This window comes from Paenibacillus sp. FSL R10-2748, from assembly GCF_038005565.1.
In the GTDB taxonomy this organism is placed as follows: Bacteria; Bacillota; Bacilli; order Paenibacillales; family Paenibacillaceae; genus Paenibacillus; species Paenibacillus polymyxa_B.
On sequence record NZ_JBBOTK010000006.1, the window covers coordinates 115,343 to 230,685 of the forward strand.

The window sequence follows — 115,343 nt, forward strand, 5'->3', positions numbered from 1 at the left end:
GAAATTTTTATCATTGGGCCTGCACGTACCCCCGGACACGGCGTCTATTCGTCCATGAAGGAGCTACGTCCCGGGCATACGCTAACCTACACCCGCGACGGCGTGCGCATTCAAGCCTACTGGAAGTTGGAAAGCATTGCGCATGAGGATAACACCGAAGAAACGGCGCTCAAGGTACGAGAACTGTTGCTGGATACGGTGGAGCGGCAGCTCATTTCGGATGTTCCAGTGTGCACCTTATTGTCTGGCGGGCTGGATTCAAGCGCTCTATCCGCATTAGCTGTCGATTATTATAACCGTACCGGGCAAGGACAAGTTCATACGTATTCGGTCGATTATGTGGATAACGACAAGCATTTTAAAGCCCATGCGTTTCAACCCGGAGCCGATGCCCCCTGGATTCAGCGGATGGTGGATGAATTAGGGACAAATCATCACTGGATTGAATTCGATACGCCAGAAGTCGTAGCAGCTCTGAACAACTCCACACTAACGCGGGATTTACCCGGCATGGCGGACGTGGATTCGTCGCTGTATCTCTTTTGCCGGGAGATTAAAAAAGGAGCTACGGTCGCTATTTCCGGCGAGGCTGCGGATGAAGTTTTTGGCGGATATCCATGGTTCCACCGGGAGGATATGCTGAATTCGGGTACATTCCCGTGGGCAGTTGCACCCGATATGAGAGCCAGTCTGTTGTCTCCCGAGGTACGGGACTGGATCAAGCCGCTGGAGTATTTGAACGATCGCTACTCAGACGCGGTAGGAGAAGTGCCGAAGCTACCGGGGGAAACAGGAAAAGCTGCGCAAATGCGCGTCATGTCCTATTTGAACATCACCCGCTTTATGCCTACTCTACTGGATCGCAAGGATCGGATGAGTATGGGAGCTGGACTCGAAGTGCGGGTGCCATATTGCGATCATCGACTGGTACAATATGTATGGAACATTCCGTGGAGTATCAAGATGACAGGCGGACGTGAAAAAGGAATTTTGCGCAAGGCGCTGGAGGGCGTATTGCCGGATGATGTGCTGTATCGCAAAAAAAGCCCATATCCCAAAACGCATAACCCTTCCTATCTTGAGGCTGTGAAAAAGCAGGCGTTGCAGCTGCTGGATGATTCCTCTTCCCCACTGCTCAAGCTGATCGATGCGCAAAAGGTACGCGATATTGCCGCCTCACCGGAGGCATCCACCAATCTGCCTTGGTTTGGTCAGCTGATGTCGGGTCCCCAGTTGTTTGCCTACTTGGCTCAAGTGGATAACTGGTTGCGCACTTACAAGGTAGCTATTCGATAAGCTACACTGAATGCTGGAGCAATAGAGCTTCTAAGCGGCAGCGGCAATTTTTCGCTGTGTACTATATGGGGAACAGAAGGTACCAAAAAGGCTATCCGCAGCTCATGACTGACGGATAGCCTTTTTTTTCGTTATGTGAATGGGGGGATGATTTCGCCCCTGTTACCAAGCTATGCCTGTGGATTACCCAGCTTTGTTGCCAAATCACGCAGAGCTATTCCTCGGTGACTGATAGCCTGCTTTTGTTCCAACGTCAGCTCGGCCATTGTCTTTTCAAACTCTGGCAAATAAAACAGCGGATCATACCCAAACCCGCCGCTACCGGCGGTTTCAGTAGTAATCCAGCCCTCCACGGAGCCTGTCGATTCCAACGTCTCGCCAGTCTGCGGATTATACAGAATCAAGGTACAGACGAATTGAGCCGGGCTTAACAAAGGCTGTCCCGTATCATCACCCAGCTGCTTCGATTCCAGAACGTCGAGCAGCTTAATATTGTTTTCGTGATCGCTGGCACCTTCTCCAGCATAACGGGCAGAGTATACCCCCGGTGCACCGTCCAGCAAGTCCACACAGAGGCCGGAATCATCGGCCAGTACGGGCAATCCGAGCACATCTCCAACCGCTTTGGCTTTTTTCAGTGCATTTTCGGCAAAGGTTTTGCCATCTTCAACGACATCAGGAATGTCGGGATAATCGTACATGCTTCTGACTTCCTTGCCAAACGGCGCAAAAGCATGGGCAAATTCCCGCACCTTTCCTTTATTTTTCGTAGCGACAATGACGACCGGGCCATCCAGCCGCATTAGGCGCCAGCTCCTGTACGTCCAGCACCGATCTTATCAGCAATCGGTCCAAGCACTTCTTTTTGGCGCTCAATCATTTGCAGAATCCCTTGTTCGCCCAAGCTAAGCAGTTGATCCAATTCGTTACGGTCAAATGGGCTTTCTTCACCTGTACCTTGCAGCTCAACATATTTTCCGCTGCCAGTCATGACAAGATTCATGTCCACTTTGGCCTTGGAATCCTCTTCATAGTTCAGATCCAGCAATGCTTTTTCACCAACAACCCCTACGCTGACGGAAGCCAGGAAATCGGTAATTGGAAAAACAGGCAGCTTGTGCTGGGTGGCAATTTTATTGACCGCAATCGCCAACGCTACGAAAGAACCGGTAATTGAGGTTGTGCGTGTTCCGCCGTCCGCCTGAATGACGTCACAATCCAACGTAATCGTCCGTTCACCAAGCGCCTGCAAATTGACCACCGAACGCAACGCTCTTCCAATCAGACGCTGAATTTCCATGGTACGGCCTGTCAGCTTGCCACGCGCTGCTTCACGCTGATTACGGCTATGAGTCGCACGCGGAAGCATGGAATACTCTGCGGTTACCCAGCCTTTTCCTTGTCCCTTCATAAAGGGTGGTACGCGTTCTTCTACAGTAGCCGTGCAAATGACTTTCGTCTCGCCAACCTCTATAAAAACAGAGCCCTCCGCGTATTTATTTACTCCTGCTGTCAATTTCATCGGGCGCAGCTCATCACCGTTTCGTCCGTTAGATCTACTCATGCTTTTTCCTCCTACGTCGTATGCAACCTGTTCTTATATGTTTATTTTACCAAAGTGTGCAGGCAAAAGCACCCCAAGGACGATTCCCGCCCTTAAAGAGGGATTTCGTTAATATGTTGCGGCTTGGCTACAGGCTCTCCATAATTTTGATTATTTTGTCCAATTACGCTTTTTTCACCATTTAGTTCAATCCGAATTTTTGTTTTGACCGCATCATCTGAATTGTCTGCCGCTGTCAGCACAACCGATTCCAAAAATTCAGCAGGCACAGCTTCTCCTTTAGCAAACATATCATCTGAAAGAGATACCGTAATTACGTTGTCTTTGGAGCGTTCTACCGATTTCAGCGCCGTCTCCCCTGTCATCACTTCTTGTAACCCATCCTTGGTCTGCGGTCCTTGAATCAATTGATGCAGCGCTGACTGGACACGATCTTTTTCAGGGCTGACCAACCGTGTTACAGGTACGTAGTATTGAACTCCAGCAGGAGAAGATGAAGAGAAATACACGGTGACTGGACTGGAATCCAGGGGTGTTACGCCATGACCAATCTCCAAATTAATACCTACTGCACGCGTCAACGGATGATCCAGCGGTGTGCCGCCAACAGGCATTTCGTTCAGTTTTTTGCCATCCACCCAGATCTGTACGCTCTCAATATCGGGACGGTCGGTCAGGGTCCAGGTCAAACTCTCCATTAATTTTCGTTCTTCCTGTGGCTTATAGTTGGCGAAAGATTTATTGAACTCGACAACAGCCAGCTTGTTGTTCTTGTCCACCGTCACACTTTTCACTTCTGTACCCTGGGGTATTACCCCTTTAAATCCCTCTGGTAATAATCCAGCATACGGCCCGCCCTCAACCAATGTTTCCAGCGCTGACTTGGCATCTGCCTGCACATCACCTGTAGCAATCGGTAAAGATACCGGGGCCAGCAAACCGTTATGATCTTGCAAAAAAACAGCTCTCAGTTGACCTGTACTGGCAGGTGCTTTTCCGGTTACAGCCTTAATCATGGACTGCTCTGTCGTGGACGGCGGGGGGTCAATGGATGCCGATTCGTTGCCGAAAAGGCTGCAGCCCGACAACAACAGGGGTAGGGATAGCAGTCCAGCTACAGAGGTCATACGCCATGGGTGTTTTATATTCATAAGTGAAGTTCCTCCCTAACAATTTTGTACAGATTGTACTAATATGTATACGAGCCTCGCGTAAAAAATAACTACTTTTTCAGCAGACTGGACACACTGGTCATAATTGCAGTAGAAATCAGGATCTATACGAGGAGGGGAACTTCAACTTTATGGACAAGAAAAAAGCACCTTACAGCCTGAATAGTAAAAAGGTAGCCGATGCCACCCGCGAGTTGCTGCACAAGCGTGGTGTGAACCTGACTGAAATTGCAGAACTGGTCATGCTTTTACAAAAAAAATATTACCCGACCCTAACGATGGAAGAATGTATGGAGAATGTGGACAAGGTACTGATGAAGCGCGAGGTTCAAAATGCCGTGCTCACGGGCATCCAACTGGATATCCTTGCTGAACAAGGCGCTCTTCTTCCCCCATTGCAGGACATGATTGAGAATGATGAGGGATTATACGGTGTGGATGAAATTCTGGCCTTTTCCATCGTAAATGTGTACGGCAGCATTGGATTTACCAATTACGGTTATGTCGATAAGCTCAAACCGGGTGTGCTGGAACGCCTGAATGATAAAAGCCTCGGGCCGATCCATACGTTCCTAGACGACATTGTGGGCGCTATCGCAGCTTCGGCCAGCAGCCGCATCGCCCATCGCAAACAGGCAGAGCGCGAGCAGGAGCTTGGGGAAGAAAGTGCACCGAATACAACACGTTAAATAACAAACAACGCTTGGAATACAACAGATATATACAGGGTTAGAGGAGAACTAGACATGGCAAACGTAACTGAAGGATATACATTCCGTACGATGCAGGCTGACGATTATGATCAGGCCATTGACCTTTGGAATGGCTTAGACGGATTGGGATTAAGCGAGGCCGACTCACCGGAGCGGATTGCACGCTTTTTACAACGGAACGAAGGACTTAGCTTTGTCTGTGAGCATGATGGAAGCATCATAGGCACGATTTTGGCGGGTCACGATAGTCGCAGGGGGTTTCTGTATCATCTGGGTGTAGCCACAGCACATCGTGGTCAAGGGATCGCGCCCAGACTGGTGGATAAAGCGTTATCTGCTTTGCTGAGAGAAGGCATTGATAAATGTCATCTGTTTGTGATGGAGCATAACGCAGGGGGTCAACGCTTCTGGTCAGCTAATGGCTGGGAGAAACGGGATGGAATTTTACTATATTCCCGAGAACTAGAACTAGGATCTAACGCTTGATCTATACAAATAGGAACACCGGGTCTGATTCAAGTCAAGCTATAAACGATCAGACCCGGTGCATAAAACTCACAGCTTATTCATTGGAATTCTAACATTTCAAGCTCAGATTACCTTTATTCATAAATTACAATCCATTTTGTGGACGCAGTGCACGTTCTACAATTCCCAGCGTGGATTGACGAGAGAAGAACCGGGACACCTGAGCTACCCAATAGTTTTGGCGACCGGAAATGATGTGACTACGCCCCTTTTCAAATGCTCTCAACGCGTTCTTCACAACGGTTTGGGGAGTTTCCCTAGTTCCAATTGACGCTTCACTTGCGCCAACAATATCAAAAAACGGCGTTTCCGTTGAGCCTGGACAAAGGGCCAGAACTTTAAGCCCCCGTTTCCGATTTTCGGCCCATAGCGCTTCAGTAAAAGAAAGCACAAATGCTTTGGTTGCTCCATACACCGCCATATAAGGATCGGGCTGAAATGCAGCTGTGGAAGAAACATTGATTAATCCACCATCCCGCTTACGCAATAAATCAGGCATAAATGCATGTGTGATGTCGACTAAAGCAGCCACATTGAGCATCACTTCCTCATGCTGTCGTTCTCCTGAAACCTGCTCAAAGTATCCATAGGTGGCAAAACCCGCGTTGTTAATCAAGAGATCTACCTTTAGCTGTTGCTTTTGAACCTCCTGATGCAATGCTTGGGGTGCTCCTGGTGTGGAAAGATCCAACGCAATCACCGTTGCTTTTACGTTATATTTAGCTGAGAGTTCTTTAGCCAGTGTCTTTAATTTGGTTTCATTGCGTGCTACCAAAATGAGATTACATTTCTTAGCTGCGAGCGAATAGGCAAAGGCCTCGCCAATACCGGATGAAGCCCCTGTGATCAGAGCTATTTTATTTGCGTACATAAACATGATGACAACCTCCATAGTATTGTTGTTTTATTTAAGAAACATCGTTACCACTACTCTATAATGAACTGAAGTCATCTACTATGACGACCTCAGTACACTTCATATTTACGATGGAGATGAGGATGTTTTAAATGCTACGAGCGCATTCTTCAGTGTAAATGCATACACTCCTTGAGCCATATCTACATCTGAAAAATGACCTGCAAACTGAAGATGTATGACTCCATGTAAAGCAGACCAAAACATCCGGACAACCAGCAGCGGATCATGTTCTTTCAATGCTCCCTGCTCCATAGCGTGTATGACGGTTTGCAGGATTTGAGACAGGGCCGTTGTGGTACCCTCCAAGCTCTGTTCATCCGGCTTGAAATCAGATAATGCCCCGCCAAACATCATTTTGTAATAGGCTGAATGAAGCTGCGCAAATTCCCAGTACGCCCAGCATAGAGCTTCAAGATCAGCGAGTACGCTTTCGGTAACGGGTACTTGCTGAAAGGATTCAGCCAATAGCCGACATCCATCCAGGTACATCTCATTGGCAAGACCATCCTTACTGCCGAAAATACTGTAAATAATTTTGGTGGAACAGCTTAATTTCTGCGCAACTCGCCGCACGGTCACGGCCTCTGGCCCTTCTTCCGCAAGAAGGATACATGCGGCGTCAATGACATTTTTACGGAGCAATTGCTGCTGCTGTAGCTTCACTTCCGAATAGGTTTTATAGGGATGCGATGGCTCGGTCATGATTGAATGCACTTCCTTTTGCTTATTAAAAACTGTTGCTTGATGCTACTATAATAAATTAAAGATCTACACAAGATCTCAGGAAACATTGTTTCTGTTAAGAACCATAGTATTCTAAGCCTGAGTGTTTGTCAAATAAAAAAGAACGCAATGAGTAGGTACACTTACCGCGCTCTGGTTGAATGCTTAAAAATGAAGCTATGTTTGGCGTTCCACGATCAGTAGGCAATGCCTACCCGTGTACGGATAAATTCGTAACTCTTGCATTGACGATAGGTAAAATCAGCCGTATCCGCGGTGGTAATTTGTGAGCCACCTTCAGGCAAAAAATCTTTTTCCACGCGATAAATACCTGTCCGCGCTCCATCCGGCAGATAGGTTGGACATACGATTGTCCAGTCTAGTGGCGATTCATGCAGCAATTCGTACACTCGTCGATGTTCCTCGGCTGCACGAGTGCTGCGTCGCCGGGTCTCGGAGGACTCGTACCGATACAGGTCCGGTTCGGTCCGGCTTTGCAAAATCCCTGCCGTTCCTACTGTAATGAGCCGGGAAATGGACTGCTCCTGCATGAGCCGGACCAGCAGGGCTATATTAACGGATAAGGTAGTCGTTCCATCCGTATTCAGCGCACTGATTACAGCCGTCGCCCCACCCTTCAGCGCTTGTGCTACGTCCTCTGCATTAGTGGCATCGCCTTGTACGATTTGCAGCTGATTCCCGTACCCGGGTGCGAAATCCTCCAGCTTATCCGGTGAACGAACAAGGACCGTAACGACATGACCGTCCTCTAATGCATAATCTAATATGTACCGTCCTACGCGTCCGGTAGCTCCCAGCAGCAGCAAATTCATAAAATCCTCTTTTCCGGCATGCATGCCGCTTGTCATGTTGCTTCGTCATGTCACTTGTTGGGTAGTTTTCCGCGACTATTGACGGCAAAGGGGATAGAAGCGCGTGATTGAGTCCGTCTCGCTCATAGAGGCCCGTTCACGGCGCACCAGCTCCACCAGATGAGCCAGCGTCTCGGACATGGCAAACCTTAGCTGGTGAATACCCAGCTTGCCACCAAACATGGCAATGCACAGCTCATAGGCTGTGCTGCCCTCCGGTTGGATCAGCTGCTGGAATTTATCCAGCCGTTCTTCATGATGCGCCAGCAACGCTTGCGTCCGCTCCCGAAAATAACCAAACGGATTGCGGTGCCCCGGATATGCCCACGCTACCTCCAGCTCGCCTAGACGCTGCAAGCCGTCTACATAAGACCTCAACGGCTGGGCATCGCTGCCCGGCAGCAGACTGATATTAGGAGAAATCTGCGGCAAAACTGCGTCACCGCAGAAGATAACGCCGCTATTCGGGTCATATAAGGACACATGTCCAGGCGCATGCCCTCCTGTCTCGACGGGCAGCCAACTGCGTCCACCCCATTCCAGACGAGCGTCCATTCCGGTAGGAATAACGGTAATCTCAGGCTGTGGATTCACTTGCAAATAAGCCTGCCGTATATGTAATTCCAAGGCCGACACTTGCTCCAAAGGAAAGCCATGCTGGACAAAAAAGCTGGGAAGCCTGTTCTCCATTGCGACCGTCGATTCTGGAGCGTCCCACATCATCATCGCTTCCTTATGGCTTCGGGCTGACATATGTACACGAGCCTGACTTTGCTGCTGCATCCAACCCGCCAATCCGTAATGATCGGGGTGATGATGAGTGACCACAATGTCCGAAATATCCCCAAAGGACATTCCCAGCTGTTGGAAGACATGCGCCCATTCTGCCTCGGTGTCCATATTGCGCGGCCCCGGGTCTACAATCGTAAAACCGTGCTGTCCCTTGAGCACATAGCTATTCACCCAGCGCAGCGGAAAGGACATGGATATTTTGACCTGAAAGCCTCCGTCTATTCGCTCACACGGTGTAAGCTCTGGCATTTTCATGGCTTCCACCCGCCTTTCTGTTTCAAGCCCGCACGCCGACAAAAATCATTCGAGGCGAAGCATCTTCAATATATTGATCTTCATTATAGCTTCCGTGTACCTGCTCTACAGATAGTCCGGCTTGCTCTAGCAATCCACGAAACTTCTCATATGGATATAGCTTCACTCGTTCATGATACACGCGCGCAGGTTCTCCCTCAGTAGGAGTCGTGCCCAGAGCAGAGGCTGCCTCAGTGCCCGTAACGGATGCAGCTGACCGAATCGCAATTTGCTTTTTCACAAATCCATCTTCAATGACCCGATGCTCCTCAATCCAATTCCCTTCATCCTCCCGCGACGAATGCGGTACCAAATGAGCGGCTACGTAAGCAGGGTTCAAATAATCTATGATAAAGCGTCCTCCCGGCTTCAACAGCCGATATATTTCCTTTAGTACTTTAAGCTGCTCCTCATCCTGTTCAAAATAACCAAAGGAGGTGAACAAATTCATCACCGCGTCATAGCTTTCATCCAGCGGCACCTCTCTCATATCCCCTTGATGCCAACTTACCCGCCCTTCGGAATCTGCTGCACGAGCTTCTCTCAGCAGCACATTGGAAAGGTCCACACCTGTCACCTGATAACCTGCATCTGCGAGCGCAAGCGAGTGACGTCCCATCCCACAACATAAATCCAATACGCTGGAGCCTTGCGGTAATTTGAGCCAGGAGATCATTTTTTGCACTTCCTGATAGGCTCCCTGAAAGTCGCGATGCTTGTATACCAATAAATAATCTTCCCCAAAGCTTTGCTCGTACCATTCTGCCATATCGTTTCTCCTCCATGAACTCATTTCGCTCTATTACATACTATATTAGCTTTTTCAAACTGGAAACTCAAAAGCATTACGAATAAGGGTTTTGCAAAATCCTCAATAAGGAAACATGTTACAATAACCGTATTTGAGCTTAAATATTCATAGGAACTTCATACCAACTTCATGTGATTCACCCCATTTTATCATTAAAATGATTCATGGGAACGCCTTTCGAAGTTTTCATGAAGGAAAGGAGCGGGGAAATTATGATTCAAATTGGACTTACGGGTTGGGGCGATCACAATGACTTGTATCCAACGGGTACCAAAGCTAACCAAAAACTAAGTATCTATGGAAGCCATTTTCCGGTAGTAGAAATGGATAGCTCTTTCTATGCGGTGCAGCCCACAGATCGTATGGCACGCTGGGCGGCGGAAACCCCAGACTCTTTTTCATTTCTCGTCAAAGCCTATCAAGGCATGACTGGACATACCCGCGGCAAGCAGCCTTACTTCAAAACAATAGATGCCATGTACGAAGCACTGCATGCATCCATACAGCCTCTACGCGAAGCGGGCAAGCTTAAAGCCGTACTGTTTCAGTACCCACCCTGGTTCGACTGTACACGTGAGAATGTCGCTGTACTGCGAGACACGAAAAAAAGGATGGGAGAGGTCCCATCCGTACTTGAATTCAGACATCAAAGCTGGTTCACACCCGATTTTCGGAAACAAACGCTGGCATTCATGCGTGAAGAAGGCTGGATACACAGCGTATGCGACGAGCCGCAGGCGGGACCGGGGTCAGTTCCCATTGTGCCGTTGGCTACAGATGGTAATCTGACAGTCGTACGTCTCCACGGACGGAACATATCGGGCTGGAATCAAAGCTCCGCGCCTAATTGGCGGGAGGTTCGTTATCTGTATCGGTACAATGAACAAGAGTTGACCGAATGGAGAGACAGATTGCTGGAGCTGGAGCAGCAAAGCCGTGAGGTGTGCGTTATTTTCAACAACAACTCAGGTGGAGACGCCGCTGCTAACGCCAAGCAGCTCATGACCATGCTTGGCATGGACCCTAAACCTTTTCCACCTCGCAAGCCACCCGAAGAGGATAACGGGCCGGAACAGCTTGAACTATTTTGAGGAACGGGCTGAGGGTGAGGAGTTGGAAATAGCCTCCCTGAGCTTGCGTTCGTTATCCAGTAAATGCGGGTCGTTAGGTAAATAGCGTAAAGCGGTTTGGTTATGCTCATACGAAGCGTCCAGCTTACCTGCATGGGCGTAGCAATGGCTGAGCCGCACATGAGGTAACCAGGAGTAGCATGGCAGCGGAACAGGTCGCATACCCGGAAGCTGATGCTGTTGCTCCAATGCCTTTTCATACCAGTATGCGGCAGTGCTCCATTCGTTTCGTGTGAAAAACCAGTCACCGATCATGCAGCACAAGTCTGATTGCGGTACACCGTATCGAAAGGAGCGTAACAGACTATCCAGCTGTTGCTCCGGCTTCCCGAGGTGAAGATAGCATTCCGCCGAGCGCGCACAAGCGGTAATCCTCTCCTCCCGGTAGCCGCTCGGCTCCTCCAACAGATGATTGAACGCCTCTGCCGCCTCGGCATATTCTTTACGGTCAAAACATTCATTGGCATGCAAATACAGCAGACGCCCCTCCAGCTTGCCGCTTTCGCTGATCCACCTGGCGAGAATACGTTGATTACGGAGCGTGTGGTCTTGCATTCGGCGGTGTGTGACTGCCACATCTGAATGAACGATTTGCCCTTGAGGTATCACCAAATCCTCATGCAGACGTCCCTCCCAGCGATATTGTCGCTCACGCTTCACGAGACGGATACGGCGTGAGGTGAACAACAGTTCACCCTGCTCCCCCTCTGCCAAATGAAGTGGCATTACCACTGCGTCGATATCCATAGACAAACGCTGCTTCAAGGCACGCAGGCGCTCGCGGTCCGGCTCCAGCAGCACATCGTCCGCATCCAGCCACATGATGTAGGAACACGTCGCCTTGTCAAACGATTCATTACGGGCGGCTGCAAAATCATCCTTCCATTCAAACGTATAAAGCCGATCCGTATAGCAGGCTGCTATTGTCTTCGTCTGATCCGTCGATCCCGTGTCCACAATGATGATTTCATCCATTAGGTCTGCGACCGAATCCAGACAGCGAGCAAGTATCTGCTCCTCATTTTTTACGATCATGCACAAGCTGATGGTCGTCATTGGATGCTCAGTCATGACTTCACGTCATCCCCTTTACCTTTGGCTGAATCTGTGTTCGTTTTTCCGGTAGACTCGCCATCAGTATATGCACCTCTCCTTTCAGCCTGCGTCTTGTCTGTCTGTTCGACACGTGCATACCTTTCCAACGGCAAAAGTTGTTCCTCCATATGCCGGATTCGCTGTACCGCCTTGTCGAGTGCGGCCTTTCGCTGATTCATTTTGCGAACATGCTGCTGCTCCACCAATCGAAATTGTTCCTCGTCCAGTTTCATCCACTCATTCAGATGCGCTACCTCTGGTTTGACCTCACGCAGTTCTTTCGACTTCTTGCGGCCTGCAAAGCACAAATATTTGTGATGTACCTCCAGCGCTTTTTCATCAAAATAAGGATACAACACACGGGAGAGGCTCCCAGCATAGTAAGTCCGCTTGTGATCATGGAAAGGATGGTATCCATAAGGTACAGACAAGACGAGCGTTCCCTTTTTATTCAACAAGCGGTAAGCATGAGCCAGCAGGGTGTCGGGATGCGCAAAATGTTCCAAAATCTCCCCTAAAATAATGGTATCAAATCCACCGGGAGGACGCTCAAATTGTGAAATGTCCTTTAACTGAAAGTGGACTCTTCCCCGGACTGGTGCGGATTCCTGACGAAGTTCTTTTTTTGCATAAGAAATGCTGCCCTCTTCCAAATCAATAGCCGTTACCTCAAAGCCTTCCCGTCCAAGCAAAATGGACGTTATCCCCTGACTGCACCCAACATCCAGCACGGTACGCCCCTGTACATGGCGGCAAATCCAGTGAATTCTATTGCGGGTGGCTTCATGAGATTCCTCCGAATTGATCTGCCCGTAATAACGTTCGTTTACCTGATCACGGTTAGCCAACAGCGGCGCCCCCTCCATCACCGGGATGCCCCAAGATCACGACATGTCCACCTGTACAATGTGCGGTCGCATTACGTGTATCGAAAACCAGCGGGGCATGGTCGACCAGCTGTTGGTAATCCACCACAGAATGGTCTGTCGTGATGACTACGATATCTGCACTTTCCCATAGCTGAGCATTTGCCGTTCGAGATGGGATTGCTTCACCGTTCAGCTTAAAGCTCGATACATATGGGTCGGTGAAGCTCACCGAAGCTCCCATTTTTATTAGATGTTCAAACAGGACAAGAGCTGGGGATTCCCGAACATCATCAATGTCCTTTTTGTAGGCCACACCTGCCAGAATGATTTTGGCTTTGTTTATGGCTTTACCTTTCTGAGCGAGCATGGCTTCAATTCGCTCCGCAATATACAGCGGCATACGCCGATTCATGCGATCTGCCAAGTCCACGAATTCCAGTGGAAAACCATGCTGCTCGGATTTCCATGACAAGTATAGCGGATCAACCGGGATACAGTGCCCCCCGATGCCAGGTCCCGGATAAAAAGGCATATAGCCGAATGGCTTGGTTGCCGCTGCATCCAGTACCTCCCATATATTGATGCCAATTTTCTCACAGGCGGCTGTCAGCTCATTGACCATTCCAATGTTGACGCTACGGAACGTATTCTCGAACAGCTTGGCGGCTTCCGCCACGGTTGTCGAGCTGACTGGAACAATCTGGTCCAAAAAGGAGCCATAAAAACCCACTCCCGCTGCCAGACAATCCGGCGTGCAACCGCCGATCACCTTGGGTGTGTTGCGAATATTAAAATGAATGCTGCCCGGATCAACACGTTCCGGTGAAAAGCACACATAGAAATCCTTACCTACCGTCCAGCCCCTGCGCTGCTCTATCACCGGCCGAATCAGTTCCTCGGTCGTTCCCGGATAGGTGGTGCTTTCCAGAATCAACAGTGTTTGTCTACGCAAATGAGGTATGGCCTGATCAATAGCCGTTTCAATATAGGACGTATCCGGCTGATGTCCGTCTGTCAGCGGCGTAGGCACACAAATCACGACGATATCCGCATGCTCCAGCACCTTGATATCCGTAACTGGATGCAATTGCTGCCCGATCAGACCTTCCAATGCATCATCGCCAATGTCTATGATGTAAGACTTTCCTTGAAGCAGCTTGGCTACTTTGACAGGATCGGAATCTACACCATATACATCATAACCAGCCTGTGCCATTTCCACTGCCATGGGCAGCCCTACATAACCGAGGCCGATTACCGCAACCTTTACAGTTCCTTTAGTTATTTTTTCCATAAGCTGCAAAATACCCACCTCTTTCATCGTTACTCCATGCCTCGCAGTAGCTCAGCAATTCCAGCGCGATCCATTAACTCATCGTCCGAGCGATATTGATCGAAGCTCACTCGTTCCAATCCACCATATTGGCTCAGTAAGCGCTCGTCTGCTTGCTGGGGAAGAATAACAAAATAACGGTCATCATAGCGATACGTGTGCGGCACCTCATAGGGCGAAATCAGCACCTCATGCAGCTTTTCCCCACCACGTATACCAATCTCCTTCACTTTCAACGCAGGCTGTCCCGCCTGTTCTTTCATCACTTCTGCCAGATCTGCAATATTGCAGCCCTTCATTTTCATCACAAGGGTCTCTCCCCCAATTGCCGTGACAGAAGCCTTCAGCAGCAAGCCAATCGCCTCTCCGAGCGTGAGGAAGAAGCGTGTCATATCTGGGCTCGTCAGCGTTAATTCCTGCCCTTCCGCGATCTGGCGCTTGAACAGGGGCACGACACTTCCACTCGTCCCCAACACGTTGCCGCCGCGAATACACACAAAGCGAGTACGCTCACTTAAAGTGTTGGCGCGGATCATCAGTCTTTCACCGATCGCCTTCGTCATGCCATATACATTCACCGGGTCTACCGCCTTGTCTGTAGAGACATCAATTACCTTGGCGACTCCCTGCTCTATGCTGGCCCGGATCACATTTTCCGTACCGTGTACGTTCGTCTTGAAAGCCTCCTCTGGCTGTCTCTCACACACAGGGACATGCTTTAATGCCGCCAAATGGAACACATAGTCCACTCCGCGACATGCCTCCTGCAATGCCTGAAGATCGCGAATATCTCCAATCATGAAATTCAGGCGAGGATCAGATTGAAATTGCCGCTGCATGGCAATCTGTGCAAATTCACCGCGTGAGAATATCCGGATTTCCGCCGGTCCCTCCTTCAGCAATTCAGCCGTTAGGCGTTGCCCCCAAGATCCCGTGCCTCCGGTCACTAGCAGTTTTTTTCCTTTAAACAATATAATCTCCTCCTGACCGTTACGAATTGGCAATGTCTGTTCCCAGAAATTCAGCCAGCACAGCATTCATTTCATTCTCTGACAGCCGATCCTTCGCCGGCACTTTTTTTACCGAAGTATTTGCGGCATGAATGACGTTCACATAGTTGCGAAGTGGAATGACCTCATGCGGCAGCTCCGTTACATATCCGTGCGTACCCTTCCCAGGAATGACGACACGGTAATCATTTAGAAAATCCTCCACTTGATAGCGAAACACATAAAAAGAAGGCGAACGGTGAAACACCGGTGCCATCTGCCCCTCAACCGCATCCCACAGGTAACCCATCTGGTTCACCAGCGCAACCGTCTCCGGTTGAAACTTGTAATCATGTAACTGTTGTACAAATGACTGGTGGTATAAATCGTCGGAATCTATTCGAGCAATGAGCAGTTCGTCCGCGCCTTCGATGTACGCATGAATTCGACGTTTACTTTCGATGCTCGTACCAAAACGGATGTGGTCGGGAATGGGCTCATGTCGGGCTAGTTCCTCTTCCACAATGTCACTGCATCCGCCCGCCAGCTTGACGACAGATAAGAAATCCGTATTTGTCTGACTGAGTAAACTACGCAGCGTAAAGGTTCTGAATATATCCAGTCGCTCGCTGATCCACTCACGTGTCAGGCGGTTGGGATTCATCCCATAGTTATTAAAATTAATTTCAATTACAATCTTGCGATTCATTGATCTTCCTCCCTTTCAACCGTCTTCTCTCAAGTTATGAAGACGCCTCTGAAACGGCACGTACAGATGCAACGAATCTTGTAAAAATAGGTAGAATCCAAAAAGAATAGTCGTTCATACAAAAACCTTTTCGCTTTCGACATATGATAGAATACAAAGTTTTTTGCTCCATCTGAAAAGTTGAACAAGCAGGAACGACAGGGAGGTAACATGTTATGACGAATCCAAGGTATCTGGAGATTGACGAGGTACTGAAACGATTGAAGCTGGCACTCGATCAGCACCAGTCCTTTTCGCTCATTCGTATTGGGGATGGTGAAAATTTGGTGTTGTCGCAGGACACCGTCTGGCCGATGGAAAAGGTATTACAGGAACGTTGGGCGGTCAAAGCCAATCTCGGTCAAAAGGGACTGTTTCTACCGAATACGGAACTACGGGACGCGGTGGCTGAGGCAGTGAGCAAAGCTAGCATTGCTGGCATTTTGCCATATGATGACGAATCTATTAAAGCACCATCCTATATGAAGCGGGAGCTGACCGATCAGGTCTTTGCTCACTATGCTCTTTCCCCCGCACTGACCTGCCACGCCTGCCTGAATCGGTATTTGGCTGAGACACCCGCTTTCTGGGACATGCTGAAAAATCGACGCATTCTGCTGGTCACCCGGACGGCCGCTGAAGTAAAGCCTGTTCTTGAGGCCGATCCATACAGGCTGAATATCGCGCACACGCTGGCATTTCATCAATATGAACAAATGCCTGAAACACTCCAATGGATCGCAGCACACAAAGATGACTTTGATATTGCGCTATTCTCTTGTGGTGTCAATGCAGTCGTGTTAGCACAAAAAACAGCAGAGCTAACTGGCAAAGTAGGTATAGACTTCGGCAAGGCGATTAATATCGTCATGTTCGGCAAAGCTAATTAATGAATAAAGATAATTTGTGAAAAAATCCACTTAACAAGTAATCTTTGCTCCGTATATCAAAAAAGCACTAGCAAATTTCAGTTTGCTGGTGCTTTTTGCTATCATACATTTTCCTAAAGTCCGTGATCGAAAAGAATAATCCATATAAAGCCTTGGGCCCTTGCTTGTTTAGAAATAGAATTTGAGATTTCCTGTCACTTCTTTTACAATATTACAGAAACTAGCATTCATTTAGAAATTATGAGGAGGATGTTGAAATGTCACATAACAAGAGATTGAAGACATATCCACTTACAAAAGCAAAGCATGTAAAGGTTCATGGTCGAACTACGCAAACACGTACACCTCTTACTCTGTTTTGGACAGGCAGTGGCATTGAATTGAATATCAAAGGCTCAGAGCTGTGGATTGAAATTGAGGCCGATTACCAGGTGTTTGAACCCTGGATCAGTATTGTCATCAATGGGGTTCCGATGAGTCGCCTGATGGTGACCGCAGGACGACATTGGATCTGTCTTTTGAGAGGGTTGAACCCTGACACGGTCAAAAATGTCCGTGTGGTCAAGGATGTCCAGCCTATGAGTTCGGACTCGCGCTGCTTGTTGCAAATTCATGCCCTGAAGGTTGATGGGGAATTGCTGCCAGTCACTGATAAGCCCCTCAAGGTGGAATTTATCGGTGACAGCATTACCTCGGGAGAAGGAACGATTGGAGCGAAGGAGGAGACAGACTGGGTTCCCATGCTGTTCACAGCACTACGCAATTATACAGCCATAACAGCCGAAGCACTAAATGCGGACTACCGAGTGTTATCACAAAGCGGATGGGGTGTCCTAACAAGCTGGGATAATAATCCGCATGCGAACATACCGGCATATTATGAGCAGATATGTGGTGTGCTGACCGGTGAGAGAAATGAAGCATTAGGGGCATTTTCAGATTATGATTTTACCTCATGGCAGCCGGACGTGGTCGTAGTGAATTTGGGGACTAATGACGGGGGAGCCTTTTATTCTCCTGCATGGACGGACCCAGCAAGCGGGAAAGTGTACAAGCAACGCTTGAACGAGGACGGCACATTCAATGAAGAAGATTTACAATCTTTTGAAAGCGCTATCGTACGTTTTCTTGTCAAGCTTCGGACCTGCAATCCTGCTGCCCATATTGTGTGGGCCTATGGGATGCTGGGTACTCCGATGATGCCCTCAATCTACCGAGCGGTAGACGCGTACAAGAAAAAAACGAGGGATCGGAATGTGTCTGTATTCCAACTGCCTAACACGACGGAAGAAACGATAGGATCTCGCAGCCATCCCGGGCTCTCCGCCCATGCCAAAGCAGCAGATGAGTTGACAGTGTATTTGCGAGAGATTCTAAAGAAATAGAATCCGAGAAGCACAATCAACTCTGTAGAACACGCTCATAAAGGAGATTACAACAACTAGGTCATTTGTGCTCTGGGTGTTGTTGTTGAGAATTATAGCCACGAGTCTGCAGCAGATGTCTGTCTATGCTCGTGGCTAGTTAGCGCAGCGGACTATCCTAGGAGAACCACGAACAGGCAGCGAGCATTTACTATAGAAATAATCACCTGATATATTTACAAAAACGGAGTCGAAGCAATGCCCGTGAATACCTCTGGACCATTACGAACAGTGGTCGATACACCAGAAATATAAGAAGAATATACTGTTTGTATTGCCCAGGGAGCAGACAGATCCTGTGCATTAAAAGCTTGCGTTTCATTAGAACCAGTCACGCCCAGTACCCCCTCGGCGCGGTAGACTACCTCACTCGGATCATAGTCGGCTCCACGCACGATTTCAACCGCATACGTATCGCCAAGCTCACCGAGCAGACCAATGGAACCGCTAAAAGTCACAATCGGACCTGGCACAAGAAAGGTTCGCAGGGTGATCAAACCGAACCGCTCCGGTATAGGACCCAGCTGTATATCGGGACCCTCACCTGTTTTTGATGAATTGGTGGAGCTTCTCATATCCAGAAAAAAACCCATACCTTATCCCTCCAAATTGCAAGATACTCCATGCTATGCAAGAAATTCTTTAGCGTATTGGACAAATTAGTAATAAATCTATCAATTCAGCTCAAAATAACCGATAGTAAATACATATGGTATAAATATTAGAAATGAATATGTAGATAGAAAGCAGGGGTTTGATGAAACAACTGAGACGACTCAAAACATTAACACTACGCAAGAAATTGACAGCAGCATTTCTACTGGTCATGCTTGTTCCAAGCATTATTGTAAGTTCTTTTTCTTATCAAGCAGCATATAAACAGACGGACCGCCAATTACTCGATAGTGCGACAACTAGCGTTACCGCATCCGATCGTGCAGTTACTCAAACGATTCAAGCCAAAATCGCTGATCTCGAATATTACTCTACGACGATGACAGCTAGTGATAACAGTGCTGAAGCAGATGAAGACATCCTGAAAAGGTTACAAGTGTATTTAAAAATGCATGCGGAAGCTGTTGATATGTTTGTAGGAACTCCCGAAGGAAAACTCATTATTGGCAAAGCCGTAGGCTCCACAAACGACCCTCGTGAACGTCCGTGGTACAAACAGGCCATGGAGAAACCCGGACAAACCGTAATCAGCCCTGTCGGACTCAATACGGCTAAGGTCCCCGTTGTATATATTTCACGTACACTTCCTGACAACAGTGGTGTTCTCGGTCTTTCGCTGAACCTAAATAATTTAAAAGAAATCACAAATTTAAAAATCGGACAAAATGGCTATATTATGATATTAGATGGTACTAAACGTATCGTTACCCACCCGACAGAAGTCAGCGGAAGTACCAAAATGGGGGAAACGATACCTGAATTATTTGCCTCCAAAGAAGGTAGCTTTAGTTACGATATTAATGGCGTAGATAAACACCTGATTTTCAAAACCAATACGCTGACAGGCTGGAGAATTGCTGGAACGATGGACAAAGCAGAAACCAGTGCCTCCGCCCAACCGATTCTTATCACGACGATCATCGTGTTGGTGATTGCAGCCATCATCATTGGTGTGCTCGCAATGTGGCTAATCAGCAGTATACTTAAGCCCATCCAAAGATTACGTAATTCTATGGATGCCATCAGCCAAGGTAATCTTTCGATAAACGTGGCTACGACCAGTACAGATGAAATTGGTGAATTATCAAGATATTTTCAACAAATGGTAGATAACCTGCGTAACATGATTAAAGAAATTCAAGCGATGACAGGCAATTTGTCGGCATCCTCGCAAGAGCTTGCAGCAGGTGCAGAACAAACGACCCGGGCTATCGAGCATGTGACCATAGCCATTCAAGATGTGGCTGCAGGCAGCGAACGCCAAGTGGGCAGCGCTAAAGATAATCAGGAACGGATTAGCGGCATGGCAACAGACATTACCGCTATGACTGAAACCATGGCTGAAATGACCACTTACTCCGCACAGGCCATTCAGGCGTCGGATGCAGGCAGCGAGCATATCGGCAACAGCGTCGTTTCCATTGATGGCATTCGCACTACCGTGGAAGAACTGGATACCATCATCAGTGCTTTGAGTGACCGTTCTGGACGAATCGGAACGATTGTCACCGTCATTACGGAAATCGCCAGCCAGACTAATCTGCTCGCATTGAACGCTTCTATTGAAGCAGCACGTGCAGGCGAGCATGGCAAAGGTTTTGCTGTCGTGGCGACAGAGGTCCGCAAGCTGGCTGAAAACTCAGCTTATTCCGCACAACAAATTCGTGAACAGATTCAAGGGATACAGAGCGGTGTATCTGAAGCCCTGATCGCTATGGAATCCGCCAAGGAACGCGTAAGTGATGGTATTAATTCCATTGATCTATCCGGTCGCTCCTTCTCTCGCATCCGTAGAGCGGTAGCCAAATCAGCGAAGCAGCTCGATAACGTCGCAGCCTCTACCGCTGGAGTCGCAGATGGAACGAGTTCAGTCGTCAGCAGCATGGAGGAAATTACACGCATCGCTGAAGAAGCGGCATCCCATACGGAGACCGTGTCCGCAGCCGCAGAGGAGCAGCTCGCCTCCATGGAAGAGATCGGTTCGTCTGCCGCAGATTTGACCCGTCTGGCGGAGCAGCTTCAAGATTTACTGACACAATTCCAATTAGATGAAACAAAATAACCGTTCCAACCGATAAATACAGAGAAAGAGTCTTCACAATGAGGGAGGGTTGGAACATGGATATCGCAGCATTATCAACAGGTATGAGTCAGGCCAGCTTAGCTCAAGCCGTAAGTGTGAAGGTATTAAGTATGGCTAAGGATCAGGCCAGTGAACAAGGACAGGCTTTAGTGCAGATGATGGAAAAAAGCGTACAGCCTCATCTTGGCGGTCAACTGGACATTCGCGCATAAGTACATCCATATGCTTGGTTAAGGGCGATTCTGCTCAGGTCTGGACAGACCCGGGTAGAATCGTTTTTTATCTCCCTATTTTTCGTTCAGCACAAAACGTAGTAAACTAGACATATCGTCCACGACCTCGTTCGGAGGATAGCGCAACATTCACACGATTTACATTGAAAAAGGAGGATACATAGTCTATGAGTTATTCTGATTATTTTGAAAAAGCCAGAGAGCAACAACTGGGCGAGTTACAGGAGTGGTTGTCCATTCCGAGTATCTCAGCATTATCGGAGCACAAAAAGGACATTAACCAAGCAGCTGATTGGCTCGCTGCCAAACTGACTGCTGCCGGTCTGGAAAACGTTGAAATCATTCCAACCAAAGGGCACCCGCTGGTATATGCGGATCATTTGCACGCACCTGGTAAACCAACGATCCTCGTGTATGGACACTATGATGTACAACCCGTAGATCCGCTTCACCTGTGGGAAACGCCACCGTTTGAGCCATCCATCCGTGATGGAAAATTGTATGCGCGCGGAGCGACAGATGATAAAGGGCAGGTTTTCTTGCACATTAAGGCAGTTGAGGCCATTTTGAAGCAGGAAGGCACATTGCCGCTGAACATCAAATTCTGCGTTGAAGGTGAGGAAGAAGTGTCCAGTCCGAACTTGCTTGAGTTTTTGCAAACTGGAGCTGAACGTCTGGCCGCGGATGCTGTACTGGTGTCCGACACTTCCTTGATCGAAAAAGGGAAGCCTGCCATTTGCACAGGTTTGCGTGGACTATGTTCACTGGAAGTCGCCATTCACACGGCGAACACAGATCTACATTCCGGCTCTTTCGGTGGCGGCGTGCCGAATGCCCTGCATGCTCTGGTTTCCTTGCTGGCAACCCTGCATGACGACAAAGGCGGCGTAAGCGTCGAAGGATTCTACGACGATGTTGCTCCATTATCGGCAGAGATGAGAGAAGAATTCGTGAAGCAAGGCTTCAATGAGAGCAAGCTGCAACAAGATCTTGCACTTGATTCTCTCTATGGCGAAGAAGGATTCAGCTTCGTTGAGCGTGTTGGGGCACGTCCGACACTGGAGCTGAACGGCGTATACGGTGGCTTCCAAGGGGAAGGCACGAAAACGGTCATTCCAAAAGAAGCTCATGCTAAAATCACGTGCCGCTTGGTGGCTAACCAGAATCCGCAAGACATTCTGGACAAAATCGAGCGCCATTTGCGCGCCCATGTTCAGGCAGGAGCTACCCTGGATATTCAACAGGGTGAAAAAGCGAACGCCTTTAACATCGACCCGTCACACGCGTTTCTGCAAGCGGCGGCCGATGCTTTTGAGAAGGTATACGGTGTGCGTGCCCTCTTTACCAAGGATGGAGGCTCTATCCCAATCGTGGAGACCTTCTCCCGTGTGCTGACTGCCCCAGTCGTGCTGATGGGCTTCGGCTTGCCAGATGAGAACCTGCATGCGCCAAACGAGCATTTTAACTTGGACAATTTTGACAAGGGTCTGCTGACGATTGTAGAGTTTTTGAAATCGGTGTAAGCACATGACAACTTCTTATGACTAAGTTACAATAGAGAGGGCGAAAGCCCTTTCTATTTTTTTTTGAGGAGCGCTACATAATATGATTATTCAGTTTATTCGTTTACGGTAATGTGAGGTACAGTTCATGAAAACTCAACCATTTTTCCGAAAATGGGTTGGGTCTATTTGGCTGTGCCTTTTTTCATTCACCAAATACGAATGAACGGGGTGCTTTTCTGTGTCCAAATGGAATAAACACGAGATGAAGGCTGACCTGATTGGAAAACATCAACATCTCTTTAGGTGTCCTCTATGCTCTCAACCGATGCGTATGGTGGAAGGTAAAAGCCTCCTATGTACGAATCAGCATTGCTATGATCTCTCAAAATACGGGTATTTACATTTAGCCGCCCGGTCCTATAAGACTAAATATGATAAACAACTATTTTCCTCCAGAAGAATGATGTGCAATAACGGATTTTTCGATCCCTTAAATGAAGCGATAAGCAGCACTATAATGAAATTTATGAAGCCACTGTTTGATCAAAAATCACACCTTTACTTGCTCGATGCAGGTTGCGGGGAAGGCACTCATTTGAGCCACATTCAGGATAAGCTGACCTGGAAGGGAATCACTGAGCTTACAAGCGTAGGTATGGATCTGTCTAAAGAAGGTATTGTGGCCGCAGCCAAAGAATATCCTCATACCCTCTGGTGTGTTGCGGATCTGGCTCATTGTCCGTTTTCAAATCAACAATTTGACGGTGTATTCAATATTTTATCCCCTTCTAATTATGCTGAATTTACAAGAATCCTTTCGGAGGACGGCTGCGTCCTGAAGGTCATTCCCGAACAATATTATCTTCGGGAATTGAGATGCTTGTATGAACAGAAAAAGAATAAGCCTGCTTATTCGAATGACAATATATTAAGCCGATTTAAAGATCATTTTAAACTTCTATCCGCCGAACGGTTAACCTATCGTTTTATGTTAAATGCCGACCTCATGAAACCTCTGCTCCATATGACTCCCTTATCGTGGGGAGCTACGGAAGCAGACTGGCAGCAAGTGCAGGAAATAAATTTACCGTATGTCACAGTAGATTTGCTCATCTTATGCGGTAAAAAATAGAATACTAAAAAGCATTCACAGCATGGAACCATCCATGCTTCGTGAATGCTTTTTTTACGTTAGTCCCGTCGCTTAAGAAAAACGGGTGTAGCGCAACAGGTGAGCTAGCCGATTGAGCCGTTCTATCTCCCGATCCAACTCATGCAGCGGCTGTCCAGCCAAAGCAGCGTTTGCTCTCAGATCCCGTAGCGGGTTCAATTTCCGACCCATGAGTTTGAGCACCGTTGCCTTCCCCATGTTATTCACCACCACATATTGCGTTAGCGGATCAAGCTCAATCCACAATACATGATGCTGTTGAAAAAACGATAATAGTTGCTTTTTTAACGCCTCCAGCTCATCAATCTCACCTGTGATTTGCGGATGATGATGAAAAGCCACATAGCCCATCACCCGCAGGTCACTTATGATTTGTTCCAAATGAAGCGTTTCGTTTATGTACACATGGTTCGTGCTCATGCGGTTTCTTGCACCATTCGTATGATCTTCCCGGATGACGTTCACCACCTGACTATCGTTATATCAAGATTTATCTTTCCCCTTTTCCAATAGCTGCACAAGCCAGTAACCTCCAAACAACAAAGCTCCTACTGCAAAAATAACGGTATACACCGTATATAACGTTGTCAGTTCAAACAAACTATTGTACCGATTAAGCAAGATCCCCCACAAGCATAGCAGAAAATTGCTACCATTTTGCTGATGAAAGCGATGCTTGTAGATCCGTTGAATCAAAACAGCCAGGAATCCTATCAACAAAACGTGATTCAGCAAAATACTCCACATTTCCATAAGCCCCCTTTTTCACTATAGCGCAATCGGCTTTGAAAAGTCAGGACATGTACAAACCTTACGAACAAAAAAACAACCGGCTTATACGCCAGTTGTTTCCCGTTCCACAAAATACTTATTGGTCATATAATGGGCCTTGCCTCTGGAAGTATCCACCATTCCCTTTTTGTTGTCGAGAAAAACAATCTCCCGGCATTTGGTGCAGTACCACTTGGTCCGCTTAAAGGGAGATTCTGTTACATACGATGTACCACATTTGCAATCTACTTTAATTAAGGTTTCTGTTGATTTGTAAGCCTGGGACAACTCTTTTAGGCCAGTGTCCGGCTGTTGAATCGGGATAATAACCTCCTGATAGCTTGAATACTGATTATGAACTTTAAAATCAGCCACCAGTTCTGCATGCAGTCCAAAGTACTCTTTGCCGATCTCGGTTACGAATTTTTTGCCAATTCTGTAACACTCAAGCCATTCCTGTATCTGTTGATTAGACAAAGGCACTGTGCCCTTGATACCACTATTTAATGTGTAAGTCATGATGTATAAAGTATCATCTTGTCTATGTCCGTACATGAGAAGCCTCCTTATAATACACTTGATAATGTACTACAAAGCGCAAAAAACATCAATTTTATTATTTGGCAAAAGACTTAATATATCTCGGTAAGCACATAAGAGGTGTGAGTGTATGGTTAGAAAGCAACTGACAATCTGTCAGTTGCTTTGTCTTTCCACATAGTATTTGTTGGTCATGTACCACGCCTTGCCTTTATCCGTATCCACCATGCCCTTTTTACGATCTAGGAACACAATGTTATTACACTCCTTGCATGACCACTTGGTTCTTTTATGCGGTGACTCTTCTATATAGGAAGCACCACATTTACATTCTACCTGAATTAATGTTTTATACTGGCTGTACGCCTCTACCAGTGGGTCCAGCTCTACAGCTTTGCGTTCCATTACAGGCTGTATTATGGATATGTGTTCTCTCTGCTCCGAGTATTCATTATGTACCTTGAAATCTGCTACCAACTCAGGGTTTAAACCAAAATACTGTTTCCCCACAACCGTTACAAACTTGCTGCCAATTCGATATGCTTTGATCCATTCCTGCACCTGCTTACTGGTTAGGTCGACAGTTCCCTTTATACCGCTGTTCAGCGTATAAGTCATCAAGTGTTGGTTGGGTGTCATATGTCTTAACGTTCACCTCCGATCAAGAATATACCACAGGTAGCTCTAGGCAAAAGCTACTTCCTACTACCTGAAGCAATGAGCTTTTTCTGCCTTGTGATTCTTCTTCAACACCTATATATAAAAGTATAGCTCAAAACCTGATCCATCTTCCATCCTGTCGTCATGCTGAATACTGCTTTGTAGGGATTTATATTCTTAGACTATCACCAGATGCATTTCTATCTTAGTATAACTTTGTGGTACAGTCTTATGTTTTGATCACTTCTGTTAGTTGCACTATGATCTCTAATGGTAGTTTCTTCCTTCTATATATAGTACATCATTTACACGCAAATTCCCACATATTTCAGCGGTTATTCTGTAAAACAAAAGCCTTCATCCTTTTTAAAAGGGTTACGGGACTGACCACATGGTAGAGGTTACTGCTTCCTTGCCGTCCCCCTGATTATGTTATAATAAAATAAAGCAAAAAGAGCGAGGTGAAGTCGATGAAATGGGAAGAAATTGCCGAATCACATCCGAGGCGATTTGTGTTGGTTGAGGCTATAAAAGCCAGTTCCAATAATCGCGTGCGCAATCTTGAAGACATGGCGGTTATTCAGGATTACGACAACCCGAAAGATGCTTGGAGCGGGTATAAACATTTTCACAAACTGTATCCGTCACGCGAACTGTATGTGTTCCATACCAGTCGATCCGATGTCGAGGTTGTAGAAGAGTTTTTCTCAGGAGTACGGCAGCGTACATGAAGATTAACCTCCATAATGGTTTGCCAATTGTTTCCTTAACTTTGAGACATCACAACCAAACTGCTCTATTACCAAACGTATTGTTCGATACAGGGTGCGCTGCAACAGTGTTTGATACGGATTTACTAGCCCAAATCGGCATTCACATTGATTTCATTAACGGGAGAGCAAAGCGGATGTACGGGGTGGGCGGCACAAAATTTGCTACGAACAGGTAATTCCTCATCTAAAACTCGGGCATATTCAATTAGATACATTTCCAATTCAACTAAGCTCTATTCAAGAGCCGTATGGATTTGATGGCATATTAGGCATTGATTTTATGCTAAAAACAAAATTAATTGTTGACTTTGATTTAATGAACATCCACTCCCCACTTTCACCTTTAAAATAATTCCAAGCAGGTGGCCACATGTCTCTTCCTTTAAATCTGATTACCATCATGCTCAGCCCGTAGAAGTATTACTTATACCCTTGGTTTCTCCTGCGGGCTGAGCCTTTGCCCAAGGGAGCGTGATGGTAATGAAACCTAATCAAAAAAATCGGTATCGAGCTTATTTTAGGCGCCACAGAAAACGTGTTATTCAGCGTAAAAAACGGCTTTCAGCACACCGGGGATGGGTCGTCAAATTTGATGGTGTATTCTCCAAAGGAAAAATCCATTGTTCCTGCTGGATGTGCAGTAATAAAACAAAACGACTGGGCTATCCCAAATCAGAGCTAGCAAGAATAGATAACTGCCAGGAACAGCTTCAGGATTATCGTTTCTAAACTAAAAAACGATCAAAACAAGCGAATGTCCATTGCTATGACACTCGCTTGTTTTACGTTTACAATAGATTTCCCAGCTTCTCTCCTCAATTTGAAATATAGAATAAACTTACTAGGTTTGATCAGCTAACATACCACAAAACAAAAGCCTTCCCGACCACCCTTCACTGTCGAAGGATCATCGAGAAGACTTTGTACCCCGCAAGGAACGAGAGGTCAGATTTTTAATTCGCCAAGCCTGATTAATTCTACGACCGCCTGTGAACGACCTTTTACGTTCAATTTTTGCATCACATTGGAAATATGGTTTCGGACCGTTTTTTCGCTAATAAATAGCTGTCCGGCGATGTCACGTGTTGTTTTGTCCTGCACGAGCAGTTCAAATACTTCACGTTCACGGTGAGTTAACAAAAACTTGTTTTTGTGGTCGTTACCCTTCGTCAATTTCACCCCTCCTTGCTCGGGTTTTGTGTGGTGTAACAAGGTTAAGGGATACAGTCAACACATTTTATGTCATGTGCTCAGGTATGGTTCAATATACGGATAAAAATGGGCATAGGCACCTCACTTGCTGTTTTAATGATGGGTTGGACTTTGTGTCTAAATTATGTATTGACAGGCATATGGGCCAGCCTTATGATAAGAAAAACCGCGACTGATAATCATTATCAAAATAAAAATTCGATATAGATATCGCGCAACAGACTATGGTTTAGGGCCAGTTTGGCCAGAAAGGGTGTTCATTGATTATGAAACTACGTTATGCCGTACCGGCCGGAGTGCTGGTCTCTTCTATTCTGTTCGCAGGTTGCGGACAAACCGGAACTGCTACTCAGCAGCCTGCCGCAACGATCAAAGATGCAGGAGCCACAACACAGACAACGACTCCTGCCGCTTCTGCCCCCAATTTTGATCAAGCGGTAGCCGCTTACCGAACCTATGCTATCGAGCAATGCGATACGTTTGTGAAGAAGACAGAAGAATTCACGAACGCGGTCAAAGCTGGCGAACTGGATAAAGCCAAGGCGCTGTATGCTCCTGCACGTATGTACTATGAACGGATTGAACCGATTGCAGAAGCGCTGGGTGATCTTGACCCAAATATTGATGCACGTGACGGTGATGTGGATGCAGCGGATTGGCGCGGCTTTCACCGTATTGAAAAAACATTATGGGAAGAAAACACAACCAAAGGAATGGACGAGTTTTCCGACCGACTGCTGAGTGATGCCAAGCTGCTGCGTGCCAAAGTAGAAACAGTTAATATTGACGCCAGCCTGATGGTAACGGGTGCAGTCGAGTTGTTGAATGAAGTATCTACCTCGAAGGTGACGGGTGAAGAGGAGCGATATTCTCATACGGATTTGTACGATTTTGCTGCCAATGTAGAAGGCGCGCAAAAGATATATGACATTTTGAAAACAGATCTGAACCAAAAAGATGCGGCATTGGAAAAACAAATCGGTGAGCGCTTTGCGGCCTTACAGCAGGAGTTGGCTCCTTTTAAAGACGGAGAAGGCTATGTATCGTATACAAAACTGAAACCGGAAGAAGTTAAAAAGCTGAGCCAAAACCTTGATGCCTTGGCAGAACCGTTGTCCCAAATGGGGAAATTGTTAGGAGTGTAATGATATGAAAGGCTTTAAGCGGCAAAAAGGGCAAGAAAAGCCGCAGTATGCGGAATCCCATAATGAACAGGCTGATCTGGTAAAAAAGGATGCGAAGCTAGTGGAAGATGAGTCGTCAGGAAAAAGCAAATCCGTATCACGCCGAGACCTATTGAAGCTGGCCGGGGTAGGTGGACTAGGCCTCCTGCTTGGCGGCGGGGGCGTGGGAGCCGTGCTGTCAGCCGGTCAACGCCTCGAAAGCATGATGACGGATGCGGATACCAAAGATGTAATCCCTTTTTACGGTAAGCATCAGGCAGGTATTGTGACTCCGGCGCAGGATTTCATCTGCTTCGCCGCTTTCGATCTAACAACCAGCGACAAGGAACAGATGCGTAGCCTCTTCAAAGCCTGGACGGAAGCAAGCGCTACAATGACTTCTGGCGTGCTCCTTGGCAACGATAATGAAAATCTCAACCTCCCTCCTTCCGATACGGGCGAGGCGGCAGGATTGTCGCCATCCCGCACGACGATCACCTTTGGTGTGGGCCCATCCTTTTTTGATGGACGATACGGCCTGGCAGGGCTTAAACCTGCCGAGTTCCGTGAGCTGCCCCGTTTTCAAGGGGATGCCCTGGAGGAGCAATGGTGCGGCGGCGATATCGGAGTGCAGGTATGTGCCAATGACTTGCAGGTAGCTTTCCATGCCCTGCGTAATTTGGCGCGTATCGCCAGAGGAACGGCGGTGCTTCGCTGGACGCAGGAAGGCTTCCAGCGAACAGCACAGGCCGATCCTGCGGGAAGCACACCACGCAATTTGCTGGGCTTCAAGGACGGTACGGGGAACCCCGACACCTCCAAGGCAGACGAGATGAATCGGCTGGTGTGGACACAGGCCAGTGACGGACCAGCATGGATGGGCGACGGCAGCTATATGGCTGTACGCCGTGTACGCATGCGGGTAGAGGTGTGGGATCGCTCAACATTGGGCGACCAGGAGGATACTTTTGGACGTCATCGCAGCAGCGGGGCCCCACTCGGTAAGGTCAAGGAGTTCGACAAGCTTGATCTGGCGGCCAAAAATCCGGAAGGCAAGCAAGTTACGCCTCCCACCTCTCATGTGGCTTTGGCTCATGGGGACGGGAGCATTAATATTTTGCGGAGGTCTTATTCGTATTCAAGCGGATTGGACAAGCAAACAGGGCAGCTGGATGCCGGGCTGCTGTTCATCAGCTACCAGCGTGATCTGTTCAAGCAGTTCGTTCATATTCAGGAGAAGCTTGCACGCAATGACAAGCTGAACGAATACATTGTACACAAAGGCAGTGCGGTGTTCGCCTGCTTCCCGGGTGTATCGCAAGGCGGCTACATCGGGGATACGTTATTTTAGCAGCAGGCAAGGAAGGGGATTTATATGAATCGGCGCAATAAAAGCTTGGGATGGGTGTTTGTGCTGGTGACAGCTCTGCTGCTGACCGTCACTCCGTTCATGTCCGGCTCCGGGTCGGTCGCTTTTGCACAAACGGATGCCAAAGCTGTCACCAATGATCAGCTGATGCCTGTGGTGGGCGGAGCGCTGGTGGAGGCGGGACAAGCTCAATGGACGGAAGCCTCCAAGGATCTGAAAGAATTCCGCACGCTGTGGGAGGCCGCCAAAACGAATGGCGGAGATTCAGCTCACATCGCGGCTGTAGATCAAGCACTCACCGATGCGGAGCAGACACTCGCCAGTGGCGGCGGGGAACCAGCGAAAGCTGCCTTATCCGTGCTGGCGCGCTCGGTCAATGAGTACGTCACTGCTGCCGAAGGGGACAAACCAGCCCCGGCTGGAGCCAAAGCAGCGGAAAAACTACTTCCCATGGCGAAGGGCAGTCTGGCCGCCATGCAAAAAGGCGATTGGGCTGCTGCCCGGGTGGATTACGATCGAATCGTCAAAGCCTGGTATCAGGTAGAAACACCGATTCGTTTGGACAATTTTCCGGTATACAGTTCGCTCGAAACTAAAATCAGTCTCATTCGCATCTCCATGCAAGCTGAGCCTATTCGCCAAGAACAGGCTCTTAAGGAAATGCAGGAATTAACGACTCTGCTGTCTGATTATAGTCAGGGCAAGTCTGTGAACACAGGCCAAGGAACAGATGCAGGCAATACGGCTACGGGAACGGCAAATGGTTCGGTAGCTTCTCTGACCGATGCAGTCACTTTGCTCGAATCCGCACGCCAAGATGCTGTAGCTAATCAATCAGAGCAAGCGGCTGATAAGGTAGTGCAGTTTATCGCTCTGTGGCCTTCCGTCGAAGGACATGTACAAATTTCCGATCCGACGTCTTACACTGCGATTGAAAATGAAATGACCGAAACTTCCGGATATCTGCTGTCTTCTCCACCGAATACGGACAAAGCCATTCAGACTCTTGATCAGATGCTGAACAGGCTCCGTCCGTTGACGGAAGAACGTTCTTACACTGCGTGGGATGCCGCGCTGATTTTGCTGCGTGAGGGCCTGGAGGCCATCCTCGTGCTCGCAGCTCTGCTGGCGTATGCCAAAAAAAGCGGCGAAGCCGTGGCTGGACGTTGGATATGGGCAGGAGCCGGAACGGGGCTGGTGCTGAGCGGAATTCTGGCAGTGCTGTTCACCACACTGGTGGCAGCTGCCGCATCAGGCAGCATGCGTGAGCTGCTGGAAGGTGTCACCGGGCTGGTGGCGGTCGTGCTGATGCTGACCGTGGGTAGCTGGTTGCATAGCAAATCCAACGCTGCCGCATGGAACCGCTTTGTGGAAAACAGCGTGGGCAACGCGCTGGCACGAGGAAGCCTGTGGTCGCTATTTGCGGTTTCTGCGCTCGCAATTCTGCGTGAAGGAGCCGAGACAGCTATCTTTTATGTCGGTATGGCTCCAGCCATCGAAACCTCACAATTGCTGATCGGCATTGGCTCAGCGACGATTATTCTGGTCATTCTGGCGTTTGCGATCATTAAATTCAGTGTACGATTGCCAATTCGCGCCTTTTTCCTGACTGCCACTGTACTGATTTACTATCTCGTATTCCGATTCCTGGGCGAAAGTATTCATTCGCTTCAGGTGGCTGGTAAGCTTCCGGGGCACACTGCCTCCTCGCTTCCGTCCATTAGCTGGCTGGGAATGTATCCAACTTGGGAAACATTTGTCCCACAAATCGCTGTACTGATCTTTATGGTATGGCAGCTTGTGCGTCAGGAAATGCGCAGCTCCAAGCAACAATAAGTCGATGCTACCCTACTCATCATGTAAAAAACGCCAAATCACAGGTCCGATTTATATCGGTTCCCATGAGTTTGGCGTTTTTTTACATACTTACTGCACATCCTCAGGCAACGGAATCATGCGCTGATGATGCAGCAGGTCTGTGCGGTCACCGTGTTCACGAATGACATGCACCTCCCCACGAAAATCGAGCAGCTCCGTCGGGGTAGCATGTCCTAAAAATTGTAGTGGACTATAGCTCAATCCATAGGCACCTGCATTCGGAAAGGCAATATAATCGCCCTCGTGAATCGGAGGAAGCTGCGCTTTTTTCACAATACAATCCTCGGGTGTACAAAGCGGACCGACAATGCTTACCGTCTCAAGCTCCATGGATGCCTCTTCCAGAGGCCCTCCTATTCGGTTTGCAACCTCTTCTAATGATTGTTCGACAGCAACAGCCGTTTGAGCAGAAGCGTCTCTCTGCCCCATCCATAGGGTTGCTTCCACTTCTCGTTCTTTGGGCTCTTTCAATTCTCCCGCTTGCCTGCGCATAATTCGCACCGGGTAGTTGTCCCTAATGCGGCGTCCTCGAAAAGTAGCTGCGGCGTAGTGATTCATGCCACCATCAGCCACGACAAACTTCTCCCCCTTGGATTCCTTTGTATACAATGCTCGGCAGACATACATGCCCGATTGAGCGACCAGATACCTGCCGCTTTCGATGATTAGCTTAACCCCGGGCATGCGGGTTCGGGTCTGCTCCGCGAGTGCGTTCAGTCCGTCAATGACGTGATCCATATCGAGCGGTTGCTCATGAGCAAAATAAGGTACACCAAACCCGCCGCCCAAATTGACCGTATGCATTGCCACACCATACTGAGCCTGTACCCGTTCTGCCAACTGTAGCGTATTCGCAAATGAAGCTAAAATCTGATCCGATTTCAACATTTGCGTACCTGTATATACCTGAATACCTTGAAAATTGACGTGCGGGCAATCTTCCAGCACCTTAAAAAAGTGATCCAGCTGCCCTTCATCCACTCCAAAGGGGCGCGGAACACCACCCATTTTAATCGTTGCTCCAGACAGATCGTTATCGGGATTGATGCGAACCGCTGCCCTGACAAGCTGGCCCGCTTGGGCAGCAATGTCCTCCAGCAGACGCAGCTCCCTCACCGATTCGACATGAATACAGCCGATTCCACAGGCTACTGCCTCGTTCAGCTCGGCTACTGTTTTTCCCGGTCCGGCGTACAGCACGTCTTCCGCAGCATACCCGGCCTCCATAGCGACGAACATTTCTCCAGCCGAAGCAATCTCAACACCACAACCTAACGAGCGCAGCAACCCAGCCAAGGCTACGTTACCATTAGCCTTGAGCGCATAATGTACACGCACGGCCGGGTGCAATCGGGATAGTAACGAGCTGACATGGGCATGCAGCGCATCCCCGTCATAATAGTAAAATGGCGTCGGATGCTCGCCGAAACGCTCCAGTAAGGCTTCGTCCTTTTTATCCATCTACTGAATTCCCCTCCTCTCTTTGCCTTGATACTCAGTATTTTGCATCATTCGCTCCCCACCGCTCGAAAACACAATCATACTCATACTGCATAGATCGTCTCGCCCGAGCGTGCTGCTTCATGAATGGCTGCCAGCAGTCTGACGCGTTCAGCAGCCTCGCGAAAAGGAATGGGCTCCGCTTCTCCCCGGATGATGCTGCAAAAGGTATTCAACTGATTGACATAATAGTTCATAGGCTCGAAAACCGTTTTGGTATGCGAGGATGTCTGTGATAACACAGGCAGTGCGTCCGCATCCGTTATATTCGGCATGATATCCTTCTTTATTTCCGTCTTGAGTGTCATTTTATAAAAACCTAAATTTGCCCGAAAGCAGTCCTTTAAAGTGACTACTGCCGAATCAAAGGTCAGTACATGAGCACAGTGATAAGGGCGCTCAAATGAAAAGAGGGCAGATGCCTTCAATCCGCTCGGATAACGGGCTTGCGCACTAAATGTCCAGTCACAACCATGAGGACCATCAAAATCCGATTGACTGTGGAATTCAGCCTGCTCCAATCCAACGACGGCTTGAAGCAGCTGGAGCCAGTACACGCCCAGATCCCAAAAGCATCCCCCACCCTGCTCCGGACGAGATCTGTAATTGTCCGCATGTCCTTCTTTTGCCGGAATGCATAGACTCGTCTCTATGGAGCATAAGCGACCATAACGCCCCGATTCTACGATCCTCCGCAGCTCATGCTGCCAAGGATGGTGCTGCACCATGACTCCCTCCAGCAGGTAAGCGCTGCTCTGCTCGACTGTGGCTGCCAAGGGAGCCAGATCAGCCGTATTCAGACATAACGGTTTTTCCACCAGCACATGCTTATGAGCCCGTAGTGCTTTGCCAATCCACTCGGCATGCAAGTCGTTGCTGAGCGCAATATATACAGCGTCGATCTCCGGGTCCTTTAGCATATCCTCAGCATGCCGATAAATGACACTGACGCCAAAACGATCTGCCATTTCTCCTGCCTTGGCAACCGTGCGGTTCGCAAGCGCGGTCACGCGTGCCCCTGCTACATGTCGGATCGGTTCCAGCAAGGCACGCGGAGCAATAGCAGAACAGCCAATGATCCCAAAGCGAATATCTCGCATCGCAGGTTCTTGCGCAGCCGCGGCAGCGTTCATGACCCCTGCTCCATTCCCAGTGAGCTTGCTGACATTTGGATGCTATTCACATAGGACTCTATATAACGCGGCGTTCGACTGCGCAGCTCTACGATCCTGCGATGCATATCCTCCAGTATCTGAGCACTGCCGTCATAGGTTTGTATCCACGTATCGTACCGCATACCCAGTCCAAGCCGTTCCCATAGATCCGCATTATGCTTCTCATGCACACCAAATGGCTCCAGCATAATGAGCGGAGTAGCTGTAGCGAACGAATCGGTTAGGCTGCCACCACCGGGCTTGCTGACAATGGCCTGGACACGACATGCTTGGTCCAGCATGCTATGGTAATCCGGTCCAACCTGATACACTGTCTTCTCGCCTCTTTTCACCTCTCCGAAAGGTGGAAATGTATGCTCTCCGGCTTCATTTCGCTGCCATGTCCTCCACTGCGGGTCCATCTGAAAATAGCGTATACTGTCCCGCTGTTCATCCGGTTGATCCTGATCATACAACAGCAGATCCAGCTCCCAGCCCGCTTCTTCCAATCGTCCAACCTTGTCACGGTAGGTGCCCATGCCCCAGCCGCCGCCATGTACGAATAAGCGGGATTGCCGTGCTTCAAACGGTACATACTCCACGGCCGGCACATCAATATAGTGGCTGACTCTATTGTTATCATTTTCAAAAAAGGTCGTTTCTCCACAGCCATCCGCAAAACGTGGGTTATGCTTGGCTAGATTTTTCCAGGAAGGAGAAGGTGTCGAATCCATATACACAATGTCCACATGCACCGACTTCGGTTCTCTGCGCTTGCGATACTCCTCCAGTACATACATCCAATGACCGGATAAGCACATAAAATACCGCCGATCTTCCTCTATCCATTGGTTCAGCAGTACTTCCATCGCTGCGAGATCCAGTGAATTACGCATATCCTGCGGAACCTTTTGTGACATTAAGGCCACCGCAAAATTGTCATGGTAAGCTTTGCGGCTTTTGTCGACCTTGAGACGGGCCGATTCTGGCAGCACATTTTCAAATACATGAATCGCCGTATCCACGCCCAGCCTGCGAAGACCCGCTTGCAACAACAAGCCAGGGGTATAAAAGCCCAATCCGAAACCGGAACACAAAATCGTTACCTTCATAAGCTTATCCGTATTCTTACGCATGCTCATACGCCTCCCGTTTAATTCAGCACTGTAAAATGATGCTCTGCCAAAAAACGCTCCAGCTTTGTAGTCAATCGCATTTTTTCCTCATCGCTCGCAGCAACCAGTTCCAAATAAAGACGACCCTTGCCTCGTGCCCGTTTGCTTCCAGCGGTTTCTTTTTTACCATTCAAGTCCGGCTTACCCAAGCCGTTCCCTTCTGATCCGCCATCGTTGGCCCCAATCCCGCTCACACGAACCTGCTTGGCAGATGATCTGCCTCCGCGCCCAGTTGCATTTCTGCTTGGCGTGCTTGTTTGGCCCACAATCTTGTTCTCGCCATCTCGTCCACCTGTGTTCACATATAACGTATTGGCACCCAGAGGCATGACGCCTTCTTCACGTTCACCTGTGAACAACAATCCTTCACCTTTCAGCCCTTCCAGCAGTTCTTCATAGGATAGACTGCCATCATGGGACAGCGAATAATTCGTCAGCGTGCCACGCATATTTTTCCTGGCCAGAAAGGTATCGAGCTGATGCTTGATCAAACTCATCGACTTTCTAGCATTAATTTCGATAATTGGCTCCAGCTTCCCACCACGAAGTGTCATGGAATCAATGCAAACATCGCCATAATAACCATCTTGATACAATTGCCGTCCCACATCCTGCATCAAGCTAAAATAGCCCTCGCGCTCCAGCCGCTCCAAAAATGCCCCGTCCGGCGACAAGGATTCCCGATAGGAGAATTGAGTGTTAGCCAGCCATTGTACAGATAAGATATCGACACTCCCATCATCACCAATCGTAAATTGGCATGAAAAATCCTGTTCTTTCTCCAGAAAAGGCTCCAAAAGGAAAAGCACCTGTTTGCCTTTACGCTCCTGTCCACGCAAATACGATACGATCCGGTCCAGCATTTGTGTCGAGGTAATGTGCAGGTTTCCTTTGCCCGATACGCCAAAATCATCCTTGATTAAAAAGCTTCCATCCCGTAGCAGCTTACGTCCCGCCTCAGCAACATCTGCAAACGAAGTCACAATATAGCCCGGGTTGCGCAGACCAAGGCTGCGTTTCAGATCAGAGGAATACGTTTTGGCATTTACCTTGCGAATCGTTTCCAGCGGCGGCTGATGCAGTGTTATTCCCCAAGCACGTGCAGCCTCCTCCACATGCGGTAAACCCGCAAACGGGCTAAGCACACAGCCTTCCAGTTGAGGAAACCCCTCTCCGGCATCGGCCTTGCGACTGCCCAGCAGTTCAAATACTGATGCGGTCGACACGTTGCCTGCACGCTCCATGCCATCGGTCAAGTCCCGTTCGTTGACAGCCGGATGAAAGCCCAACTGCGCGATATACTGACGATGTACGGGCGAAATGGCATAACGGGTCAATAACGCATCTCCCGGCTGGCAAAAGCTGAACAGCAGTTCATCCATGGCTGCTACAATCGCAGAAGAAGCCCGGTCTGGCAGGGCTGGCAAGGAAGCTAACTGGGCATCCCGCCAGTAAACCTCCGCTTCGAACGTTCCCATATACAAATGACGCTGATTCGGTATCGCATTCATATGATTCGCTTCCTTTCCTGCTTCATTATTGGCCTACTACACGGTAGCGCTACTGGCTCGCGCTCGTATAATCACGTAGAGCAAACTGCCATATCAGGCGGATGATCGCCAGCAGCCAGAGAGGTGCGAGAAATGCCCATACCACTAACCCGGTTTCCATTTTGCCGAGAATGAACATGGGCGGAAAATTACAAATGACAAACACCGGAAGCACGAACAAACCGATACGCTGAATCAGATTACTGTACACGGCCATCGGCACATAGTTTGTCTCGAAAATGCTGTTGGACAGCTCCGTAACGCCGTTCGTGCGGATGATCCAGAAGGCTAGCAGTTGAGGGAGCAAAAATACGGAGTATGCCGTAAGCACCCCGCATCCAAGCAGCACAGAGAACCCTCCTACAGTTTCAAAATTAAACGGCAATCCGAGTCGTTGCCAGCCGACCCCTGTCATAATTCCGCCGCCAATTACATTCGGCACGGTATAGCCCAATTCAAATTGACGCAGTGTTACCATAAATTGCAGCGATACGGGTTTAGTCATGAGCACGTCCAGTGAGCCGGTACGAATTTTGTCAGGCAGGCTTGTAAAATTACTGTAGAACAATCCACTATAAAATCCGCTCATCATCGTAAACACGCCGATATATAACAATATGGCGTCAGGAGACCAGCCATTAATATCCGTCCCAGCGCGGTATGGAACCGATGCGTACAGCAGCTTGATGAGCAAATAAGCCGTTTCAACCAGAAATGCAGTTATAAAATTAATGCGGTATTCCATCTGCGACATGACAGAAAACTGGACAAACTTCCAGTACAGTCTGATGTAGCGCCTAACGTTTCGGAAAACATTTTTCATGTTAACCCCCCACCGAGACAAAGCGTTTGACCCCGGCTTGCCACACCCAGCGTGATAGGGCCGCCAGCACTACAATCCAGAGCCATTGCACGCCAATGCCTTTAGCGGCTTCCAGCACAGTCAGCTTGCCCGTCAACGCATTCACCGGAAAAAATACGGTGTAGCTGAACGGTAGCAGACTGAACAGACGGGCCAAAACATCTCCAAAAATCGTCAGCGGAAACACGGTACCGCTAGCTACGTAAATGACAAGCGACAGCGTATAAAATAGTCCCGCCGATTCCGTCACCCAAAAGGCTATGCCGCTCAGCGCATAATAGACCACAAAATTAAGCACAAGCGCTCCCGGCAACGCCAATATGTAAAGCAGGATGTACGATAGCCCGAAGCTGATTTGTCCTTCCAGGCTAAGACATAACAGCAAAATAGCAGCCGCCAGCAGCACGACCGCAGACTGTATGACTTTGCCTCCGATAAACCGGCAAAAACGGTAAGCAAAATAATGCACAGGCTGTACCATGAATTTTGCCAGTCCACCTTCCTTGATATCTGTAGCAATTTCGTATTCAAAGCCCGTAGCAATCAGTTTTCCAGTTACTCCCGCCATGACCACATACACCAGCATTTCTGGCAGAGAATAGCCCAGCACTCTTGCTTGTCCCGAAGAACCGAATACAGCTAGCCAGAGAAAAATTTGCGTCATGATCGGCAACATAAATCCCGCCATTTGGAGCCAATAATTAGCCCGATACTCCATTTCGTTTTGCATACCAAGCTGGAGTACCTTCACATATTTGTTATTTCGCATCGGCCAGCCTGCCCCCATCGTACAAATTGGCTATCCCCTCTTCCAGCGGGACGTCCTCAATCGTAAAATCAACGACAGGCAGTGCGTCCAAAATCTTTTTGGACCAAGCCAAGGTATCTTCTGCATCCAGCTCAAATACCGCCTCCAGCTCCGAGTTGGAGCGAAGTTTGCCGAGGCTCGCCAACGTTAGGCTGGATACGGGGGTCTCCAGTCGAACCTTGAGTAATTTACGGGCACCGATGACCTCATTCACCTTGTGTAAGTCTCCGTCATAGACCAATCTGCCCCCGCTGATAATGATGGATCTACTGCACAAATCCTCAATATCCTTCATGTAGTGGCTTGTCAGCAGGATGGTTGTCCGGTGCGTGCGGTTATAGGCTTTGAAAAACTCTCGAATCCGCCGCTGAGAAACAAGGTCCAGTCCGATGGTCGGCTCATCCAGCAAAATGACCCGTGGACGATGCAGCAGCGCGGCGATCAGTTCCATTTTCATACGCTCGCCGAGAGACAGCCGCCGAACCTGCACATGAAGCTGCTCCTCCACCCCAAGCAGGGTGACCAGTTCTTCTAGTGCCTCTTTATAACGGTTTTCATCGATTTCATAGATAAGCTTGTTCAGCTCGAATGACTCGCTTGCAGGCAAATCCCACCAGAGCTGGTTTTTCTGTCCCATTACAATGGAAAACTGACGTTTAAACTCTTTTTGTCGTTTCCACGGGGTAAAGCCAAGTACCGATGCCTCCCCGTCCGTGGGATGGAGAATGCCAGACAGCATTTTGAGCGTCGTTGTTTTGCCCGCCCCGTTTGGACCGAGAAATCCGACAATTTCGCCTTCCTCAATGCTAAAGCTGACATTTTGCACAGCCTCTTTGGTCAGCTGCTCACGCCTGAACAAGTTTTGTAACGATTTGCGCACGCCCGGCTCCTTTTTGTAGTACGTAAATGTTTTCGACAATTGGTTTAATGTAATGGACGGCAATCAATTCCCCTCCTCTTTCCTCTGTGCAGGACACCTGATGAACGTTTCTTATACGGCCGAATGCTTGGACTACTCGGCTGCTTGCTCTGCTAAAATCATCAGTTCCTCCAGCATATGCCGCTGTCTTTCAATTAAATGCAAAGCTCGTTCCGTAATTTCAGGCATCCGATGCTTGCGCAATTGAAGCCCTGTTTTGTAAATATGCAGATTAAGCTTGTGCCAATCCGCGTACAGCGCCTGTGCCAATTCAATTACATGCTGTGTTTGTGGTCCCAGCGTAGCTTGATGCAGCAGGCAATAATCAGCTGTATAATCCGTCAAATGAAGGGCACTGCCCAATCGCAGATTGTAATAGATTTCATGACAGTACGTCCGAAAATCCTGATCCTCCATGTCTGCCAACAGATGGAAGTCACCGACAAATGCCCGGTACCCCTCATCTCCCCGCTTGACCTGCTTGCCTGTCACAGCTTTCCCCGTTTGACTTTCCGACTCATTAGACGTAGGTACGCCTCTCCAGATGGCTTCGTGTCCAGTCAAATACTGTCGAATATGATGAGCACACGCAGCATGCATCTCACTTGGCGAAAGCGGGGCAGGCTGCTCCACCAGCCATGCATACTCAATAATGCCCTGCATCAGATCGTCGAGCCGGGCTGAGCCCACATAAGTCATGGCATGTCCCGAGGAATCGAGCAGGAAGCTGTCATTCACCTGTGCTGTCCGTTCTTGCAAGTCCAACCCGCACAACTCAATCACGTGGCCCCTTGGGTAATTTTTCACATATACATCGTGATAGGTTAAAGCGGTGCTCGACGTATGCAGCATGGTACCGTAGCCCGATGTGAGCACCTGCAACAGGTTGGTTTCATCGCTGACACCAGCGACCCACGGTTCCACCCGAATAACAGGTCCACCACTGGCTGCCATTTCTTGAAGCTGCTCCGGATATTTCTCAGGTCCGAAGCGCTTCAAATCTCCACCGTACTCTGCGCACATACTTCCACACAGCATGAATAGCTCGGATTCGGCCATGTTCACCCCGTACCTCCGCAATGAGGTACGCAGGGAAGAATATACACAATGTTTCCCTGGAAGAGCGTTTGCGACTTCTTCTGCACCATAGTCCACAACGGAATCATGACGAGTCTCCATATCGGATTCCTGCATCAACCTTGTCTTTTCAGCGCCCTTATGCATATTTGCCCAGCAGACGCTCGATGCCTTGCAGTGTAGATAGATGCTCCAGCACTAGATCGTCGTCCTCCATCGTAATATCAAGCTCATTTTCCAACTCTACAATTAATTCCACAGCGGATAAGGAATTCAGCCCCAAGGTTCGCAGATCCTGATCCGGAGTCAACTGTTCCAGTTCTCCCGGAGCCAGTTTCAAAATCTTTTCCAGCAAGGGTACTACATGGTATACATCTGTTTTCATTTTTGATTCCCTCCAATTTATGAGCATCCTAATCCAGCAATAATACCTTCCAATTTGTGCGCATAAGCATCAGCTTCCTGCCAGCTGTCTGCCAAAATAAGTGTGAAAATCCGGTTCACATAGCCCCGCTTCACAGGAATACCAGACAATGTACCCGCCGTATACACAAACACCCCTTCTGGACGTTCGGGCGTATAGAGCAAGCCCTCCTCCGCGAGCAACCCGCACAAGCGGCTGTAGGTGAGAGGTGTAGCGGTAACGTTGCGGTAATAACGGGATAATGTTTTATGCTGTTCTCCCAGGACGGATGACAGGAACGAAATATAGGTAGACAACGTAAATCTACCATTTATCTCAATGACTGGAACCAGCAAACCTTCTTCGTCAACAAAACCGTCAATAGAGGCCATTCCCGTATACCCAATGGAATAGAGATGCGTACCCAGCTGATAGGCGCAGCGTCTCACTTCTTCCTCCAGCGCATCGCCAATCTCAGCCGGCACTTGAGATCCGATATATACGGTGCCATCCACGTTTTGCCTTTTTAGCGAAAACATCGTCACACCACCGCCCTCGTCAATGCAGAGCTGGTAGTTCAGATCCATCTGCTTATTGTGCCAGCGCTCCACCAGCCAACCGCCGGAAGATGGCGACGAGCCGCCAAAACGCTTCATCACACTCAGCAGTGTGTCCAGCTTGGACAGCTCGTCCAGCATATACATGCCTTGTCCTGAGGCACCGTGCGGTTGCTTGATAATCAGCTTCACAGGTCCATCCGATAAGTCAGCCAGTCTGGCACACTCCCTGCGGATCGCCGATTCGTCTGCACATACAGCGCCTTCGCTGACGGCAAAACCAAGCTTTTGCGCGGTCAGGCGGCTGAATATTTTATCATTCACCTGAGCACTGACCGCGGATGGAGCACCGATCAGCTCTAGCCCGCAAAGCTCCGCAATCGCTTCCTCCTGCGGTGTGACCGCATAGGGGACGAGCCACGCTTTGGCTCCGCCGCTGCTGTGGCCTGCATCTGCAACCGTGCGCAGTCGTGCCAAAAGCGCCTCATCCGCCAGCACCAGCTCTGAAATCGGCGTTAGCGGATCAGAAGGCTCCGGCACCTCAATACGCGGCAGGCTAAAGCCCAACCGTTGGAGCATGTCCAGAAACGCCTCATCCGGCTGTTCCCGAAGTACAATGACATCCTGACTTCGACATAGCAGGAGATTCATTTCCTCCATCCGGTTTACGACTTGCTGTTCATCCCGGTCTACCATGCCCCCCTTGCGGGGGGATGGATGCCACACTTGCTCTGCGCCGATATTAAACAGCCAAATCAGGACTCCATGGTCCCGTTCATGCGCAAGCGCTTCCACAAGGTTAATAGTTTTAGTCGTCACGTCTTGTCATCATCCCTCTCTCTTCCATCCAGTAACAAACAACATCCATAGAAAACTAAATGTATTTCAGAGAGCCTGCCCCGTGCAGATACAATACGCTGCATTTGGAGCACACCGGAGTCAATCCTTCATGATTAATCTTTTGACGAGTTTTCTCATACGCATCCGAGTTCCATATCTCCTTCAGACTGTGCTCACGCATGCTTCCAATCGTGAACTCACTGAAAAATTTGCAAGGCATGACCTTCCCGTCTGGTAAAATATCTGTTCTGGAGGTGAGCGCCAAACAATGATTGGAACAACGGCTGACCATTTCCTCGCCATGTATAAATTTATCAATTTCCTCATAATCCAAACCGGGCTGATAGCGCACGCGAATGTTCCATACTCGCTCATTGATCCGCTGTAGTTCCTGCATCAGAGGATCGATGTTATCCGGGTTGATTTTATATTTGAAAGCATGCCAGCTACTAATATTTTTTTCTTCAAGTTGTCGGAGCCAGGAGAAATTATGTGTGAAATATTCATCCATTTTGAGGGAGGTCTCTTTGGAAATGTACCAGGGGAACGTCAGCAGCACCAGATCCAGCCTTTTGTCCTCCAGCATTTGCAGAAATTCGTACATCCGTCCGATCATGTTATCGTTAATGACCGCATGGACAGTTACCCGTCCCTTGTACAATCCCTGGTCGCGCAGTTCAATCAGCTTATCCATCTGCCGCATTGTTTTTTGAAAGGTGCCTTTACCGCGAATTAGATCGTGTTCTCTTTCAAAACCTTCAATCGCTATTAATAACTCCAGATTTTCGGACAAATCCAAAATCCGGTCCAAATATTTATCAATAAGTAATCCATTTGTACAAAAGGTCATTTCGCGCCGATCTTCCGCCAGCACGTCCAAAATTTCATCAAAACGCCGGTGAAACATCGGTTCGCCGCCCCACATGTACAGTCTGGACTTGGCTTCCTTGGTTTCGCTCAAAATCTGCCGGAGCATGTCCGGAGCAAGATCCATGTTTTGTTCTTCTTTATCCATTTGGTGATGGTAGCCTTCCTCGTTCCATTCAAAACAGTGTGTACATCTCAGGTTGCAGCGGTTGGTCAGCTTAATGCCGATCGTCTGGGGCATGTCCGTTTTGAAAGTAGGGTCCTGTGTGGCGTTACGGTAAGATACAGAAGCGTTTTTCAGGTTACGCTTGATGAGCTTGAACGCTTTCTCATCAATCAGCACATTGCTTTTGGGCTGCATGCTAACACCTCGTTTAATGGATTTTCAGGCACATGTACCAAGCTGTACGTCAGACCGTCTCCATTCCCTCCAGGTGCGGCGCTTGTTCCGCATCGCTGATCCCCTGAATGTAGCTGCAAAACGCATCTACCGAGCTCAAATGCTCTAGCTCAAAGGAATCAAAATCAATCTCCACATCAAACGCATCCTCCACTTGCAGCATGAAATGAACCAACTGCAACGAATCCAGTCCGGCATCATGAATAATGTCCGAATGTCCATCCAGCTTAGCGACCAGTTCAGGATCTTCCTTAACCGCGCTGATCATTTCAATCACTTGGCTTTGCATAGCAAACTCCTCCTTGTGAATGAGATTCTGTTCGTTCCACCCAACGATGCCCTCTGCAAAGAAAGCTCCTAGAAAAATTCCTTCACTGGAACTTTATTCAATTATACTCCTCCAATGAAGAGACAAGTCAATAGGTTGTTTTGTAAGTAAAACTCGCAATATGTAAATTAATGTATGATAACTTCTACAATTTTCGCCGGCTATTTTTTCGCAAAATCTAATAAAAATTCTCCTCACATCTCTTGCATGAGCGGCAGAATTATTTTACAATACACATGAAAATGTTTTTCCTTATATTCTTCTTGTATACGATACTTTTTTTCACACAAACATTCTACAGCCAAAGGAGCACAGCTCATGTCCCCCATTCTTCATACATTAGCCCATAGACTGGAGCAGCTTCCCGTACAGGAGCGCAAGCTGGCGGAATCCATCCTGCAATCCCCGGAAGATGTGCTGCATTTGGGTATTCGGGAGCTGTCAGAGCGTTGTGGTGTGAGCGCGGCGACCGTTACGCGGTTTTGCAAATCACTACATTTTAAAGGCTATCCCGATTTCAAAATGAAGCTGGCCGCCGAGTTGTCCCACTCCAACCGTAATGGTGAAGAATCCTATCAGGATATTGTCGCCGGAAATTCACTTTCCCGAATCGTGCAGGCTATTCAGGCGAACCATACCGCATCCATTGCGGACACGACCCGACTGCTGGATTACGACAAGCTGGAGCAGGCCATTGCATGGCTGTCAGCCACGAGCCGCATTGATCTCTATGGGATGGCGACATCGTCGATTGTGGCACAGGATTTTTACCAGAAGCTCATCCGTATTGGCAAGAACAGCACTGCCTTTGCAGATTCGCATATGCAGATTACCTCTGCCTCCTCGCTCGGAGCAGGAGATGTCGCCTTTGCCGTCTCTTATTCAGGAGAAACCCAGGAGACCATTGCGGCTCTACGTTGTGCAAAGGAACAGGGGGCTAAGACATTATCCCTGACCTCCTTCGGAAACAATACGCTGGCAGGTCTTGCGGATATTGCGCTATTTTCCTCCTCATTGGAGGAAGGAATGCGACGTGGGGATATGGCCTCCCGCATTGCCCAGCTTCATATCATAGATATTCTGTTTACAGGTATGGTGAGCGCAGATTTTGACAAATATATTCCGAGATTGGAAGGTTCATATCAACAAGTGAGCAAGCTCAAAAAACAACCAGGGGGTCACTAAGATGAACATACGCATTTTGAACAGCCGTGAGGACCTGAACGCTACTGCCGCCGCTGTGATCGCCAGCTTGCTGCTATCCAAACCACAGGCCATGCTTGGCCTGGCCACCGGTAGTACGCCGATTGGCATTTACCAACATCTTGCAGATATGTACCGCAAGGGACAGGTCAGTTTTGCACGAGCCTATTCCGTGAATCTTGATGAGTATGTTGGTCTTCCCCCAGAACATCCGCAGAGCTATCGAAGCTTTATGAATGAGCACTTGTTCCAGCATATCGATATTCCGATATCCCATACACGTGTCCCTGACGGGAATGCACTGGATCTGGCAGCAGAATGTGCAGCGCACGAGCAGGCCATTTTGGACCATGGACCCGTGGATCTGCAATTGCTTGGCATTGGTCATAATGGTCATATCGGCTTTAACGAACCTGGTCACCGCTTGACTGGAACCACACATGTTGTAGATTTGAAAGAAAGTACGCGCTCGGCGAATGCTCGATTTTTTGGCGATATAGATGCTGTACCCAGGCAAGCAGTTACGATGGGAGTAGGCACGATTCTTAAGGCGAAGCAAATTATACTGGTGGCTTTTGGTGCGGATAAGGCTGATATTATAAAGCAGGCTTTAACTGGACCCGTCACGACTGAGTGTCCGGCTTCTCTGCTGCAATGTCACCCCAACGTACTTATTTTACTAGATCAGAAAGCAGGAGGATGGTTCAATTGAAGTCAAATGAAATGAGTGGTAACGTACCCCAGCTACTGTATGGGCAAGTTGTCGTTGGAAATGACATTATTGAAAAAGGGGTTGTCGTCATTGAGGGGCAATCCATTGTATTCGCTGGTTCAGAAGAGCATTTACCCGCCGATTGGACAGCGGTAGTCTTGGCAAATCAGGAAGAAACCGCAGCGAAAACCGCAAACATTGTGCGTTTGGAAGGAGGATATCTGCTACCAGGCTTTATTGATATTCATGTTCACGGCGGTAACGGTGAGGACTTTATGGACTCCAGTTCAAGGGTGCTGGATACGATCACCTCCTTTCACGGTTCACAAGGAACGACGGCTATGCTGGCTACCACCATGACCGCGCCCAAGGAACAGATTGACCGGGTATTGAGTGAAGTTCACGCATACATGGCACTACCTATGCCCTATGCTCAGTTGGAGGGCGTACATCTGGAAGGGCCGTTCATCAGTCCGAACTGGCCTGGAGCGCAAAACCCAGAACATATCGTGCCACCGAATCTCTCATGGGTGGCAGAATGGGAGCAGCGCTATCCAGGCCTTGTTCGCCAGCTCACGCTTGCGCCCGAACGGGAAGGAGCGCTGGAACTGATTGCATGGCTGCGTAGCCATGGCATTACCGCGGCTCTCGGTCATACGGATGCTACGTATGAAGAGGTTGAACAGGCAGCGACGGCGGGGCTGAATCATGCGGTGCATGCGTTTAATGCTATGACTCCGCTGCATCATCGCAAGCCGGGAGCCGCCGGAGCCGTACTCGCTGATCCGCGCATTGAAGCAGAAATCATCGCGGACGGCATTCATGTGCATCCCGCCGCCATTTCCCTGCTCGCTAGATTAAAGCAGGATCATAATCTCATTCTCATCACAGATGCCATGTCTGCTACTGGTCTGGAAGACGGTCATTATACGCTCGGCGATTTGCCGGTGATCGTGCAGGGCGGTGTAGCACGACTGGAGGATGGCGTCACTTTGGCAGGAAGCACACTAACGATGATTGAAGGCTTCCGCTACTTGGTTCAACATGTGGGTATAAGTATTCCCGCGGCATCACAAATGGCCAGCCTGAATCCGGCTCGATCCTTGCACATTGCTGATCGTACAGGTTCGCTTGAAGCAGGTAAACAAGCAGACATCCTGTTACTGGATAGAGACTTAAAGCTGCAAGGCGTATGGATTAAAGGATTGCGCAAATAATTCAGTTATAGTTATCATTCCCCAAAACTAAAGAGCTATCCACCAGCGTATTCGCTGAGATGGATAGCTCTTTCTTTGGCATTGCACACACTTATAGGGTTTGAATTAGCGATGATTCATCGGCGCGGGCGTATGATTTTGTGGGCGTGTGGGTGCTGTATTTTCCATTGGACGGTTTGTACCAGCCGCCGGAGTTGGGAATACACGTTCAATCACGTCCACCATTTCATTGCTCAAGCCTCTAATCGGATGACCATTTTGCACACTGTGTGTAAAGTCAGTGGCTTGTTTGACAAAATCCGGGTTAGCCGATACATACACCTGTTCAATCGAAGGTGCAAATTGCTTAACTTTATTCGCGATTCGGCTCTTGACTGCATCACTTGGTTCATATGCAGTTCTTGCTCCCTCGATGGTGGTGTTTCCGGTATTTGCGCGATTGTTGTCCGTCAAGCCACGCAACATACCGTACGAGCCTGTACCCATCGTACCGAATAAACCGTCATCACGACGCGCAGGTGTTCCATTCCCGGTTACTCCATTGTCTGTCATTCCAGGCGTTGTAGTATCCGTAGTACGGTTTCCTCTAGTACCATTAACGCCATTCACACTCGGTACATTCCCGTTACGTCCAATACTATTTGCACTTGGAGTACCGTCAACACTTGGAGCACCGACACCTGTTCCGTTGGCTTGGTCTTTCAAGGAAACGGCTACATAGGCATGTCGTTCACCGACCAGCACTGTCGCAGACTTTACATCCGGCATCTCGGATATACGTTTGGACAAATTGCGATCGACTTGCAGATTACGGACTGGATGTCCGGTTCGGTTGGCATTTTCATTCAATGCCATCCCATCCATACCATTGGACTTAACCCCATAACGATTCACACCATCCATACCATAACGGTTCACACCATCCATGTGATGTGTGCTTTGCGCGTTATAGCGTGTACTGTTCGTACGAACGTTATGATCGGCATTTCCGCACCCGGTCAAAGCAGCCATACTGGCGAGTAAAGCAGCAGAAATCGTAAAACTGATGACCTTCTTAGTTCCTGGCATGAACTCATCCTCCATACATTATAAAATGTGTGACGAGATTATCATGCGCTATGAATCATAGGGATATCCTGACTAAAAAATGACTAAAAAAATAAAATTTTAATGTAAATATGAAATACAATTGATGATTTACCACAAGATGGCATGTATAATAAGCTTGAAAAATACTTTATTTTACAAAGGAGGATTTTCAGTTTGAAAAAGATCACCGTTTTGATGCTCATTTTTTTGTTATCAGTTACTCTTGTCCCCGTTGGCGCTTTTGCAGGCTCCACTACACCCCAACCCCCAAAAGATCCCGCCGGAAGCTGGGCAGAAGGTCCACCACCTAATCGCGTTGATCCAGCCAAGCCCGCACTATTGTTCGTACATGGTTTGAACAGTAGCGCTGAAGTCTGGACCAAGAATGATAACGATATGCTTCAGCGCGCACGTGACGCCGGATACCAGACAGCCACCATTAATCTGTACGATACAACTGGCACATCCCAAGATATGTGGGACAATGGTAAGCTTCTGGCCGACAAAATTAAGGTCATCAGCAATCACTTTGGAAAAAAGCTTATCGTCATCGCCCACAGCAAAGGTGGAGTGGATACTCAAACCGCTCTCGTATATAACGGAGCCGCTCCTTATGTACAACGTGTCATCACCCTCAGCAGTCCTCATCATGGTTCACAACTTGCAGATCTCGCCTACAGTAGCTGGGCCGGATGGCTGGCAGATATCGTCGGGTCACAAAATCCCGGTACCTCCACTTTACAAACATCTTATATGAAGTATTTCCGAACCAAGACCGATTCACTTAGTAATGCGACTACAGTTCCATTCTTCACGTTTGCTGGTGATAACTGGTCTGGCGGCACTGCTTCCTACATACTGGGCGGACTTTACCTCTCCTCCTTTGGTAAGAATGATGGAGTGGTCACAGTCGACAACGCTAAGCTTCCCGGCGGACGTGTAGTTAAAGTCGGATCTTGGGATCATGCCAAGGTTCGCACCGGTTCTTACGTCTTCTCCCTGATCCAACCCTACCTCCAAGCGAATACTCCAGCATTGAATCAGGAAACTGAGGCACTTTCAGCATCTTCCCTGACTGCTTCTGCTTCACAATCCACCTATAGCGAGATCGATAATTCATATTTTATCCGAGGCGGCGATTATAATGGAAAAGCCTCAGAAACCCTCACTGTTGAAAATGGTGTAAAATCCATTGATCTGGACTGGATCAGCGATAAACGTGTGAGTAAACTGGAACTAACCAAGCCTGACGGTACTAGTGAAATTATTAATCTGAAAGCAGGCTATGATGACGATATTTTTGCTGGTGCCTGGCATCATAACGCCGTCATTCAAAATCCAAAACCGGGCACCTATAAACTGAACGTCACGGTTCCTGATAATGGAGCGTATCTCCTGATTGCACGTTACCAGGCTGTTCAAGTTCCTGAGCTGAAATACAATTTAAATGCAGTGGGCCCGAAGCTAAATCTGAAACCACAGGATTCCCCGAACAGTGTTACACAAGTTACCTACCAAGTTCAATATTATGGTGATCCGCAGCAAGGAGTCACTTCTACATCCAAAGGTTTGACGGTACAGCAAAAAAACGTTAACCCTACCGGACAAATTGAGCTATCCAAAGCGGACAAGCCCGGCATCTATTCTGTAACCTATGAAATTAGCGGCACCACAGAGGCTGGATATCCGTACCGCCGCACAGCTGTTCAATCCATTTATATTGATGCTGACGGCAACAAGTATGTTGACTAAATAAATCTACAACCTAAAAAGCCTGCAAACCCCCATTATAGTTGGGGCGTTTGCAGGCTTTTTTTCATTACAAAACATCTTGATAGAAATAATACTTTGTAAGGCATTCGTTGTGTTCAATCCGTTGTCTGATTCCTCAGCTTATGAAGCCAATAGTAGCGGTGTATATCCATAATAAAATGAAAAAGAACACATGCCAGCATCGAGTATACACTTATCAATACTGTGGCAACTAATTGTTGTGTAGCGAATCCGAGGGAAACATTAGCTATCAGATAACCAGCCCCAGTAAATGTGGTGATAGTTACTACAGGCGCTCTTTTGTTTTTTTCCTTAAACTTTGGTTTCTTCCTATGATTTGAAGGATCTTTGAATTTCGTTAAATTATATTTTATAAAGTAATACAAGGCCACTCCATAAAGGGCAAAAGAACCTACAAAATACCATGGAGTATCCAGATCCAACATGCCATAAGCAAACTTTTGTGTCATGATCATGAAGCCAATAGAACAAACCAAACCAAATACACCACGGAATAAAACGTAATTCAACTGCAATTTGCGTGGCATGATGACCAGTACAAGGGCCCAAATGTTTATCATAACAATCGGTGGCAACAATACATAAACGTAAACTGCAATGTATGGATTTCCCACTAAGGGGATAACTAGAAACAGATCTAACAGTAATAAAACAAGAATGATGACATTGGAACGAATACTGTTGACTGGGTACATCTTCATACTTTTTTCAAAAGAAGCCCTGTTATCACTCATAAACTTATAAGCCCTCCGTTAAATAAGTAAACCTACGGATAAGGATAGCCAAGGCTATATCCATTGTCCACTTTTTACTGTCTTTAACTCTTGTTGCAGTTCTTCTATAAAATCAGTCACAATGCTTTGGACAGCATCTTCACGGGACATACGAATATACCGACTGGTCTTTTGAATGTCTTCCTCGAACAATTGAAGTATCCTACACATGGCCTCCTGATCTCCACTTCGTACTAATTTTAGCAATTGGACGAACTCAGCATCCGAAATAACTCTTTGAGCATTTTCTTTTTCCATTTATTCACCGCCTGTTGGGATAGCTTTAACTCTTTTGCAATCTGTGCTTCGGTTTTGTCTAGTATGTAAAGGTCAAAGATGATCATTTTTCCGATCTCAGAAGGTAGAGAGTTGATAAGCTGTAGTGTGTACATATTAGAGTTTGAAGATTCTGTAAAAGATGGGGCGCTGACGGCTTCGTTCTTTTCCATTACAAATTCATGATTGGTTTGTACCCGAGCACGATACTGGATTCTCCAGGCAATGCGGTACAGCTTCTTTCGATATTGTTCCACCAATGTTAGCTGAGACTTATCCATTGTAAATTACCCTTTCTCTTTGGATTTGACTTTTTCTAAATCCTCATACTATAGGGTAATTTGCAAACCTATTTTACAACCAAAACAGAACATTTGTTCTTATTTATTATACTATTTTTACATGCAGTTGTATATGGTTCTTTTAATTTACCTTCCTTTATATATGGCTAAAAAGGAGGGAATACATTGCAAATGGATGATGCTCTTTCTCTGGTTACCAACGTAGGCTTTCCGGCTGGACTTTGTTTTATTTTGTTGCGGCACATCCTGCACACGATGGAAGAAAAGCTGGATAAGCTGGATCTCTCACTTCATGAGCTGATTCAGGTTATCCAAGATTTAAACGACAATAACAGCTCTTCTTCCAAAAGCAGCAAACCTGACGAATAACGAACACAAAGAAGCTCCAGACGACGATCATCCGCCGTTGGAGCCTCTTTGTGCGCTAATTTAATTTCTAATGATTATTTTCCAGTCTGAGCTTGGTCGTGGCCATTCTGTTCAGTACGGTTCACGTCAGATACTGACAGACCATAAGCCCAGTTACTTTGTGGCGGCACAACCCATACGGTATCTGGATCATCGTTAAGCGTCCAGCCCTGATAGACCAGCTGGGAATCATCCTTACCCAGCGATATACTCAGCGTAAAGCGGTGAACAGGCTTGCTCAGCTCGGAGGCTTTGCGCAAGGCCTGACTGCTAGCCAGGTTTTTGATTTGCTGCGAGAGGGAAGTCGCCGTGTCATTGGCTACTGACTTTCCGTTCAGCGTCCAAGATGTGGAAGCACTGTCTCCGGTTCCGCTGTTACCGGAGGATTTGAGCATCCATGAAGAATTTTGGCCTTCCCACTCTATTCCGCTCAGCTTGGTATCGTCCCAATCGAACGGCGTTGTATCTATAAAATCATCAGCACCCAGCAACAACCCTGAAAGTGTATCTATAGGTACAGAAGCTATCTCTTTTTTGTCTGATAATACATAAACAGCATCTCCGGAAGGCAACGTTTCACCGAAGGCAAAGGTACGAACGTCGCCCTTCTTGGTCTTAATCTCAATCTGATCATGGGTAGCGCTGATCCCATATTTGGCTACGTCTGTAGGGGAAGATTCCACCACTTCACCCAACTTTACATTTTGAATCGCTGCTAGCCAATTGTCTATTGTATATTGGTTTAGCGGGTAAGTCCGTGGCTTGCTCATACTCCATTGACCATCATGTTGTTCAAGTTCCACCGACTTGCCGTCCTTTCCTGTGATCGCGAAAGACGTAATATTCTCTTGCGTAAGCTGAACCAGCTGGCGAGCCGCCGGCGCTTGTTCACGAAAGAAGTTTTGGCTCTTTGCATAGATTATACCCGCTCCCAATACAACTAACAGTAGCACTGTGGGTATCCATTTTCTCATGCTCTTCTTCGCCTCCACCATAATAAGATTCCGATGACCGCGAATAGCAACGGCAATCCGATGACAGATATGGTCAATATCGTTTTTGCTTGTGCAGGAGTCAAGTAAGCTACCTTATAATCCTGCTCCTGACGAGGACGAATGGTAAGCCCATCAGAATGTTCCTGCACATAATTCAGACTGTTCAGCACAAAGTCTCGATTGCCTCCTGTGTTGATCTCAGTGTCGCTTAAAAGGGCAGACGTTCCGAGAATAACGGCTTTGGGCTTGCCGTCTTTCCCTTCTACCGCATAACCGAGATTCAGCGGCCCCTGCGGGTCCTTGTCATCCTTCTGCGTTTCGTTGTTCAGCAGCCCTTGGATATTCGTTTCGCCATAGCTGGCTGCAGAAGATTTCATCAAAAGCGTCGTCTTCCAATCCTTCTGCTCTCCTGCCTGCAAAGCAATAGACAGTGAAAGAACCGGGTACAGATTGGAAGCCGCCAACTTGTCGGTGATCGCATGACTGCCGAAGGTAGGAACCGTCCATAGAGGTCCAAGTGTATTCGTCTGTTCCTGATCCACCACGATGGCATGAGTGTCCTTCACTCCATAATCAGCCGCTAATGCATCAAGGTTTTTCCAATCGGACCCCATGTTCGGGTGAAAGCCTAGTGCCATAAAAAGCTTTCCGCCATCATTCAGATACGTACGAATACTCTTCAGTTCCGTTGCACTGATATCACGTTCTGGTCCGACAATAGCCAATACAGACGCATCTTTGGGCACGCTCCCCGCCTGATTGAGCTGAACTTCCTCTGTTTTCACATTATCTTGTGACAGTGAGCTACTTAATTCAGTCATTTGGGACAATGGGATTTCCTCATGTCCAGTTAGAAAGGCTACTTTCCCTTGACGGGTAGATGATAATCCCAGCAGTCCACTAGTCAGCTTTTCTTCCCCAGTAAATTGGTATGCCCCTTCACCACTCCCCTGAGCTTGCGTAAATAGACTCCCAATATCTATAACCCGCTTCTTCTCCCCCTGCACCAACACAATAGACGCTGCAGTAACACCATATTGCTTGGCCAGTATCGGTTCCTGATTCAGATCGTATTGCTCGACCTTGAGCTTGTTGTTACGCTTGGCGTATTCATTCAGCATATCCGTAACATCCCGGTTCAGCTTCTGATTTTGTGAAGTGGATACGGTAAAAGCAATGAGCCGTACGTTTTCCTTTACACCCTGGATGGTCGTCAACGTTTGGTCAGACAGCGTATACTGCTTGCCTGCCGTCAGATCCAGTTGAAAGCCACCTAACGACCGCAGAAATAACGTCAATAAAATAAAAATCCCTACAGCAGCAATCGATAGTACCACACTATTGGTATGACCCAGCCATTTTTTCATATTCATTACCTCCACCGTTTCCGTTCAACCACTTGGATGCTGAATAGCAAAAAGAGCACCGCCACCGTCACGTAGTACATCACATCGGCTCCATTCAGCAATCCTTTGGTGAAACTGTCAAACCGTGCGGTTAGTGAAAAAGGTTCCAGCCATTGCTGTACCGCCGCAGATGCACCCGTCTGTCCACCAAACGAATCCAGCATCCAGAACACAAGTAAAATAATAAAACTGACGACCGCCGACATCATCTGATGCTGTGAAAGCGTCGAAGCGAATAAGCCGATCGCCATCATGGCTGCGCCAAGCATGAACAGACCGATCACAGATGTTAATACCAGCGTCCAATCCAGCTTCCCATAAAAGGACATCACGACCGGATACGCTAGACTGCACAGCACCAATATGAGCAACATGCCCAGCGACGCCAAAAATTTACCTACGATCATTTCCGTCACACTCACAGGTGAGGTAAGCAGCAGTTCATCCGTACCTTGCCTGAATTCCTCCGCAACCAGCCTCATCGTGAGCAATGGGACGACGAACACCAGCATGGACAAGGTGTCACCGAGTACCAGTCGATAGTCCAGAATGCTAGGCTGATACATAACAAAATTTGTGTAAAAAAGTAACCCCGTCAGCAGCATGTACACTGCAAGCGCAAAATACGTCGTTGGTGTCCACAGATAGGCTTGCAGCTCTTTTTGACAGACCGCGAACAAACGCCTCATGACCGATTACCTCCTGTATCCTTATCTTTTTCAGCCTTATCGTCGCTGGACGCAGCTTCTCCGTGCTCCACCGTGATGGCCGTAGGTGCTGCAGTATCCGAGGAATGTAGGTCTTGTACTGCTGGATCGCTGACCTGACCTTCTTCCGTCTCGCGGGTCGTTAACTGCTGGAAGATATTTTCCAAGCTAAGGTTTTCTTTTTTCATCTCCAAAATTGGAAGCTTCGCATCAGACAACACATAAAATAGTTCTTCGCGAAAATCCTCACCGGAGGCTCCTGTGAGTAGCAATCCGGTCATATCTGGCTCTGCGGCAGTCAGATTCGTGTTCGCTGAAGGCAGCGTGGTCGCCATAGATTCAACCTCTACTTTTCCCCAAGTACGCAGGACATCCAGCACCTGCTCACGCTTGCCTTTAACCTCCACCTTCACCTTGAATCCATCTTCCATCGAACCGCCGAGCGCGTCAGGACGCCCATCCATGACCAGTTTCCCTTCATGGATGATGAGAACACGATTGCACAAAGCATCCACCTCAGGCAATATATGCGTACTTAGCAATACCGTATGATTTTCGCCAATCTCCTGAATGAGCTGACGAATCTCCAAAATCTGATTGGGGTCCAAACCTGAGGTCGGTTCATCCAGTACCAATAAATCCGGGTTATGAATAATCGCACCTGCCAGTCCCAAGCGCTGTTTATACCCTTTGGACAAACTGCGGACTAATTGTTTTTCCCGCCCATTCAGTCCTAGCCTGGAAATCATCTCCGAAATACGCAGCTTCTGCTCTCTCGCAGGCACGTCCCGAATACTAGCTACAAACTTTAAATAGGATCTTACGGACATATCCTCATACAAAGGGGGAGTCTCCGGCAGATAACCGATTTTGGAACGGGCCTGTCTGCCCTTATCCTGAATCGGGATACCGTCAATCGTAATCACTCCCTCGTTGGGTTGAAGATACCCTGTAATCATGCGCATCGTCGTCGTTTTACCCGCACCATTCGGCCCCAGGAAACCAACAATTTCACCGCGCTGCATTTCAAAATCCAGCTTATGTACACCCCGGTTGCCCTCATACCACTTGCTCACCTGCTGCACTTTGAGCACATGTTCCACCCTTTCTTTTATCGTAATCTTCTCCCTGCTGCTCCCCTACTTCCCTCCCACCTAAAATGTTGCATGAGTAGCGGGTAGCAGCGAAGCAGAGGATTTGAAGCTGGAGAAGCGCCAGCGTTCGCCTTTGCTGTAGGATTCTTACCTTTATATGTCTTATCTAATCAAAGAAGAATCCTACAGCAACAGCGATCGGAAGCTCAAAGCCTTCGCGGAGCGGTCTCCCCGCACCTTATGCTACACTTTTAAATTCTAATGATAATCCCCCACATATAACTCCAGCTTAACGTCACTTAAATAGAAGCTTAAAATAATGTGTCTGAAATGTGAACACAAAAATACACATCTGCCCTCGGAAACTTGTACGGTTCGCTAGGATATGGATTCGCATCTACTATCATTACAACGTGTGAAGGGAGTGTATAAAAGCGATGAGTGTATTGTTTACCAATCTAGTTTCTAACGGCGACTTCGAGATCGGATCAACCCTTTTTTGGAGCTCTGTCAATGTGACTGTCACTAACTTATCTGTAAAAAAGACAAACTTTTATAGTGCGATCCTGGCAGGAGGCGCAGTAGATGCATCTCTTTCCCAGGTCGTTTTTGCTGCACCAGGCGAAAGCTATACATTAAGCCTTTCAGCTGCAAAAGTAGGAAGCCTGTCCAGTCCTCAAGTTAACATATTTCTGTATTACTATGACGCAGCCTTTAGCTTCCTTGGCACAGGGCTAACTACCTATTTGAGCTCAGGCACATTGCCAGACGCTGTGAACGGAACATGGCAAAGCCTATATGAAGTAACAGCTCCTGTTCCAGCCAACGCAGCCTATGCCTTTTTGGTTATTAGTAAAAATGCCTTGGCTAACACTGCTGATGTAGCCATTGATTCTATTGCTCTTGTTAAAGCAAGTGCAGCTGGAGCTGTAGGACCAGCCGGACCTGTCGGGCCCACGGGCGCTACGGGTGACACTGGTGTTACTGGACCTGTCGGACCTACTGGTGCCACGGGGGACACTGGTGTTACTGGACCTGTCGGACCTACTGGCGCTACGGGCGACACTGGTGTTACTGGACCTGTCGGACCTACTGGTGCCACGGGTGACACTGGTGTTACTGGACCTGTCGGACCTACTGGTGCCACGGGCGACACTGGTGTTACTGGACCTGTCGGACCTACTGGTGCCACGGGCGACACCGGTGTTACCGGACCTGTCGGACCCTACTGGCGCTACGGCGACACTGCTACTGGACCTGCTGGACCTGCTCGGTGCCACGGGCGACACTGGTGTTACCGGACCTGTCGGACCTACGGGCGCCACGGGTGACACTGGTGTTACTGGACCTGTCGGACCTACTGGTGCCACGGGTGACACAGGTGCTACCGGACCTGTCGGACCTACTGGTGCCACGGGTGACACAGGTGCTACCGGACCTATCGGGCCTACTGGCGATACCGGGCCTACGGGGCCGACTGGACCGACTGGACCATTCGGCCTTGGATTTACCGGACCTGTCGGGCCTACGGGAGCCACGGGCGACACTGGTGTTACCGGACCTGCTGGACCAATCGGACCGATCGGGCCTATTGGCGACACAGGCGCTACTGGACCTGTCGGACCTACGGGCGACACGGGACCTACAGGAGCCACGGGTGATACTGGTGCTACCGGACCTGCTGGACCTACTGGTGCCACGGGCGACACTGGTGTTACTGGACCTATCGGACCTACTGGCGCCACTGGCGACACAGGTGCTACCGGACCTGTCGGACCTACTGGCGCCACGGGCGACACTGGTGTTACTGGACCTGTCGGACCTACTGGCGCCACGGGCGACACTGGTGTTACTGGACCTATCGGACCTACTGGCGCCACGGGCGACACAGGTGCTACCGGACCTGTCGGACCTACTGGCGCTACGGGTGACACTGGTGTTACTGGACCTACAGGGCCGACTGGACCGATTGGACCAACAGGAGACACAGGCCCAGAAGGACCGATTGGACCTACCGGACCTACAGGGCCGACTGGACCTACGGGGCCTACCGGACTCTAACCTCCTTTTTCTGTCACATCATTTTTAAGCGATGTACCATACCTTATCGACAAAGCCGCACAGCATGTTAAGGCTTTGTCATCCATGCCCTGCCGCGATTGCGGCAGGGCTTCTATAAATCAGACCTCTTTTAAATCCAACTTTATGTTTGATCGGAATCCTTAAATGGTTCCCAAAGGAGTGATGCTCAATTGATCAGTATCAGCCTGTGCATGATCGTCAAAAATGATCAACATACCATTGGCCGTTGCCTGGAATCGGTCCATCATATTGTGGATGAGATCAATATCGTGGACACAGGTTCACAGGATCGGACCATTGACATATGTCGCAACTTTACAGATCGAATTTTTCCATTTGAATGGGTAGATCATTTTGCCCTTGCACGTAACTATTCGTTTGAGCAAGCTACGCAGGAGTACATTCTCTGGCTTGATGCCGATGATATTTTGAAGGAGCAGGATGCTGTTAAGCTGCTTGAGCTAAAGCAAACCCTTGATTCCTCAGCTGTACCAACCGTCGATTCTGTGTCTATGAATTATCATTATGCCTTTGATGATCACGGCAATGTCACCCTACATTTTCGCCGAAACCGCTTGATCAGAAGGTCAGCCGGGTTCCGTTGGCATGGAGCCGTGCATGAGTACCTCGCCGTTGACGGGAATATTCAACATGCCGATATCGCCATAACTCACACTAGAACACACACGGCCTCTCCAGGGCGAAACCTGCGAATTTATGAGAAGTTGCTCGCCCAAGGTCATGCCTTCTCTCCTCGTGACCTCTACTATTACGCTAACGAGTTAAGAGATAATGAAAGATATGAGCAGGCCGTGCAGGCTTACCGGAATTTTCTGGATACCGGACAATGCTGGGTAGAGGATGCGATTAGTGCATGTAGCAAAATGGCCGACTGCCTGCAACAACTGGGCAAGCTGGAGCAAAGTATTACCGCGGCTCTCCATAGTTTGACCTTCGATACACCCAGGTCAGATCTATGCTGTCGGATAGGTCATTATTTTTTGCATAAAAATGAGATTACCAAAGCTATTTATTGGTACGACATGGCTACCACTCTCAATCCTCCCGACACGATGGGCCCAGTACAGGACGCGTACCAAACGTGGTTTCCTCATATCCAGCTATGCATTTGCCATTTTCGGCTGAAGGATTACACACGTGCGAATTGGCACAACGAGCAAGCTGCCACGTATATTCCCAACGACCCGCATGTCCTGCATAATCGACAATTTTTCAGCTCAATCCTGAATCCTCCCCAATAGAGATGTCCCCCATACTCAACCCTCAATCTTTAAGTACGTCAAAGGAGGAGCAAGCGGAATGCAACAATCGAATCGGTACAAGATAGCTGTCTATGCCATTAGCAAAAATGAAGCCCGATTCGCCAAACGATGGATGCACACCATGCGTGAAGCCGATGTTGTCATTGTAGCGGACACCGGCTCTACAGACGATACCGTTTCTCTGCTACGCGAAGCGGGTGCAGAGGTGCATCGTATCCAGGTAACTCCTTGGCGTTTTGACAAGGCTCGCAATGAGTCCCTACGGCTGGTCCCTGACGATATAGATATTTGTGTCTGTACGGATCTGGACGAAGTCTGGGAGGAAGGTTGGCGGTCGCGGCTGGAACGCAACTGGAGGGAAGGAACTACCCGGATGCTATATGCCTTTACACATGGACAGCCTGGGCAAGATACCGTTTATACATGGTTCTGGAAAGAAAAAATACACACTCGTCACGGTTACCGCTGGGTACGCCCGGTTCACGAGGTGCTTGAATATATCGGGGAGGGTGAAGAACGCAGCATCCGATCCGACCAGCTACGCTTGTATCATGATCCCGATCCGCACAAGTCCCGCAGCCAATACCTTCCACTGCTGGAGCAGTCTGTACGCGAGTTTCCTGAGGATGACCGCAACATGCATTACTTGGGGCGGGAATATATGTATCATGGCCGTTGGGACGAGTGCATTGCTACACTGCAACAACATCTTGCCATGCCGCAGGCACGCTGGGCAGATGAACGCAGCGCTTCGATGCGCTTTATTTCTAGAGCCTATAAGGCAAGTGAACAATGGCAGGAGGCAACGCGTTGGTTATACCGGGCTATTGCGGAAGCGCCGTATTTACGTGAACCTTACACGGAAATGGCTCAGCTGGCCTATCATACACGGAACTGGCCCGCCGTCTATCATATGGTCGAAGAAGCGCTGCATATTTCAACACGACCGGATACGTACATGCAAGAGGATTTTTGCTGGGACGCCACACTGTATGATCTTGGTGCCCTCGCTTGCTACGAGTTAGGCCTTTTACACAAAGCTTGTGAATTTGCGAGAGAAGCAACAGAGCACTCCCCGGAAGACCCTCGCCTTAGCCATAATTATGCGCTGATTCAATCCAGGCTTCCATAGAAACCCACACCCCGTCCTGTGGGTTGAATAACTTGGTATAGGAGCTTGCGTTTGGCAAAGGAGGTTATTGAGATCAAAGTTCTATTTACTTTTTATATACCCAGCGGCGGTGTGGAAACCTTGAACCGCCAACGCTGTAAAGTGCTCATGCAGGACGGGATTGAGTGTCACCTTCTCTATTATCAGCAGGGGACGGGGATGCAAAACCTACACGGCGATATTCCAGTGTTCATGACCTCTTCTGAAGAAGAAATTCGAAAACTGGTGGAGGCTCATCGCTATGATGCAATTATCGTCTCTTCGGACTATCCCATGCTCCCCAGACTGCGAATGTTGGGCTATCAGGGGGTATTAATCTATGAATCGCAAGGCTTTGGCCCACACGAGGAAGCGGCATGGGTAGTCGCGGATGCGGCTCCATATCTTCAAAAGTACGCCGATGCGGTGCTCCTGCCAGATACGACTCATTTAGTGAATTTATTCTCCAGCATGTGTCCATGGCTTAATCGCTACGTGTTTCCAAACGTACTGGATACCAGCGTATTTAATTATGTATCTAACACTCCTCCAACCAATCCGATTATTGCCTGGGTTGGGCGATTGGAGCCCAACAAGAACTGGAGGCATTTTGTCGACATTTCTTACTGGATGCTGCAAAACCGTGCTGATCTTCGAATCTGGATGTTTTATGATGACACCTTGTCTCAGCCGGAGGATAAAATACAATTCGAGAACATGCTTGCTCAGCTTGGCATGTCCTCCATTATCGAGCGTTTTAAAAGCGTACCTCATGCCCAAATGCCCCTGTACTACTCCATGATTGGCGACTCAGGCGGCTACCTGCTATCGACCTCGCTGGTAGAGGGCTTCGGCTATGCGGTTGCTGAGGCGATGGCCTGTCGTTGCCCGGTATTAAGCTCTGATTCAGACGGAGTACGAGCATTCATTGACCACAACGAAACCGGTAAATTTTATCAGCAGGGGGACATCTTGCAGGCGATACTGGAAGGACTAGACCTGATGAACAACGTACCTCAACGCGAATCTATCCGCAGGAAAGGGCTGGAACGAATCGTTAGTCTGTTGGCACCGGATAAATATGTGCGCTCCTTCAGGCAGATGATGAATACGCTGGGTGTGAGGTAACTAAAAAACAGCTGACGACAACCCTTTTTATATACGGGTCATCGTCAGCTTTAACTTGCTTTTTTATTATGGAATATTGGAATCTATCTAATCTTTAGTAAGCGGTCTCCTGCATGAATATCCTTGGGATCTTCAACTAAAATATCCGTGTACACGGCTGTATTGGTTACAATGACGGATGTGGTAATATCATATCCTTCATCCTCTATAGCCTTGGGATCAAATTCAACCAGCTTGTCCCCTTTTTGAATCGTATCCCCTTCAGATACAAAGGAAGTGAAATGTTTTCCTTTCAAGCTGACCGTATTAATTCCAATGTGAATGAGCAGTTCAACTCCATCCTCAGAAATAAGCCCGATGGCATGCTTGGTTTTGAAAACGGTAACAACAGTTCCGTTAAATGGAGCATAGGCTACTCCTTCTTTCGGAATAATTGCGGCCCCCTGGCCCATCGCACCGCTGGAAAAAGCTTCATCTTTTACTGCAGTTAAAGGAATCAATTCACCGTGTAGAGGACTGAATACCGCTTTTTCTTCTTCTTTGTTTTCATCTGCAATTTTAATCTCAGACGCAGGTTTTGCATTTTTATAACCAAAAAGATAGGTCAAAATAAATGCGACTACAAAAGCTACAACCAAAGATATAATAAAGCCGATGAAACCTGCATCCATGCCTTTTGGATTAATGAATAGAGGTATACCAAAAATGCCGCCTGAAGCAAATCCATATGCCGTTGAGCCGAGTAAGCCTGCAGCAGCTCCTCCTATACCTCCAGCGATCGAGGCTAAAATAAACGGTTTTTTAGCGGGTAAAGTAACCCCGTAAATAGCTGGTTCAGTAACCCCCATCAAACCCGCAATTGTGGCAGAAGTGGCGATAGGTTTTAATTTAGGGTCCCGTGATTTCAAAGCGATGGCAAATGCCGCACCTGTTTGCGCAAAAGTCGTACAGAAAAGCATACCGTTAATCGGATCAAACCCGTTCGTAACTACATTATTCAGGAGAATTGGAATGAACGCCCAATGCAGACCGAAGATAATGATGCCCTGCCAGAACCCGGCTAGAACGAGACCAGCTACAGCCGGACTTAACTGGTAAATCCACATAGAGCCTTTGGCTAACCCATCGCTGATTATAGTTGCTATCGGTCCGACAACCAGAAAAACAAGCGGTGATATGATGAGCAAGGTCAGAAAAGGCACCATGAACATTTTAATGGAGGCAGGTGCAAACTTACTTATCATTTTTTCGACCTTTGCTGCCAAGAACGCTCCAATAATGATAGGTATAACAGAAGAAGTATAATTAATCAGAACGACAGGTATGGTCAAAAAGGACAGCGCCGTTTTATCCGTAAAGGCGGAAGTAATGGTCGGGTACACCATCGCTGCTCCCAAAACGGCAGACAGATACGGGTTTCCTCCAAATTTTTTACCTGCTGAAAACCCTAGAATAACCGGAAAGAAATAAAACATTGCGTCTGCTGTCGCATATAAAATTTTATACGTGCCCATCTGATCAGTCATCCAGCCCAGGGATGTGCATAAAGCCAATAGTCCTTTTAGAATCCCCACAGCAGCGAGCACACCCACAACGGGCATAAACACACCTGAAATTACATCGACAAAGCGGCTAAATAGGCTCGCTTTTTCATTTTTTTGATCGTCTTCAACCATTTGATCTCCATGCTTTACTCCCATTGTATCCAAAAGAGCTTCGTATACTTTGGGAACCTCATTTCCGATGACCACCTGAAATTGGCCACCACTTTCCACAACGGTAATGACACCGTCAATCTGCTTGATCTTTTCTTTATCTGGCAATAGATTATCCTTCAGTTTAAATCTCAATCGAGTGACACAGTGAATGACACTGTTCACATTTTCATTTCCGCCCACGGCACTTAATACTTCTTTGGCTGTTTTTTTATGATCCATCATGTTCACTCCTTCTTGGATGCGCTTTCTATTTTTCTATCCGTAGTAGCTGGATGTGCTATAACTGCGACAATTACGGCACTTCTCCCAATTCAGTAGGTATATGGAATTGAGCTGCTTTTTGAAAAAGTAAATCTTAATTTCGATCACAAAATCCTTTGATTTCTGCATCCGAGATAAACTGCCATGCTTTTATATGTTTTTCCGACCAATATCCCGTTCCAATAACGCCGATTTTCCACATGTTGCTTCACTCCATCCACATTCTTCTCTGTTTTTATTTCGTTCCGATGATGACAACATCACTTTCAAAGCTGTGCATGTCTAGCACCGATTGATCCTTTTGGACGGACACGTCAGTTTGGGCAAACCGCTTCCCGGCTAAATCAATCGTTGTAAACTTGTAATCCTGCACGTTGATACTTAGCCGCACCTTCGTGTTAACCGGGACATACAAGATAAGGGTATTCTCGTTCCCCGCAGCTCTGATTTCCTCTGTCTTGTTTAAAACAATATCCAACGGCTTTATGCCAATCAGGTTATACATTTCAAACAAATATTTAATAAAGGAATAATCCCATGCGCCCTCAAATCGCAATGCTGTTCTCCAATCATAGGGACTATCGAATCCTTCCCCTTCTACAATGCCGAATTTCTTTCCTTTTTTGTGCCAGCTCCAAATGCCATGTGCTCCGTAGGTAATGCCCGCACCCCCGCCTGCAAGGAGGCTTTGCCATGCTGCTTTTCTGGCATCCAGTGCTGTGTATCTGCCATACACATTGCGGCTATAACTAATTTGTTCATAACATGGCTCTCCATTAATGACAGGCCGTATATCCGGCTTATGGTAGAAATGTTGAGCAATCTCATGGCCCACATGCTGAAACTCGGAATTATGTCCTGATTGATACATATAGAATCCAAGACCCTTGTGTTTCTCAAAGGCTGGAGGAATTTCTCTCAATCTCCCTTGAATATGCAGCGTAGTTAAGCTTGCAGGGCTTAATTGTTGTACAATGTCCAGTGCTTTTAAATAATAGGAATTGGCGCGTTCAGTCGGAAAATCACTATCCCCGCTAACCAGAAAAATAGGATCAAATGGAGAAAAACGGTTTACGACGTACGTTACATAGGGTTCAACGCATTCAAATGGCATTTTGTTACCCTTTTGGAACATTTCGGCCCATGTATCCGGTACATAGTTACACCACAACAGAACCAGTGCCGGAACAAATCCACGCTCTACAGCCATTTTCAACATGATTTCTGCCCGGTCAAAATAAGCTTCGTTTAATGTATGGTAGTCGAAATCCCCATTTTCCAGTAATGCAAACGGCTGTAGATTCAGATCCGATTCACTTGCGTCCCATTGTCGGAGCATGTTGATTTGCAACACATTGAAACCTTGCATCTTCCGATAGTCAAGATAATCGCTCCACTCCTCTATCGTCGCGTTGGTAAATACACTCCAAACCGTATCTGCCAAATAAAAAAAAGGTTTGTCCTCTTTTGTAAAACTTCTTTGATTTTCAGCAATGTTTAAACTCAAATGAATCACCTTTCCTTTCTTGCTACATTCACAAATTCCCCTAAACAAAAAACTAAAATAAACAACTAAATTTATATGTTTTTTCGCAAATAAACTAAATTAAAGCGCTTTACACTTGCATATTAACACTATAAATAATAAAAGGTCAACATTTTTTTCTTTTCATTTATTTAGTTTAGTTTAGTTTATAATCTAAACTTTCTTGTAGAGTAATGATATAATTTATGTAGTTTAGTTCAATAGGGGGTTCCACATTGAAAATTGATGATATTGCAAGGCTTGCAGGTGTTTCGAAATCTGCTGTCTCTCTTGCTTTTAATAACAAACCCGGAGTCAGTGAAGAAACCAAGGAGCAAATTCTAAAAATAGCCCAAGAGCATGGATATAAACCACGCACCATGAAGACAAGCAAGGAAGTCATTAAAAATCATCATGTGATACGCTTTGTGGCCTGTAAAAATACAGACATCGTAACAGAGCATTATGATTCACTTCCATTTTTCAATGAATTAATTCATCATATTACCAATCAGGTGAGAGAACATGGAAACACCTTGATTTTTTCGTCTTTTGATAGCCATAGCCTCGAAGAAGAATTATCTGCTTTGGAAAAAGATCAGCCTTCTTCAGGCATACTTCTGCTTGGCACCAATTTAACTTCCGAGATTATTCATTCTATACAATCCATTCATTCCAATATCGTGATTCTAGATACCTACTTTGAACACGTCGACGCCAGTTTCGTATCTATTAACAACTATCTTGGTGGATATCAGGCAGGCCAATATTTAATTCAGTCAGGACACAGAAAGATAGGATACGTACAATCCAGTACCAGAATTCTTAACTTTAAAAAACGAAAGGAAGGGTTTATGGCAGCTTTAGAGGAGCACAATCTTTCCATAGAAAATGGGCTTATATTTGATATGCATCCCATGCTTGTGATGTCACAGGACGCATTTAAAACAGCTATTCATGAATTGAATGAGCTACCTTCAGCCCTATTTTGCGAAAATGATTATATGGCGATCAGTGCCATTAAAACGTTTCAGGAAATGAACATTCGAGTGCCTGAACAAATTTCCGTCATGGGGTTTGATAATATTCATGAGGCCAAGGTCATTAGCCCGGAACTCACAACCATTCATGTGAAAAAGGATATTTTGGCCCGAACTGCTGTAAACTTGCTTATGGAGAGGCATAACAATCATCAGAGGCATCATACTCAGGTTCTTGTGAATACAGAGGTTATTGAAAGAAGATCTTGTTTAGCCTTGAAATGACCTATGATCATTGGTTTATTATTGCTTGCTCTCTCAATGATTTTAGAATAAAGCCGCCATGTTGGCGGCCTTTTCTATCATCAGATTCCATATAGAATATTCCAATTTCTCGTCATTCGCTGAAATCTTCCTCTGTCAAATCCATATTTACGCTCGCAGCGGTTCGACTGCCGTCGGCCGCGGCAAAAATCAACTGAGAAGGCATGAAGTACGATGAATCCCCGGCAGCATATACACCGGGTATGGAGGTTCTCCCCGCTTCATCCGTCTTGATCCCGCCCGACTCCGTTCTTTCACAGCCCAAACGTTCTCCAAACGGTGTACTTTGTACAAACTGGGGAGACACAAAACCGCCGACCCTCGGGACTTGAGTGCCATCCGTAAAGCGCACATGCTCCAGCTGCCCATTGTGACCGATGAACGCTGAAACAGGTTGCTCCATTACCACAATTCTCTTGGATTGAAGCCGTTCTTTTTGTTCTTCCGACAGGGATGCATGACCGTTCGTACATACGATCAAATCCTTGCTCCAATTAAGGAGTAGTTTGGCTGTATGATATATAGCCGCCGATTCAGAGACAAGGACAAGCGGTTGATCCCGCAACTCCCAGCCGTCGCAATAAGGGCAATTAAACAGACTTTTCCCGTATAACGGATAAAAACCTTCGATCTCGGGGAATATCTCCTTTACGCCCGTCGCTAATATCAATTTTCGCGCTTGAACGCGAAGGCCTGACGAATCAAGCACCTCAAATCCGGATTCGTTTTTCGTAATCGAAACAACCTCGGTTTGCAGATGATGGACAGACGGATAACGCAGCACTTCCTCATAAGCTACACGGCGGAACTCGGCTGGCGTTACGCCGTCTCTCGTAATAAAACCATGCGACGCATGCGTAACCGCATTTCTGGGCCGATTATTATCAATCAAAGCCACATTTCTTCTTGCCCTGCCCAGCACGAGGGCTGCATTCAATCCGGCGGGCCCTCCACCAATAATAGCGCAATCGTACAGCATAACACCCAACTCCTTTTCGAAGATATTAAAGACTCTTTATATCTGTAATAAAACCAAAAAAACGCTTTACATAACTGGCAACCACCCTCTTTCTATATAAAGTCGCTTACTTTTAAACTTGCGTTTGCTTTTGCGCCAAATCGACCAATTTCGTATTTTTAAGATGTCGTTCCATTTTCTCCTCTGCTTCCCTCATTACAGTTTGAATCAGGCACTCAGATCCGTGGACAAAATCACATTCAAACAAAGAATTCGTACCTTCAATGGCATGGATAATATCCAAAAAAGTAAGATCATCTTTATGACGGGATAGGCGATAGCCTCCATTGGCTCCAGAAACGGATTCGATCATTCCAGCCTTCACAAGCCTCGTCAAAATTTTTGAAAGATAAGTTGGTGAAACATTTTGGGATTCGGCCAATTGCTGAACACCTACCGGCTTAACCGACGAATCAGCAACGAGCATGAGCATGGTGTGCAGTGCATAATTTGTAGCTTTTGTAAATTTCATAACTACACCTCAATCAAAGACTTATTGTGTCTACTATATCTCTGAATCTGCTGGTGTGTCAAGGTCATCTAGGATTTACGCTGTTGTCAACCCTTCTTTTGGTTACGCTCTAACCGTTGTATACTGTTCATCAGAACAGCTAAGAAAGGGGGCTCGTTGTGCGTATTTTTGATATTCTTCGTATATTGGTTGCTGAACAGATGGTCAATGGAGAACACTTGGCAAATGCATTGAAGGTATCTTCTCGAACGATACGAACGGATTTAAAGGAATTGGGTGCGCTGTTGTCAAAGCATGGAGCAGCAGTTAAACCCCTTAAAGGAACGGGCTACAAGTTAGAGGTTCGGGACGAACAAGCATTTCATCATCTGCTGAAGCAATTAAAGGATTATGAAAATAATGTACCCTATCCATTAGCGAATTCTTCTGAAGCCAGAAATCGTTTTTTAATGAAAAAGCTGTTGCTTACCAATGCATATGTTAAACTTGATGATTTAGCCGAGATCCTGTATGTTAGTCGATCTACTTTACAGAATGACCTCAAAGAACTACGCAAGTTATTGGCAACTTACGGACTTTCCCTGGAGAATAGACCCTATCATGGTATTCGAGTCAAAGGTAATGAGGCCAGGCTGCGTTATTGCATTTCCGACTATATATTTAATAGGATAGATGAAATAGGCAACCAGCAGATGTCCCCCCCTCCTCTGATCTCTAACGAAGAGATGGAATTCATAAGAGAAGTGATTCTGGATCGTATTGAGATCAATGATATTCAGCTGTCGGACATTGCCCTGAACAATCTGGTCATTCATATTGCTATAGCATGTAAGCGTATTCGCGAAGAAAGGTATGTTTCGTATTATCCTCAAGAGATGAAAAAAATCGAAGCGCAAAAAGAGTTTAGGGTGGCGACTGAGATCGTATCCGCCTTGGAACAAAACATGAAGTACTCCTTTCCACTTGTTGAAGTTGCGTACATTGCTGTTCACCTGTTGGGTATAAGGACCGTCGTTAGTGCCCGTATGGATGAAGTGGAGATTAAAAAGATCATTGATAAAGATATCTACGAACTGACTATTGAAATACTTGACCAAATTGATCAGCAGTTGAAAATGAACATTCAAAACGATCAAGAATTGCTGATTGCTTTTTGCCTTCACCTCAAACCGGTGATTAACCGCTATCAATACGGAATGAATTTGCGTAATCCTATGCTGGATGAAATCAAAGCCAATTACCCGCTTGCCTTTGAAGCAGGTATCATTGCTGCGGAGGTCATCAAGCAGCGGCTTCATATACACATCGAGGAAAATGAAATTGGGTATTTAGCCATTCATATCGGAGTCGCGATGGAAAGAAAGAAAATGGAGGACGCGCCCAAAAGATGTATGATCGTATGTGCTTCTGGACTCGGTAGCGCTAAGCTGCTGTATTACAAGCTTCAATCGGTCTTCGGTTCCAGGTTGGATATCGTGGGAACCACTGAATTTTATAAGCTGAAACAAATGCCGTTGGATACACTGGACTTTGTTATTAGCACGATCCCCATTTCAGAACCGCTTTCTATCCCCATGATCCATGTGAATACATTTTTAGGCGGTTCCGATATTACTAAAATTGAGCAAGCCATTTCTGAGGCCAGACTTCCTGCTGTGCAGTATGTACGAAAAAAATTGGTCTTTCTTCAGCAGAAGTTTGAGAACAAACTCCAAGTGCTTGAATTTATAGCCAAAAAAATACACGAAGCAGATCTTGTAAAAGGCCCCCTGCTGCAATCTGTAATAGAGCGTGAAGCCGTTTCCCCCACTTCATTTGGCAACTTTGTCGCGATCCCGCATCCGATGGAACCTTTCGCAGATTCTACGTTTTGGGCCATCTGTACATTACAAAAAGCTATCGACTGGGACGGCAAGCCGGTACAATTTATTTGTATGCTCTGCATACAGCGTACTAAATCAGAAGATTTACAGACTATGTATCATATTTTGCTTGATATTTTAAATAATGAACAGCTCGTCCAGCAGCTTATTCGCTGCAAGTCGTATACAGAATTCATAGAAGTGTTGCATAAAAATTGTTGAACATGAGGAGTATGAAGAACGATTTATTTCCGTTAAGAAGAGGAAATAATGTGCGTTATGTTGAAAGCGATTCCAAATTATAATAGCTATACGAAGGGAAGATTGAAAGGAGAGAAGATCACGTGAATAATGATGAATCTACAGAGCACGACGTGAACATGGAGGACATGGATGATACAGAGATTGTATTCCAAATTATATTATACGCAGGGAATGCACGCAGCTCGGCCATGGAAGCGATTGAGCTTGCAAAGGCGGGGAAATTCCGTGAAGCCAAAGAAGAATTAGCCTCAGCAAAAAAAGAACTGGTGTCCTCCCACAAAATTCAAACCAGAATCATCCGCAAGGAAGCAGCAGGTGAAAAAACAGAGATGTCCGTCATGATGGTACATGCTCAAGATCATTTGATGAATGCCATCACCATTCGCGATATGGCCTCAGAGTTTGTAGACCTGTATGAACGCATTGATCAATTCGTACCGAAATCGTAGAGGGAGGGGCGCTATCTTATGGCTTTCAAAGACAAACTGGTTGACGGCCTCACATCGGTAGCAAATGCAATCAACAATTTTAAATATATTATAGCGATCAAATCAGCTTTTATCACATTGATGCCCGTTATTATTGTCGGTGCCTTTGCTGTACTGATTTCCAATATGGTCATGGACCCGGTCAATGGTTTGGCCCATTTTAGGCCATTCTCATTCCTGGCTGAGTACAAACCGATTTTCTCAGGCATTAACTATGCCAGCTTGAATATCCTTACCATTCTGGCTATTTTCATGATTGGTCTAGAGCTAGGAAAAATTAACGGTGAGAAAAATCTCTTCCCCGGTTTGCTTGCTTTAATCTGTTTTATCTCTGTGACACCGACCACGATAGAGTTGATGGTTAACGGTGACATGCAAAAAGTAACAGACGTCATAGCCCGTCAATTTACGGATACCAAGAGCTTGTTTTTAGGTATTTTCATAAGCATCCTATCCGTTGAGCTATACAGCAAACTGGGCAAGTCCGATAAACTAAAAATTAAAATGCCTGAGAGTGTTCCCAGCAATGTGGCCGTTTCTTTCTCGGCACTCATTCCTACCATTATTACGGTGACTGTCTTCTCAATGTTTGGATTCTTTTTTCATAAGTTTACAGGTCTCTACCTGTACGATGCCGTCTATAATGTGGTGCAAAAACCTCTGGAGACCGTAGTACAGGGACTGCCAGGTATACTGGTGCTGATGCTGGTTGCGCAAATCTTCTGGGTGATCGGTATTCACGGGAACCAAATGGTAAAGCCCATTCGTGAACCCCTGCTACTTGGCGCGATTACCGTCAACATGACTGCTTATGAGCAAGGACTGCCCATTCCGAACATTATTACGATGCCTTTCTGGGACGTATACATGAGTATCGGTGGTTCAGGAATTACGCTGGCCCTCTTGATTTGTATTATGATCGCTTCCAAGCGTGAAGATATGAAGGAAATAACAAAGCTTTCATTGGGTCCGGGTCTGTTTAATATTAATGAGCCTGTCATTTTTGGACTTCCGATTATGCTGAATCCATTGATGGCTATCCCTTTCATTATTACTCCGCTCATCACAGGAACGATTGGTTACTTCTCGACGTTGCTTGGATTTGCAGGTAAAGCCGTCGTCATGGTTCCATGGACTACTCCGCCTATTATTAATGCCTACCTGTCTACAGGTGGAAGCATTGGCGCCGTCGTAACTCAGATCATTTGTATTGTGGTAGCCATTATCATTTATTTCCCATTCGTCAAAATTGCCAACAAGCGAACGGCTGAATAATGCGTTACTATAGAAATACATCAATTAATTGAAAACGCATTCTTTATTCAATGAAAAGGAGAAACATGTCATGGCTAAACATACGATACAAATTCCGTCGAATTTCATTATGGGTGCAGCGGCTTCCGCTTGGCAGACAGAGGGCTGGAGCGGTAAAAAAGAAGGTCAGGACTCATACCTAGACCAATGGTACAAATATGACCGCTATGTCTGGCACAATGGATATGGACCCGCGGTTGCAACCGACTTTTATAATCGCTATACCGAAGATATTGCGCTGATGAAGCAGATTGGTTTAACCCATTATCGTACTTCTATTAATTGGTCCCGCTTCTTAACGGATTATGAGAATGTAGTGGTGGATGAAACGTATGCGGATTATATGGGCCGGGTCATTGATGAGCTGATTGCAAGCGGAGTCGAGCCGATGATTTGTCTAGAACACTATGAGGTACCCGCCTATTTGCTGGACAAATATGAGGGCTGGTCTTCCAAGCATGTGGTGGAGCTGTTTGTAAAATATGCGGAGAAAGTGTTTGAACGGTACGGCGATCGGGTCAAGCACTGGTTTACGTTTAATGAGCCCATTGTTGTACAGACTCGTGTCTATCTAGATGCCCTTCGCTATCCCTATGAACAAAATACGCGGAAGTGGATGCAATGGAACTATAATAAAACGCTGGCTACCGCGAAATGCGTACAGCTTTTCAAAGCAAAAAACTATAGTCAGCAAGGGGCTAAAATAGGCGTTATTCTGAATCCCGAAGTCACTTATGCCCGATCAAGCGCCCCTCATGACCAGTATGCCGCACATGTGTATGATTTATTTTACAATCGAGTATTTCTGGACCCGCTTATTAAAGGCGAATACCCGCAAGAATTGTTCGATCTCATGGGCAAGCATGATATTACATTTGAAGCTACAGCGGAAGAACTGGCAGTCATTAAGGAAAATACCGTTGACTACGTCGGGATCAATCTCTATTATCCCCACCGGGTAAAAGCACAGAGTAAAGCGTGGAACGAAAACACCCCCTTTCACCCCTCTTACTACTATGAGCATTTTGATCTTCCGGGTAAAAGAATGAACAAGTCACGGGGCTGGGAGATTTATCCGAAAATCATTTACGATATGGGAATGCGTATCAAGAACGAATATCACAATATCGAGTGGTTTGTCGCGGAAAATGGTATGGGCATTGAGAATGAAGCTGCTTTCAAAAATGAGGAACACATTATTCAGGACGACTATCGTATTGACTTTATAACTGAGCATTTATACTACACATTACAAGCTGTAGAAGCGGGCTCCAACTGTACAGGTTATATGCTGTGGGCCTTTACAGACAACGTTTCTCCCATGAATGCTTTTAAAAATCGCTATGGACTGGTGGAAATTAACCTTGACAATGATCGAAGTCGGCATTTGAAGAAATCCGGCTACTGGTATCAAGCCGCTATCAAGGAACGCTCATTTATTGCTGATCTGGATGAAGAGTATAAATAGTTAAAAATGAATTCTGGAGGCGCTCAAATATGAAAAAAATTATTTTGGCATGTGCTGCGGGTATGTCCACATCCATTTTGGTTTCTAAAATGAAAAAAGAAGCAACAGCAAGATCCATAGAGCTGAACATCGAAGCCATCCCCGAAAGCACCATCAAGGAAGAGCTAGAAGCCGTTACAGATTCTGTGATTGCTATTTTGCTCGGACCTCAAGTGCGGATGCGTAAAAAGGCAGTAACCGAAATTGCAGCTCCCTATGGTATCCCTGTAGATGTCATTGACACGTTGGCTTATGGTAGAGGAAACGGTGCAGCTGTCCTAGATCAAGCCTTGAAGCTGGCTGGCGAGAACATCTAATTGCTATTCAAATGAAAAAGAGGCTGAGAGTTACCTCAGTCTCTTTCTTGAGTTGCGCGCTCTTTATCAAGACATACCTTCTTTGCCTGAACCCATACTGCTCACATACGTTTCCTGTAAACCGGCAGAAATGCCGTATAGCGGTTCCCAACGAAGCCAATGTCTGGCGACTGCGTTACTAAGACAGCTATGGTGAATGTCTCCCGCTCGCGCTGGTGAATACACAGGGCGGACAGACGAACCGTGCAGCTTTAGTAAATCGTAGGCCAGTCGATTAATGGACGTCGTTCGTCCTGTACTTACATGTACTGTACGTTGGTCCGCTGCATGGATAGCCGCCATATTCGCTCGAACTACATCCTTGACGTACACAAAGTCTCGGGTTTGTGTCCCATCGCCGTGAATGAGCAAGGGACTTCCTTTTTTCAGCCGCTCCATAAAGAGAGCGACTACACCACCCTCTCCCTTCGCGGCCTGACCGGGACCATACACATTTCCATAACGCAAAATCGTATAGTTCATACCGTACAGCCGATAAAAAAGTCGAATATACGATTCTGCGGTCAGCTTGGACAGTCCGTAGCCTGAAATGGGCTCCACGGGATCGTCTTCCTGTATACATTGCTTTTGCAACTCTCCATATACACCGGACGTGGATGCAAATATAAATTTCGACACACCCGCTTCATGACAAGCCTGCAACAAATGAATCGTCCCCAGCACATTCACATCCGCGTCCTCATCGGGTCGATGGATGGATTGCTGCACATCCGCCTGTGCGGCCAAGTGAAACACAATATCCGGGCTTTCCCGAATCAGCAGCGTCCTAGCTTCAGAGCTGCGAATATCCGCAATATGCATGACCGCGCGCGGGTCCACATTTGCCATATTCCCGGTCGTCAGATTATCCAGCACATGCACTCTGATGCCCGAATCAGCAAGCGCACGTACCAGCTGAGAACCAATAAATCCGGCTCCCCCGGTGACCAAAGCCTTCACTAGCTCACCCTCCTTTTGTACCGAAGCATATGACTTCCCTTCGCATCATGTTATGCGACTCCCTATAGCTTGGCGCAGGCACAAGCACAGTCCGAAGACAATCTATAATGTGTCTCTAGAATCTCAGCACCTCAGACATGCAGTCTCACGTTTTCCAGCATATAACGCCACATCTCATCCTGACCGTTCCATATATCCTCAGGTGGCAGCTCCACTGAAACCAGCCGCTCCAACCCCCAGTCCAGCTCCGTCACACCATCAGTCCCTGTATAATCCACGTATAACAAGCGAAAATCATGTGTAATCCTCTGTAATAACACATCATGTAGTTCCACCGCTTGCTCCCGACTACCCCCGAGACGAACCAGTAGCAGACGGGACGCAAGCGCGAATTGGTCCAGTAGACGTGCAATGCGGCGATCAAGCGTCGTTTTGAATGCAGGGTAGGAAGTCAGCTGCTCCGATGTATTCTGGCTAACCGGAAAATGGTGTGCTGCTGTAATCCCATAGGATGCATCCTCAACCATGAAGTTATGCTCGCCGTAATCATGCCCCGTGACACGTAGACTATCAACATCCATAAAATCGGCAAAACGGGCGTCCAGCAAGCGACTGATCTGTGACAAGTTACCGGAAATCATCCAGTCCAGCGGACCCGCATAGGGACGCAGTCCGTTTTTATCCAGCTGAATGGAAGGCAAGCAATGTCCACCCAAACTGAATACAGCATCATAATCCCCCTGCAACCGCTCAAGCACGACGCCCTCCCCTTTCCGAAGACAAGGTCATCCCTTTAAAAAGGGTACGCCAGTGCGGATCACTCTTGTAATTCCATACATCGGCAAAAGGCATTTCCACCGAGCATACATGCGGAAGCTGCCAATCCACCTCCGTCAACTCCGTTACGCCGGAACAATTCACCACCAACAAACGAAATTCATTCGCTACCATGCCCGACAAAATACGTTCCAGTTCCTCTACTTCTTCATAGGTTCCCAGCATACGGACGAACAAGCTGCGCTTCGCCATCTGTGTTTTTGCAAAAAAACGTTCGATACGACGGTCTATCTTTTCCTTGAACTCGGGATAGGTCACCAGATCTGAGGAGGTATTGCGTTCCTGCGGAAAATCATGTACCGAGATCACATTATAAGCGATATCTCTGACCATATAATTCAGTTGGCTCGTACCAACGACACTTAAATTAGGCAAATCCATAAATCCGGCAAACCGATTTTCAAGCAAGCGGTTCACATCGGACAGCGTGTCAGACATCATCCAATCCAGTACCCCGGCAAACGGCCGCAAACGGTTCTTTTCCAATTGAATGGCAGGTGTACAGTTTTGTCCCAGACTGAAGACCGCTTCATATTCCCCTGCCAGCTGTGCGAGTCTCATAGCCGCGCCTCCTTTTTTAATACGACCCTTCCCTCAGATCCTGCTTGGCCCTTCTTCTGTAGTCGAAAAGGGACTTCAGGCCGTAGTTTGTTCCACTCTACATTACATGCACAGCACGGCGAAAAGGGTTGGACACCGATGCGCTTTTTGTCAAAGAGGCGTACAACTATCCAGTCCAATCCCGGCTATTTTTCATATCATATTAAGGCTGGTAACCTAACGGAATTCAAGGAGGCATCATCATATGTCCGTGTTTCTTTTAACCGTCGATCACCATCTCGCTTACCACAGCGCCCACATACAAAGCTGCCATGTGACCCTTTTCAATCGTGAAAAGAGAGCCGTCGATGTGTTGCTGGAAATGGGAAATGACAGTGGCGTTTTCCGACGGCAGCTCCTTCGATTGAACCCTTCTCCCGAAGCTGGCTCCGTGCTAGAACTCAAGGATATGGAGACCGCCCAAAATCCTTTTTACCTGCGAGTGGTAACGAGTATTTACAATCCGGAAACGCTGTTTATCCTGGCTGAATTTTTGGAAAACGGGAACATTGTCGCTAAGCGTACAGCCAGTCATTTTACCGTGACACCCTAATGAACGGGCAGAGGAGGAAGAAGGTATGTTGAAATATTCAGTTCAAAACAAAGCTGAGCCAGACACATATGCACTGCCTTTTCAGGTCACCGAACAGGAGAGCGTGCTCTCTACATTAATCATTCCTGCAAGTGAATCTGAAGGACGTATTGTCATTGAAGTCTCTCTGGCATGGGAAAATCCGCTGCTCAACTGGGATATCGGGGAGTTGGACATTCGATTGCGTCGCAATGATGAGCGGGGACCTATGCTGGATTGGTTGCAGGATTCCTGTTATCAGGAGGGATTTGCAGAATTAAGCTATGAGGAAATGGGAGAACAGGCAGAGCCTTATGTATACTGCTTGACCGTACAATCAGCTGACCGCCGTGCTGTTGTTACGGGGCCGCTCATAATTCGAGGCTCAGTTTATGAAGATTGACAAAAACCTGTTGGACAATGAGCTGAAATAAACTAAAGGCAGGTGGGAGTTTTAAGCCCGACCTGCCTTTTTATAGGGTCTGTGCCTTCATGGTGCGGATTGTTTCAGACGTTCCAAAATGTCAGCGTCTGGCAGCTTATAATCTTCCGGCAACGAAGTATTAATTCGGTTCCATATTGCGTAATCGACCTTCAGATCCGGGTGCGACTGCTGGATTTCAAAAATACGGTTGTACAAGTCTCCAACGACAGGAAAAGTCATGCTCTGCCTCCTAACTGTTGAATCAACGTACTCAACGTACTTGATTCAGCGCTTGCCCATAAATATTCACGAGTCGCTCAATCATAACATCCAGAGACCAATGCGCGGTCCCCCATGCTTTGGCATGTTTCCCCATAGCTATTCGCACTTCATCCTGGGCCAGCAAATGCTGCAAATGAGCTGCCAGTGCCTCCACATCGCCAACCGGGGAGACCAGTCCGGTGTGTTCATGCTTCACCATTTCCGGCAGTCCGCCCGCATCCGATACCACTGCCGGAAGCCCCATAATCTGCGCCTCCATGACCGAAAACGGCTGATTATCCTGTATGCTCGGATGGACAAAAAGGTCCGCCAATTGTAAAAGAGCAGGTACATCTTCACGATGCCCCAAAAAAAACACGTCTTCCTCCAACCCTAGCTCCTTCGCCTGTGTTTGAAGCTCTTCCCTTTTATCTCCCTCCCCGACAATCCAGCAAACCCAATCCGTACGACTTGCTTTCAGCAGGCCAAGAGCGCTCATTAAATAATGCAGCCCTTTGATATAGACCAGCCGTGAAGGACAAATCATAACTTTTTTCCCCTCAGGTCGTACTATGTCCGTTCCCCGGGCATGGACTTCCCAGAAGTGCTCGGTATCCAATCCGTATTGGAAAGTAGCAATCTGCTGCTCAGGCACTTCGAACTCACGCACAAGCGTCTGTTTCATCCATTCTGTAGACGTAATGGTAATATCCGCGGATAGAGCGCCATAGTGCTCCAGCGCCCAATAATATTTCCACATCAACGTCTCACGGTAACCCTCCTCATGATCCCTCTCCAGAGCCATCATAACTTCACGAGCCAGCGAGCCATGAATATTCGCTACCAACGCGCTGTCCTTACGTTTGACCCGACTTAGAGCACGCGTCGCAATGACATCTTGCGTGTGAATAACATCGTACTGCTCAACCCCGAAATACGCAGCTGCCAGCTCCATACAGTATCGATCCTTTTCCACCGTCTGCACCCATGAATCCAAATGTAATACAGGGACAGCCGATTCATTCAGCTTCGTATGCAGCAGGGGCAGCAGTTGATCCTTCAGCAGCTCTCTATCTTCAAAAACAATATGGTATTTAGGTGTATCCGGTCCGTTCCCCATCAAGTCTACTGTGTGACCCAGTAGCTCCAGCCTCCGTTTAATTTGCAGCATAAAGGGCCATACGCCACCCAAATGAGGAATCGGCCAGTACGTAGCCAACAAAATTTTCAAAACAGCCTCACCTCCTCTGTCTCGTACGCTGAGCTACATTCCGTTGCTTCCGTAAATTTGCTGGAAACCCGATAACGCATCTGTCCAGACCGCAAAAAATCCATTATTCGGCACGATCGTTACATCAATAAAATTACCAATCGTAACGACTGGAACGGGACTAATCCCGTTAGGATTAAAGGAGCTGTCTGTTATTCTGAGGTTCGTAAATGTATTCCCTCCGTTCGTTGATTCGGCCACAAATACGTCTAATAAAGAGGTCGTTATTTGATTGGTATAATATACGATCTTAATCACACCGGTCACAGGTGAAACATCAATAGCCGGGAAAAAATGCTGTGCCCCTGCACTAGCCCCTGTCACAGATTGCGGCGCAGTCCAGCTTAATCCACCATCCACCGAACGGGCGAGCAGCACATCCGCATACCCTGCCCGATTATCCTGCCAGACCGCATAAAGTGTTCCCTGATTCGGGCTAGTAGAGCGATCCACCGCAATGTTGGCCATCGGCAGCACATTGAAGCCAAACCCGGGCACGGGCAACGGACTCGGAACCGGGACAACAGAAGATACAGGCAGCGAAGAACTGAATGCTGTCCCCCCATTGAAGGACACAATGACCTGATATTGGTTAACCGGATTAGTTACAATGTACCCGACATAAATCACCCCAGTAATGCTCACGGTGATTTCCCCCCGCGTGATCTGATTGGAGCCAGCGGTGAGCACCACGGGTGTATCCCACGTGATCCCTCCATCCTGCGAACGCTGGAAAAACATGACTGATCCGCCAAAAAAGTCAGGATTGTACTGATGCGTATAACATAAATAGATATTTCCGGTATAGGAGCTGACCTGAGAAGTATCAAATTTCACGCCGACCTCAACATTATTGACAAATGTCCCATACCCCCGCTGGGCAATCACGGGCGGATCAAATGTATTACCGTTGTCTCTGGATACATAGGTAGCGATAGTACCGCTCAAGCCGTCTGCGGTAAATACGTGACAGGCTATGACAAACAAGTTGGGAAAACCGTAGCTGACGCTATGGGATTCCGCCCCTACATAGCCGGCTGGCAGCGGTAAAATCTGCTGTGTGAAGGAGACACCGCCGTTACCTGAACGGTATACCACCGTCAACGGCGGCCCTGTCGTAAAATCGATAGCCGCAGACACAATGGTACCGTCGAGCAGGTTGAAAGCTACACTCGGTTCCTGCGCCAGCCTTCCGTTAGGCGTAAGCTGTACGTTCGGCATCAGGACCCACCTCCCGGTACACCAGCAAAAATCGTCAGGCTGCCTGTACGCGTATCCGTCCAGACGGAAATGTAACTATTCGGCGGTACGATGGCGACATCAATATAGTCGCCGATCAGCTCTGATTCGCCTCCACCGACATTCGGATTAAAGGAGGTCGTTGTGAGACGACTGTTCGTAAAGGTGTTGCCTCCATCTGACGATTGGGCGGTGAACACATCCAGATTAAAGCCGTCCAGGCGATTGGTATAGTACACGACAACGACCAATCCCGTCTTAGGCGACACCGAAATCGCAGGAAAGAAATTTTGCGAGCCGGGCGGGCTGTCCGTCACGATGATCGGAGCACTCCAGGTACCGCCAAAATCGCTTGATTTGGACAATAAAATATTGCTGTATCCCTGACCAAAATCCTGCCAAACGGCATATAGCGTATTTGTTGTGGAAGGCACACCCGAGCAGTCCGCGGCCAAGCTAGGGAAATTCAATATCCGAAAGTCATAACCAGGAACGGGCAAAGGATTGGGCACCAGCGTTATATTGGACACAAGAATATCCCCGCTGAAAGTTGCCCCTCCATCAAAGGAGCGCCGGATAAAGAAAGCCGGTGTCTGCGGCCCTGTACGAATCCAACTGACATATACACTGCCATATTTGTCGACCGCAGGCTCAGGCCGCTCCGTGGAGGATTGGATATTGGAAAGCAATAACGGTCGATCCCAGGTCAATCCTCCATCCGTAGAACGCTGGTAAAAGGCCGCAGACCGGGCATTAAACTCTACGTTGTATTGGCGGTTATACGTAACGTAGACGTGCCCTAAATAGGGACTTGCTCCTGCATTATCCGTCGTAATATTGGTCCAGTCATTATTAATGTAATCTCCATAGCCCGGGTTAATGACCACTGGAGGATCAAAGGTGGCACCATCGTCCGTAGAGCGATAGATCACAACAGCCCCGTTCTCATTTCCTGGAAACACATGTGCGGATATGATGAAAATATTCGGGAACAGATAGGCTACCATTCCTGCCTCGGCTCCTGTATATCCCGGTGGAATTGGCAGTAAAGTATCAGTCCAGTTCGCCCCGGCGTCCAAGGAACGATACAGTCCAATCAGCGGAGGCCCGCTACTAAAGTCAACAGCGACAGCTACAACGATATTCGGATTCAACAAATTAACGGCGACACTGGGCTCAAATTTGGGCAAACCGCTGGGTGTTACCTGAAAATTCAAAGGCATCGCAAGCATTCCCTTCATTATATAAATGGACATGCCTGAAGTATTTCTATTAAAATGTACTTTTTTCAGCACAGTCTACAGACAACCATACAAGCTTTCTTTTCAATAGATTCATAGTATAGAAGCATCCCTTCAGGGGTTTTCCAATATTCTGTTTTTTGAGAGGATGATTCGATTGGCTTTTACAACCGGATATATGACCAACACTAGAGATTTCGGTACTGCCTGCTCCAATGTCGTTGTAAATTTGGTCAACGAGGATACAGTGAACGCGGCAACCGTGACCATCCAAATTTTTTTCTCGCTTGTACCGGATACCAAGATCCCCTTATACGTGACATCGGTTAACTTACCTGTAAACTCTGTTGCCCGACGTACCTTCTTTGTGCAAGGGGTCCTTGCCTACGAGGTACAATACAACGTAGTCTCCGCTGCACCTGCCAATGTTGTGCTCTCCAACTTTGGACTGGATCAGTTTGGTAATGTTGTACAGGAGCATCGTGTTCTTCAGTCGGAACTGACCACAATCCCGGCGCTGTCTCCTGTTATTTAAAGTTGCCCTGCTCCAGTGCTTGATGCAATCTGTGGGTGTAATACACGTAATTCCATTCCGGCGGTACGGACTGAACCCCTCGGCCGCTACCGATGGTTGAGTGGTCATCTGTATAGTAGGAAAAGGCATGTGTATCCTGTAATGGGCGCAACAAATCCGTCAGATACAGCAAATCCGTCACGGCAATATATGGTTTGACACCGAAGCATACAACAAAGCGGGTTGTTGTTTCACCAATAGCCTGAACCAGTGCTTCCTGGACCGAATAATGCTGACGTGGCGTTACGATTAACCGAGGATCGAGCATCATCGACAGGAAAGCGGCGGCTCCCTGTTCTGGCGTTAAATCCAGCAACCGTACCACGCAATTGCTGTAGTGCTGCTCCAGCAGATTATCCAGCAATGGTTCAGCTTGAGCCATAGCCGTGACAGGCATTAAAATCGTCATTTCAAGTGGGATGCCCCGACGTGCTCTCGCCTCATGCTTGGCGATTTGGAATGCGTGCCGCCAGCGTCGGTGCTCCTTCTGGCTGTGCAGGCCGGCCGATACACTAAATGTGGAATTCACCCGGTAATCCATCAGGATCTCCGGGATGAATTTCATGCTGCACGTCTCGGTCAACCGCAGCCAGTAATCATAATCCTCAACTGGTTGCAGCCGATAGCCGCCAATCTGGCGGGCATATTTGCTTTTGTACATAAATGAAACCCCGACAATGCTGGCATTCAGCAATTCATGATGCGGCTGGCCTTGGTACCGGATCAAAGCTTGCTGATGCTGCTCGTCATACAACGGGTTCCCACATGCGTCAACCTGGCGGAAAGTAGAGAACACAAGGCCGAGTGAGTCCGGTCCCTGCTCCAGCTCCTGCCGCAATCGTTCAATAAAGGAAAAATTATAAACATTGTCGCTGGATACCCAGGTCACATACTTGATCGCAGGATCTTTAAACAACTCATCGAATCCTCGATTAAGGGCGTGGGATACTCCTTTGTTCTGAGGGAGTGTAACCAACTGAACGCGCGGGTCTCCCATTGCTGCGTGGAGCGCTGGTCCCACCATTTCCGGCGCTCCGTCAATAACAATGATGAAGCGAAATGCCCTGTAGCTCTGGGCTAGTACGGATGAGATCGCAGCTTGCAGATAGCCGATATCCTGTTTGTACAGTGGCATAACAATCCCCGTATCTACCATATCAATCCCCCCTGACAGACTTTCGGCTTCATGAGGATAAACCGCTCAATACCTGACTGAAGCGATCTCGATAACGCGCTTGGGTTATGTTGTACTCCCGCTCCACAGCGGGCCAATGTTTTTTGGTTCCCATTTCATCATGCCAGCGGTAGTTAACCAAGGACTCGTTCAGAAAAGGAAATGGATATCCCGCTACCATTACTCGGTACCACATATCCAGATCATGTGTGTACGGCAGCAGTTCATCAAACAAACCGATATGTGCAAACAGTTCCTTTTTAAACATAACCGTGCATCCATTAACCGGATTTCCTTGCTGAAAAAAACGGTAAAACTCCGTCATAGACGGAAACACGGCGGCTGCCTGATAACTTGTGACTTGGCTGTATTGATTGATGAAATTGAAATTGGTGTGGGAGATGTACGCACCGTTTTCCACCATAAAAGAAACCTGATTATTAATTTTGTCCCTATGATAGGTATCGTCGGAGCTGAGCCAGGCAATATATTCCCCGCTGGCATGTCGGATACCATGATTCAGGGCGCTGGCTGTTCCACCGTTGGATTTGCCCAAATAATGTATATACGGAAGATAGGCCTGAAGCATATCAACATGTTCCGTGGACCCGTCATCGACGACAATAATCTCGAGGGGCCCATAAGTTTGCTCTAGTGCACTTTGCAAAGCCTGATCCACATATGCACAGTTATAAAAGGGAATGACGATCGTTACTTTCGGTCTCATATCGTTCCTTCCTTTCCAGCTCGGCGGTATTGAATCATATCCTCCAGAGATTGCCCCAGCTGTATGGTCGGCTTCCAGCCCATGTCCTCCAGCTCTTTCGCACGGTATGCCTCAGTGGATGCTGACTCTTCCACATCCCCCCATTGTATGGGAATAGATGTTTTGGCCAGCGCAATCATACGTTCCACGATATTGCCCAGTTCCACAATGCGGCCTGTGCAGACCGAGTAAACTCGGCCTGGCACCCCCTGTTCCAATAGCACACCGTATGCGCGAACGGCATCACGAACGTCGAGGAAATCACGTTGCGCATGTCGGGAAGATACCCGGAACGGGGCAGTTTCAGTTACGGACTGCCCCTCCAGACGTTCCGTCTGAACGATATACCCCGCGAGTAATGCACAAAATCCGGTAGATGGACCCGGACCGATCAAGTTGCAAGGCTCTGCCAGCATGACGGATTGTTCGAACAGCGCGCCCCACGAGAGCGCGACTGCCTCTTGAAGGCTTTTGCTAAGGCTGTATGGATGAGTTGGATGATACGGAGCCTGCAAAGCCGTCTTTAGCCGAGAGCCCGCCACGACAATTCTGGCTTTGGGGAAAGGTCGCAGTACATCGAGCAGATACAGGGTGGACAGTACATTGGATTCCATGTATAGCAAGGGACTCTGCCAAGATTCAGGGACGGAATTTTTACCACCCAGGTGAAGCACATAATCCGGTGCAATCTGTCTAATGACTTCGCCCAGACGTTTCTTGTCGAGCAAGTCACACACATAAGGCGTAATACAGTTACGGGTCTCCGCCTCTGGACTGTTATTTTCATCATCGCGAGCCAATAAGATCAGTTCTGAGACTGAAGCGACAGTGCGAGTCAGCGCGGCTACCTCCCAGCCGAGCTTTGCAAAATGGCGGCAGGCATGCATCCCGGTATAGCCCGCCGCTCCGGTAATGACTATGACAGGCCGACGTTGTTCCGCTGTGCTTCCGTCCATTCCAGCAGCTCCTTCAGCATGATGCTGTAGTGAGGAACATCGTAGAGCAGATCGGCCCGGGTAGAACGAAGCGTCCGGTCCTGCACCGGCTCATCTTTCGGCACGATCCGAATATCCTCCCTATTCCAGATGTCTTTGAACAGCAGCAGCAAACCATGCTTGCTGATCGGTTCAGGGTGAACCAGATGAATGAGTCCGTCCAGCGGCTCATTCATCTGCACCTGTATCGCCTTCGCTAATTCCAGCGTCGTAACCCCGTTCCAAAAGACCCGGCGATAGCCGTTAACGTCTCCGCTCTGCTGCAAGAACCAGTGCAGCAGACCAATGCCTCCCGGCCGAATTTCCGGCCCGATAATGGAGGTACGGATAGTCAAATGTCCTGCTGCCTTTACTTCTCCGAGTATTTTCGTCAAAGCATAGGCACTTGTCCCATCGGGTTGATCCGTCTCTTTATATAAACCTGGTACCCGATTTCCCTCGAATACGCAATCCGTGCTGATATGAATCAGTCGGGCACCGATACTGTCCGCTGTTCGCCGGAGAAGATGTGGCAGCAATCCATTGATTTGGTATGCTGCGATCTGATTCTCCCCAGCATGCTGATTCAGTACGCCTACCGCGTTAATAATAACGTCTGGCCGTACACTCCGTACCAGCTGCTCCACCATAAAGCTGTCCTTTACATCCAGCAGCAGGCCGCCTTTATTTTCGGGATCACGGGTGGTGTAGAACACGTTATACCCGCTCTGGTTTTGGAAATACTTAACCAGAACATGGCCCGCCATGCCGTTACCACCCAAAATAAGCAGCTTCATTTGATGAACCCCCCGCTTTGGAGAATGCTGCGAATCTCCTCTTTGGACATCAAATTGAACTCCGAGCTAAAGCTGCTGAACGACACCGGAGGGCACTGAGTATAGCGGTCCTTTAATTGAGGAATATTCAGCGTTGGGAGAATAACCAAATATTGCTCGTCATAGACTACCGTCGTCAGGCTTTCAAAGTCACTCATCAGAATTTCATGAATTTTCTCGCCGGGACGCACACCTTTTTCTACAATTTCTACGTTTTCCACACCTGAATCCTCAATGAGCACCTCAGCCAAGTCCACAATACGGCAGGTTGGCATGGTCATAATAAAAATTTCCCCGCCGACACTTTCCACCGAGGCTTTGAACAGGAGACTGATCGCATCACGCAAGGTCAGGAAGAAGCGGGTCATGTTCATATCTGTGATCGAAACCTTACCCTTTTGGCGAATCTGGCTTTGGAACAGATGCACCACGCTTCCGTTTGTGCCCAAAACATTACCGCCGCGCACCGTCACGAAACGTGTATCGCTATTCAGCAGATTGGCGTAAACAATCAGTTTTTCTCCAATCGCCTTCGTCATGCCGTAAAAATTAGACGGATTTGCGGCCTTGTCAGTCGATATATAAATGACTTTCTTTACCTGATTGGCAACAGCGGCCTCGATCACGTTTTGGGTGCCTACTACATTGGTTTTGAGTGCCTCATAGGGCTGATCCTCACAGACGGGAACGTGCTTGAGCGCTGCTAAATGAAATACATAGTCCACTCCTTGACAAGCGGTAGTCAGCGCATCCTTATCCCGAATATCTCCAATACAGAAGCTGAGTCGTTCATCCTCAAACTGCCTGTTCATGGCAACCTGACTGGATTCTCCACGTGAAAAGATAATGACCTCTTTGGGGTTACGCGGCAGTAACTGGGCAACCAGCTCATGCCCCCAGGAGCCGGTACCGCCGGTAACCAAGATACGTTGGTTTTCAAACATGCCGTTTCCCTCCAAGCAGAAATTTAACTACCTTATCCGACACATCTTCCGCCAGATAGCCCGCAGGACATTGCCACTTATGGGTCATCCCGGTCATTATGGCTACCGCGTTTGCTATAACCTCGCCATCAAGACCAGACACGATATTGCTGCCGCAATCTACCGTTTCCGGCCGTTCGGTCGTCCGGCGCATCGTAACCGTCGGTACCCCCATGACACAGCATTCTTCCTGTACGGTACCACTGTCCGTCAAAGCGCAGCGGGCATGCCGCTCCAGCAGAACGAAGTCAAAAAAACCGAACGGTTCGTGAAATTCCACTAGCGGGTCAAGCTGGATCGGCGGATGGCTTGCGATTCGGGCGGCAGTGCGGGGATGAATACTGCAAATGACCCGCTGCCCGAACTGCTGGGCTACCCGGTTAAGACCATCTAAAATAGCCAGCAAATGCGGTGGATGGTCGACATTTTCAGCTCTGTGGGCAGTGACCAGGAAATATTCTCCCGGCGACAGTCCCAACTTTTTCAAAATTCCACTGCCCGATACCTCTTTCTTATAGTGCTGCATCACTTCGTAGATCGGATTTCCAGTCAGTATAATTCGTTGACTTGGAAAGCCTTCGCGTAGTAGGTGCTGCTTGCTTTGCTCCGTATAAGGCATATTAATGCTGGATATTGCATCAATGACACGCCGATTCTTCTCCTCCGGCACATCCAGATCATAACAGCGGTTCCCCGCCTCCATATGCACGACCGGGTAACCCATACGTTCCGCAAGCAAGGCACATAAGGCGCTGTTCGTATCCCCGAGCAATAACACATGATCAGGGCGTTCCTTGTTTAAAATATCCTCCATCTGCGAGTACATGACGGACAACTGTTTGCCCAGTGTCCCCGCTTTCTCCTGAAGTACATAATCCGGGGCACGCAGTCCCAGCTCGCGAAAGAACTGCCCGCTCAGGCTTTCGGTGTAATTTTGGCCCGTATGCACAAGCACATGTTCATCTGCATGGCGGTCCAGCTTCGGAATGATCAGGCTGAGCCGTATAATTTCCGGTCTTGTGCCGAGCACGGTCAATATTTTCATGGTTTTGGAACCCACCTTTGCTGTCGTTGTTTCATTGAATTGTGGCGTTCAATGAATGATAGCCATCCAGCAGACTGGCTGTGCTCCAGCTTAACGTTCATCTCAACGGTCCGGCGTAGATTCACCCGGACCGTTGTTTTGTATGCTGTCCAGCCTTGAGTGTGACTCGCTTCTGCTTGTGCGCGTTGTGCCGTCGTGACCGGTGCTTGAATTTCCGCTTGAGCTTCTGTCTGGACTTGGTTTTCGGATAAAGCCCCTTCGACAACGGGGACCCGAGAATTTTCTTGAGGCGACTCTTGCCGCCGCTTCTCTTATACCTGCGATTCCGCAATCTGGTACGCTTGCGGCCCTTTGGCCATCTCGCCCGAACACTACGCTTGCCGCGGAGCAATTCGGGCGGTGACTCAGGTAAAGGGGATGGTGGTTGTGGCAAGCCCTGAATGGCTGCATATTCGATTGGCGGCAGACCCAGCACAGGCAGTTGACACACCACCGATTCGGGAAATTCTCGAATCGTGCTGGTATATCCCTCCGGTATAGCAGTGACCTGACGCAGTCCTTCGCCTTCCCTCGTCCATACTGGTCCACCTGGCTGCTGAATCAACGGGAACCAATGCGGATGATGACATACCCATTGACTGACCATGAGGTGTAGACTGCTTCGGTAGGAATCAGGTCCGTATACACGTGTAGCCGCACTGTTGTTACGCACACCAATCCGTTCCACTTCCTCGGGATGATCGAGCAGATAGCTCACTTTTTGCGCCAGCATGTCGCTGTTGCCCGGCTCAACCAAAAAATCTGTATTTCCCGTCGCCTCCATCAATTCCACAAGTCCACCCTGCGCAAAGGCTACCACGGGCTTACCGTAAACTAGCCCTTCCAGGGCGGTCAGGCCAAAGCCTTCCTCCACCATACTTGGGATCACAACAATATCCATTGCGCTATAGGCCGTTGACACGGATTCCTCGAATGAATTGAACTGGAAGCGGCGGCTATAACGAGATTGGCGGATTAAAGAGACACATTTTACGTAATATTCCGAGTCCACCGAGCTGCCGATGATCCAGAAACGACACCGCGAATTGGTTTCGCACAGCTTTAGAGCCATTTGGACAAAAGGTAACAGCCCTTTGGCTTCGTAGATAAAGGAAGAAATATAACCAATGCAAATATGAAAATCCCGCAGCCCCAGTTTTTCACGTTTCCTTCTCCGTTCCAGCACATGCTCTTTGGGAGACGGCATATCCATTTCCCGGCAGGGAGACAACACCGTATGCGGACGTGTCAGTCCCCCACCATGCAAAGGACGCATTACAGCTTGCGAAATGCCAATGACCCATTGGCTATAGCGCTCTATGATAGAAACAGAAACGGGCGTATGCGCATTCTGGTTAATGACCTCGGTTATTTTCCAGATCACTGGAATATTAAGCTCTTGGGCAGCCATTGCAGGCATGACGTTCACACAGGTATTGACCAGCACCACATCAGGTCGAGCATGCCGAAGCATTTGGAACAATGGTGCATACGCCACATGGGTCCGCAGATTCTCCGCATCTTGCGCCAATCCCTCATATGGGGTATACATGCCATGCAGCATGAACAGGTTCTGTGTCAGAACGGTGATTCCGCGCTTGCGGGCCATTGAGGTCAGCCGCCCTTCACCAGGCGTTACGAGAATACAATCGAAGTACGTACGCATGTCTAGACAAAATTGCAATAACAGTTTCTCTGCCCCCGTAATACTGCGGACGTTGCTAACATGGCTGAATAGCATCATTTTCGGCTTGATCGGAGTTCACCTCCTTTAAAATAGCAACCATCGGACGTGTGAATCACCTTATGGAAATATGACCGATAACAGTTGGTCAATCCGGTGACCATAGGTGTGCTCCCGCAGGGTTCGTTCCAGAGCACGCAGGGCAATCTCATGGCGCTCTTTTTCATGCGTTAAATAAAACTCAACCTTCTCCAGCAGTTCCTGCTGAGAGCTGTAGGTCTCTATCTCTTCCCCCGGCTTGTAAAAACGAGCCAGATCATCTCTTGTATCTGTCAGTTGCAACGTGCCACTGGCAGAAATTTCAAACGTGCGCGGGTTGGGCGAAGCCCCCGGAATTTTCAGTGAGTTGTTGTTCACCGAATCATCCTGATGGGAACGATGAAGATTAATTACGATTTTGCTGCCGTTATACGAATCATTGGTCTCGACCGGAGACATCCAGCGACCCAGCTCAATTTTGTCACCATACGACTGATAATCCGGGAGACGATCCCACCAGATTCCGTTGATTTTAATGTTACGGGCCATGAGCTGAGGCATAATCGGATTGAAGAAATAGATGCGGTTCCAGTAGGCTGAGCCTGTAAACCCAATCTCACGTCGTACCGAAGCGGGCGAGCTGAGTGGGAAATAGTGAGTCAGAAATGCCCCAAAGGGCAAATAGTGCACAGACGTGCAACCCAACTGGCGGTACAGCTCCAGGCAGTTCATTTCTAACGTGAACACATAATCATAATTCGTAACGATTTTGGTCGTCGTGTCGGTGTAATACGGATCGTCCGTTAGCCAGATGGCGGTGGGGATGCCCAACTGGCGTACCGCAGTAACCTGCTCCAACGGAAGATCCATTCCATCCAGTGCCAGCATCAGATTCGGACGGAGCTGAGCGGCAATATCTCCTACCGGCTGACGTGGGTCTGTTACGGTAACCTGAGCCGTCATGCTTTGCAACGTGGTAATGACCGCCTCATCCAGCGGAGAATACGGAAGGCCTTTGCCGGAGACGACATACAGTACATGGATTTGTCGAAAAGGGAAAACTGCTTTCATCCGCCCAACAATTGCGTTAGCACGTCCGCGCAGATATCCTTCGTCGTATCCGTCATGCACTCCCGCAATTCTCCCCCTTTCCCAGGAGGCTGCCGCCGTCTGGTGAACAGCCGGGTCATACGGTCCTGTCGTAGATATCGTCATCACTTTCACTCCTCACTGTTTATGGTGTTTACTTTAGGCCATCGCCTTGTCCAGCAGTTCTTCCATACGATTGGAGTACATATGCTTTTGCATAGTCGTGTACAATGCGCGCCAGGCCATGCGTTCGCGTTCCCAGTCATGCTTGAGATAGTAGTCCAGCTTCACTTTCAGCTCCTCTGCTCCAGAGAAGGTTTCAATGTCATAGCCTGGTCGGTAATAACGGCTCAAATCCTTCCGAATATCCGTCATTTGAAGCGTGCCGCAAGCAGAAATTTCGTATGTCCGAGGATTGATGGACTCCGCTGAAAGCTGGTGTGTATTCCGATTATCCAGTCCGGGGTCTGTCGGGCGGTGCATATTGATGACAATTTTGGAGCCGTTATAATACTGAGCGGTCTCTTCCGGCTCCATAAAACCTGGACGGATAAAGCGTTCCAGCACATCCCGCCGGGTCAGCCGATCCCAGTGCCCACCTACGATCAGCACTCTTTTGTCCGCCAAGAAGGGAGCAAGGTAGTCGAACAGCTTCACACGGTTCCAGAAGGCATTTCCAATGAAGCAAATATCATGCTGATGTTCCCGCTCTACCCGCCGGGGATAAAAGATACGAGTTGACGCAGCCAGCGGCAAATAGTGAACCCTCGTTACTCCCTGATCGCGATAAAACGGCAGGCAAGAAATTTCGTGCGTAAATACGACATCGTAGGATTGACAAATCAACGCCGTATCCTCCGTAAAGTAAGGATCATCTACAAACCATATGGCCGTCCGAATGCCTAGGGCTCGTATTTGCTGTACCTGCTCCAGATGATCCGCCGGAAAAACATGCAGCCCGTTCATGACCAGCACGAGGTCTGGACGTTGAGCCTCGGCGTCAGCTAGCATCGTAGCAGGCGTACCGATGGCGCATGAGCTGCATATTTGACCTAATGCCTCTTGCACACCTGTGTCTATAGCTGCGAAACCTTGCGGAATATATAACACTTTCAAATGACGAACAGCAGGCTGTATTGCCACGACCTGTGACAGAGCAGCCGTGCAACCGCCCATTCTGCGTCCTTCCCGATAGCCGCATCGGTACGCTTCGCGTTCATTTCCGCTTTGTTGATCGTTCACATCCTTCACCCTGTCCTGTTGTGGGATAAACTTCTGTCACTCCTAAACTATATGCGGAGGGGTCAAACGCATCATGGACGACTGCCACTGCCCGGACAAAATTGGCGTTTGCCCGTCCAACTGCCGAACCGCAAATAACCCCAAAGCTGTTAGCTTCGGGGGAGAACAGTAATAGATGATTTGCACAGTTTACTGAGCTTTGTAAGCGAGCTGGTGTCCATCTTCATAACCTTTGGCAAAGCCTGAATTGAAACCCTCGTTGTAAGCTGCATCATATCCCTGCTGAAATGCCTGCGGATCATGCTCCAATACAACAGTCCCGGGCTGTGGATTGTCCGCAGAAGGGGCTGCCGCCGGGTTAGCTTGAGGTTTTTTCCGCCGCCGCAAAAGAGGATGTCTTCTACGTGCAGAATGAAGTCCTCTTTTACGGCGTCTTAGAGCAAGGAGACGTCTTCTTCTCCGTTTTAATCTCCGCATGCTGGAACGCCGGGCATCTTTACGTCTTTTGCGGGCTTTGTCCCGAGTGGCGCGTTCCCACCTTGTACTCATTTTCATTCCTCCTTTGCTTTCTCGTGGTGGTTTCATTTTTCTGAACAGGCACATGGAGCCACGGCTTAGTCGGTTTCCCATATACCTGTCGTCTTAATGGAATACCCGCCAACATTTGCGTGATTTCTCCCTGGTAGTTGCTGAGTATACGAATGGTTTCTTCCAGACGGGTAGCCGACATATCCGCATGGGGCGTCAAGTCCGCAAGACTGGTCAGCATCCGAGCAACGGCGTGCTGGCTGGCAGCAATAGACTCCATCATATCCAGCTTGATCTCACGTTCACGCCTCATGCTCATTAGTTCATATCCCCCGAGCCCATTCCTCCCATCATCCCTTCCATGCCGCCACCCTGCTGCTCATCCTGATCCAGCAATGCTTTGAGATTGCTGCAAAGTCCAGTCTGAAGCCGCGTTAATCCCTCCAGCATTTCCACCATTTGCTCGTGAATCTCCAAAGGTCGTCCCAGCTGTTCTTCATCGGTTTCAAAGGCGTGGGGCGCCAGATGGTTCAGCGCCCAATTACGCACTTTTTCTGCTTCGACCGCCTTGGCCTCCAGAATCATAGACACATTCCGCTGCATTTTGGAGGCTGCGTCCAGCATGTGAATCATTGCTTTTTCCCTACTCATGTGTTCACTCCCTGCCCTCGGTTGTTACGTTACTCCTCTTCCGGGTATGCCGTTTCCTTCACGACACGAACGAGCATTTCAGCCATTGCTTCCTGAAGATCGGCAATACCGTTCAGATAGGCCACAATGCTTTTGTTTACTTGTCCCGAGCTGTCGAGAATGCCCGGAATTCCATCAAAACGCGGCTCCTCATCTGGCAGTTCATGTATGATCTGCGCCATGCGCACAACCACCTGACGTTCCGCATCCAACAACCTTGACATCTGCTGCTGCGAGTGCGAAATGTGGATCAGCAAATCATCTAACTCGTTATGCATAAGCCCCTCCTTTATGTGCTCCGCCGTGCGGAACGCACGAATTACCTACGGGCTTTCCGCTACTACAGCGTATGCCGCAGCGAGTAGTCGGTTCCGCCTAAAAGCGCCTATTCAGATCATTACAGATGCCCGTGCAGCACTGGTGGAGCAATAATAGGCTGCTTCTCCACCAAAGCCGACAAATCTCCGGGAGACAAAAACTGAATTCGGTAGTCCTCTGCCCGCCAGCTCATCGCAGCGTACAGGGTAAGGAACGGCCTTTTCCAGCCGTTACCGATTTGATACAGTTGCCCGCCCTCAGCATACAATACCTCGATCCATCGCTTGCGTTGAGCCGGTATATTCAGTGTGGGCAGCATGGACATGTTCTCCAGATCGGGAGCCGCCAGTAAAGGAATGGGTTCCTCTGGCGGCTCAGCTACAGGTGCATCAATGCTGCCGGAAACTGTGGCCTCCGGCTTCCCTACCAAGGGAAGCACCAACAAATCCAGCTGAGACACTCTAACAGGGCGCACATTTTCACCTCCCGCAGCACTGACTCCATGCAGATACCGCCTTCTTACCGGCTCTAACCGAAATACTGCTCCAGACGGTCCCTGAACAACCGCTCCGATGGGATAAAAGCTTGCCGCTGATACGTGTGTTTCCTTACCTGTTGATATCTGGCCGTCCGTCTCCGCTGTACTGAATTTCAGGTTGTGGAACAGCTTATCCGCGTCCCCCCACTTTTGTACAAAAAAGGATCGGTTCCGGCTGCTTTCCTCCATTGAACCGCTTTTTTCGGTCGTTTGAGGAAAACCATACACCGTATCCCGATCTCTTTCCTCATAATGGATAAAAGCATCGCCGGCAATTGCCATACGTATCCCCAACAAACGCACGCGCAGCAGCCAATCTGCATGGGCTTCCTGAGTACTGTGGCAGCCTTCGTCCCAGTAGCCCGTTTTTTCCAGTGTCTCTCTGCGCAGCAATAAACAAAATCCGGCTAAGCTTTCGGTCTCTCGCCATGCATCCGGTTTGGGGATATTGTAGGGCATGGCAAATTGACGTGCTCCATTTTCGTTCATATAAGGAACCTCAATCTGCTGTTCTTTGAATGGACCATTCGTTACAGGCCCAACAACACCAATACGCGGATCGCTGTATAAACACGCTAACAACCGATCCAACCAGCCGGGGGTCACCATGGAGTTTTGATCCAGTACCACAATAGTTGTGCCTTTTGCCATCATCAGCCCCTGATTCAGGCTACCTATCATTTGAACATCCTTTTTTAACAGCGCATAACGCACAGCGATGCTTTTACGGAGCAAATAGGTGGATGTCCCGTCCGTCGAGCCGCAGTCCACCACAATAATTTCGTGAGGATGGCTCGTATTCTCCTCAATACGGTGAATGCATGCACGGAGCTGTTGAAGCTGATTGCAGGACGGAATGATAATACTGACGCCTTCAAAAACCTTGCCGAACGAAGCCTGGCCCAACCTGTTGCCTTGCTCCTGGCCCCTTTTAAATCCTGACCAATAGCCTTTCTTTCCGAGCCGCTTGCTGTGTTTCCTTTGCATATTCAGGCGTTTCATGCCGTTCACTCCTCCGGGTGGCATTATGCCTATACTATATGCCTGGCCCGGCCGGATGGTGTTTCATTGAGATCAGGGTAGAAGTCCTTTCATTTTCACTCCAGCTTCCTGGAGGGAATCGAAGGTTCCTGCGTCGCTCCAATAGCGCCGTAAAATATCATATTCCAGCTTGCCTTCAGCGGCATAACAGTTGTTAACATCCGTGATCTCAAGCTCACCGCGTGCCGAAGGTGTAATTTGCCGGATCTTATCGAACACGGCAGTATCGTACATATAGATACCCGTAACGCAATATTTGGATTGGGGATGCTGTGGCTTTTCTTCAATCCGCATAATGCTCTCCGGGCGCTCAGGATCAAATACGGGTACCCCGTAACGACGAGCATCTGCCACCTTTTTCAACAACACTCTGGCGCTCCCCGGGGGCTGTTGCTTGAACCGTTCGATCACAGGTCCCAAGTCTTCCTTGAACAAATTATCACCTAACAAAACAGTGAATTTCTCTTCTGCCTGCATATAGCTTCTTGCCAGTTCGAGTGCTTCCGCAATGCCGCCCGCCTTTTCTTGAATCCGGTATGTCAGTTGGACACCATAATCGCTGCCACTGCCCAAAAAATCGGTATACAGTCCGGCCGATTGTTTACCAATAATAATAAGCATATCGGTGATCCCCGCCTGTCGCAGCCTCTCGATACCATATACGATCATGGGATACTTGCCGACCGGAAGCAGATGCTTGTTGAGTAATGTAGTCAACGGATGAAGGCGCGATCCGGTTCCTCCTGCGAGAATAACCCCTTTCATATCTTCCTTCCTCCTTCGACAGCATGTTCAGTGCATACAACCCCAGCGTTTCCAGTTTCGATGAACATTCTGGGATCTATACTCCATTTCTCTATAAACAAACGATAGTTCCGCTCGATCAGCTCTTCCATCCAGGAAGTTTCCGAGCGTGAGAAGCTCGCATTCCCCTCGTGATAGACAAAACAGTCGTTGCACATGAGCAGCTTGTAGCCATGCACGCGTGCGCGTAGACAATAATCGTCATCCTCATAATGTCCGGGGCTGAACCGTTCATCCAGCAATCCGATCCGTTCCATCAGATCGCGCCGGAACAGCAAACAAAATCCGACCAACCGCTTGACCTCCTGCCATCTGGAGGGATTACTTGCATTATTCTGCTCCGCATATCTCAGACAACTGGCCAAATCTCCTTCTAATCCGTGTATCTGCTGAATACCGCTGACGTAATTCGTCACCGGTCCCACCAATCCCACTATGCTTTCGCTCTGCAATGCAGCCAACATATTCGATAGCCATCCCCGCGTAACCGTCACATCATTGTTTAAAATAACGAACTGGTCACCGGAAGCCAGCCGGAGCCCCGTATTACATGCTGCTGGAAAGCCTCTGTTTTCAGGAAGACGTATGCTGATCAGCCGCTCGGATGCGCAAAAATCATCCGTTCCGTCATTCGAAGCGTTGTCCACAACAATGATTTCATACGGTACATCTATCGTATGTGTCCGAATCGCCTCAATGCACGGCTTTAACAGATGCAGGCCGTTATAAGTCGGAATAATGATGCTCGTCAGACTCATTGTGCATTCCTCCCTTTGGCAACGTCTACCCGTGTTGGAACAGGCCCGAGCGGGGAATACCCGGCTACCTGAAACACCGCCGTCAGTGCCTCTGCATGATCACCGACGATCAACTGTTCCATAGCGTTCCCTTTGCCAACATTGAAGGTCCGCTTACGGTTTGTTTTAATGACATCGACAGCATGTACTGCCGCCACGATCATGCCATGCAGAATTGCCATGGCGTGGGCTTTTGGCGGTACGGCAAGCACGGCTGAGCCAAGCTGATCCAGTAAACGCCGAGATAAGGCATGCGGTACGGCAGTCAATGAGCTTGCTCCCAGATCCGGCCTGCGTAGTACGCGATTCAGGAATGCTTTGCACCGTGTCACGCTGTCCTGCTGGGCATAGGGCGGCAAATGTCTGCCCAGATCATTAAGCGCAACATCCGTTCCCTGATCCACCGCGTGGAGAAAAGGTAACAAATCAGATGCTGGAATCGGCAAATCTCCGTCCACGAACAGCACAATATCAGCCTGCGTCATACGCGCGCCTACTGCACGGCCAACATCATGCCCCAGTCGATCCGGCACGTTGACGAGAGTCACACTGGGATGATGTTTGGCTACGGTGGAGCGCGTGCCGTCCGTGCAGCCGTTCAATACGACAATGATATCCGTAAACGGAAGTTTTTCCAGCTCGCCCAGTACCCGGTCAATCGTTGACTCTTCATTACAGGCGCTGACCACGGCCGCTGCCGTTCCCTGTAACACAATATCTCCCGGAACTTCGCGTTCCACAGGCGGAGTCACTTCGGTCATTCCTTTCGCCCGAGGTGTGGGCTTTCTCACCCTACGGCTATGCATTGAAGTCGTCGTTCCTCGTTTTCGCTGAACACGTCTGATCCCCCAGCTCGGTTCTTCACGCTTCCCTCTGCGATACTGTCTACTCACAGTTTCACCTCGTCTCTGATCCGTTTGCGCCCCAAATCCGTATATCCCGCACGCGTTCCTAGACGCGATGTAAGCCAGGCAATGGCATCCAGATGATCCTGAACAATTACATCTGCCAGCGGGTCCTTGCCGTTCTGTTTTTTACGTGTCGCATTTATTTTACCGACAGCTATTCCATATACAGTCACCACTCTTAACCCGGAGGCGATGGACATAGCTTGAAATAAAGGAGGTTTCTCCAAGGGCTTTAGACCTATTTCCTTTAGAGCCTTTTGACTTATGGCGTGTGGAATGCCAGTCATAGATGCTCCCCCTAAATCAGCACGATTCGACAAGATATTCAATACATGCTTTGCCTCCACTACAGGATGTACGGGCGTACGATTCACAGGTCCATGGTAATCATTCAGCACCACATCCGCCCCTGCACATATGGCGTGTATAAACGGCCGGAGTCTAACGCAGGGAATGACGATATCCCCATCCAGGAAAAGCAGGATCTGTCCGGATGCCGCCTCCGCTCCAATACGACGGCCAACATCATGTCCGAGCGGTTCCGGGAAAGAAAGTACACGAGCTCCCGCCGCTGCTGCCACCTTCGCCGTTCTATCGTGTGATCCGTTCTCAACGACGATAACCTCTGTATGTGGATGGACACGGCGCGCTTCGCGAATCACAGCTCCGATTTTTTTTTGCTCATTCATGGCCGGGATAATGACAGATACGAAAAACTTTCCCACTGATGACAGTTCAGATGGTCGCTCTTCTCTGCTCTGTGCCCCTCTCTCCGTGTCGAGTACCTCCCTCATGGCAGGGGCTACCGGATTCTTATGCATGTTCGGCATTCGTAACGGCAGCCACATCTTGGAATGATAGTAAGCGCCGGAATGCCGCCTCCGTTTGATCTTGTATCCAGCTCTTCCCTGCTTCTTCATGCTCCCGTCTCACCTCCCTTCCTGCTGTATAGATGGACAGCATGATTAGGACAGTTCAACATAACCTATGCGGTCCAAAAGCCGTGTGTAACGGCAATCGTGGAGTCTTTTCGACACAGCAATTTTCGACTTTATTTTACAAATCTTATTAATCCTATTAAATAAATTAGTTATTAGGGTCTAAAGAATCATTTTGGATAAATTTGTGACATAGATCTTCTCGTCCGTCATTCTCTGTGCTAATATCAGAGCCAGATGATGGGAGTTCAAAAAATCAACATTTGTTTTTTTTGCATAAGGAAACTTTTTCCATTATCCACCATTATTCTATTTTCTTTATATACGACAGGAAAGGAGGAGTTTGTCACCTTTTTAGGCTACATGCTTCATATTGCAGTACCCTCTTTTCACGTACGCTTCATGAAAAACACTTCGGTATTTCTCTTCATGTTCCATTTTCTTCTATTCCAGACGACAACACGACCTACATAAATGGCGCAATGCCTTATTCAAGACAGGATGATTCATCCTGACATTAATCGAGGAGAGTGAATTTTTGATGAAAAAAGTATGGGTTTCGCTTCTTGGAGGAGCTATGTTATTAGGGTCTGTCGCGTCTGGTGCATCAGCGGAGAGTTCCGTTTCGGGGCCAACTCAGCTTACACCGACCTTTCACGCCGAGCAATGGAAAGCCCCTTCCTCGGTATCGGGGGACGACATTGTATGGAGCTATTTGAATCGGCAAAAGAAATCGTTACTGGGTGCGGACGACTCTAGTGTACGTGAACAATTCCGAATCGTTGATCGCACAAGCGACAAGTCCGGTGTGAGCCATTATCGGCTGAAACAGTATGTAAACGGGATTCCCGTATATGGAGCTGAACAGACTATTCATGTGGGCAAATCTGGTGAGGTCACCTCTTACTTAGGAGCGGTGGTTACTGAGGATCAGCAAGCTGAAGCTACGCAAGGTACAACTCCAAAAATCAGCGCTTCTGAAGCGGTCTACACTGCATATAAAGAAGCAGCTGCACGGATTGAAGCCCTCCCTACCTCCGACGATACGATTTCTAAAGATGTTGAGGAACAAAGCAGTGTAAGCAAAGACACTTACGCCGAAGCAGCTAACAACGAAAAAACGCTATCTACTGATAAGGACGAGCTGAGTCTTGATAAAGCATCTGCCCTGAAAGATAGCAAAATTGAAGCGGTGGAAGCAGAAAAAAGTTCCATTGCCAAAATCGCTAATCTGCAGCCAGAAGTAGATCCAAAAGCCGATCTGTACTTCTATCCTAAAGGGGATGACCTGCAGCTGGTTTATGTAACAGAAGTCAATGTTTTAGAACCTGCCCCACTGCGTACTCGCTACATTATTGATGCCAATGATGGCAGCATCGTATTCCAGTATGACATCATTAATGAAGCGACAGGCACAGGTAAAGGTGTGCTTGGTGATACCAAATCATTCACCACAACTGCTTCCGGCAGTAGCTACCAGTTAAAAGATACAACACGCGGTAACGGGGTTGTGACCTACACGGCCTCCAACCGTCAAAGCATCCCAGGTACCATTCTGACCGATGCCGATAATGTATGGAATGATCCAGCCGGCGTGGATGCCCATACGTATGCTGCTAAAACATATGATTACTATAAGGCCAAATTTGGACGCAACAGCATTGACGGACGCGGGCTGCAACTCCGTTCGACAGTCCATTATGGTAGCCGTTACAACAACGCCTTCTGGAATGGCTCCCAAATGACTTATGGAGACGGGGACGGTAGCACATTTATCGCATTCAGCGGGGACCCCGATGTGGTAGGTCATGAACTTACGCACGGTGTCACAGAGTATACTTCGAATTTGGAATATTACGGAGAGTCCGGTGCATTGAATGAGGCTTTCTCGGACGTCATCGGTAATGACATTCAGCGTAAAAATTGGCTTGTAGGCGATGATATTTATACGCCAAACATTGCAGGCGATGCTCTGCGCTCTATGTCCAATCCTACCCTGTACGATCAACCAGATCACTATTCCAACTTGTATACAGGCAGCTCCGATAACGGCGGCGTTCATACGAACAGCGGTATTATCAATAAAGCCTACTATCTGTTAGCACAAGGTGGTACTTTCCATGGCGTAACTGTAAATGGAATTGGCCGCGATGCAGCGGTTCAAATTTACTATAGTGCCTTTACGAACTACCTGACTTCTTCTTCCGACTTCTCCAACGCACGCGCTGCTGTGATCCAAGCAGCAAAAGATCAGTACGGTGCGAACTCAGCAGAAGCAACTGCAGCTGCCAAATCTTTTGACGCTGTAGGCGTAAACTAAATCATATACGCTATAATCCTCATATCCCGTCCATAGACCTTTGCCGTTGTGCAACTGTCACTTGGCCCTGACTCATACAATGGACGAAAAAATAGGGGTGCAGTGTACAAGTCTGCGCCCCTTCCCCCCTTATTTATGGCGTCCCCTCAAAGGGGCGCCCTTTTCTTGTTCATCGGGTCCCTTCGATCATTTTCGACTAAATAAGACAAATAAACAGTAAATCAGGGACTAAAGATTCATTTTGGGGTATTTTGTAAAATTAACCTTCTCGTTCGACAACCTCTGTGCTAATATCAGAGCCAAGACGATGAGATTGCAAAAAAATAAACCTTAATATTTTACATAAGGTAATTTTTATCCCATCCTCTTCACGTTTCAAAGGAGCAACAAGACTTACATATATGACGCAAGGCTTCTGCAAACAGGGTGTTTTTCACCCCAATATTAATTAGGGAGAGTGAGTATGAATTGAAAAAAGTATGGGTTTCACTTCTAGGAGGAGCTATGTTATTAGGATCTATAGCACCGGGGGCCTCCGCAGCTGAAAATTCTGTTCCCGATCCGACTCAGTTTACGCCAACATTCCAAACGGTGAACTGGAAGTCCCCTTCAACGGTAACAGGCGACAATCTGGTCTGGAGCTTTTTAAATCGACAACAAAAAACATTATTGAGTCTGGACAATACCCACATCGGTTCCCATGTGCGCGATCAATTTCGTATCGTGGATCGTACCAGTGACAAATATGGTACAAAGCATTATCGGTTAAAACAATACGTAGACGGAATTCCCGTATTTGGAGCCGAACAGACCATCCATGTAAACAAGTCTGGTCAAATCACCTCTTATTTGGGAGCGGTCATTTCAGAAGATCAACAAGCCGATGCTAAAGAAAATACAACTCCAAAAATCAGTGCTACTGAGGCTGTATATACGGCATATGAAGATGCAGCTATACGGGTTCAATCTCTCTCTTCCTCCGTCCAAATCGTTCCTGAACCTTACGAGGATACAAGTAGTGTAAGTAAAGACACTTACGAAAAAGCATCTAACAATGAATTATCAATCTCTCTTGATAAGGACTCCTTGGATTTGGATAAAGTAGCTGAACTGGAGGACAGTAAATTGGAAGCGGTAGAGCCTGCATCCTCTATCCCCAAAATTGCCAATCTGGAACCAAGCGTGGACCCTAAAGCAGAACTGTATATCTATCCCGATGGAGACTCAACACGTCTAGTCTATGTAACCGAAGTTAATACTTTACAACCCACTCTGCTGCGCACACGTTACTTTATTGACGCTAATGATGGAAAAATCGTATTCAAGTATGACATCCTTAACGAAGTGATCGGCACAGGGCGCGGTGTATTCGGTGATACCAAAACATTTGAAACAACAGCTTCGGGCAAGAAGTATCAACTAAAGGATACGACTCGTGGTAAAGGAATCCTAACTTATAACGTCCACAACACCGAGACGCTCCCCGGCACCCTGTATACAGATTCAGATAACGTATGGGAAGATCCGGCTGCGGTGGATGCCCACGCTTACGCTATCCGCACTTACGATTATTACAAGGATAGATTTGGACGCGACAGCATTGACGGGCATGGCATGGCCATCGCTTCGGCAGTCCATTACGGCGCAAAGAACTACAATAATGCCCACTGGGGCGGCACTCATATGCTTTACGGAGACGGAGACGGCACGTTATTTGCCCCTTTCAGCAGCGACCTTGAAATTGTTGCCCATGAGCTGACACACGGTGTGACCGAGCATTCATCAGGGCTCGTGTATTTCGCTGAATCTGGTGCATTAAGTGAAGCCATCTCAGATATTATAGGCAACGACATTGAGCGTACCAATTGGGACTTCGGCAAAGTCGCTTATACCCCTAATATTAAGGGCGACGCCATTCGCTCCCTTTCCGATCCTGTCAAATACGGTCAAGTCGATCACTACAGCAATCTCTATCCTGATCCTAACAACGAGGATTATGGTGGAGCCCATATTAATAGTGGCATTATTAATAAAGCCTACTATCTACTGGCACAAGGAGGCACCTTCCATGGTGTCAAGGTAGATGGAATCGGACGTGATGCAGCCGTATATATTTATTATAATGCCTTCACCAATTATCTGACTTCCACGTCTAACTTCTCCACCGCGCGTGCCGCTGTTATCCAAGCGGCCAAAGATAGTTATGGTGAAAATTCAATAGCCGTAACCTCTGCTATTAAGTCTTTTGACGCTGTAGGTGTGAGATAAGTAATAAATACAAACTTCCCCGATATTACAAGTTTTCCCCCTTCCCTCTTATGTATACGGCGTCCCACTGTGGGACGCCTTTTTCTAGTATGAAGTTGATTATTGGCAACTTATATTCCTGGCTTCTTATTATTGCCCCATCGCAATCCAAAGGACCAACCCTTCACATATCGGACCTGAGTGTATGCGTTCCACAGTAAGTACTGCTGAATACCTCTGACGTTGTGTGACGGATACCAGCACTCCCGGTATACTCGCACTGGCAGTGATTACATATTGTGTATCTATAAAAGGCTTCTCAAATATAACGCTCACTTCGCCCCTATCCGCTCGTGCGGGGAGGTGAAAAGAAATGCTCCCATATTGAGATGAAGCTATATGATCGTCAGAAGCCTCGTCACTGGTCGCTGATTCGTCGTGAATGGCATTCAAGTCTAATTCTTTCTCCGTATCGAAAGCTGGATCGATATCTTGCTCAGGCAAGACCACGCGTTGCTTTGGGCGGTGTCTTCCTTCCGCAATGTGAATACTGGTTATGGAACAATCCAGTAGCGAATCTTGCTCTGCCTGATCTTCCGTCGTAATAGACGGTATGTCGTTATCCGTCCTGTATTCCGTATCTGACTCAGGCACAGACAACAGCAGTACAGATGCTCGATTCATCTGCATCGCTTCCTCTAGCGTTTTGGGAAGCTTATGCTTCTTCCATGCCGCTTCCTCTATAGCTTGAACCGAGGTATCCTTCTCTACGGGGGCAGGGACCGTTGCCGTCCCGCGCTGGCTCAGTCTATGACTGCCGGAGGTCGAAGCCGCTTTCTCCTTGTTAACACGGGGTGAGGGAACTGCATTGGAAAGGTTACGCCGCGCTGTTCTTTTATCCTTAGGGCTATGGTTCGTACGATGGTTCATGATGATCGCTCCTTTGGCACAGGAGTGAACCAGCGGTCGCCCCGCTTCATTCACCCGGCTGGAAATCATGGCTAATGCCTATAAGATAGCCTATGCGCGTAACAGCGCCTACGTCACTCCGTTGCGCAGTCCGTTATGATTTGTGCCCAGCGTTGTGCTGAGTGCTGCCATAAAAATCGTCTTCGTACCTCGTCAAGCCCGGCTTCTCCCATCCGTCGTCGCAAGCCAGGTTGCTGGAGCAGCCTGATGATGGCATCGGCCATTTCCTGCTCACCGTGAGACGGATACACAAGCCAGCCTGTCTCGCCGTGTTGTACAACTTCCGGAATACCGCCGATTCGTGAAGCGACCACAGGCACTCCTGCTGCCATGGCTTCCAGATTGACCAGCCCGAAGGCCTCATCCTTCACTGAAGGAACAACGGTCACATCGGCTAGCTGATATAGCGAGGCCAATGCTGGATGCGGAACATAATCTAGGAATTGCACATGCTTCCCCAACCTTAGTTTACGCATCTGCCGATGCAACGACGTCGTGTACGGCGTGAGGCGATCATGCCCGTAATAGGCACTGCCTGCAATGAGCAGCAGTACGTCCGGACAGGTGCGGACGACATGCCGCAGGGCCTTGAGCAGTCGGTGAACGCCCTTTCCTGGCATCAGTCTGCCCGCGAATAACACGATTTGACGGCCTGACCAGCCGAAATCGTCCAATCGCGCCGATCTGGCCGCTTCTGCTGCAGGAGTCCACCTTGGCAGGAAATCACCGGGATGGATACCCAGCTTGTTTATGACGATGCGTTCCCTGACCGCGTCGGGACAGTCAGAAGCTACGATTGCCCCCAAATACGCACTGTTCACGATAATGCGATCCATCGATGCCAGCAGCCTACCCATCTCCTCCCGTTTGAGGTGGGGCTCCCGGATGAACGTGGTCGAATGCAAAGTCAGCACAACCCGACTATCGGGTAAAGCCTCGCGAATTGCATACGCAACTGCCGGACGGTTGTGTACATCTACTACCGCTGGTAACCATCTCTTTAAATCAGCAATCACCTCAGAAATATAACCTGCTCCCCGCTTATAACGCATGCAGGGAATTCCGTCGACATCGCCATGATCAGGTGCCTCTGCTCCCTTTATGCCATAGATCTGCGCTTGGAGCTCATGACTAGCCAGCGGTACCATGTGGGCAATTACCCGCTCCACAGAACTGCTGCGGGGCGAAGGTATAACAAAGGAGCCCGGTGTAACGACTGCTACCTTCGGCCTCTGCATCACCTCACCTACTTTCTGACCCTATTCCAACACTCTTCAACAATCATCTTGTATCATATCGTCCGCCTCCCTGAAAGGTGCCTCGCTTCTAACTTTGGGCTTACCGCAAGGCTAGCGTCCATGCCTGGCCGATCTTTGATACATATGATGGACTAGAATCACAGTATGATCAGTTGGAGTGACTACAAGGAGGGCGGACATACTCATGTTGCATGTCGGCGTCATGCTCAACCCGGCAACCTACCGGGGCATTCCCGCCATGAGGACGCGATATGAATCTATCGCCAATTACGAGGACGCCGGGTTAAGCTACGAGCTCATCCCCTGCTTTCTTCGTCTGGAGGATATTCATATAGCGACCGGAACATGCCGGGCTTTTGTTAAACACGGCAACGAGTATCGGCAGATGACTCTTCCGTTGCCGCCGGTCATCCACAATCGGACTCTCTATCGGCAAAATGAAAATGCTAGCGATATCAACAAGCTTGTACAAAAGGGATTCTATATTTTTAATGAACAAAACCGTTTCCACAAAGACCATATACATGCAATTCTGCAAGAAGACCCTTTGCTACGCATCCACCTCCCCAAAACATTGCAAGGCAACCTTTCCTCCATCCATACCTTGATGGAGGAAACCGGAGATGTTGTAATTAAACCCAGTAGCGGTAGCGTAGGTAGAGGAATTATGCGTCTGCGGCATTCCCGCGGAGGCTGGACTTTGCAATGTGCTCATCCGGCTATACCTGAGCGTTGGTCCACACTACGTTTGAATGTTGGGGAACTCCCATTATTTCTACACAAACGACTGCTGCATGTGCCTCATATCGTACAGGAAACCATACCGCTTGCTTTGAACAATAATCGTCCGTTTGATGTCCGTGTGTCAGTTCAGCGCGGATATGGCGGTATCTGGGGTGTGACAGGCATGTATGCTAAAATTGCTCCTTCCCACACCTTCGTTTCCAATGTTGCACAGGGCGGTACGGCCCGTTCTTTACTGGAGGTATTATCACAAACCGAGACGGTTCAGACTTCGAACGCAGTCCGGCTGATGAATGAATTGGAGCGACTCTCGTTACAAATCGTGCACCGACTGGCACAAACCCTTCCCCGTCTCGCCGACGTCGGTCTGGATCTGGGAATTACCCATGAGGGCAAGATTGTTTTTATCGAATGCAACGGTCGTGATCAGCGCTATGGCTTCAGCCAGGCGGGCATGCACAATGTCTGGAAAGAAACATACACTCAGCCGATGGCTTACGCTCGTTGGCTTCTCGAACGGATGCCTTCGTCAGACACCGAACGTTCACCAGGCCGTCCACTGTATTGATTTACGTCACATTCTGTGTCAATATAGTTCAGAGCGGCCGGACAGGTTCCGGCCAAGACGGCTCGGAAATGAACAAGGGGGATCTGTAATGGCAAAACAGTGGCTGCGGCTCATGACGGAGCTATCATCGCGCAAGTGGGTGTGCCGGATTGTAGGCTCCTTCGCGCAAAGCGGTGCAAGCCGACTTTTTATCCCCACCTTTATACGTACGTACCAGATCCAGACGCATGAGGCGGAACAGGAATGGAAGGAATACCGTTCCCTAAACGCCTATTTTACACGCAAATTAAAAGCGGGCATGCGCCCGATTGATACGAACGCCGAGGTGATGACCAGTCCGGTGGATGCACGGATTACTTTCACTGGCCCAATTACGTCCGGCACTCTTTTGGATGTCAAAGGGCAGGACTATACGCTGGAAGAGCTTCTTAACCGCTCTCCGCGTCTTGAAAAATACACACACGGCTATGCTTTTGTACTCTATCTCAGCCCGACGGATTATCATCGCATTCATGCACCAGTATCCGGTACGCTGGTAGAAAAAGAACATCTGCGCGGCAAGGTATACCCAGTGAATGACTTCGGCTTGCAACATATGCGAGCAGTTCTTAGCCGCAATGAACGACAGATTACGTACATTGCCCATGAATATGGTGAGGTGGCGGTCGTCAAGGTTGGCGCAATGAATGTGAGTAGCATCAAATATACGGATGATAAAGCCGTCTCATGGATAAAAGGAGACGATCTCGCCTATTTCGAATTTGGATCAACTGTCGTTTTGCTAACTGAAAACGGCACGTTTGATCCAGACCCCGCATTGAAGCCGGGGGATGCGGTGAAAATGGGACAACGTCTGGGTTGCTTTCGACATGATCCCAAAGCATAAGTGAATTTACCGTAACCGTATTATAGCTACACATATGAGCATCGGGATCGGATGATGCTAAATTGCTCATAAAAAAAGGACCCGGCGTAACTGCTCGGGTCCTTTTTGGAATTTATCCTTTATATTCGTTATTCGTTAATCCCATTACGCCTAAATCCGAAACAGCTTGTCCACTGTCCATAGCATTACCGGATCTCAGACGGACTTTTCCCCGTATACTGCTTGAATTGGCGGCTGAAAAAAAAGATGTCACGATACCCCAGAGCCTCTGCCACCTCGGTCACATTCATTCCGGCATGTAGTAATAGATGCTGTGCACGCTCAATCCGCATGCTGATAATATGAGATTGCGCGGACACACCCAGCAGCTCCTTGAATTTAATCGAAAAATAACGCGGTGACAGCCCCGCCCGTGCAGCCAAATCCTCGACGCGATGAGGAAGTCCCGGATGCTGACGCACATAGTTGGCCGTTTCCCGAATGACCTCGGTGAGCTGGTTACTGGCCTGTTGCTCCTGAGGCTCCTTGCGGTCCGCACGCAGCAGATGAATCATCAGTTGTTTCAGGATTAGCTTGCCTTCCTCGTCAGCTCCGTAAGCACGCTCCAGACGTAGTCGAACGTATCTGGCAAGCATATGCTCTACCTCGAACGTTTCCTCCAGCATACGGTAGCTTGCAGGGATAAGCTTTGGCTGTTCGATAAGATCAAAATGAATATAGGTAAGTATGAGCGGCTTTTGCGGGTTATGTGTGGCACGGGTATCATCCCCCGGCTTGAACAGGAAGCAACTCCCCTTGCTTACCGGATACGACGTCCCGTTTAAGATCACTGTTCCTTCTCCGCTCCATACATAAAATAAATCATAGTTTGGCATCGGCTTCTCGCGTACCTGCCACTTCCAGCCCGGCTCGCACACAATTTTGGCGAAAGCCGACAACAGGATAAACGATGACGCAGATGTATCCAGCAAAATCTGCACCTCCTTTTGTTCATCTTTGGTTGTCCTTTATCCCGTTAATTTATAATATAAGCTCAGCGCCGTCATTAAGCAAAAAAATGCGCTTTTATGTTCTAGAGGCTTTTGCGTGACGCTTACCGTGTGTAATGCTATAATATGTAATCAAAATGACTTGGAAGGATGAAACGGGAATGAATCCACTGGCAGCGCAGTTAAACCAAAACATTCAGACAGGCAACGAGCATGTATATCAAATGCTTTCTCTTTTAGGGAAAGAAATTTATTTCCCAAAAGAAGGGATTTTGAGTCAATCCGCAGAAGCAGGGAAGCTTGCTAAAAAGTACAACGCCACGATTGGCATTGCTACTGAAGGCAATGGTCCTATGCATTTGGAGGTCATTCAGGAGAAGTTGTCCGCTTACAATCCCAAGGATTTATACCCTTACGCTCCCCCTGCGGGCAAACCTGAACTTCGTAGTGTATGGCGTGACAAAATGCTGAAGGAAAACCCTTCATTGGCTGGGAAAAATTACGGCCTTCCCGTAGTTACGAACGCGCTGACCCACGGTTTGAGCATCGTTGCCGACCTGTTCACGGATGAAGGGGACGCTGTCATTTATCCAGACAAAAACTGGGAAAACTATGAGCTGACTTTCGGTATTCGCCGTCATGGACGTTTGGTGAATTTCCCGTTGTTCACAGAGGATCAACGTTTTAATAGTGAAGGATTACGCGACGCGCTACTGGCACAGAAAGAATACGGCAAAGCGATCGTTGTGCTGAACTTCCCGAATAACCCAACAGGCTACACACCGGGAGTGGAAGAGGGTAAAGCAATTGTTGCTGCCATCCAGGAAGCCGCGGAAGCGGGCATCAATGTCGTAGTTGTGACGGATGACGCTTATTTTGGTCTGTTCTTCGAGGACTCCCTGCATGAATCACTATTCGGTCAGTTAGCTGGACTTCATCCGAGAATTCTACCAGTCAAAATTGACGGAGCTACCAAGGAAGAATTCGTTTGGGGCTTCCGTGTCGGATTTATTACCTTTGCTTCGGAACATCAGGATGTACTGAGCGCACTGGAACAAAAAACATTAGGGATTATTAGGGCAACGATTTCGAGCGGTCCTCACCCATCTCAAACCTTCGTCCTGGATGCCCTCAAGTCAACGGACTTTGAACAACAGAAGAAAGAAAAGTTCCAGATTATGAAGGGACGGGCTAACAAAGTCAAAGCGTTGCTCGATAGTGGAAAATACGGAGATGTATGGAGCTACTATCCTTTCAATTCGGGTTATTTTATGTGTCTCAAGCTGAACGGCTTGTCCGCTGAACGACTGCGCACACATTTGCTGGAACAATATGGGGTAGGAACAATTGCGCTGGGTGAATATGACCTCCGAATCGCATTCTCATGTATCGAGGAAGAGTATCTGGAAGACCTGTATGACATTGTTTACCGTGGCGCACAAGATTTGTTGAACACCTAATATGTAACAGATTAAATATAGCATCATTAGCGGTATGCCAGATGTTGCGCATACCGCTTTTTAATGGGCTGAACCATTGTGAATGACACTTCGAAACAAACTATCCTTCAGCAGCGAGCAAAGATTTCTGTGCGAGTGGCAGCAGGATGACTACCTCAGTTCCGACTCCGGGCTCACTCTCATAGTGTATACTTCCGTTCATGGCTTCAATGATTCGAAAGGAGACGACCGTTCCCAGTCCTGTTCCTACCTCTTTGGTTGAAAAAAACAAAGTCCCCACTCGCTCCAGGTGCTCCTGACTCATGCCTTTTCCCGTATCCCTAATATGCAGACATGCCTTCTCTTCCTGAATCGCCAGCTTTATGTATACCCTGCCTCCATCATCCGCAGCTTCGATCGCATTTTTCGTCACATGTATTAACGCCTGTAACAGCTGATTACGATCCATATGTACGTATATTTCATTCCTTAGCTCAGTATACAGTCTTACGCCTTGCTTGGTCGCCATCGGTTTCAAAAGCAAAACAATTTGTTGAACCATGCCAGACAGATCCATCAGCTCTGTGTTCCCAATCTGCGGTCTGGATAAGTTCAGATAGTCGCTAATAATTCTTTCAGCCCTATCGACCTCTGCTAGTGCCAAAGCAATATATCTGCGATTTTTCCCTTCTAGCCCTGACTGAACCATTTGCAGGAACCCTTTAACAACAGTCAACGGATTCCGTACTTCATGAGCCATAGAGGCAGCAAGTTCACCTAACGTATTCAGATGCTCAGCATATTTAACCTTCCTTCTCATTTCTTCCCGTTCCAAACTAAACTCCATCCAGAAAGAGGAGGCTCCAATGCTTAGGAATTGAATCACACCGAACCAGAGTATTGCCCGGATCAGCTCGATCTCATCCTTATCCAGCCTGCCATTGGCCCAGGAATGTATTAACAGAATTATAAGCATGGCAATATTGGTCCATATACTCATTAGCATATTCATGCCCACCCGAAGCAACATACTATTGAGCTGCATAAACTTCTTTCTCACCAAGAGAGGGCCCAAATAACACAACATCATACTGGGAAATCCTACCACAATAGACTCAGGACCTATATACATACGAGCCATCACCATCAGCGTTATATTTAGAAGTCCTGCCTTAGGACCAAAATATAAAACAGAAAGGATCAGAGGAACATATCGAAGATCCCAATATAATCCATACCAGATGTACGAAAACATAAGGCAAAGCACAGAAGACACACCCAACACCCCTCCCATAAGCAACGGGGTATGTTTCCTATGCCGATGATCTGACAAAGAGCTATATACTAATAATGGTACAAACACAAGAAATATGTTCACGAGCAGCTTATCTACCAGCATCTCGTCTTTCCCACTTTCCAAGTGATAATGACTACGTACTTCTTCTATTCTCGATAATACGTGCCTTTTCCTCTCTCCTCCCCTACATCTGATGAAAAATATAAGGCGATTCGGCAACACAACTGAGCATTGGCCCACGCAATCTGAAAATCCACTTCATAAGATACGATGTATCCTTTATCACAATGACCGAGAGGAGAATGAGCATGGGAGCAGAAGAAACAAGAGGCGGTTACGGTGGTTACGGCGCATTTACAAGCACAGGAACAATTCTGGTACTGTTCATTTTATTAGTTATCATCAGCAAAACGATCTTCATATAAGCAGACGATTATCTGCACCCACAGCTACGATAGCAGTGAGCATACAAAAAAAGGCTAATTCGCAGACAGCTCTTGCTGCTTGCGAATTAGCCTTTACTTTATTCACATAGATACACATTACACTTCTTCTTCATCCTGCCCGTCCAAACGCCATTTTTTGGCTTGAGCGCCTCGTAACAGGAACACTACTGCAACTCCCCCAAGCAGCGTGAGCAGTGTAGACAGTAGATCTTCCGTTCCTTTTGCCAGAAAAGGAAGCCACAGAACCACAGCAGCCGGCAACGTCAACCGAACAACAAAGTCGAGAAAAGACGCACGACGACTATGCGCAGGAATCGGATATAACTGAAGCCATAACGAATCCTTGTGATACTGCCTTAGTGAAGTAACCTGTACACCAATGAGGAATATGAAAAATAAATATACTGCAATCCCAATCCAGCTAGCATGGGTGATATATATAATTAACAACCCCAGAATTCCAAGCCGAATGACAATACCTGCTGGCTCTGTACGCAGGAATGTCTTAAACAGCAGGTAACGATACGCTCCCCTTCTGTTCCAAGGTATGTTACCTCCCAACCAGGACAGCCAACGACGTGGCGTCACTCTCTGCGTAAGGGCGGGCACATCGACAAACCAGCCCAAAGTGCGCATCACCCGAGCAGCCTGCATACCCTCTGTGCGAATCAGCTTTTCCCAAGCCACTAGCAGCTTGACCGGGAAACGCAGAACAAGCACGTACACCACACCGACCAATATGATAAATGGCACGCTGTGTAGTGGAGGCTGCCATAGCCATGCGGCTACCATCAGCACAGCCAACACCCACCGAAGCAGACGATAGCCTACACTCCCGCCAATCGATACCATGCGAAGCTCTTGCCAGCCGCCGTAGCTGAATAGCAGCTTTAACAGCACGAACAGTAGCAGGGTCAGTAGCAGCGGCTTAGGCGCGGTATCACTGCGAATATACAGCGGCCACACGATAATAGACAGCAATAGCAAACCGAATATTTTATACACCACACCCCGAATCCGGCTGGCCTTAAAATAATCGTGCATCGCGTGCTCCTGTGGACGGAGGAAAACAATATCCGCCGCGTTTAAATACGTACGAAAGCTCGCATGAGCAATCGGAATAGCCACAATAAGCATGATCCAGCGGATGGGCAAATCCGGTGGAGTATGCATCAGCAGCGACGTGTACCATGCGGCAAAGGCAATCAGTGCAAAGCCGAAGACCACCGCCAGACCGCTCTGAATGACATAGCCCAGATAGGGCAGCACCTGTCCCCAGAACGCTACACGTCTTTCTTTATGCAAACGTTGCAAATCCATGCTCATTCCCTGCCCTGTACCAGCTCATAAAATGCATCTTCCAGCGGCATGCCCGGCTTACCCGCCTGTGCTGTCACTTCGTCCAGCGTACCCTGTGCAATGATGGCACCCTGATGAAGTACAATGAAACGATCGCAATAATTTTCAATCGTGGACAAAATATGAGAACTGAGCAGAATGGACGAACCCGAACGCTTCATCTCTAACATAAAGTCAAGCAGGGAACGAATACCAAGCGGGTCCAAACCCAAAAAAGGCTCATCTATGACATACAACGGCGGTCCCGCTAAAAATGCGCACATAATCATCACTTTCTGGCGCATCCCTTTAGACAGATGCATCGACATACTTCCACTTTTATCCCGCATACGGAACAGGTCCAGCATTTGATCACTGCGTGTGCGGAAATCTGCTTCGCTAACTCCGTACGCTCTGGCCGTGAATTCCATATGCTCCATCACCGTCATTTCAGGATACAGCTCTGGAGATTCAGGTACAAAAGCAATGGCTCCCTGATACTCCTCGGGATTTTCATCCTGCTTATGACCCTGCACACGAATTTCTCCGGCCTGCGGTGTCATCAGGCCCAAAATATGCTTCATGGTCGTACTTTTCCCGGCCCCGTTCAGACCGATCAATCCTACCATTTCGCCCGGTTTCACATCCAGCGAAATCTGATGCAGCACCGGGCGCTTGGCGCTATATCCGCCGGTCAGTCCGTTAATTTGCAACACAGGCTGTTGTTCCATGGCTCCCCCTCTTCTCCCTTACTCGTTCGGTTTTGATCCTTTTTCCTTCAGCCATCTTGGTGCACCCTTGTTTTTGCGATCACGCTCACGCTGTGCTTTTCCTGCTTTGGACAAGGCTGCTCCTTTGCTCTTGCCTGGAGCTGAACCGTTCGCGGAATTCCTGCCAGGACGTCCGTTTTCGGTACGAACAGGTGCCTTACGGTTTTCCGTCTGTGCTCCGTCAGATATGGATCTGGCCTCGGATGGTCTTACAGATGCACGCTTAGCATCCGCCGGACGCGGCACAACTACTCGACCTCCATGCAACGCACGCTCTGCGATGTCAATGCCCAGTTCACGGGAGAACTTACGCATGATGAACGTTTCACGGTCGGTGACAACCGACGCCACCAATCCTTTGCGTCCCATCCGTCCTGTCCGTCCTGCACGGTGAACATAAGCTTGACTATCCGTAGCCGGGTCAAAATGAATGACCATTTCAAGGCCCTCAATATCTAGACCACGGGCTGCCACATCCGAAGCGACCAGCACTTTGAGCTTGTCCTCGCGGAATCGGGCCAACACGTTGCTACGCGTGACTTTATCCGCATCTCCATACAAGGATGCCGTAGTCAGCCCCATATGCTTGAGCTTGGCTTCAATCTCCCCGATGGCATTGGTTGTATTCACGAACACCAGCGCTTTTCTTGGATTAAAATGACGCACCAGACGGCGCAGCATATCCACCTTATCCCGTTCTTCAGATACAAAGTAATAGTGTTCCAGTCCACTGGCCGTCTTCTGGTCGGGATCAATCCCAATTTCTACATATTCACGCATCTCTCGTTTCGCCAGCGACTGAATCTCATCGTTCAGCGTTGCGGACAGGAATACCAATTGACGATCACGTTGGGCGGTGCCCAATATGTTTGTTACATCGCCTGCTCCGCCGAGCTGGAACATCTGATCCACCTCATCAATAACAATGGCTGTAATATTGTGCATTTTCAACTTTTTCGAAGCGATGAGTTCCCGTACACGTCCTGGTGTGCCCACGACAAGCTGTGGATGATCCTTGAGCTTTTCGATTTGACGTTTGATAGCCGCCCCACCAATCAGACCGAGTACACGGATTCCGCGATGCTCTCCGTAGCGCTGACCCTCACGTACAATTTGCATGGCCAGTTCCTGGCTTGGAGCTAGTATCAGCTTTTGTGTAGCCTTTTTCTGTGGATCAATCGCTTGCAACAGCGGCAACAAATAAGCCAGTGTCTTGCCTGTGCCAGTTTGTGAACGCGCCAAAACATGCTTTCCCTTCATTATTTCCGGTATAGCCTCTGCCTGAACTGGCGAAGGCTGTGTAATTTCATGCTCAGTC

Annotated in this window: 114 protein-coding genes and 3 pseudogenes (2 of these 117 running past the window's edge); 42 read left to right on the forward strand and 75 right to left on the reverse strand. The window is 48.2% G+C overall.

The genetic code is table 11. The features are described from left to right. Positions 1–1,296 carry the 3' portion of an asparagine synthase (glutamine-hydrolyzing) gene (gene asnB, locus NSS66_RS18635; protein WP_028541532.1) on the forward strand. 549 nt of this gene lie to the left of the window's left edge, so 1,296 of the gene's 1,845 nt are visible here — the last part of the coding sequence; its start codon lies off the left edge, out of view; the stop codon is at positions 1,294–1,296. A 170-nt stretch (positions 1,297–1,466) separates the two neighbouring features. On the opposite strand, the gene NSS66_RS18640 is transcribed toward asnB, so the two are convergent. From NSS66_RS18640 to NSS66_RS18650, 3 genes are all read right to left on the reverse strand, one after another. Beyond that, positions 1,467–2,099: an XTP/dITP diphosphatase gene (locus tag NSS66_RS18640; RefSeq protein WP_013311674.1), complete on the reverse strand. Its 633-nt coding sequence runs from the start codon at positions 2,097–2,099 to the stop codon at positions 1,467–1,469. Then, positions 2,099–2,860: a ribonuclease PH gene (gene rph / locus NSS66_RS18645; RefSeq protein WP_013311675.1), complete on the reverse strand. Its 762-nt coding sequence runs from the start codon at positions 2,858–2,860 to the stop codon at positions 2,099–2,101. The genes NSS66_RS18640 and rph overlap by 1 nt, the downstream gene beginning before the upstream one ends. A gap of 92 nt (positions 2,861–2,952) precedes the next feature. Then, complete coding sequence (locus NSS66_RS18650; protein ID WP_023990027.1) at positions 2,953–4,011, reverse strand: GerMN domain-containing protein; 1,059 nt, start codon at positions 4,009–4,011, stop codon at positions 2,953–2,955. A gap of 152 nt (positions 4,012–4,163) precedes the next feature. Between NSS66_RS18650 and NSS66_RS18655 the strand changes: the two genes are divergently transcribed. Then, the gene (locus NSS66_RS18655; protein WP_023990028.1) at positions 4,164–4,721 is read left to right on the forward strand and encodes a phosphatidylglycerophosphatase A family protein; all 558 of its coding nucleotides are present in this window, start codon (positions 4,164–4,166) and stop codon (positions 4,719–4,721) included. A gap of 57 nt (positions 4,722–4,778) precedes the next feature. Continuing rightward, positions 4,779–5,231, forward strand: coding sequence for a GNAT family N-acetyltransferase (locus NSS66_RS18660; protein WP_338532765.1), 453 nt, complete (start codon positions 4,779–4,781; stop codon positions 5,229–5,231). 127 nt (positions 5,232–5,358) lie between these two features. On the opposite strand, the gene NSS66_RS18665 is transcribed toward NSS66_RS18660, so the two are convergent. The 5 genes from NSS66_RS18665 to NSS66_RS18685 form a co-directional block, all read right to left on the reverse strand. After that, entirely contained in the window at positions 5,359–6,150 is a 792-nt protein-coding gene (locus NSS66_RS18665; protein WP_338532766.1) for an SDR family NAD(P)-dependent oxidoreductase, read from the reverse strand. Between the two features lie 105 nt (positions 6,151–6,255). Next, a complete protein-coding gene (locus NSS66_RS18670) occupies positions 6,256–6,894 on the reverse strand; it encodes a TetR/AcrR family transcriptional regulator (protein WP_023990031.1) in 639 nt (212 codons plus the stop codon). 218 nt (positions 6,895–7,112) lie between these two features. Beyond that, positions 7,113–7,748: an NAD(P)-dependent oxidoreductase gene (locus NSS66_RS18675; RefSeq protein WP_023990032.1), complete on the reverse strand. Its 636-nt coding sequence runs from the start codon at positions 7,746–7,748 to the stop codon at positions 7,113–7,115. 75 nt (positions 7,749–7,823) lie between these two features. Continuing rightward, a complete protein-coding gene (locus NSS66_RS18680; protein WP_076159774.1) occupies positions 7,824–8,834 on the reverse strand; it encodes an MBL fold metallo-hydrolase in 1,011 nt (336 codons plus the stop codon). A 22-nt stretch (positions 8,835–8,856) separates the two neighbouring features. Continuing rightward, positions 8,857–9,642, reverse strand: a complete 786-nt coding sequence (locus NSS66_RS18685; RefSeq protein WP_029518353.1) for a class I SAM-dependent methyltransferase — start codon at positions 9,640–9,642, stop codon at positions 8,857–8,859. A gap of 254 nt (positions 9,643–9,896) precedes the next feature. Between NSS66_RS18685 and NSS66_RS18690 the strand changes: the two genes are divergently transcribed. Beyond that, entirely contained in the window at positions 9,897–10,775 is an 879-nt protein-coding gene (locus NSS66_RS18690) for a DUF72 domain-containing protein (protein ID WP_338532768.1), read from the forward strand. On the opposite strand, the gene NSS66_RS18695 is transcribed toward NSS66_RS18690, so the two are convergent. From NSS66_RS18695 to NSS66_RS18715, 5 genes are read right to left on the reverse strand one after another with little or no spacing between them, the layout of a single operon-like run. Next, on the reverse strand, positions 10,767–11,885 hold the full coding sequence (locus tag NSS66_RS18695; protein WP_340959531.1) for a tetratricopeptide repeat-containing glycosyltransferase family 2 protein: 1,119 nt from the start codon (positions 11,883–11,885) through the stop codon (positions 10,767–10,769). The genes NSS66_RS18690 and NSS66_RS18695 overlap by 9 nt on opposite strands. Continuing rightward, the gene (locus NSS66_RS18700; RefSeq protein ID WP_340959532.1) at positions 11,882–12,757 is read right to left on the reverse strand and encodes a class I SAM-dependent methyltransferase; all 876 of its coding nucleotides are present in this window, start codon (positions 12,755–12,757) and stop codon (positions 11,882–11,884) included. Before NSS66_RS18700 ends, NSS66_RS18695 begins: the two co-directional genes overlap by 4 nt. After that, positions 12,750–14,099, reverse strand: a complete 1,350-nt coding sequence (locus tag NSS66_RS18705; RefSeq protein WP_209943453.1) for a nucleotide sugar dehydrogenase — start codon at positions 14,097–14,099, stop codon at positions 12,750–12,752. Before NSS66_RS18705 ends, NSS66_RS18700 begins: the two co-directional genes overlap by 8 nt. A 2-nt stretch (positions 14,100–14,101) precedes the next feature. Continuing rightward, positions 14,102–15,082 (reverse strand): polysaccharide biosynthesis protein, encoded by a 981-nt coding sequence (locus NSS66_RS18710; protein ID WP_053326002.1) that lies wholly within the window; start codon positions 15,080–15,082, stop codon positions 14,102–14,104. A 19-nt stretch (positions 15,083–15,101) separates the two neighbouring features. Beyond that, positions 15,102–15,809, reverse strand: a complete 708-nt coding sequence (locus tag NSS66_RS18715; protein WP_068941740.1) for a glycosyltransferase family A protein — start codon at positions 15,807–15,809, stop codon at positions 15,102–15,104. 215 nt (positions 15,810–16,024) lie between these two features. Here NSS66_RS18715 and NSS66_RS18720 point away from each other — a divergent pair, with 215 nt between their 5' ends. Together NSS66_RS18720 and NSS66_RS18725 are read left to right on the forward strand one after the other, a co-directional pair. Next, positions 16,025–16,738: a GT-D fold domain-containing glycosyltransferase gene (locus tag NSS66_RS18720; protein WP_023990040.1), complete on the forward strand. Its 714-nt coding sequence runs from the start codon at positions 16,025–16,027 to the stop codon at positions 16,736–16,738. Between the two features lie 257 nt (positions 16,739–16,995). Further along, positions 16,996–18,123: an SGNH/GDSL hydrolase family protein gene (locus NSS66_RS18725; RefSeq protein ID WP_340959534.1), complete on the forward strand. Its 1,128-nt coding sequence runs from the start codon at positions 16,996–16,998 to the stop codon at positions 18,121–18,123. Positions 18,124–18,338: 215 nt separating this feature from the next. Here the strand turns inward: NSS66_RS18725 and NSS66_RS18730 are convergent, their stop codons facing one another. Further along, on the reverse strand, positions 18,339–18,755 hold the full coding sequence (locus NSS66_RS18730; RefSeq protein ID WP_028541519.1) for a hypothetical protein: 417 nt from the start codon (positions 18,753–18,755) through the stop codon (positions 18,339–18,341). A gap of 164 nt (positions 18,756–18,919) precedes the next feature. Between NSS66_RS18730 and NSS66_RS18735 the strand changes: the two genes are divergently transcribed. The 5 genes and pseudogenes from NSS66_RS18735 to NSS66_RS18755 all read left to right on the forward strand — a co-directional run bounded on the left by NSS66_RS18735 (position 18,920) and on the right by NSS66_RS18755 (position 23,790). Beyond that, positions 18,920–20,899, forward strand: a complete 1,980-nt coding sequence (locus tag NSS66_RS18735; protein WP_023990043.1) for a methyl-accepting chemotaxis protein — start codon at positions 18,920–18,922, stop codon at positions 20,897–20,899. Between the two features lie 56 nt (positions 20,900–20,955). Further along, positions 20,956–21,132 carry a YjfB family protein gene (locus tag NSS66_RS18740; protein ID WP_023990044.1) on the forward strand — a complete coding sequence of 59 codons (177 nt, stop codon included), beginning with the start codon at positions 20,956–20,958 and terminating at the stop codon, positions 21,130–21,132. Positions 21,133–21,320: 188 nt separating this feature from the next. Further along, positions 21,321–22,676, forward strand: coding sequence for a dipeptidase (locus tag NSS66_RS18745; RefSeq protein WP_053326004.1), 1,356 nt, complete (start codon positions 21,321–21,323; stop codon positions 22,674–22,676). A gap of 244 nt (positions 22,677–22,920) precedes the next feature. Next, a pseudogene (locus tag NSS66_RS18750) lies at positions 22,921–23,052 on the forward strand (putative RNA methyltransferase); the annotation flags it as partial. 123 nt (positions 23,053–23,175) lie between these two features. Next, a complete protein-coding gene (locus NSS66_RS18755; protein ID WP_226887829.1) occupies positions 23,176–23,790 on the forward strand; it encodes a methyltransferase domain-containing protein in 615 nt (204 codons plus the stop codon). 72 nt (positions 23,791–23,862) lie between these two features. Here NSS66_RS18755 and NSS66_RS18760 read toward each other — a convergent pair whose 3' ends face one another. The 4 genes from NSS66_RS18760 to NSS66_RS18775 all read right to left on the reverse strand — a co-directional run bounded on the left by NSS66_RS18760 (position 23,863) and on the right by NSS66_RS18775 (position 25,779). Continuing rightward, entirely contained in the window at positions 23,863–24,249 is a 387-nt protein-coding gene (locus NSS66_RS18760; protein WP_176716863.1) for a hypothetical protein, read from the reverse strand. Between the two features lie 63 nt (positions 24,250–24,312). Next, positions 24,313–24,576 carry a hypothetical protein gene (locus NSS66_RS18765; RefSeq protein ID WP_023990048.1) on the reverse strand — a complete coding sequence of 88 codons (264 nt, stop codon included), beginning with the start codon at positions 24,574–24,576 and terminating at the stop codon, positions 24,313–24,315. Positions 24,577–24,663: 87 nt separating this feature from the next. Further along, positions 24,664–25,155 carry a hypothetical protein gene (locus NSS66_RS18770; protein WP_013311697.1) on the reverse strand — a complete coding sequence of 164 codons (492 nt, stop codon included), beginning with the start codon at positions 25,153–25,155 and terminating at the stop codon, positions 24,664–24,666. Between the two features lie 141 nt (positions 25,156–25,296). After that, entirely contained in the window at positions 25,297–25,779 is a 483-nt protein-coding gene (locus NSS66_RS18775) for a hypothetical protein (protein ID WP_023990049.1), read from the reverse strand. A 491-nt stretch (positions 25,780–26,270) separates the two neighbouring features. Between NSS66_RS18775 and NSS66_RS18780 the strand changes: the two genes are divergently transcribed. From NSS66_RS18780 to NSS66_RS18790, 3 genes are all read left to right on the forward strand, one after another. Beyond that, positions 26,271–26,531 carry a hypothetical protein gene (locus NSS66_RS18780; RefSeq protein ID WP_023990050.1) on the forward strand — a complete coding sequence of 87 codons (261 nt, stop codon included), beginning with the start codon at positions 26,271–26,273 and terminating at the stop codon, positions 26,529–26,531. After that, positions 26,528–26,749: a hypothetical protein gene (locus NSS66_RS18785; RefSeq protein ID WP_235322313.1), complete on the forward strand. Its 222-nt coding sequence runs from the start codon at positions 26,528–26,530 to the stop codon at positions 26,747–26,749. The genes NSS66_RS18780 and NSS66_RS18785 overlap by 4 nt, the downstream gene beginning before the upstream one ends. Before the next feature lie 304 nt (positions 26,750–27,053). Then, on the forward strand, positions 27,054–27,302 hold the full coding sequence (locus NSS66_RS18790) for a hypothetical protein (RefSeq protein WP_141697502.1): 249 nt from the start codon (positions 27,054–27,056) through the stop codon (positions 27,300–27,302). 216 nt (positions 27,303–27,518) lie between these two features. Here NSS66_RS18790 and NSS66_RS18795 read toward each other — a convergent pair whose 3' ends face one another. Further along, positions 27,519–27,746 carry a helix-turn-helix domain-containing protein gene (locus NSS66_RS18795; RefSeq protein ID WP_007431813.1) on the reverse strand — a complete coding sequence of 76 codons (228 nt, stop codon included), beginning with the start codon at positions 27,744–27,746 and terminating at the stop codon, positions 27,519–27,521. A 305-nt stretch (positions 27,747–28,051) separates the two neighbouring features. On the opposite strand from NSS66_RS18795, the gene efeO reads away from it, so the two are divergent. From efeO to NSS66_RS18810, 3 genes are read left to right on the forward strand one after another with little or no spacing between them, the layout of a single operon-like run. After that, positions 28,052–28,930, forward strand: a complete 879-nt coding sequence (gene efeO, locus NSS66_RS18800) for an iron uptake system protein EfeO (protein WP_340959538.1) — start codon at positions 28,052–28,054, stop codon at positions 28,928–28,930. 4 nt (positions 28,931–28,934) lie between these two features. After that, positions 28,935–30,299 (forward strand): iron uptake transporter deferrochelatase/peroxidase subunit, encoded by a 1,365-nt coding sequence (gene efeB, locus NSS66_RS18805; RefSeq protein ID WP_053326005.1) that lies wholly within the window; start codon positions 28,935–28,937, stop codon positions 30,297–30,299. A 24-nt stretch (positions 30,300–30,323) separates the two neighbouring features. Beyond that, positions 30,324–32,153, forward strand: a complete 1,830-nt coding sequence (locus NSS66_RS18810) for an FTR1 family iron permease (RefSeq protein WP_340959541.1) — start codon at positions 30,324–30,326, stop codon at positions 32,151–32,153. Between the two features lie 90 nt (positions 32,154–32,243). On the opposite strand, the gene NSS66_RS18815 is transcribed toward NSS66_RS18810, so the two are convergent. From NSS66_RS18815 to NSS66_RS18870, 12 genes are all read right to left on the reverse strand, one after another. Next, positions 32,244–33,656: an alanine racemase gene (locus tag NSS66_RS18815; RefSeq protein ID WP_053326007.1), complete on the reverse strand. Its 1,413-nt coding sequence runs from the start codon at positions 33,654–33,656 to the stop codon at positions 32,244–32,246. Between the two features lie 83 nt (positions 33,657–33,739). Then, the gene (locus NSS66_RS18820) at positions 33,740–34,828 is read right to left on the reverse strand and encodes a Gfo/Idh/MocA family protein (RefSeq protein ID WP_340959542.1); all 1,089 of its coding nucleotides are present in this window, start codon (positions 34,826–34,828) and stop codon (positions 33,740–33,742) included. After that, a complete protein-coding gene (locus tag NSS66_RS18825; RefSeq protein WP_340959543.1) occupies positions 34,825–35,985 on the reverse strand; it encodes a UDP-glucuronosyltransferase in 1,161 nt (386 codons plus the stop codon). Before NSS66_RS18825 ends, NSS66_RS18820 begins: the two co-directional genes overlap by 4 nt. Before the next feature lie 17 nt (positions 35,986–36,002). Next, positions 36,003–37,535, reverse strand: coding sequence for a hypothetical protein (locus tag NSS66_RS18830; protein WP_340959544.1), 1,533 nt, complete (start codon positions 37,533–37,535; stop codon positions 36,003–36,005). A gap of 49 nt (positions 37,536–37,584) precedes the next feature. Then, positions 37,585–38,397 carry an ABC transporter permease gene (locus NSS66_RS18835; RefSeq protein WP_023990058.1) on the reverse strand — a complete coding sequence of 271 codons (813 nt, stop codon included), beginning with the start codon at positions 38,395–38,397 and terminating at the stop codon, positions 37,585–37,587. 1 nt (position 38,398) lies between these two features. After that, a complete protein-coding gene (locus NSS66_RS18840; RefSeq protein ID WP_028541504.1) occupies positions 38,399–39,205 on the reverse strand; it encodes an ABC transporter permease in 807 nt (268 codons plus the stop codon). Continuing rightward, positions 39,195–40,187, reverse strand: coding sequence for an ABC transporter ATP-binding protein (locus NSS66_RS18845; protein WP_023990059.1), 993 nt, complete (start codon positions 40,185–40,187; stop codon positions 39,195–39,197). Before NSS66_RS18845 ends, NSS66_RS18840 begins: the two co-directional genes overlap by 11 nt. Before the next feature lie 69 nt (positions 40,188–40,256). Further along, entirely contained in the window at positions 40,257–41,342 is a 1,086-nt protein-coding gene (locus NSS66_RS18850) for a hypothetical protein (RefSeq protein ID WP_256704510.1), read from the reverse strand. 37 nt (positions 41,343–41,379) lie between these two features. Next, a complete protein-coding gene (locus NSS66_RS18855) occupies positions 41,380–41,625 on the reverse strand; it encodes an acyl carrier protein (RefSeq protein ID WP_023990061.1) in 246 nt (81 codons plus the stop codon). Between the two features lie 17 nt (positions 41,626–41,642). Then, positions 41,643–43,019 carry a peptide ligase PGM1-related protein gene (locus NSS66_RS18860; RefSeq protein WP_023990062.1) on the reverse strand — a complete coding sequence of 459 codons (1,377 nt, stop codon included), beginning with the start codon at positions 43,017–43,019 and terminating at the stop codon, positions 41,643–41,645. A 55-nt stretch (positions 43,020–43,074) separates the two neighbouring features. Continuing rightward, positions 43,075–44,268, reverse strand: coding sequence for a radical SAM/SPASM domain-containing protein (locus NSS66_RS18865; RefSeq protein WP_023990063.1), 1,194 nt, complete (start codon positions 44,266–44,268; stop codon positions 43,075–43,077). A gap of 49 nt (positions 44,269–44,317) precedes the next feature. Next, on the reverse strand, positions 44,318–44,596 hold the full coding sequence (locus NSS66_RS18870; RefSeq protein WP_013311713.1) for an acyl carrier protein: 279 nt from the start codon (positions 44,594–44,596) through the stop codon (positions 44,318–44,320). A 357-nt stretch (positions 44,597–44,953) separates the two neighbouring features. On the opposite strand from NSS66_RS18870, the gene NSS66_RS18875 reads away from it, so the two are divergent. The 3 genes from NSS66_RS18875 to nagA are packed head-to-tail and all read left to right on the forward strand — an operon-like array spanning position 44,954 to position 47,767. Further along, positions 44,954–45,820, forward strand: a complete 867-nt coding sequence (locus NSS66_RS18875; RefSeq protein ID WP_023990065.1) for a MurR/RpiR family transcriptional regulator — start codon at positions 44,954–44,956, stop codon at positions 45,818–45,820. A gap of 1 nt (position 45,821) precedes the next feature. Then, complete coding sequence (gene nagB, locus NSS66_RS18880) at positions 45,822–46,550, forward strand: glucosamine-6-phosphate deaminase (protein WP_076295580.1); 729 nt, start codon at positions 45,822–45,824, stop codon at positions 46,548–46,550. After that, the gene (nagA, locus tag NSS66_RS18885; protein ID WP_081391264.1) at positions 46,547–47,767 is read left to right on the forward strand and encodes an N-acetylglucosamine-6-phosphate deacetylase; all 1,221 of its coding nucleotides are present in this window, start codon (positions 46,547–46,549) and stop codon (positions 47,765–47,767) included. Before nagB ends, nagA begins: the two co-directional genes overlap by 4 nt. Before the next feature lie 105 nt (positions 47,768–47,872). Here the strand turns inward: nagA and NSS66_RS18890 are convergent, their stop codons facing one another. Further along, a complete protein-coding gene (locus NSS66_RS18890) occupies positions 47,873–48,835 on the reverse strand; it encodes a YhcN/YlaJ family sporulation lipoprotein (protein ID WP_028541499.1) in 963 nt (320 codons plus the stop codon). A 195-nt stretch (positions 48,836–49,030) separates the two neighbouring features. Between NSS66_RS18890 and NSS66_RS18895 the strand changes: the two genes are divergently transcribed. Beyond that, complete coding sequence (locus tag NSS66_RS18895; RefSeq protein ID WP_076295578.1) at positions 49,031–50,608, forward strand: esterase/lipase family protein; 1,578 nt, start codon at positions 49,031–49,033, stop codon at positions 50,606–50,608. Positions 50,609–50,724: 116 nt separating this feature from the next. Here NSS66_RS18895 and NSS66_RS18900 read toward each other — a convergent pair whose 3' ends face one another. From NSS66_RS18900 to NSS66_RS18910, 3 genes are read right to left on the reverse strand one after another with little or no spacing between them, the layout of a single operon-like run. Then, positions 50,725–51,384, reverse strand: coding sequence for a hypothetical protein (locus NSS66_RS18900; protein WP_076295577.1), 660 nt, complete (start codon positions 51,382–51,384; stop codon positions 50,725–50,727). A 54-nt stretch (positions 51,385–51,438) separates the two neighbouring features. Beyond that, positions 51,439–51,681, reverse strand: coding sequence for a helix-turn-helix domain-containing protein (locus NSS66_RS18905; protein ID WP_071642683.1), 243 nt, complete (start codon positions 51,679–51,681; stop codon positions 51,439–51,441). After that, the gene (locus NSS66_RS18910; RefSeq protein WP_075154684.1) at positions 51,624–51,980 is read right to left on the reverse strand and encodes a hypothetical protein; all 357 of its coding nucleotides are present in this window, start codon (positions 51,978–51,980) and stop codon (positions 51,624–51,626) included. The genes NSS66_RS18905 and NSS66_RS18910 overlap by 58 nt, the downstream gene beginning before the upstream one ends. Positions 51,981–52,166: 186 nt before the next feature. Here NSS66_RS18910 and NSS66_RS18915 point away from each other — a divergent pair, with 186 nt between their 5' ends. After that, positions 52,167–52,370 (forward strand): hypothetical protein, encoded by a 204-nt coding sequence (locus NSS66_RS18915; RefSeq protein ID WP_023990072.1) that lies wholly within the window; start codon positions 52,167–52,169, stop codon positions 52,368–52,370. A gap of 74 nt (positions 52,371–52,444) precedes the next feature. Here NSS66_RS18915 and NSS66_RS18920 read toward each other — a convergent pair whose 3' ends face one another. Genes NSS66_RS18920 through NSS66_RS18935 form a run of 4 tightly spaced genes read right to left on the reverse strand, consistent with a single transcriptional unit; the run spans position 52,445 to position 56,611 of the window. Continuing rightward, positions 52,445–53,383, reverse strand: coding sequence for a DUF4340 domain-containing protein (locus tag NSS66_RS18920; protein ID WP_023990073.1), 939 nt, complete (start codon positions 53,381–53,383; stop codon positions 52,445–52,447). After that, on the reverse strand, positions 53,380–54,771 hold the full coding sequence (locus NSS66_RS18925; RefSeq protein WP_076159732.1) for a GldG family protein: 1,392 nt from the start codon (positions 54,769–54,771) through the stop codon (positions 53,380–53,382). The genes NSS66_RS18920 and NSS66_RS18925 overlap by 4 nt, the downstream gene beginning before the upstream one ends. A 5-nt stretch (positions 54,772–54,776) precedes the next feature. Then, positions 54,777–55,499, reverse strand: a complete 723-nt coding sequence (locus NSS66_RS18930) for an ABC transporter permease (protein WP_028541495.1) — start codon at positions 55,497–55,499, stop codon at positions 54,777–54,779. After that, a complete protein-coding gene (locus NSS66_RS18935) occupies positions 55,496–56,611 on the reverse strand; it encodes an ABC transporter ATP-binding protein (protein ID WP_076295622.1) in 1,116 nt (371 codons plus the stop codon). The genes NSS66_RS18930 and NSS66_RS18935 overlap by 4 nt, the downstream gene beginning before the upstream one ends. Positions 56,612–57,048: 437 nt before the next feature. Here NSS66_RS18935 and NSS66_RS18940 point away from each other — a divergent pair. The 5 genes and pseudogenes from NSS66_RS18940 to NSS66_RS18960 form a co-directional block, all read left to right on the forward strand. Then, positions 57,049–57,462 (forward strand): annotated as a pseudogene (locus NSS66_RS18940) (NTTRR-F1 domain); the annotation flags it as partial. Positions 57,463–57,507: 45 nt separating this feature from the next. Beyond that, positions 57,508–58,600, forward strand: a pseudogene (locus tag NSS66_RS18945) (collagen-like protein); the annotation flags it as partial. Between the two features lie 263 nt (positions 58,601–58,863). Next, entirely contained in the window at positions 58,864–59,955 is a 1,092-nt protein-coding gene (locus NSS66_RS18950) for a glycosyltransferase (protein WP_340959547.1), read from the forward strand. Between the two features lie 58 nt (positions 59,956–60,013). After that, on the forward strand, positions 60,014–61,108 hold the full coding sequence (locus tag NSS66_RS18955; protein WP_340959548.1) for a tetratricopeptide repeat-containing glycosyltransferase: 1,095 nt from the start codon (positions 60,014–60,016) through the stop codon (positions 61,106–61,108). Between the two features lie 51 nt (positions 61,109–61,159). Then, on the forward strand, positions 61,160–62,254 hold the full coding sequence (locus NSS66_RS18960) for a glycosyltransferase family 4 protein (RefSeq protein WP_340959549.1): 1,095 nt from the start codon (positions 61,160–61,162) through the stop codon (positions 62,252–62,254). Between the two features lie 83 nt (positions 62,255–62,337). Here the strand turns inward: NSS66_RS18960 and NSS66_RS18965 are convergent, their stop codons facing one another. Together NSS66_RS18965 and NSS66_RS18970 are read right to left on the reverse strand one after the other, a co-directional pair. Beyond that, the gene (locus tag NSS66_RS18965) at positions 62,338–64,191 is read right to left on the reverse strand and encodes a beta-glucoside-specific PTS transporter subunit IIABC (protein ID WP_340959612.1); all 1,854 of its coding nucleotides are present in this window, start codon (positions 64,189–64,191) and stop codon (positions 62,338–62,340) included. Between the two features lie 277 nt (positions 64,192–64,468). Beyond that, positions 64,469–65,749 carry an apiosidase-like domain-containing protein gene (locus NSS66_RS18970; protein WP_209943511.1) on the reverse strand — a complete coding sequence of 427 codons (1,281 nt, stop codon included), beginning with the start codon at positions 65,747–65,749 and terminating at the stop codon, positions 64,469–64,471. A 245-nt stretch (positions 65,750–65,994) separates the two neighbouring features. Here NSS66_RS18970 and NSS66_RS18975 point away from each other — a divergent pair, with 245 nt between their 5' ends. Then, the gene (locus tag NSS66_RS18975; RefSeq protein ID WP_071558315.1) at positions 65,995–67,023 is read left to right on the forward strand and encodes a LacI family DNA-binding transcriptional regulator; all 1,029 of its coding nucleotides are present in this window, start codon (positions 65,995–65,997) and stop codon (positions 67,021–67,023) included. A gap of 112 nt (positions 67,024–67,135) precedes the next feature. Here the strand turns inward: NSS66_RS18975 and NSS66_RS18980 are convergent, their stop codons facing one another. Together NSS66_RS18980 and NSS66_RS18985 are read right to left on the reverse strand one after the other, a co-directional pair. Next, on the reverse strand, positions 67,136–68,041 hold the full coding sequence (locus NSS66_RS18980) for an NAD(P)/FAD-dependent oxidoreductase (RefSeq protein WP_340959550.1): 906 nt from the start codon (positions 68,039–68,041) through the stop codon (positions 67,136–67,138). A gap of 112 nt (positions 68,042–68,153) precedes the next feature. Further along, on the reverse strand, positions 68,154–68,552 hold the full coding sequence (locus tag NSS66_RS18985) for an Rrf2 family transcriptional regulator (protein ID WP_023990086.1): 399 nt from the start codon (positions 68,550–68,552) through the stop codon (positions 68,154–68,156). A 158-nt stretch (positions 68,553–68,710) separates the two neighbouring features. Here NSS66_RS18985 and NSS66_RS18990 point away from each other — a divergent pair, with 158 nt between their 5' ends. The 5 genes from NSS66_RS18990 (at position 68,711) to NSS66_RS19010 (ending at position 74,304) form a co-directional block, all read left to right on the forward strand. Next, positions 68,711–70,636, forward strand: a complete 1,926-nt coding sequence (locus tag NSS66_RS18990; RefSeq protein WP_340959551.1) for a BglG family transcription antiterminator — start codon at positions 68,711–68,713, stop codon at positions 70,634–70,636. Positions 70,637–70,758: 122 nt separating this feature from the next. Beyond that, on the forward strand, positions 70,759–71,127 hold the full coding sequence (locus NSS66_RS18995) for a PTS lactose/cellobiose transporter subunit IIA (RefSeq protein WP_049828407.1): 369 nt from the start codon (positions 70,759–70,761) through the stop codon (positions 71,125–71,127). Between the two features lie 18 nt (positions 71,128–71,145). After that, entirely contained in the window at positions 71,146–72,441 is a 1,296-nt protein-coding gene (locus tag NSS66_RS19000) for a PTS sugar transporter subunit IIC (protein WP_028541485.1), read from the forward strand. A 70-nt stretch (positions 72,442–72,511) separates the two neighbouring features. Next, positions 72,512–73,948, forward strand: a complete 1,437-nt coding sequence (locus NSS66_RS19005; protein ID WP_068941793.1) for a glycoside hydrolase family 1 protein — start codon at positions 72,512–72,514, stop codon at positions 73,946–73,948. Positions 73,949–73,977: 29 nt separating this feature from the next. Further along, positions 73,978–74,304 (forward strand): PTS sugar transporter subunit IIB, encoded by a 327-nt coding sequence (locus tag NSS66_RS19010; RefSeq protein WP_023990091.1) that lies wholly within the window; start codon positions 73,978–73,980, stop codon positions 74,302–74,304. Between the two features lie 66 nt (positions 74,305–74,370). On the opposite strand, the gene NSS66_RS19015 is transcribed toward NSS66_RS19010, so the two are convergent. From NSS66_RS19015 to NSS66_RS19025, 3 genes are all read right to left on the reverse strand, one after another. Then, complete coding sequence (locus tag NSS66_RS19015; RefSeq protein ID WP_023990092.1) at positions 74,371–75,303, reverse strand: NAD-dependent epimerase/dehydratase family protein; 933 nt, start codon at positions 75,301–75,303, stop codon at positions 74,371–74,373. A gap of 131 nt (positions 75,304–75,434) precedes the next feature. After that, entirely contained in the window at positions 75,435–76,061 is a 627-nt protein-coding gene (locus NSS66_RS19020; RefSeq protein WP_023990093.1) for a DUF1796 family putative cysteine peptidase, read from the reverse strand. Then, a complete protein-coding gene (locus NSS66_RS19025; protein WP_023990094.1) occupies positions 76,054–76,701 on the reverse strand; it encodes a DUF1796 family putative cysteine peptidase in 648 nt (215 codons plus the stop codon). Before NSS66_RS19025 ends, NSS66_RS19020 begins: the two co-directional genes overlap by 8 nt. Before the next feature lie 244 nt (positions 76,702–76,945). On the opposite strand from NSS66_RS19025, the gene NSS66_RS19030 reads away from it, so the two are divergent. Next, a complete protein-coding gene (locus NSS66_RS19030; RefSeq protein ID WP_023990095.1) occupies positions 76,946–77,293 on the forward strand; it encodes a hypothetical protein in 348 nt (115 codons plus the stop codon). Positions 77,294–77,318: 25 nt separating this feature from the next. Next, complete coding sequence (locus NSS66_RS19035; protein WP_053326022.1) at positions 77,319–77,714, forward strand: hypothetical protein; 396 nt, start codon at positions 77,319–77,321, stop codon at positions 77,712–77,714. Positions 77,715–77,801: 87 nt separating this feature from the next. Here the strand turns inward: NSS66_RS19035 and NSS66_RS19040 are convergent, their stop codons facing one another. The 4 genes from NSS66_RS19040 to NSS66_RS19055 are packed head-to-tail and all read right to left on the reverse strand — an operon-like array spanning position 77,802 to position 81,728. Further along, positions 77,802–77,975 (reverse strand): hypothetical protein, encoded by a 174-nt coding sequence (locus tag NSS66_RS19040; RefSeq protein ID WP_167348638.1) that lies wholly within the window; start codon positions 77,973–77,975, stop codon positions 77,802–77,804. Between the two features lie 31 nt (positions 77,976–78,006). Then, entirely contained in the window at positions 78,007–79,227 is a 1,221-nt protein-coding gene (locus NSS66_RS19045; RefSeq protein ID WP_053326023.1) for a glycosyltransferase family 4 protein, read from the reverse strand. 33 nt (positions 79,228–79,260) lie between these two features. After that, entirely contained in the window at positions 79,261–80,487 is a 1,227-nt protein-coding gene (locus tag NSS66_RS19050) for a sialidase family protein (RefSeq protein ID WP_028541481.1), read from the reverse strand. Further along, the gene (locus NSS66_RS19055) at positions 80,487–81,728 is read right to left on the reverse strand and encodes a sialidase family protein (RefSeq protein ID WP_028541480.1); all 1,242 of its coding nucleotides are present in this window, start codon (positions 81,726–81,728) and stop codon (positions 80,487–80,489) included. Before NSS66_RS19055 ends, NSS66_RS19050 begins: the two co-directional genes overlap by 1 nt. Positions 81,729–81,894: 166 nt before the next feature. Between NSS66_RS19055 and NSS66_RS19060 the strand changes: the two genes are divergently transcribed. Next, on the forward strand, positions 81,895–82,281 hold the full coding sequence (locus NSS66_RS19060) for a hypothetical protein (protein WP_338532789.1): 387 nt from the start codon (positions 81,895–81,897) through the stop codon (positions 82,279–82,281). Here the strand turns inward: NSS66_RS19060 and NSS66_RS19065 are convergent. The 18 genes from NSS66_RS19065 to NSS66_RS19150 all read right to left on the reverse strand — a co-directional run bounded on the left by NSS66_RS19065 (position 82,274) and on the right by NSS66_RS19150 (position 98,735). Then, positions 82,274–83,476: a glycosyltransferase family A protein gene (locus tag NSS66_RS19065; protein ID WP_053326025.1), complete on the reverse strand. Its 1,203-nt coding sequence runs from the start codon at positions 83,474–83,476 to the stop codon at positions 82,274–82,276. The two genes, NSS66_RS19060 and NSS66_RS19065, sit on opposite strands and share 8 nt — an antisense overlap. Positions 83,477–83,504: 28 nt before the next feature. Beyond that, entirely contained in the window at positions 83,505–84,221 is a 717-nt protein-coding gene (locus NSS66_RS19070; RefSeq protein WP_340959553.1) for a glycosyltransferase, read from the reverse strand. Next, positions 84,218–85,216, reverse strand: coding sequence for an NAD-dependent epimerase/dehydratase family protein (locus NSS66_RS19075; RefSeq protein WP_028541476.1), 999 nt, complete (start codon positions 85,214–85,216; stop codon positions 84,218–84,220). Before NSS66_RS19075 ends, NSS66_RS19070 begins: the two co-directional genes overlap by 4 nt. After that, complete coding sequence (locus NSS66_RS19080) at positions 85,177–86,031, reverse strand: dTDP-4-dehydrorhamnose reductase family protein (protein WP_076264912.1); 855 nt, start codon at positions 86,029–86,031, stop codon at positions 85,177–85,179. Before NSS66_RS19080 ends, NSS66_RS19075 begins: the two co-directional genes overlap by 40 nt. Next, positions 86,028–87,014 (reverse strand): polysaccharide biosynthesis protein, encoded by a 987-nt coding sequence (locus tag NSS66_RS19085; RefSeq protein ID WP_025722608.1) that lies wholly within the window; start codon positions 87,012–87,014, stop codon positions 86,028–86,030. The genes NSS66_RS19080 and NSS66_RS19085 overlap by 4 nt, the downstream gene beginning before the upstream one ends. Then, a complete protein-coding gene (gene wecB / locus NSS66_RS19090) occupies positions 87,007–88,098 on the reverse strand; it encodes a non-hydrolyzing UDP-N-acetylglucosamine 2-epimerase (RefSeq protein ID WP_023990106.1) in 1,092 nt (363 codons plus the stop codon). Before wecB ends, NSS66_RS19085 begins: the two co-directional genes overlap by 8 nt. A 121-nt stretch (positions 88,099–88,219) precedes the next feature. Further along, positions 88,220–89,881 (reverse strand): glycosyltransferase, encoded by a 1,662-nt coding sequence (locus NSS66_RS19095; protein ID WP_340959554.1) that lies wholly within the window; start codon positions 89,879–89,881, stop codon positions 88,220–88,222. A gap of 60 nt (positions 89,882–89,941) precedes the next feature. Next, a complete protein-coding gene (locus tag NSS66_RS19100; protein ID WP_023990108.1) occupies positions 89,942–91,075 on the reverse strand; it encodes a CgeB family protein in 1,134 nt (377 codons plus the stop codon). Positions 91,076–91,108: 33 nt separating this feature from the next. Next, complete coding sequence (locus NSS66_RS19105; protein ID WP_023990109.1) at positions 91,109–92,200, reverse strand: CgeB family protein; 1,092 nt, start codon at positions 92,198–92,200, stop codon at positions 91,109–91,111. Positions 92,201–92,380: 180 nt separating this feature from the next. Then, positions 92,381–92,740, reverse strand: coding sequence for a hypothetical protein (locus tag NSS66_RS19110; RefSeq protein ID WP_028541471.1), 360 nt, complete (start codon positions 92,738–92,740; stop codon positions 92,381–92,383). Further along, entirely contained in the window at positions 92,688–93,038 is a 351-nt protein-coding gene (locus tag NSS66_RS19115; protein ID WP_013311763.1) for a hypothetical protein, read from the reverse strand. The genes NSS66_RS19110 and NSS66_RS19115 overlap by 53 nt, the downstream gene beginning before the upstream one ends. Continuing rightward, positions 93,038–93,370 (reverse strand): restriction endonuclease subunit S, encoded by a 333-nt coding sequence (locus NSS66_RS19120; RefSeq protein ID WP_069080653.1) that lies wholly within the window; start codon positions 93,368–93,370, stop codon positions 93,038–93,040. The genes NSS66_RS19115 and NSS66_RS19120 overlap by 1 nt, the downstream gene beginning before the upstream one ends. Positions 93,371–93,399: 29 nt before the next feature. Beyond that, a complete protein-coding gene (locus NSS66_RS19125) occupies positions 93,400–93,687 on the reverse strand; it encodes a hypothetical protein (RefSeq protein WP_013311765.1) in 288 nt (95 codons plus the stop codon). Between the two features lie 119 nt (positions 93,688–93,806). Beyond that, entirely contained in the window at positions 93,807–95,267 is a 1,461-nt protein-coding gene (locus NSS66_RS19130; RefSeq protein ID WP_075154702.1) for a glycosyltransferase family 2 protein, read from the reverse strand. A 72-nt stretch (positions 95,268–95,339) separates the two neighbouring features. Further along, the gene (locus NSS66_RS19135; protein WP_028541469.1) at positions 95,340–96,071 is read right to left on the reverse strand and encodes a sugar phosphate nucleotidyltransferase; all 732 of its coding nucleotides are present in this window, start codon (positions 96,069–96,071) and stop codon (positions 95,340–95,342) included. Further along, positions 96,068–96,868, reverse strand: a complete 801-nt coding sequence (locus NSS66_RS19140; protein WP_023990114.1) for a glycosyltransferase family 2 protein — start codon at positions 96,866–96,868, stop codon at positions 96,068–96,070. The genes NSS66_RS19135 and NSS66_RS19140 overlap by 4 nt, the downstream gene beginning before the upstream one ends. After that, complete coding sequence (locus NSS66_RS19145; protein ID WP_023990115.1) at positions 96,865–97,800, reverse strand: glycosyltransferase family 2 protein; 936 nt, start codon at positions 97,798–97,800, stop codon at positions 96,865–96,867. The genes NSS66_RS19140 and NSS66_RS19145 overlap by 4 nt, the downstream gene beginning before the upstream one ends. Next, positions 97,797–98,735, reverse strand: a complete 939-nt coding sequence (locus tag NSS66_RS19150) for a glycosyltransferase family 2 protein (RefSeq protein ID WP_340959557.1) — start codon at positions 98,733–98,735, stop codon at positions 97,797–97,799. Before NSS66_RS19150 ends, NSS66_RS19145 begins: the two co-directional genes overlap by 4 nt. Positions 98,736–99,294: 559 nt before the next feature. On the opposite strand from NSS66_RS19150, the gene NSS66_RS19155 reads away from it, so the two are divergent. Beyond that, entirely contained in the window at positions 99,295–101,073 is a 1,779-nt protein-coding gene (locus NSS66_RS19155; protein ID WP_023990117.1) for a M4 family metallopeptidase, read from the forward strand. 468 nt (positions 101,074–101,541) lie between these two features. Continuing rightward, positions 101,542–103,341 (forward strand): M4 family metallopeptidase, encoded by a 1,800-nt coding sequence (locus tag NSS66_RS19160; protein ID WP_340959558.1) that lies wholly within the window; start codon positions 101,542–101,544, stop codon positions 103,339–103,341. A gap of 129 nt (positions 103,342–103,470) precedes the next feature. On the opposite strand, the gene NSS66_RS19165 is transcribed toward NSS66_RS19160, so the two are convergent. Beyond that, positions 103,471–104,250, reverse strand: a complete 780-nt coding sequence (locus tag NSS66_RS19165) for a WIAG-tail domain (RefSeq protein WP_340959559.1) — start codon at positions 104,248–104,250, stop codon at positions 103,471–103,473. 113 nt (positions 104,251–104,363) lie between these two features. Next, positions 104,364–105,527: a glycosyltransferase family 4 protein gene (locus NSS66_RS19170; RefSeq protein WP_075154706.1), complete on the reverse strand. Its 1,164-nt coding sequence runs from the start codon at positions 105,525–105,527 to the stop codon at positions 104,364–104,366. Positions 105,528–105,732: 205 nt separating this feature from the next. On the opposite strand from NSS66_RS19170, the gene NSS66_RS19175 reads away from it, so the two are divergent. Then, positions 105,733–106,860 (forward strand): YheC/YheD family endospore coat-associated protein, encoded by a 1,128-nt coding sequence (locus NSS66_RS19175; RefSeq protein WP_023990121.1) that lies wholly within the window; start codon positions 105,733–105,735, stop codon positions 106,858–106,860. An 88-nt stretch (positions 106,861–106,948) separates the two neighbouring features. Then, on the forward strand, positions 106,949–107,746 hold the full coding sequence (asd, locus tag NSS66_RS19180; protein ID WP_075154707.1) for an archaetidylserine decarboxylase: 798 nt from the start codon (positions 106,949–106,951) through the stop codon (positions 107,744–107,746). 185 nt (positions 107,747–107,931) lie between these two features. On the opposite strand, the gene NSS66_RS19185 is transcribed toward asd, so the two are convergent. Next, the gene (locus NSS66_RS19185; RefSeq protein WP_023990123.1) at positions 107,932–108,717 is read right to left on the reverse strand and encodes a helix-turn-helix domain-containing protein; all 786 of its coding nucleotides are present in this window, start codon (positions 108,715–108,717) and stop codon (positions 107,932–107,934) included. Between the two features lie 179 nt (positions 108,718–108,896). Between NSS66_RS19185 and NSS66_RS19190 the strand changes: the two genes are divergently transcribed. Next, the gene (locus NSS66_RS19190) at positions 108,897–110,195 is read left to right on the forward strand and encodes an aminotransferase class I/II-fold pyridoxal phosphate-dependent enzyme (protein WP_023990124.1); all 1,299 of its coding nucleotides are present in this window, start codon (positions 108,897–108,899) and stop codon (positions 110,193–110,195) included. A 100-nt stretch (positions 110,196–110,295) separates the two neighbouring features. Here NSS66_RS19190 and NSS66_RS19195 read toward each other — a convergent pair whose 3' ends face one another. After that, on the reverse strand, positions 110,296–111,573 hold the full coding sequence (locus NSS66_RS19195) for a sensor histidine kinase (protein WP_076159686.1): 1,278 nt from the start codon (positions 111,571–111,573) through the stop codon (positions 110,296–110,298). A 206-nt stretch (positions 111,574–111,779) separates the two neighbouring features. Here NSS66_RS19195 and NSS66_RS19200 point away from each other — a divergent pair, with 206 nt between their 5' ends. After that, entirely contained in the window at positions 111,780–111,896 is a 117-nt protein-coding gene (locus tag NSS66_RS19200) for a hypothetical protein (protein WP_023990126.1), read from the forward strand. Positions 111,897–112,013: 117 nt separating this feature from the next. On the opposite strand, the gene NSS66_RS19205 is transcribed toward NSS66_RS19200, so the two are convergent. The 3 genes in view from NSS66_RS19205 to NSS66_RS19215 are tightly spaced (at most 18 nt apart) and all read right to left on the reverse strand, a layout consistent with a single transcriptional unit that may run on beyond the window. Further along, positions 112,014–113,237 (reverse strand): ABC transporter permease, encoded by a 1,224-nt coding sequence (locus tag NSS66_RS19205; protein ID WP_053326036.1) that lies wholly within the window; start codon positions 113,235–113,237, stop codon positions 112,014–112,016. A 2-nt stretch (positions 113,238–113,239) separates the two neighbouring features. Continuing rightward, on the reverse strand, positions 113,240–113,986 hold the full coding sequence (locus tag NSS66_RS19210) for an ABC transporter ATP-binding protein (protein WP_013311782.1): 747 nt from the start codon (positions 113,984–113,986) through the stop codon (positions 113,240–113,242). Between the two features lie 18 nt (positions 113,987–114,004). Next, a protein-coding gene (locus tag NSS66_RS19215) for a DEAD/DEAH box helicase (RefSeq protein WP_028541461.1) crosses the window boundary here: on the reverse strand, positions 114,005–115,343 show its 3' portion. It continues 53 nt past the right edge of the window; only the last 1,339 of its 1,392 coding nucleotides appear in the window; its start codon lies beyond the right edge, outside the window; it ends in the stop codon at positions 114,005–114,007.

Coding starts and splice junctions, on each gene's coding strand:
- NSS66_RS18640 (WP_013311674.1), bottom strand. CDS start 2,099: ATGCGGCTGGATGGCCCGGTCGTCATTGTCGCTACGAAAAATAAAGGA.
- rph (WP_013311675.1), bottom strand. CDS start 2,860: ATGAGTAGATCTAACGGACGAAACGGTGATGAGCTGCGCCCGATGAAA.
- NSS66_RS18650 (WP_023990027.1), bottom strand. CDS start 4,011: ATGAATATAAAACACCCATGGCGTATGACCTCTGTAGCTGGACTGCTA.
- NSS66_RS18655 (WP_023990028.1), top strand. CDS start 4,164: ATGGACAAGAAAAAAGCACCTTACAGCCTGAATAGTAAAAAGGTAGCC.
- NSS66_RS18660 (WP_338532765.1), top strand. CDS start 4,779: ATGGCAAACGTAACTGAAGGATATACATTCCGTACGATGCAGGCTGAC.
- NSS66_RS18665 (WP_338532766.1), bottom strand. CDS start 6,150: ATGTTTATGTACGCAAATAAAATAGCTCTGATCACAGGGGCTTCATCC.
- NSS66_RS18670 (WP_023990031.1), bottom strand. CDS start 6,894: ATGACCGAGCCATCGCATCCCTATAAAACCTATTCGGAAGTGAAGCTA.
- NSS66_RS18675 (WP_023990032.1), bottom strand. CDS start 7,748: ATGAATTTGCTGCTGCTGGGAGCTACCGGACGCGTAGGACGGTACATA.
- NSS66_RS18680 (WP_076159774.1), bottom strand. CDS start 8,834: ATGAAAATGCCAGAGCTTACACCGTGTGAGCGAATAGACGGAGGCTTT.
- NSS66_RS18685 (WP_029518353.1), bottom strand. CDS start 9,642: ATGGCAGAATGGTACGAGCAAAGCTTTGGGGAAGATTATTTATTGGTA.
- NSS66_RS18690 (WP_338532768.1), top strand. CDS start 9,897: ATGATTCAAATTGGACTTACGGGTTGGGGCGATCACAATGACTTGTAT.
- NSS66_RS18695 (WP_340959531.1), bottom strand. CDS start 11,885: ATGACTGAGCATCCAATGACGACCATCAGCTTGTGCATGATCGTAAAA.
- NSS66_RS18705 (WP_209943453.1), bottom strand. CDS start 14,099: ATGAAAGAGGTGGGTATTTTGCAGCTTATGGAAAAAATAACTAAAGGA.
- NSS66_RS18715 (WP_068941740.1), bottom strand. CDS start 15,809: ATGAATCGCAAGATTGTAATTGAAATTAATTTTAATAACTATGGGATG.
- NSS66_RS18720 (WP_023990040.1), top strand. CDS start 16,025: ATGACGAATCCAAGGTATCTGGAGATTGACGAGGTACTGAAACGATTG.
- NSS66_RS18725 (WP_340959534.1), top strand. CDS start 16,996: ATGTCACATAACAAGAGATTGAAGACATATCCACTTACAAAAGCAAAG.
- NSS66_RS18730 (WP_028541519.1), bottom strand. CDS start 18,755: ATGGGTTTTTTTCTGGATATGAGAAGCTCCACCAATTCATCAAAAACA.
- NSS66_RS18735 (WP_023990043.1), top strand. CDS start 18,920: ATGAAACAACTGAGACGACTCAAAACATTAACACTACGCAAGAAATTG.
- NSS66_RS18740 (WP_023990044.1), top strand. CDS start 20,956: ATGGATATCGCAGCATTATCAACAGGTATGAGTCAGGCCAGCTTAGCT.
- NSS66_RS18745 (WP_053326004.1), top strand. CDS start 21,321: ATGAGTTATTCTGATTATTTTGAAAAAGCCAGAGAGCAACAACTGGGC.
- NSS66_RS18755 (WP_226887829.1), top strand. CDS start 23,176: ATGAAATTTATGAAGCCACTGTTTGATCAAAAATCACACCTTTACTTG.
- NSS66_RS18760 (WP_176716863.1), bottom strand. CDS start 24,249: ATGAGCACGAACCATGTGTACATAAACGAAACGCTTCATTTGGAACAA.
- NSS66_RS18765 (WP_023990048.1), bottom strand. CDS start 24,576: ATGTGGAGTATTTTGCTGAATCACGTTTTGTTGATAGGATTCCTGGCT.
- NSS66_RS18770 (WP_013311697.1), bottom strand. CDS start 25,155: ATGTACGGACATAGACAAGATGATACTTTATACATCATGACTTACACA.
- NSS66_RS18775 (WP_023990049.1), bottom strand. CDS start 25,779: ATGACACCCAACCAACACTTGATGACTTATACGCTGAACAGCGGTATA.
- NSS66_RS18780 (WP_023990050.1), top strand. CDS start 26,271: ATGAAATGGGAAGAAATTGCCGAATCACATCCGAGGCGATTTGTGTTG.
- NSS66_RS18785 (WP_235322313.1), top strand. CDS start 26,528: ATGAAGATTAACCTCCATAATGGTTTGCCAATTGTTTCCTTAACTTTG.
- NSS66_RS18790 (WP_141697502.1), top strand. CDS start 27,054: ATGAAACCTAATCAAAAAAATCGGTATCGAGCTTATTTTAGGCGCCAC.
- efeO (WP_340959538.1), top strand. CDS start 28,052: ATGAAACTACGTTATGCCGTACCGGCCGGAGTGCTGGTCTCTTCTATT.
- efeB (WP_053326005.1), top strand. CDS start 28,935: ATGAAAGGCTTTAAGCGGCAAAAAGGGCAAGAAAAGCCGCAGTATGCG.
- NSS66_RS18810 (WP_340959541.1), top strand. CDS start 30,324: ATGAATCGGCGCAATAAAAGCTTGGGATGGGTGTTTGTGCTGGTGACA.
- NSS66_RS18815 (WP_053326007.1), bottom strand. CDS start 33,656: ATGGATAAAAAGGACGAAGCCTTACTGGAGCGTTTCGGCGAGCATCCG.
- NSS66_RS18820 (WP_340959542.1), bottom strand. CDS start 34,828: ATGAACGCTGCCGCGGCTGCGCAAGAACCTGCGATGCGAGATATTCGC.
- NSS66_RS18825 (WP_340959543.1), bottom strand. CDS start 35,985: ATGCGTAAGAATACGGATAAGCTTATGAAGGTAACGATTTTGTGTTCC.
- NSS66_RS18830 (WP_340959544.1), bottom strand. CDS start 37,535: ATGAATGCGATACCGAATCAGCGTCATTTGTATATGGGAACGTTCGAA.
- NSS66_RS18835 (WP_023990058.1), bottom strand. CDS start 38,397: ATGAAAAATGTTTTCCGAAACGTTAGGCGCTACATCAGACTGTACTGG.
- NSS66_RS18840 (WP_028541504.1), bottom strand. CDS start 39,205: ATGCGAAATAACAAATATGTGAAGGTACTCCAGCTTGGTATGCAAAAC.
- NSS66_RS18850 (WP_256704510.1), bottom strand. CDS start 41,342: ATGGAGACTCGTCATGATTCCGTTGTGGACTATGGTGCAGAAGAAGTC.
- NSS66_RS18855 (WP_023990061.1), bottom strand. CDS start 41,625: ATGAAAACAGATGTATACCATGTAGTACCCTTGCTGGAAAAGATTTTG.
- NSS66_RS18865 (WP_023990063.1), bottom strand. CDS start 44,268: ATGCAGCCCAAAAGCAATGTGCTGATTGATGAGAAAGCGTTCAAGCTC.
- NSS66_RS18870 (WP_013311713.1), bottom strand. CDS start 44,596: ATGCAAAGCCAAGTGATTGAAATGATCAGCGCGGTTAAGGAAGATCCT.
- NSS66_RS18875 (WP_023990065.1), top strand. CDS start 44,954: ATGTCCCCCATTCTTCATACATTAGCCCATAGACTGGAGCAGCTTCCC.
- nagB (WP_076295580.1), top strand. CDS start 45,822: ATGAACATACGCATTTTGAACAGCCGTGAGGACCTGAACGCTACTGCC.
- NSS66_RS18890 (WP_028541499.1), bottom strand. CDS start 48,835: ATGCCAGGAACTAAGAAGGTCATCAGTTTTACGATTTCTGCTGCTTTA.
- NSS66_RS18900 (WP_076295577.1), bottom strand. CDS start 51,384: ATGAGTGATAACAGGGCTTCTTTTGAAAAAAGTATGAAGATGTACCCA.
- NSS66_RS18905 (WP_071642683.1), bottom strand. CDS start 51,681: ATGGAAAAAGAAAATGCTCAAAGAGTTATTTCGGATGCTGAGTTCGTC.
- NSS66_RS18910 (WP_075154684.1), bottom strand. CDS start 51,980: ATGGATAAGTCTCAGCTAACATTGGTGGAACAATATCGAAAGAAGCTG.
- NSS66_RS18920 (WP_023990073.1), bottom strand. CDS start 53,383: ATGAGAAAATGGATACCCACAGTGCTACTGTTAGTTGTATTGGGAGCG.
- NSS66_RS18925 (WP_076159732.1), bottom strand. CDS start 54,771: ATGAAAAAATGGCTGGGTCATACCAATAGTGTGGTACTATCGATTGCT.
- NSS66_RS18930 (WP_028541495.1), bottom strand. CDS start 55,499: ATGAGGCGTTTGTTCGCGGTCTGTCAAAAAGAGCTGCAAGCCTATCTG.
- NSS66_RS18955 (WP_340959548.1), top strand. CDS start 60,014: ATGCAACAATCGAATCGGTACAAGATAGCTGTCTATGCCATTAGCAAA.
- NSS66_RS18965 (WP_340959612.1), bottom strand. CDS start 64,191: ATGGATCATAAAAAAACAGCCAAAGAAGTATTAAGTGCCGTGGGCGGA.
- NSS66_RS18980 (WP_340959550.1), bottom strand. CDS start 68,041: ATGCTGTACGATTGCGCTATTATTGGTGGAGGGCCCGCCGGATTGAAT.
- NSS66_RS18985 (WP_023990086.1), bottom strand. CDS start 68,552: ATGAAATTTACAAAAGCTACAAATTATGCACTGCACACCATGCTCATG.
- NSS66_RS19000 (WP_028541485.1), top strand. CDS start 71,146: ATGGCTTTCAAAGACAAACTGGTTGACGGCCTCACATCGGTAGCAAAT.
- NSS66_RS19005 (WP_068941793.1), top strand. CDS start 72,512: ATGGCTAAACATACGATACAAATTCCGTCGAATTTCATTATGGGTGCA.
- NSS66_RS19010 (WP_023990091.1), top strand. CDS start 73,978: ATGAAAAAAATTATTTTGGCATGTGCTGCGGGTATGTCCACATCCATT.
- NSS66_RS19025 (WP_023990094.1), bottom strand. CDS start 76,701: ATGAGACTCGCACAGCTGGCAGGGGAATATGAAGCGGTCTTCAGTCTG.
- NSS66_RS19030 (WP_023990095.1), top strand. CDS start 76,946: ATGTCCGTGTTTCTTTTAACCGTCGATCACCATCTCGCTTACCACAGC.
- NSS66_RS19035 (WP_053326022.1), top strand. CDS start 77,319: ATGTTGAAATATTCAGTTCAAAACAAAGCTGAGCCAGACACATATGCA.
- NSS66_RS19040 (WP_167348638.1), bottom strand. CDS start 77,975: ATGACTTTTCCTGTCGTTGGAGACTTGTACAACCGTATTTTTGAAATC.
- NSS66_RS19050 (WP_028541481.1), bottom strand. CDS start 80,487: ATGCCGAACGTACAGCTTACGCCTAACGGAAGGCTGGCGCAGGAACCG.
- NSS66_RS19055 (WP_028541480.1), bottom strand. CDS start 81,728: ATGCCTTTGAATTTTCAGGTAACACCCAGCGGTTTGCCCAAATTTGAG.
- NSS66_RS19060 (WP_338532789.1), top strand. CDS start 81,895: ATGATTCGATTGGCTTTTACAACCGGATATATGACCAACACTAGAGAT.
- NSS66_RS19065 (WP_053326025.1), bottom strand. CDS start 83,476: ATGGTAGATACGGGGATTGTTATGCCACTGTACAAACAGGATATCGGC.
- NSS66_RS19070 (WP_340959553.1), bottom strand. CDS start 84,221: ATGAGACCGAAAGTAACGATCGTCATTCCCTTTTATAACTGTGCATAT.
- NSS66_RS19075 (WP_028541476.1), bottom strand. CDS start 85,216: ATGGACGGAAGCACAGCGGAACAACGTCGGCCTGTCATAGTCATTACC.
- NSS66_RS19080 (WP_076264912.1), bottom strand. CDS start 86,031: ATGAAGCTGCTTATTTTGGGTGGTAACGGCATGGCGGGCCATGTTCTG.
- NSS66_RS19085 (WP_025722608.1), bottom strand. CDS start 87,014: ATGTTTGAAAACCAACGTATCTTGGTTACCGGCGGTACCGGCTCCTGG.
- wecB (WP_023990106.1), bottom strand. CDS start 88,098: ATGAAAATATTGACCGTGCTCGGCACAAGACCGGAAATTATACGGCTC.
- NSS66_RS19095 (WP_340959554.1), bottom strand. CDS start 89,881: ATGATGCTATTCAGCCATGTTAGCAACGTCCGCAGTATTACGGGGGCA.
- NSS66_RS19100 (WP_023990108.1), bottom strand. CDS start 91,075: ATGACGATATCTACGACAGGACCGTATGACCCGGCTGTTCACCAGACG.
- NSS66_RS19110 (WP_028541471.1), bottom strand. CDS start 92,740: ATGAGTACAAGGTGGGAACGCGCCACTCGGGACAAAGCCCGCAAAAGA.
- NSS66_RS19115 (WP_013311763.1), bottom strand. CDS start 93,038: ATGAGCATGAGGCGTGAACGTGAGATCAAGCTGGATATGATGGAGTCT.
- NSS66_RS19120 (WP_069080653.1), bottom strand. CDS start 93,370: ATGAGTAGGGAAAAAGCAATGATTCACATGCTGGACGCAGCCTCCAAA.
- NSS66_RS19125 (WP_013311765.1), bottom strand. CDS start 93,687: ATGCATAACGAGTTAGATGATTTGCTGATCCACATTTCGCACTCGCAG.
- NSS66_RS19130 (WP_075154702.1), bottom strand. CDS start 95,267: ATGAAACGCCTGAATATGCAAAGGAAACACAGCAAGCGGCTCGGAAAG.
- NSS66_RS19135 (WP_028541469.1), bottom strand. CDS start 96,071: ATGAAAGGGGTTATTCTCGCAGGAGGAACCGGATCGCGCCTTCATCCG.
- NSS66_RS19140 (WP_023990114.1), bottom strand. CDS start 96,868: ATGAGTCTGACGAGCATCATTATTCCGACTTATAACGGCCTGCATCTG.
- NSS66_RS19150 (WP_340959557.1), bottom strand. CDS start 98,735: ATGAAGAAGCAGGGAAGAGCTGGATACAAGATCAAACGGAGGCGGCAT.
- NSS66_RS19155 (WP_023990117.1), top strand. CDS start 99,295: ATGAAAAAAGTATGGGTTTCGCTTCTTGGAGGAGCTATGTTATTAGGG.
- NSS66_RS19165 (WP_340959559.1), bottom strand. CDS start 104,250: ATGAACCATCGTACGAACCATAGCCCTAAGGATAAAAGAACAGCGCGG.
- NSS66_RS19170 (WP_075154706.1), bottom strand. CDS start 105,527: ATGCAGAGGCCGAAGGTAGCAGTCGTTACACCGGGCTCCTTTGTTATA.
- NSS66_RS19175 (WP_023990121.1), top strand. CDS start 105,733: ATGTTGCATGTCGGCGTCATGCTCAACCCGGCAACCTACCGGGGCATT.
- asd (WP_075154707.1), top strand. CDS start 106,949: ATGGCAAAACAGTGGCTGCGGCTCATGACGGAGCTATCATCGCGCAAG.
- NSS66_RS19190 (WP_023990124.1), top strand. CDS start 108,897: ATGAATCCACTGGCAGCGCAGTTAAACCAAAACATTCAGACAGGCAAC.
- NSS66_RS19195 (WP_076159686.1), bottom strand. CDS start 111,573: ATGCTGGTAGATAAGCTGCTCGTGAACATATTTCTTGTGTTTGTACCA.
- NSS66_RS19200 (WP_023990126.1), top strand. CDS start 111,780: ATGGGAGCAGAAGAAACAAGAGGCGGTTACGGTGGTTACGGCGCATTT.
- NSS66_RS19205 (WP_053326036.1), bottom strand. CDS start 113,237: ATGGATTTGCAACGTTTGCATAAAGAAAGACGTGTAGCGTTCTGGGGA.
- NSS66_RS19210 (WP_013311782.1), bottom strand. CDS start 113,986: ATGGAACAACAGCCTGTGTTGCAAATTAACGGACTGACCGGCGGATAT.